102 protein-coding genes (1 of these 102 only partly in view) are annotated in these 108,685 nt (G+C 73.1%); 46 read left to right on the forward strand and 56 right to left on the reverse strand.

Translation table 11 applies throughout. The annotated features are described in order from the left end of the window. On the forward strand, positions 1–293 hold the 3' portion of the coding sequence (locus PV364_RS10610) for a tetratricopeptide repeat protein (protein ID WP_319659541.1). Its footprint begins 40 nt before the window's first position; only the last 293 of its 333 coding nucleotides appear in the window; the start codon falls outside the window, past its left edge; its stop codon occupies positions 291–293. Positions 294–335: 42 nt separating this feature from the next. On the opposite strand, the gene PV364_RS10615 is transcribed toward PV364_RS10610, so the two are convergent. Both PV364_RS10615 and PV364_RS10620 read right to left on the reverse strand, forming a co-directional pair. Then, on the reverse strand, positions 336–551 hold the full coding sequence (locus PV364_RS10615) for a hypothetical protein (protein WP_319659542.1): 216 nt from the start codon (positions 549–551) through the stop codon (positions 336–338). Positions 552–704: 153 nt separating this feature from the next. After that, complete coding sequence (locus PV364_RS10620) at positions 705–1,772, reverse strand: protein kinase family protein (protein ID WP_319659667.1); 1,068 nt, start codon at positions 1,770–1,772, stop codon at positions 705–707. Between the two features lie 218 nt (positions 1,773–1,990). Here PV364_RS10620 and PV364_RS10625 point away from each other — a divergent pair, with 218 nt between their 5' ends. Continuing rightward, entirely contained in the window at positions 1,991–2,638 is a 648-nt protein-coding gene (locus PV364_RS10625; protein ID WP_319659668.1) for a LysE family translocator, read from the forward strand. 60 nt (positions 2,639–2,698) lie between these two features. Further along, on the forward strand, positions 2,699–3,073 hold the full coding sequence (locus PV364_RS10630) for a VOC family protein (protein ID WP_319659543.1): 375 nt from the start codon (positions 2,699–2,701) through the stop codon (positions 3,071–3,073). Positions 3,074–3,092: 19 nt separating this feature from the next. Here PV364_RS10630 and PV364_RS10635 read toward each other — a convergent pair whose 3' ends face one another. Beyond that, positions 3,093–4,181 (reverse strand): aldo/keto reductase, encoded by a 1,089-nt coding sequence (locus PV364_RS10635; protein WP_319659544.1) that lies wholly within the window; start codon positions 4,179–4,181, stop codon positions 3,093–3,095. A 407-nt stretch (positions 4,182–4,588) separates the two neighbouring features. Here PV364_RS10635 and PV364_RS10640 point away from each other — a divergent pair, with 407 nt between their 5' ends. Then, positions 4,589–5,086, forward strand: a complete 498-nt coding sequence (locus tag PV364_RS10640) for a DUF2975 domain-containing protein (RefSeq protein WP_319659545.1) — start codon at positions 4,589–4,591, stop codon at positions 5,084–5,086. A 98-nt stretch (positions 5,087–5,184) separates the two neighbouring features. On the opposite strand, the gene PV364_RS10645 is transcribed toward PV364_RS10640, so the two are convergent. Together PV364_RS10645 and PV364_RS10650 are read right to left on the reverse strand one after the other, a co-directional pair. Next, a complete protein-coding gene (locus PV364_RS10645) occupies positions 5,185–6,096 on the reverse strand; it encodes an aminoglycoside phosphotransferase family protein (protein ID WP_319659546.1) in 912 nt (303 codons plus the stop codon). A gap of 114 nt (positions 6,097–6,210) precedes the next feature. Continuing rightward, positions 6,211–8,487 carry a M4 family metallopeptidase gene (locus tag PV364_RS10650; protein WP_319659547.1) on the reverse strand — a complete coding sequence of 759 codons (2,277 nt, stop codon included), beginning with the start codon at positions 8,485–8,487 and terminating at the stop codon, positions 6,211–6,213. 281 nt (positions 8,488–8,768) lie between these two features. Here PV364_RS10650 and PV364_RS10655 point away from each other — a divergent pair, with 281 nt between their 5' ends. Next, a complete protein-coding gene (locus PV364_RS10655; RefSeq protein ID WP_319659548.1) occupies positions 8,769–9,740 on the forward strand; it encodes a GNAT family N-acetyltransferase in 972 nt (323 codons plus the stop codon). A gap of 18 nt (positions 9,741–9,758) precedes the next feature. Here the strand turns inward: PV364_RS10655 and PV364_RS10660 are convergent, their stop codons facing one another. After that, entirely contained in the window at positions 9,759–11,576 is a 1,818-nt protein-coding gene (locus PV364_RS10660) for an FAD-binding dehydrogenase (protein WP_319659549.1), read from the reverse strand. Positions 11,577–11,764: 188 nt separating this feature from the next. On the opposite strand from PV364_RS10660, the gene PV364_RS10665 reads away from it, so the two are divergent. Next, positions 11,765–12,949, forward strand: a complete 1,185-nt coding sequence (locus tag PV364_RS10665; RefSeq protein WP_319659550.1) for a helix-turn-helix domain-containing protein — start codon at positions 11,765–11,767, stop codon at positions 12,947–12,949. Here the strand turns inward: PV364_RS10665 and PV364_RS10670 are convergent. The 3 genes from PV364_RS10670 to PV364_RS10680 all read right to left on the reverse strand — a co-directional run bounded on the left by PV364_RS10670 (position 12,933) and on the right by PV364_RS10680 (position 13,997). Then, positions 12,933–13,136, reverse strand: a complete 204-nt coding sequence (locus PV364_RS10670; protein ID WP_319659551.1) for a DUF1427 family protein — start codon at positions 13,134–13,136, stop codon at positions 12,933–12,935. The genes PV364_RS10665 and PV364_RS10670 overlap by 17 nt on opposite strands. Then, positions 13,133–13,282, reverse strand: coding sequence for a DUF1427 family protein (locus tag PV364_RS10675; RefSeq protein WP_319659552.1), 150 nt, complete (start codon positions 13,280–13,282; stop codon positions 13,133–13,135). The genes PV364_RS10670 and PV364_RS10675 overlap by 4 nt, the downstream gene beginning before the upstream one ends. Before the next feature lie 157 nt (positions 13,283–13,439). After that, positions 13,440–13,997: an NAD(P)H-dependent oxidoreductase gene (locus tag PV364_RS10680; protein ID WP_319659553.1), complete on the reverse strand. Its 558-nt coding sequence runs from the start codon at positions 13,995–13,997 to the stop codon at positions 13,440–13,442. A 108-nt stretch (positions 13,998–14,105) separates the two neighbouring features. Here PV364_RS10680 and PV364_RS10685 point away from each other — a divergent pair, with 108 nt between their 5' ends. From PV364_RS10685 to PV364_RS10695, 3 genes are all read left to right on the forward strand, one after another. After that, positions 14,106–14,747, forward strand: coding sequence for a TetR/AcrR family transcriptional regulator (locus tag PV364_RS10685; protein ID WP_319659554.1), 642 nt, complete (start codon positions 14,106–14,108; stop codon positions 14,745–14,747). 121 nt (positions 14,748–14,868) lie between these two features. After that, a complete protein-coding gene (locus tag PV364_RS10690; protein ID WP_319659555.1) occupies positions 14,869–15,198 on the forward strand; it encodes a hypothetical protein in 330 nt (109 codons plus the stop codon). A 119-nt stretch (positions 15,199–15,317) separates the two neighbouring features. Next, complete coding sequence (locus tag PV364_RS10695) at positions 15,318–19,157, forward strand: S8 family serine peptidase (protein ID WP_319659556.1); 3,840 nt, start codon at positions 15,318–15,320, stop codon at positions 19,155–19,157. Between the two features lie 81 nt (positions 19,158–19,238). On the opposite strand, the gene PV364_RS10700 is transcribed toward PV364_RS10695, so the two are convergent. Then, complete coding sequence (locus PV364_RS10700; RefSeq protein WP_319659557.1) at positions 19,239–19,646, reverse strand: hypothetical protein; 408 nt, start codon at positions 19,644–19,646, stop codon at positions 19,239–19,241. A gap of 94 nt (positions 19,647–19,740) precedes the next feature. On the opposite strand from PV364_RS10700, the gene PV364_RS10705 reads away from it, so the two are divergent. Further along, positions 19,741–20,373 (forward strand): DUF6518 family protein, encoded by a 633-nt coding sequence (locus PV364_RS10705; protein ID WP_319659558.1) that lies wholly within the window; start codon positions 19,741–19,743, stop codon positions 20,371–20,373. A gap of 170 nt (positions 20,374–20,543) precedes the next feature. On the opposite strand, the gene PV364_RS10710 is transcribed toward PV364_RS10705, so the two are convergent. The 9 genes from PV364_RS10710 to PV364_RS10750 form a co-directional block, all read right to left on the reverse strand. Then, positions 20,544–22,214, reverse strand: coding sequence for an ABC-F family ATP-binding cassette domain-containing protein (locus PV364_RS10710; protein WP_319659559.1), 1,671 nt, complete (start codon positions 22,212–22,214; stop codon positions 20,544–20,546). Positions 22,215–22,581: 367 nt separating this feature from the next. Continuing rightward, the gene (locus PV364_RS10715) at positions 22,582–23,082 is read right to left on the reverse strand and encodes an N-acetyltransferase (protein WP_319659560.1); all 501 of its coding nucleotides are present in this window, start codon (positions 23,080–23,082) and stop codon (positions 22,582–22,584) included. A 170-nt stretch (positions 23,083–23,252) separates the two neighbouring features. Further along, positions 23,253–23,573 (reverse strand): WhiB family transcriptional regulator, encoded by a 321-nt coding sequence (locus tag PV364_RS10720; protein ID WP_319659561.1) that lies wholly within the window; start codon positions 23,571–23,573, stop codon positions 23,253–23,255. 219 nt (positions 23,574–23,792) lie between these two features. After that, on the reverse strand, positions 23,793–24,635 hold the full coding sequence (locus PV364_RS10725) for an oxidoreductase (protein ID WP_319659562.1): 843 nt from the start codon (positions 24,633–24,635) through the stop codon (positions 23,793–23,795). 163 nt (positions 24,636–24,798) lie between these two features. Then, positions 24,799–25,674 carry a helix-turn-helix transcriptional regulator gene (locus PV364_RS10730; RefSeq protein WP_319659563.1) on the reverse strand — a complete coding sequence of 292 codons (876 nt, stop codon included), beginning with the start codon at positions 25,672–25,674 and terminating at the stop codon, positions 24,799–24,801. After that, a complete protein-coding gene (locus tag PV364_RS10735; RefSeq protein ID WP_319659564.1) occupies positions 25,671–25,943 on the reverse strand; it encodes a hypothetical protein in 273 nt (90 codons plus the stop codon). The genes PV364_RS10730 and PV364_RS10735 overlap by 4 nt, the downstream gene beginning before the upstream one ends. Before the next feature lie 28 nt (positions 25,944–25,971). Next, on the reverse strand, positions 25,972–26,211 hold the full coding sequence (locus PV364_RS10740; RefSeq protein ID WP_319659565.1) for a hypothetical protein: 240 nt from the start codon (positions 26,209–26,211) through the stop codon (positions 25,972–25,974). A gap of 173 nt (positions 26,212–26,384) precedes the next feature. After that, positions 26,385–26,879 (reverse strand): cupin domain-containing protein, encoded by a 495-nt coding sequence (locus tag PV364_RS10745; RefSeq protein ID WP_319659566.1) that lies wholly within the window; start codon positions 26,877–26,879, stop codon positions 26,385–26,387. A 35-nt stretch (positions 26,880–26,914) separates the two neighbouring features. Continuing rightward, on the reverse strand, positions 26,915–27,286 hold the full coding sequence (locus PV364_RS10750) for a DUF4267 domain-containing protein (protein ID WP_319659567.1): 372 nt from the start codon (positions 27,284–27,286) through the stop codon (positions 26,915–26,917). An 87-nt stretch (positions 27,287–27,373) separates the two neighbouring features. On the opposite strand from PV364_RS10750, the gene PV364_RS10755 reads away from it, so the two are divergent. Both PV364_RS10755 and PV364_RS10760 read left to right on the forward strand, forming a co-directional pair. Next, positions 27,374–27,946, forward strand: coding sequence for a TetR/AcrR family transcriptional regulator (locus tag PV364_RS10755; protein WP_319659568.1), 573 nt, complete (start codon positions 27,374–27,376; stop codon positions 27,944–27,946). A gap of 70 nt (positions 27,947–28,016) precedes the next feature. Further along, positions 28,017–28,745, forward strand: a complete 729-nt coding sequence (locus PV364_RS10760; RefSeq protein ID WP_319659569.1) for a hypothetical protein — start codon at positions 28,017–28,019, stop codon at positions 28,743–28,745. 19 nt (positions 28,746–28,764) lie between these two features. Here PV364_RS10760 and PV364_RS10765 read toward each other — a convergent pair whose 3' ends face one another. From PV364_RS10765 to PV364_RS10785, 5 genes are read right to left on the reverse strand one after another with little or no spacing between them, the layout of a single operon-like run. Continuing rightward, positions 28,765–29,661 carry a Gfo/Idh/MocA family oxidoreductase gene (locus PV364_RS10765; protein WP_319659570.1) on the reverse strand — a complete coding sequence of 299 codons (897 nt, stop codon included), beginning with the start codon at positions 29,659–29,661 and terminating at the stop codon, positions 28,765–28,767. Next, positions 29,658–30,875 (reverse strand): ROK family transcriptional regulator, encoded by a 1,218-nt coding sequence (locus tag PV364_RS10770; protein ID WP_319659571.1) that lies wholly within the window; start codon positions 30,873–30,875, stop codon positions 29,658–29,660. The genes PV364_RS10765 and PV364_RS10770 overlap by 4 nt, the downstream gene beginning before the upstream one ends. 35 nt (positions 30,876–30,910) lie before the next feature. Next, positions 30,911–31,780, reverse strand: a complete 870-nt coding sequence (locus PV364_RS10775) for a carbohydrate ABC transporter permease (RefSeq protein ID WP_319659572.1) — start codon at positions 31,778–31,780, stop codon at positions 30,911–30,913. After that, positions 31,780–32,790: a sugar ABC transporter permease gene (locus PV364_RS10780; RefSeq protein ID WP_319659573.1), complete on the reverse strand. Its 1,011-nt coding sequence runs from the start codon at positions 32,788–32,790 to the stop codon at positions 31,780–31,782. The genes PV364_RS10775 and PV364_RS10780 overlap by 1 nt, the downstream gene beginning before the upstream one ends. Before the next feature lie 34 nt (positions 32,791–32,824). Beyond that, positions 32,825–34,225, reverse strand: coding sequence for an ABC transporter substrate-binding protein (locus tag PV364_RS10785; protein ID WP_319659574.1), 1,401 nt, complete (start codon positions 34,223–34,225; stop codon positions 32,825–32,827). Between the two features lie 151 nt (positions 34,226–34,376). Between PV364_RS10785 and PV364_RS10790 the strand changes: the two genes are divergently transcribed. The 5 genes from PV364_RS10790 to PV364_RS10810 all read left to right on the forward strand — a co-directional run bounded on the left by PV364_RS10790 (position 34,377) and on the right by PV364_RS10810 (position 40,883). Continuing rightward, entirely contained in the window at positions 34,377–35,423 is a 1,047-nt protein-coding gene (locus tag PV364_RS10790) for a zinc-binding alcohol dehydrogenase (RefSeq protein WP_319659575.1), read from the forward strand. A gap of 14 nt (positions 35,424–35,437) precedes the next feature. Then, positions 35,438–36,238, forward strand: a complete 801-nt coding sequence (locus PV364_RS10795) for a sugar phosphate isomerase/epimerase family protein (protein WP_319659576.1) — start codon at positions 35,438–35,440, stop codon at positions 36,236–36,238. Then, complete coding sequence (locus PV364_RS10800; RefSeq protein WP_319659577.1) at positions 36,235–37,629, forward strand: MGH1-like glycoside hydrolase domain-containing protein; 1,395 nt, start codon at positions 36,235–36,237, stop codon at positions 37,627–37,629. The genes PV364_RS10795 and PV364_RS10800 overlap by 4 nt, the downstream gene beginning before the upstream one ends. Next, the gene (locus PV364_RS10805; RefSeq protein WP_319659578.1) at positions 37,626–39,587 is read left to right on the forward strand and encodes a glycogen debranching N-terminal domain-containing protein; all 1,962 of its coding nucleotides are present in this window, start codon (positions 37,626–37,628) and stop codon (positions 39,585–39,587) included. Before PV364_RS10800 ends, PV364_RS10805 begins: the two co-directional genes overlap by 4 nt. Positions 39,588–40,376: 789 nt before the next feature. Next, a complete protein-coding gene (locus tag PV364_RS10810; RefSeq protein WP_319659580.1) occupies positions 40,377–40,883 on the forward strand; it encodes a DinB family protein in 507 nt (168 codons plus the stop codon). 37 nt (positions 40,884–40,920) lie between these two features. On the opposite strand, the gene PV364_RS10815 is transcribed toward PV364_RS10810, so the two are convergent. The 4 genes from PV364_RS10815 to PV364_RS10830 all read right to left on the reverse strand — a co-directional run bounded on the left by PV364_RS10815 (position 40,921) and on the right by PV364_RS10830 (position 44,183). Continuing rightward, on the reverse strand, positions 40,921–41,391 hold the full coding sequence (locus tag PV364_RS10815) for a hypothetical protein (RefSeq protein WP_319659581.1): 471 nt from the start codon (positions 41,389–41,391) through the stop codon (positions 40,921–40,923). 291 nt (positions 41,392–41,682) lie between these two features. Then, positions 41,683–42,420 (reverse strand): polysaccharide deacetylase family protein, encoded by a 738-nt coding sequence (locus PV364_RS10820; RefSeq protein WP_319659582.1) that lies wholly within the window; start codon positions 42,418–42,420, stop codon positions 41,683–41,685. Then, positions 42,413–43,363, reverse strand: coding sequence for a DMT family transporter (locus PV364_RS10825; RefSeq protein ID WP_319659583.1), 951 nt, complete (start codon positions 43,361–43,363; stop codon positions 42,413–42,415). Before PV364_RS10825 ends, PV364_RS10820 begins: the two co-directional genes overlap by 8 nt. A gap of 4 nt (positions 43,364–43,367) precedes the next feature. Beyond that, positions 43,368–44,183, reverse strand: coding sequence for an SDR family NAD(P)-dependent oxidoreductase (locus PV364_RS10830; RefSeq protein ID WP_319659584.1), 816 nt, complete (start codon positions 44,181–44,183; stop codon positions 43,368–43,370). Between the two features lie 200 nt (positions 44,184–44,383). Between PV364_RS10830 and PV364_RS10835 the strand changes: the two genes are divergently transcribed. Continuing rightward, entirely contained in the window at positions 44,384–45,538 is a 1,155-nt protein-coding gene (locus PV364_RS10835) for an MGDG synthase family glycosyltransferase (protein ID WP_415924539.1), read from the forward strand. A gap of 36 nt (positions 45,539–45,574) precedes the next feature. Beyond that, positions 45,575–46,297, forward strand: coding sequence for a class I SAM-dependent methyltransferase (locus PV364_RS10840; RefSeq protein WP_319659585.1), 723 nt, complete (start codon positions 45,575–45,577; stop codon positions 46,295–46,297). Between the two features lie 296 nt (positions 46,298–46,593). On the opposite strand, the gene PV364_RS10845 is transcribed toward PV364_RS10840, so the two are convergent. Then, positions 46,594–46,848 carry a hypothetical protein gene (locus PV364_RS10845; protein WP_319659586.1) on the reverse strand — a complete coding sequence of 85 codons (255 nt, stop codon included), beginning with the start codon at positions 46,846–46,848 and terminating at the stop codon, positions 46,594–46,596. Between the two features lie 155 nt (positions 46,849–47,003). On the opposite strand from PV364_RS10845, the gene PV364_RS10850 reads away from it, so the two are divergent. The 5 genes from PV364_RS10850 (at position 47,004) to PV364_RS10870 (ending at position 52,185) form a co-directional block, all read left to right on the forward strand. Further along, positions 47,004–47,756, forward strand: coding sequence for a 3-beta hydroxysteroid dehydrogenase (locus tag PV364_RS10850; RefSeq protein ID WP_319659587.1), 753 nt, complete (start codon positions 47,004–47,006; stop codon positions 47,754–47,756). A gap of 434 nt (positions 47,757–48,190) precedes the next feature. After that, a complete protein-coding gene (locus PV364_RS10855) occupies positions 48,191–49,255 on the forward strand; it encodes an iron-siderophore ABC transporter substrate-binding protein (RefSeq protein ID WP_319659588.1) in 1,065 nt (354 codons plus the stop codon). 31 nt (positions 49,256–49,286) lie between these two features. After that, positions 49,287–50,291, forward strand: a complete 1,005-nt coding sequence (locus tag PV364_RS10860) for an iron ABC transporter permease (protein WP_319659589.1) — start codon at positions 49,287–49,289, stop codon at positions 50,289–50,291. After that, positions 50,288–51,358: a FecCD family ABC transporter permease gene (locus tag PV364_RS10865; RefSeq protein ID WP_319659590.1), complete on the forward strand. Its 1,071-nt coding sequence runs from the start codon at positions 50,288–50,290 to the stop codon at positions 51,356–51,358. Before PV364_RS10860 ends, PV364_RS10865 begins: the two co-directional genes overlap by 4 nt. Beyond that, complete coding sequence (locus PV364_RS10870; RefSeq protein ID WP_319659591.1) at positions 51,355–52,185, forward strand: ABC transporter ATP-binding protein; 831 nt, start codon at positions 51,355–51,357, stop codon at positions 52,183–52,185. The genes PV364_RS10865 and PV364_RS10870 overlap by 4 nt, the downstream gene beginning before the upstream one ends. Positions 52,186–52,220: 35 nt before the next feature. Here PV364_RS10870 and PV364_RS10875 read toward each other — a convergent pair whose 3' ends face one another. The 8 genes from PV364_RS10875 to PV364_RS10910 all read right to left on the reverse strand — a co-directional run bounded on the left by PV364_RS10875 (position 52,221) and on the right by PV364_RS10910 (position 64,121). Continuing rightward, the gene (locus PV364_RS10875) at positions 52,221–52,838 is read right to left on the reverse strand and encodes a TetR/AcrR family transcriptional regulator (protein ID WP_319659592.1); all 618 of its coding nucleotides are present in this window, start codon (positions 52,836–52,838) and stop codon (positions 52,221–52,223) included. Positions 52,839–52,932: 94 nt separating this feature from the next. Beyond that, positions 52,933–53,223, reverse strand: a complete 291-nt coding sequence (locus PV364_RS10880) for a hypothetical protein (RefSeq protein ID WP_319659593.1) — start codon at positions 53,221–53,223, stop codon at positions 52,933–52,935. Positions 53,224–53,402: 179 nt separating this feature from the next. Then, positions 53,403–57,476, reverse strand: a complete 4,074-nt coding sequence (locus PV364_RS10885) for a discoidin domain-containing protein (protein WP_319659594.1) — start codon at positions 57,474–57,476, stop codon at positions 53,403–53,405. A 616-nt stretch (positions 57,477–58,092) separates the two neighbouring features. Beyond that, the gene (locus tag PV364_RS10890) at positions 58,093–59,172 is read right to left on the reverse strand and encodes a MerR family transcriptional regulator (RefSeq protein ID WP_319659595.1); all 1,080 of its coding nucleotides are present in this window, start codon (positions 59,170–59,172) and stop codon (positions 58,093–58,095) included. Between the two features lie 413 nt (positions 59,173–59,585). Then, complete coding sequence (locus tag PV364_RS10895) at positions 59,586–60,836, reverse strand: cation:proton antiporter (protein WP_319659597.1); 1,251 nt, start codon at positions 60,834–60,836, stop codon at positions 59,586–59,588. A gap of 2 nt (positions 60,837–60,838) precedes the next feature. After that, entirely contained in the window at positions 60,839–61,309 is a 471-nt protein-coding gene (locus PV364_RS10900; protein ID WP_319659598.1) for a cation:proton antiporter regulatory subunit, read from the reverse strand. A gap of 217 nt (positions 61,310–61,526) precedes the next feature. Continuing rightward, positions 61,527–62,582 carry an aldo/keto reductase gene (locus tag PV364_RS10905; RefSeq protein WP_319659599.1) on the reverse strand — a complete coding sequence of 352 codons (1,056 nt, stop codon included), beginning with the start codon at positions 62,580–62,582 and terminating at the stop codon, positions 61,527–61,529. 60 nt (positions 62,583–62,642) lie between these two features. Next, positions 62,643–64,121, reverse strand: coding sequence for an MFS transporter (locus tag PV364_RS10910; protein ID WP_319659600.1), 1,479 nt, complete (start codon positions 64,119–64,121; stop codon positions 62,643–62,645). A 144-nt stretch (positions 64,122–64,265) separates the two neighbouring features. Here PV364_RS10910 and PV364_RS10915 point away from each other — a divergent pair, with 144 nt between their 5' ends. Then, on the forward strand, positions 64,266–64,880 hold the full coding sequence (locus tag PV364_RS10915; protein WP_319659601.1) for a TetR/AcrR family transcriptional regulator: 615 nt from the start codon (positions 64,266–64,268) through the stop codon (positions 64,878–64,880). A 4-nt stretch (positions 64,881–64,884) separates the two neighbouring features. Here the strand turns inward: PV364_RS10915 and PV364_RS10920 are convergent, their stop codons facing one another. The 7 genes from PV364_RS10920 to PV364_RS10950 form a co-directional block, all read right to left on the reverse strand. Next, entirely contained in the window at positions 64,885–66,141 is a 1,257-nt protein-coding gene (locus PV364_RS10920) for an NAD(P)/FAD-dependent oxidoreductase (protein ID WP_319659602.1), read from the reverse strand. Between the two features lie 109 nt (positions 66,142–66,250). Beyond that, complete coding sequence (locus tag PV364_RS10925) at positions 66,251–67,513, reverse strand: PP2C family protein-serine/threonine phosphatase (protein ID WP_319659603.1); 1,263 nt, start codon at positions 67,511–67,513, stop codon at positions 66,251–66,253. A gap of 126 nt (positions 67,514–67,639) precedes the next feature. Further along, positions 67,640–69,472, reverse strand: coding sequence for an alpha-galactosidase D (locus PV364_RS10930; protein WP_319659604.1), 1,833 nt, complete (start codon positions 69,470–69,472; stop codon positions 67,640–67,642). 51 nt (positions 69,473–69,523) lie between these two features. Beyond that, positions 69,524–70,450: a carbohydrate ABC transporter permease gene (locus PV364_RS10935; RefSeq protein ID WP_401975386.1), complete on the reverse strand. Its 927-nt coding sequence runs from the start codon at positions 70,448–70,450 to the stop codon at positions 69,524–69,526. Then, positions 70,447–71,403, reverse strand: coding sequence for a sugar ABC transporter permease (locus tag PV364_RS10940; protein WP_319659605.1), 957 nt, complete (start codon positions 71,401–71,403; stop codon positions 70,447–70,449). Before PV364_RS10940 ends, PV364_RS10935 begins: the two co-directional genes overlap by 4 nt. Before the next feature lie 21 nt (positions 71,404–71,424). Beyond that, complete coding sequence (locus PV364_RS10945; RefSeq protein ID WP_319659606.1) at positions 71,425–72,741, reverse strand: ABC transporter substrate-binding protein; 1,317 nt, start codon at positions 72,739–72,741, stop codon at positions 71,425–71,427. 2 nt (positions 72,742–72,743) lie between these two features. Continuing rightward, positions 72,744–73,925, reverse strand: a complete 1,182-nt coding sequence (locus tag PV364_RS10950; protein WP_319659607.1) for an ROK family transcriptional regulator — start codon at positions 73,923–73,925, stop codon at positions 72,744–72,746. Positions 73,926–74,107: 182 nt separating this feature from the next. Between PV364_RS10950 and PV364_RS10955 the strand changes: the two genes are divergently transcribed. After that, entirely contained in the window at positions 74,108–76,252 is a 2,145-nt protein-coding gene (locus tag PV364_RS10955) for an alpha-galactosidase (protein WP_319659608.1), read from the forward strand. Between the two features lie 107 nt (positions 76,253–76,359). Next, entirely contained in the window at positions 76,360–76,695 is a 336-nt protein-coding gene (locus tag PV364_RS10960; RefSeq protein WP_319659609.1) for a DsrE family protein, read from the forward strand. A 69-nt stretch (positions 76,696–76,764) separates the two neighbouring features. Here the strand turns inward: PV364_RS10960 and PV364_RS10965 are convergent, their stop codons facing one another. The 3 genes from PV364_RS10965 to PV364_RS10975 are packed head-to-tail and all read right to left on the reverse strand — an operon-like array spanning position 76,765 to position 79,525. Then, the gene (locus PV364_RS10965; protein WP_319659610.1) at positions 76,765–77,325 is read right to left on the reverse strand and encodes an isochorismatase family cysteine hydrolase; all 561 of its coding nucleotides are present in this window, start codon (positions 77,323–77,325) and stop codon (positions 76,765–76,767) included. Next, positions 77,301–79,070: an MFS transporter gene (locus tag PV364_RS10970; protein ID WP_319659671.1), complete on the reverse strand. Its 1,770-nt coding sequence runs from the start codon at positions 79,068–79,070 to the stop codon at positions 77,301–77,303. The genes PV364_RS10965 and PV364_RS10970 overlap by 25 nt, the downstream gene beginning before the upstream one ends. Positions 79,071–79,075: 5 nt before the next feature. Continuing rightward, the gene (locus PV364_RS10975) at positions 79,076–79,525 is read right to left on the reverse strand and encodes a MarR family winged helix-turn-helix transcriptional regulator (RefSeq protein ID WP_319659611.1); all 450 of its coding nucleotides are present in this window, start codon (positions 79,523–79,525) and stop codon (positions 79,076–79,078) included. A gap of 159 nt (positions 79,526–79,684) precedes the next feature. Between PV364_RS10975 and PV364_RS10980 the strand changes: the two genes are divergently transcribed. Beyond that, on the forward strand, positions 79,685–80,092 hold the full coding sequence (locus tag PV364_RS10980; RefSeq protein ID WP_319659612.1) for an SgcJ/EcaC family oxidoreductase: 408 nt from the start codon (positions 79,685–79,687) through the stop codon (positions 80,090–80,092). Positions 80,093–80,272: 180 nt separating this feature from the next. After that, positions 80,273–80,992: an SDR family oxidoreductase gene (locus tag PV364_RS10985; RefSeq protein WP_319659613.1), complete on the forward strand. Its 720-nt coding sequence runs from the start codon at positions 80,273–80,275 to the stop codon at positions 80,990–80,992. Between the two features lie 48 nt (positions 80,993–81,040). Here PV364_RS10985 and PV364_RS10990 read toward each other — a convergent pair whose 3' ends face one another. Continuing rightward, positions 81,041–81,802, reverse strand: coding sequence for an SDR family oxidoreductase (locus PV364_RS10990; protein WP_319659614.1), 762 nt, complete (start codon positions 81,800–81,802; stop codon positions 81,041–81,043). A 297-nt stretch (positions 81,803–82,099) separates the two neighbouring features. Here PV364_RS10990 and PV364_RS10995 point away from each other — a divergent pair, with 297 nt between their 5' ends. After that, the gene (locus tag PV364_RS10995; protein WP_319659615.1) at positions 82,100–82,327 is read left to right on the forward strand and encodes a hypothetical protein; all 228 of its coding nucleotides are present in this window, start codon (positions 82,100–82,102) and stop codon (positions 82,325–82,327) included. Between the two features lie 74 nt (positions 82,328–82,401). On the opposite strand, the gene PV364_RS11000 is transcribed toward PV364_RS10995, so the two are convergent. Next, the gene (locus tag PV364_RS11000) at positions 82,402–83,253 is read right to left on the reverse strand and encodes a glycoside hydrolase family 19 protein (protein WP_415924541.1); all 852 of its coding nucleotides are present in this window, start codon (positions 83,251–83,253) and stop codon (positions 82,402–82,404) included. Between the two features lie 241 nt (positions 83,254–83,494). On the opposite strand from PV364_RS11000, the gene PV364_RS11005 reads away from it, so the two are divergent. After that, positions 83,495–84,883, forward strand: a complete 1,389-nt coding sequence (locus PV364_RS11005; protein ID WP_319659617.1) for an FAD-binding oxidoreductase — start codon at positions 83,495–83,497, stop codon at positions 84,881–84,883. Positions 84,884–85,061: 178 nt separating this feature from the next. On the opposite strand, the gene PV364_RS11010 is transcribed toward PV364_RS11005, so the two are convergent. After that, positions 85,062–86,210 carry a TDT family transporter gene (locus PV364_RS11010; protein WP_319659618.1) on the reverse strand — a complete coding sequence of 383 codons (1,149 nt, stop codon included), beginning with the start codon at positions 86,208–86,210 and terminating at the stop codon, positions 85,062–85,064. A 70-nt stretch (positions 86,211–86,280) separates the two neighbouring features. Here PV364_RS11010 and PV364_RS11015 point away from each other — a divergent pair, with 70 nt between their 5' ends. From PV364_RS11015 to PV364_RS11025, 3 genes are all read left to right on the forward strand, one after another. Beyond that, positions 86,281–87,207 (forward strand): LysR family transcriptional regulator, encoded by a 927-nt coding sequence (locus PV364_RS11015; RefSeq protein WP_319659619.1) that lies wholly within the window; start codon positions 86,281–86,283, stop codon positions 87,205–87,207. Between the two features lie 80 nt (positions 87,208–87,287). Beyond that, entirely contained in the window at positions 87,288–87,767 is a 480-nt protein-coding gene (locus PV364_RS11020; RefSeq protein WP_319659620.1) for a MarR family winged helix-turn-helix transcriptional regulator, read from the forward strand. A 544-nt stretch (positions 87,768–88,311) separates the two neighbouring features. Beyond that, positions 88,312–89,019: a hypothetical protein gene (locus PV364_RS11025; RefSeq protein WP_319659621.1), complete on the forward strand. Its 708-nt coding sequence runs from the start codon at positions 88,312–88,314 to the stop codon at positions 89,017–89,019. A gap of 15 nt (positions 89,020–89,034) precedes the next feature. Here PV364_RS11025 and pip read toward each other — a convergent pair whose 3' ends face one another. Next, entirely contained in the window at positions 89,035–90,000 is a 966-nt protein-coding gene (pip, locus tag PV364_RS11030) for a prolyl aminopeptidase (RefSeq protein WP_319659622.1), read from the reverse strand. Positions 90,001–90,180: 180 nt separating this feature from the next. Here pip and PV364_RS11035 point away from each other — a divergent pair, with 180 nt between their 5' ends. The 3 genes from PV364_RS11035 (at position 90,181) to PV364_RS11045 (ending at position 97,074) form a co-directional block, all read left to right on the forward strand. After that, entirely contained in the window at positions 90,181–90,873 is a 693-nt protein-coding gene (locus PV364_RS11035) for a hypothetical protein (RefSeq protein ID WP_319659623.1), read from the forward strand. 203 nt (positions 90,874–91,076) lie between these two features. Next, entirely contained in the window at positions 91,077–92,240 is a 1,164-nt protein-coding gene (locus PV364_RS11040) for an AI-2E family transporter (protein WP_319659624.1), read from the forward strand. A 535-nt stretch (positions 92,241–92,775) separates the two neighbouring features. Next, on the forward strand, positions 92,776–97,074 hold the full coding sequence (locus tag PV364_RS11045) for a discoidin domain-containing protein (RefSeq protein WP_319659625.1): 4,299 nt from the start codon (positions 92,776–92,778) through the stop codon (positions 97,072–97,074). Positions 97,075–97,189: 115 nt separating this feature from the next. On the opposite strand, the gene PV364_RS11050 is transcribed toward PV364_RS11045, so the two are convergent. Further along, entirely contained in the window at positions 97,190–97,675 is a 486-nt protein-coding gene (locus tag PV364_RS11050) for a lamin tail domain-containing protein (RefSeq protein ID WP_319659626.1), read from the reverse strand. Positions 97,676–98,015: 340 nt separating this feature from the next. Between PV364_RS11050 and PV364_RS11055 the strand changes: the two genes are divergently transcribed. Continuing rightward, positions 98,016–98,855, forward strand: coding sequence for a methyltransferase domain-containing protein (locus PV364_RS11055; protein ID WP_319659627.1), 840 nt, complete (start codon positions 98,016–98,018; stop codon positions 98,853–98,855). Here PV364_RS11055 and PV364_RS11060 read toward each other — a convergent pair. Then, entirely contained in the window at positions 98,818–99,435 is a 618-nt protein-coding gene (locus PV364_RS11060) for a TIGR03086 family metal-binding protein (RefSeq protein WP_319659628.1), read from the reverse strand. The genes PV364_RS11055 and PV364_RS11060 overlap by 38 nt on opposite strands. 183 nt (positions 99,436–99,618) lie before the next feature. On the opposite strand from PV364_RS11060, the gene PV364_RS11065 reads away from it, so the two are divergent. The 3 genes from PV364_RS11065 to PV364_RS11075 all read left to right on the forward strand — a co-directional run bounded on the left by PV364_RS11065 (position 99,619) and on the right by PV364_RS11075 (position 103,377). Beyond that, a complete protein-coding gene (locus PV364_RS11065) occupies positions 99,619–102,144 on the forward strand; it encodes a SpoIIE family protein phosphatase (protein WP_319659629.1) in 2,526 nt (841 codons plus the stop codon). A 217-nt stretch (positions 102,145–102,361) separates the two neighbouring features. Then, positions 102,362–103,099, forward strand: a complete 738-nt coding sequence (locus PV364_RS11070) for a dienelactone hydrolase family protein (RefSeq protein ID WP_319659630.1) — start codon at positions 102,362–102,364, stop codon at positions 103,097–103,099. Continuing rightward, positions 103,099–103,377 (forward strand): DUF6295 family protein, encoded by a 279-nt coding sequence (locus tag PV364_RS11075; RefSeq protein ID WP_319659631.1) that lies wholly within the window; start codon positions 103,099–103,101, stop codon positions 103,375–103,377. The genes PV364_RS11070 and PV364_RS11075 overlap by 1 nt, the downstream gene beginning before the upstream one ends. A 31-nt stretch (positions 103,378–103,408) precedes the next feature. On the opposite strand, the gene PV364_RS11080 is transcribed toward PV364_RS11075, so the two are convergent. After that, positions 103,409–104,602: a damage-control phosphatase ARMT1 family protein gene (locus tag PV364_RS11080; RefSeq protein ID WP_319659632.1), complete on the reverse strand. Its 1,194-nt coding sequence runs from the start codon at positions 104,600–104,602 to the stop codon at positions 103,409–103,411. A gap of 102 nt (positions 104,603–104,704) precedes the next feature. Here PV364_RS11080 and PV364_RS11085 point away from each other — a divergent pair, with 102 nt between their 5' ends. Then, positions 104,705–105,301, forward strand: coding sequence for an HD domain-containing protein (locus PV364_RS11085; protein WP_319659633.1), 597 nt, complete (start codon positions 104,705–104,707; stop codon positions 105,299–105,301). Between the two features lie 60 nt (positions 105,302–105,361). Continuing rightward, positions 105,362–105,928 (forward strand): histidine phosphatase family protein, encoded by a 567-nt coding sequence (locus PV364_RS11090; protein WP_319659635.1) that lies wholly within the window; start codon positions 105,362–105,364, stop codon positions 105,926–105,928. A gap of 144 nt (positions 105,929–106,072) precedes the next feature. On the opposite strand, the gene PV364_RS11095 is transcribed toward PV364_RS11090, so the two are convergent. Beyond that, on the reverse strand, positions 106,073–106,792 hold the full coding sequence (locus PV364_RS11095) for a VOC family protein (RefSeq protein ID WP_319659636.1): 720 nt from the start codon (positions 106,790–106,792) through the stop codon (positions 106,073–106,075). A 236-nt stretch (positions 106,793–107,028) separates the two neighbouring features. Between PV364_RS11095 and PV364_RS11100 the strand changes: the two genes are divergently transcribed. Next, complete coding sequence (locus tag PV364_RS11100) at positions 107,029–107,325, forward strand: WhiB family transcriptional regulator (protein ID WP_319659638.1); 297 nt, start codon at positions 107,029–107,031, stop codon at positions 107,323–107,325. Between the two features lie 32 nt (positions 107,326–107,357). On the opposite strand, the gene PV364_RS11105 is transcribed toward PV364_RS11100, so the two are convergent. After that, positions 107,358–107,699, reverse strand: coding sequence for a hypothetical protein (locus PV364_RS11105; RefSeq protein ID WP_319659639.1), 342 nt, complete (start codon positions 107,697–107,699; stop codon positions 107,358–107,360). A 142-nt stretch (positions 107,700–107,841) separates the two neighbouring features. Between PV364_RS11105 and PV364_RS11110 the strand changes: the two genes are divergently transcribed. Together PV364_RS11110 and PV364_RS11115 are read left to right on the forward strand one after the other, a co-directional pair. After that, on the forward strand, positions 107,842–108,060 hold the full coding sequence (locus PV364_RS11110) for a DUF5133 domain-containing protein (protein WP_319659640.1): 219 nt from the start codon (positions 107,842–107,844) through the stop codon (positions 108,058–108,060). 141 nt (positions 108,061–108,201) lie between these two features. Further along, entirely contained in the window at positions 108,202–108,561 is a 360-nt protein-coding gene (locus tag PV364_RS11115; protein WP_319659641.1) for an STAS domain-containing protein, read from the forward strand. Positions 108,562–108,685: the final 124 nt, after the last annotated feature.

Consider the following 108,685-nt stretch of genomic DNA (forward strand, 5'->3'; position numbering starts at 1 on the left):
TCTACTTCAACGGCCAGCACTACAGGGCGGCCGCGAGGACACTGAGCGGCATCGTCGACGTGGCGCCCCGCAACCTGGCGGTTCGCATGCTCCTGGCGCGCTCCTACTACTACTCCGCCCAGTTCACCAAGGCGGAGAAGGAACTCCGGCACATTCTGCGCACCGAGCCGAACGACCCGCACGCGCACCTGCTGCTGGGCCGCTCCCTGGAGCGCCTGGGGCGCACGGCGGAAGCGGGGCCCCACCTGCGGCTGGCGGACGCGATGACGGCCTGGGACCTCATCGTCGTCTGAGCCCGACGGGCCGGCGGCCGGCCGGGCGGCGGGATCGACCGGTCACGCGCAGTAGCGGATGAGCCAGTCCGTGTCCGGGTTCCGGCCGAAACCGGGATCGTGCGGGGCCGCGGCGGGACGGCTCTCGACGGTCTTCTCCAACGGGACACGCTCGGGCAGCCTGCCGAAACGGGCCACGCGCAGCGCGGCGTCCACGGCGGCCTCGGCGTCGTCGTCACGCGAAGGCCGCGGGACCTGGGAGTGGGCTTCGGCGCTCATCGTTCCCTCCCTGATCACGAAGTCCGGAGCCTGACGCCCCGGGCCCCCAGAGTACTGCGGCGCCCACGGCACCGGGCAAGCACGGTCGCAGGTGCGCCGGCGGCAGTCGGAAGCGATCGACCGGTCGCAGTGCTTCATGACGGTGCGCCGCTCCTACGCGATGCCGCCGATCCGGCGGATTTCCTCCAGCGGGTACGGGGTCTGTGCGCGCCCGCGCAGGAGGCTGCTCTGGAACTCCGACATCACCGCGGCGATCGGCGCGTACCGGGTGAGGATCGCCGCGGCCTCGTCCGGGACTCCTGCGGGGCGCTCGCCGTCCGCGTAGGCACGCACCTGGGCGAGGCGGCCCTCCCGGTCCTCCCTCCGATACCCGCACAGGGCGGTGACCAGCCAGTTCACCAGGTACATGGCGGAGTAACAGCGGTCGTAGTCCTGATGGCGGTCGAAGAACTCGCCCTCGTCGCGCGACAGCTCGAACGCGGAGGACATGGCGAGGCCGTAGTCGGCGTAGTAGAGGCGTTGTCCGTCGGTCAGGATGTTCTCGAAGTGCGCGTCGAAGTGCAGGAGTCCGCGGCTGTTCATGAACGCGGTGCCGGCCGCCAGTTCCCTCACCACCATGGCGCAGGCCCTGTTGGCGATGTCGTCCCCTCCTTCGACCTGGGTGCCCAACCACTGGTGCAGGTTCTGCGGGATGTACTCCAGGAACAGCACGACGCTCGCCGAGGACCGCTGAAGAGCCCGGATCCGGTCGCGTACTTGCGGTGCACCGCCCCAGAAGGCAACAGCCCGTTCGACATCGGCCAGTTCATCGGGCAGGGGCTGCGAGTCGGGCAGCACCCGCCAGTGGTGCATCAGGGGAAAGCCCTCGTGGTCCCCCGCGAGCACCCAGTGCGTCGTCATGGCTTGCACGGCGAGTTCTCTCCACGCCCCGAAGCCCGGACCGCCGATGCCGTGCCGGCCGATGCCGTACTGACAGAAGACGGGCACCTCGAACAGGTTCGCCGTGGACCGGAGATGCTCGGGTTGCCTCTCCAGGTCGGTGAGGGGCACCCGCTTCACGAAGACCGGGGTCCCCTCGACCTCCAGCAGGGCCGACGTCCCTCCGATACCGGAGCCGACCGGCACGGCCGAGTCCACGAGCCCGCGCAGGACGCGATCGTCGCACCCGGCCAGGGACGCGGAGACAGCGCTGTGGGCGGCGAGACGCGCACCGCGCGACATGTCAGGAACGTTCACTCTTGCCTCCATCTGGGCGCCGACCGCCGACCGCCGACCGCAAGAGCATCGCAGGGAAGCGCTGTTCTCGGGGGCTCCCCTGCCCGCGACGGACTCCGCCGACGCCGCTCAACCGGTCCCGCACGGGGTGGCGCAGGTGCGGTACGACCGCTGACCTCGCGGGTCCCGATGCTGCTTCAATGGCCCGCGCGGAGGTGAGGGAATTGGTGTCCACCGACCGGCTGCTCGCGTTCGCGGCCATGTCCCTGATCGTCATCGTGATCCCGGGACCCAGCGTGCTCTTCGTCATCGGCAGGGCGCTCGCGCACGGCCGCCGCACCGCGATGGCCTCGGTCCTGGGGAACTTCCTGGGGTCCTACCTGCTCGTGGTGGCCGTCGCGCTGGGCCTCGGCTCGCTGTTCGAGCGGTCCCTGCCGCTCTTCCTGGCGGTCAAACTGGCGGGCGCCGCCTACCTGGTGCACCTCGGGGTGCGCGCCTTCCGGCACCGCGGGGAGATGGCGGTCGGCAGGGCGGACACCGCGGCCGATGCCCCGGCGCGCGGGGACCTGCGAACGGTGGCCGACGGCTTCACCGTCGGCGTCACCAACCCCAAGGGCATCGTCTTCTTCGCCGCCGTCCTCCCCCAGTTCGTCGACCCCGCGGCCGGCCACCTGCCCGGCCAGATGCTGCTGCTCGGTCTGGTCCCCATCGGCATCGGCCTGGTCACCGACACCTGCTGGGGCCTCACCGCCTCCGCCGCCCGCGCCTGGCTCGGGCGGTCCGAGCGCCGCCTGTCCGTGCTCGGCGGCGCGGGCGGCCTCGCGATGATCGGTCTCGGCGTCACCGTCGCGGCCACGGGCCGGGCGGACTGACGCGGGCGCCCGGGGCCGCCCCGGTTGCGGTCGCCGGGCGTGATCGACAAGACTCGCCGTATGACCTCCGCGATACGCCACGTGACGATCGACTGCGCCGACGCCCACCGGCTGGCGACCTTCTGGTCCCTGGTCCTGGACCGTCCGCTGCACGAGGAGGACGAGCCCGGGGATCCGATGGCGCTGGTGCAGACCGAGGGGCCCGGGCTGCTCTTCATCACCGTGCCGGAGCCGAAGACCGTCAAGAACCGGGTGCACCTGGACGTGCAGCCGCAGGACCGCACCCGGGACGAGGAGGTCGAGCGGCTGCTCGCCCTCGGCGCCGCGCTGGTCGACGACCGCAGGAACCCGGACGGCACGGGCTGGGTGGTCCTCGCCGACCCGGAGGGCAACGAGTTCTGCGTCGAGCGCAGCGCGTCGGAGCGCGAGGACTGACGAAGCGTCAGCGACGGCCTCAGTAGCGGACGTCGCTCTGCAGCAGCGGCGGGTACACCGCGGACGTCTCGCCGTCCACGGTGGTGCCGCCGAACTGCAGCATCGCCCGCAGCGCGCCGTGCAGCGGCGCCGGGTAGTCCAGGACCGGGGCCGACACCTCGTCCAGCCGCCGCAGGTGCCCGGGGGTGAGGTCGACCTCCAGACCCGCGAGGTTGCCTTCCAGGTGCTCCAGGCGACGGGCGCCGACGATGGGAACCACGGTGCCCTCGCGGGCGCGCAGCCAGGCGAGCGAGACGGCCGCGGCGGTGGTCCCGAGCTCGTCCGCGATCTCGGTGACCGCGTCGATGACCACGAAGTCCTCGTCGGTCGGCTCGCCGACAAAAGACGTGCGGGCCGAGTCGGCGGTGCGCGTGCCGCGCCGGTACTTGCCGGACAGGAAGCCGTTCCTCAGCGGGCTCCAGGGCACCAGCGCCATGCCCTGGTCGAGCGCGAGCGGTGCGATCTCGCCCTCGACGGTGCGGGCCAGCAGCGAGTACTCGACCTGCAGCGCGATCAGCGGGGTCCATCCCTTGAACAGCGCGGCCGTCTGCGCCTGGGCGGTGACCCAGGCGGGCGTGTTGGAGAATCCGATGTAGCGGATCTTGCCGGCCCGGACCAGGTCGTCGAGCGTGCGCATCGTCTCCTCGATCGGCGTGTTCCGGTCCCAGTTGTGCAGCCAGTACAGGTCGATCCGGTCGGTCCGCAGCCGGCGCAGGGTCTCGTCGAGCTGGGCGATCACCGACCTGCGGCCGGCGCCACCGCCGTTGGGGTCCCCAGGGTGCAGGTTGGTGAAGAACTTGGACGCCAGCACCACGTGTTCGCGCCGCCCGGGGCGCGCGGCGAAGAAGTCGCCGAGGATGCTCTCGGAATGGCCGTTGGTGTAGAAGTTGGCGGTGTCGATGAAGTTCCCGCCCAGGTCGAGGTAGGTCGCGAGGATCTTCTCGGACTCCTCGACGCTGCACCCCGCGCCGCCGGGATCCTCCCCGAAGGTCATCGCGCCGAGGGCGAACGGGCTGACCCGCAGCCCAGAGCGGCCGAGGGTGACGTAGTGGTCGAGCGGCATGGACATGCTCCCGTGGGTGTCGAGAAGGCCGGTGGATCGGTCCTGACCATCGAAGCGCGGCCCGGGTCCCGGCCGGTAGGCCGATAGAGGCGGGCTCTTGCCCGATCCTGCCGACCTCGCGGGGATCGGGCAGTACGGCCGGCGGTGGTTCCCTGAGGAGGTGCCGTGGGACTGCCGCACCCGACCCGATGGCCGACGCCCAAGACGTCGCCGGAACGGGCGGCCCGAAGGGTCCGGGCCCCGGTTCGGCCGCGGGTACCGCCGCCCGTCCGGTTCCCCGCCCGGGCAGGACGCGGCTCGGCTGCGCACGGCCGCCGCACCATGCGGTGCCCGGCAGCGGCCGTGACCGCCCACCTTGCCAGACCTATCGTATCTCGATAGCTTTCCATCGTTGCTCGATGGATGGAGGGGTGATGGGAAAGCTGACAGTGATCACGTTGCGCGCCCTGCTCGCGGCGCTGCTCGCCGGCTCGGTGCTCGTGCAGGCCGTGATGGTGCCGCTGCTGGCGATCGACATGAGGGGGCTCGACGCGGACCTCGTGTACCTGCGCGTCCCGTTCCTCACGATCGTGGTTCTGGGCTTCGTGGCGGTCCAGGTGGTCCTGGTCTGCGTGTGGCGCCTGGTGACGATGGTGCGGCGCGGGACCGTGTTCTCCCCCGCCGCGTTCCGGTACGTGCACGTCGTGTTCGGCGCCGTCGTGGCGGCCGCCCTGCTGGTCTTCGCGCTCGCGGTCCTGCTGGCGCCGGGCGAAGCGGTCCCCCCGGGCATGGTCCTGCTGCTGTGCGGGGCCGCCCTCGCGGTCATGGGCGTCGCGCACGTCGTGCTCGTCCTGCGCACGCTGCTCGCCCAGGCTGTCGAGCGCGACGCTGAGGCGGAGTGGCTGCGGGGCGAGCTGGCGGGAGTGATCTGACACCGGTGGTTGCCGCGTCGGCGTGATGCGGACGTGCCGCTTGGCACGTCCGGACGACCGCGCCGCGGACCAACGCCTCCCGGGGAGACACGCCCCGGCTAGGCGTGGCGGTCGTGGTCGTCCAGGACGTCCTGGATCACGCGCTGTTGGACGCCGGCCCGCGCCGGGTCGTCGTCGATGACACCGGTGAGGACCAGCAGCGCCTTCCACAGCGCCCAGCCGCGGGCCCGGGCCCAGGTGGCGTCGTCCAGGGCGACGGCGCGGCGGAACGCCTCGCGGCCGGCGCCGGAGAAGAAGGTCCAGGTGATGACCAGGTCGCAGGCCGGGTCCCCGACGCCGCAGGTGCCGAAGTCGATGACGGCCGCGAGGTCGCCGTCGGCCACGAGGAGGTTCCCGGAGGCGATGTCCCCGTGGAACCAGACGGGTTCGCCCTCCCACCGCGCGGCGAGGGCGGCGTCCCAGACGGCGGTGGCGCGGGCGGTGTCCACGCGGCCGCCGAGGACGGCGAGGCAGCGGCGGGTCTCGTCGTCGTAGTGGGCGGGCGACGCGCCCCGGTACCAGCTGTGCTCGCCGGCGAGGGGTCCACCGGACGCGTCGCAGCGCCGCAGGGCGTGGAGGAACCCGGCCACGGAGACGGCGAATCGGGGCAGGTCGTCGAGGTGCCCGCGGTCGGCGGTCTGTCCTGGCAGCCAGCCGCGCACGGACCACGGGTAGGGGTATCCCTCGCCCGGGACGCCCATCGCCAGCACCGGCGGGACCGGGACGGGCAGGCGGGGCGCGAGCCGGGGCAGCCACGTGTGTTCCTTGGCGACGGCGGGGACGTAGCCGGCGCCGGTCGGCAGCCGGACCGTCATGGCGTCGCCGAGGCGGTAGGTGCGGTTGTCCCAGCCGTCCTTCTCGACGGGGGTCACGGGCAGGTCCCGCCACCGCGGGAACTGGGCGCTCACCAGCCGCCGCACCAGCGGGGCGTCGATCCCGGCGCGGCCGTCAGGTGGGGATGTCGTCGGCACCTGGGGATGGTGTCCTTGGGCGGGGGCCTCCCGCAACAGGATTTCGGCGGGGAGGCGGACCGTCCGGCGGGCCGGGGCAGGTGTGCCCGGCCCGCCGGCGGTCGCAGGGGGCGGCTACGGCGTGAGGGTCCACTTCTCGATGTAGCCGGTGTCGAGCGACGCCAGGTCGCGCACCCGCAACTTCCAGGTGCCGTCGACCGGCTCGGCGGAGGCGTCCACCGTGAAGGTCTGGTCGACGTTGTCGGCGGAGCCGCCACTGCGGTTGAGCAGCGAGTGGACGGTGCCGCCGGGGCCGACCAGGTCGACGGTGAGGTCACCGCGCCAGGTGTGAACGATCTTCACGTACACCTGGGTGACGGCGGAGGCGTTGCCGCCGCGTCCGCTGACCGTGATCGGGGACTCGACGGCGGGGCCCACGTCGGGGATGTCGACGCGGGTGCTGTTCCCGTAGACGTACGCGACGGTCCAGGTGAAGCCGGTGGAGGCCGTCTCGCCCGTGCTGTCGGACACGGTGACGGTGACGCCGGCGGTCCCGGTGGTCGTCGGGGTGCCGGTGATCAGCCCGGTGGCGGGGTCGAGGCTCAGCCCGTCGGGCAGGCCGGTGGCGGTGTACTCCAGCGTGGCGCCGGCGTTGCTGGTCGTCGCCTCGATCTGCAGGGAGACCGCCTGCCCGACACCGCTGATCTGGTCGCCCGGCGGGATGAGGTCGATGCCGTCGACGATGCGCCGCCCGACGTTGATGGCGGCCCAGGTGTTCGCGACGGTGACGTACGTCGGACTGTAGGCGCCGAACAGGTCGGCGGCGGCCTGCAGGGTGGCGGTACGGGCACCGGCGTAGTCGGTCGTGGAGGTCATGTACGTGGTCAGCGCGCGGTACCAGATCGCGGCGGCGCCGGACGCGCCGATGCCGGGCACGGGCACGCCGTCGTAGGTCGGGCTGTCGTAGGCCACGCCGTTGATCGTCTTGGCACCGCTGCCCTCGGCGAGCAGGTAGAAGAAGTGGTTGGCCGGACCGGAGGAGTAGTGGACGTCCAGGCCGCCCAGCGAGGAGGACCAGTAGTCGGCGGAGTCGCCGTCCCTGGAGGGCTTGTCCATGTAGCGCAGCGGGGTGCCGTCGCCGTTGATGTCGATCTCTTCGCCGATGAGGTAGTCGGGGGTGTCGGCGGCGAGGTTCGCGTGGAACTCCACCATCGAACCGAAGATGTCGGAGGTGGCCTCGTTCAGGCCCCCGGACTCACCGCTGTAGTCGAGGCCGGCGGTGGCGCTGGTCACGCCGTGGCTCATCTCGTGACCGGCCACGTCGATCGCCGTGAGCGGGTGGGTGTTGCCCGAGCCGTCGCCGTAGGTCATGCAGCGGCAGCTGTCGCTCCAGTAGGCGTTGACGTAGTTGCTGCCGTAGTGGGTGCGGCTGTAGCGGCCGTCGCCGTCGTCGTAGATGCCGTTCCGGCCGAAGGTGTCCTTGTAGTAGTCCCAGGTGGCGGCGGCCCCGAAGTGCGCGTCCACGCCCGCGGACTGGCGGTTGGCCACGGTGCCGTCGCCCCACACGTCGTCGGCGTCGGTGAAGAGCGTTCCGGTGCCGGAGGACGTCCCGTTGTTGAGGTCGGTGGTGTAGTGGCCGCCGCGCGTGCCGTCCTTGAGCTGATAGGTGCTGCCGGACGGTGTGGTGCCCAGGGGGACGGTGCCGACGAACGCCCCGGTGCCGGTACCGGTCTTGACGCCCTCCTGGCGGGACAGCTCCTTGCCGGTGCGGGCGTCGGTGACGACGTGCAGTTCGCTGGGCGTGCCGTCGGCCTGGACGGCGTCGACCACGGTCTCCCACGCCAGCGCGGGCTTCCCGGTGGCCGCCCAGACCACGAGCCGCGGGGTGCCGGCGGCCCGGGCCTTCCCGGCGCGGGACGGCGTGGCGGCGACGGCCTTCTTCGCGGCCGCGGCGGCGGTGGACGCCGGCCGGGTGTCCGGCAGCGACACGGCGGCACGGGTGGCGCGGGACTGCGTGAGGCGGGCGCCGTCGCGGTGGACGACGAGGTCTCCGCCGAGCACGGGCAGGCCCGCGTAGGTGCGCTCGTAGCGGGTGTGCAGGGTGCCGTCGGCGTCCTTGACGACGTCCTTGACGACCAGGCGCTCCTGCGGACCGAGTCCTAGCGCCTTCGCGGTGGCACCGGTGCCGGCGGTCGCGGTGCGGATCAGGGACGCGCGGGCGGACGGGGTGAGGTGCGCCGGGGCCGCGCCGGGGCGGGGCGCGGCGGCGGTCCTCGTGTCCTGTCGTCCGTGGCCGGCGGCGAGCGCCGCGCCGGAGGGAACGGCGGTGGCGAGCAGCGCGGCGGCTGCCGTCAGGGCGAGTGCCGCGGTCTTCCCGGGGCGGGGGCGGGAGTTGGGGCGTAAGAGGGACAAGGGGATTCTCCTCCTGCGATGGGCGGCTGGCGGTGGCCGTGCGGTCCCGCCGGCCGGGTGGGCCGGTGCGGGACGGGTTCGCAGATCGGGGACGACGCTGTCCGTGTGTGGGGGGACGGGGCCCGGACGGGTGGACACGGGCGTTCGGGGGTGGGGGGAGGACACGACGCTGTGCGCGACGGGCACAGCGTGGCATCGGGCGGTGGACTTTGTCATGGCTGCGACAAGTCTTTGTCCGAAATTGATCAGCACACGGGTTGCGTGGCGCGTAGGGTCCCGCCATGACCACCCCGTCGCTCAGAGCCTTCTCCCCTGTCGACGTCGACCCAGCGGCCGGACTCCTCGCGGCCCGGTACCGCCGCGACCTGGCGGCCGAACCCGCCCTCGACGGCCGCCTCGGCGACCCCGCGCACTGCGCCGGACTGCTGCGCGGCGCCTGGGAACGGGGAGCGCGCGGCGCGGTGGCCGAGGAGGACGGCGAGCTCACGGGATATCTGCTGGCGATCCCCGGGGACGACGCGCGCGGCCGGCATGTGTGGAGCGGTCCGGAGCACTGCGCGGGACGGGACGACCGCACGCTGCGGCGCCTCTACACCGAACTGGCCGGACCGTGGCTCGCCGAGGGCCGGCTGCACCACTACGCCGTGTCCACCGGTGCCGACCTGCCGCTGTGGCTGTCGCTCTGCTTCGGCTACGAGCAGGTGCACGCCCTGGCCGGCCTGCCGGCCGCCGGGGCGCTCCGGCAGGACGACGTACGGGCCGCGGGCCCGGCCGACGTCGACGCACTGGAGCCGCTGTTCCGCCTCGTCGCCGACGCGCACACCGGGCCGCCGGTCTTCGCGTTCGTCGACGCGGCCTTCTACGAGGACCTGCGCCCCGGCCACCTGGAACTGCTGGAGGACCCCGACGTCGCGTACTGGCTGTCCGAAGGGCCCGACGGGGTACGGGGCTTCTGCGTGATGCGGCCGGTCCCCGAGGAGGAGGCCTCGCCGCTCAAGCCCCGCGGCAGCGTCGAACTCCTCCTCGCGGCGACCGCGCCGCAGGCCCGCGGCCGCGGGGTCGGGCGCCGGCTCACCGAGCACGCCCTCGCCGAGGCCGCCGACCGCGGATTCCGGGTATGCGTCACCGACTGGCGGGCCGCGAATCCGGACTCCTCCGTCTTCTGGCCGGCCCGCGGCTTCCGCCCGGTCGCCCACCGGCTGCACCGCGTCCTGGACCCCCGGCTGCTCCCGCGCCCCGACGTGTCCCGCTGACCGGAGGAACGGCGCCGCTCAGGTCGCCGTCGCGGCCGCCGCGGCACGGCCCGCCTGACGGCCGGAGAAGAGGCAGCCGCCGAGGAACGTGCCCTCCAGGGAGCGGTAGCCGTGGACTCCCCCGCCGCCGAAACCGGAGACCTCGCCCGCCGCGTAGAGGCCGGGCACGGGAGTGCCCCCGGCGTCCAGGACCCGGCCGGACAGATCGGTCTGCAGGCCGCCGAGGGTCTTGCGGGTCAGGATGTTGAGGCGCACGGCGATCAGCGGGCCCGCGCCCGGGTCGAGGATCCGGTGGATCTGGGCGGTGCGGCTGAGGAAGTCACCCGTGTAGGACAGGGCGTTGCGGATGCCCATGACCTGGACGTCCTTGCTGTAGGGATGGTCGATCTCCCGGTCCCGGGCCTCGATCTGCCGCTTGAGGTCGGCGAGGTCGATCAGGCCCTCCCCGGTCAGCCGGTTCATGCCCGCCACGAGGTCGGCCAGATTGGACGCGACGACGAAATCGGCACCGTTCTTCTTGAACCGTTCGATCGGCTCCGGGGTCTGCCAGAGCCGGGAGAGGGTGAGCGGGATGTCCTTGTTGGTGAGGTCCGGGTTCTGCTCGGAGCCGGAGAGCGCGAACTCCTTGGCGAGGATCTTCTGCGTCGTCACGAACCACGAGTAGTCGTGGCCGCCGCCGGTGATCGCCGCGAGGGTGCTCAGGGTGTCGTAGCCCGGCAGGTCAGGGGCGGAGAAACGCTTGCCGGTGGCGTCGAACCACAGGGACGAGGGGCCGGGCAGGATGCGGATGCCGTGCTTGGCCCAGATCGGGGCGTAGTTCCGCAGCCCTTCGGTGTAGTGCCACATGCGGTCGGGATTGACGATGCGTCCGCCCGCCGCCTCGGTGATGGCGAGCATGCGCCCGTCGACGTGCTCGGGGACCCCGGAGATCATGTTCCTGGGCGGGGCGCCGAGGCGCGCCGGCCAGTTCTGCCGGACGAGGTCGTGGTTGGCGCCGATGCCGCCGGAGGTGACGACGACCACCGGCGCGCGGAACTCGAAATCGCCGACGACCGTGCGTGAACTGCGCGTCCCGCGGGGCGCGTCGCTCGGTTCCAGCACCGCGCCGCGCACCCCGGTGACGACCCCGCCGGTCCGCACGACCTCGTCCACGCGGTGGCGGAACCGGAACGCGACCTTGCCGCGGGCCACGGCGGCGCGGACCTTCTTCTCGAAGGGCTCGACAACGGCCGGGCCGGTCCCCCACGTGACGTGGAAGCGCGGCACCGAGTTGCCGTGGCCGTCCGCGAGGCCGCCGCCGCGCTCGGCCCAGCCGACGACGGGGAACCACCGCACGCCCAGCCCGTAGAGCCAGGAGCGCTTCTCCCCGGCGGCGAAGTCCACGTACGCCTGGGCCCACTTGTAGGCCCAGTGGTCCTGGCCCGCGGGGTCGCCGACGCCGCGGTCGAAACCGGCCGCGCCCTGCCAGTCCTGCCACGCCAGGTCGTGGGAGTCCCTGACGCCCATCAGGCGCTGCTCGGGGGAGTCGACGAGGAAGAGGCCGCCGAACGACCAGAAGGCCTGTCCGCCGAGGTTGGTCTCCGGCTCCTGGTCCAGGAGCAGCACCTTGCGCCCGGCGTCGGCGAGTTCGGCCGTCGCGACCAGTCCGGCCAGGCCGTGGCCGATGACGATCACGTCGGCGTCCTGCGCCGGTGAGGCGGCGAAGGCGGGCCCTGCCTGCGAGAAGGCGGCCGCGCCGGCGAGGACCGCGCCGGCCGCCGTCAGCAGGTGACGGCGGCTGGGCAGGGGGGACTGCGCCGATCGGTCCGTGCTGTCCGTGCTGTCCGTGCTGTCCATGGGGGGCCTTCCGGATGGCGGGGAGGGGCGGAACGCACGAAGGCTGTTGTCCCGGTGACCTTGCTGTTACCTTCGGTAGCTCACAGGTAACCAGGAGGTCGCGCCGGTGCGGTAGTCGCCCGGTGTCAACGCGTCCGCACCGGCGTTGTGTCCCGCGCACAGCGCTCGGACGAAGAGGGGCGAGGCTCTTGACCGTCACCGATCAGCGCGAGCCCGTCGCCGGGATCCTGCGCGCCATGGCCGCCGACGCGGACGTGCGCGGGGAACTCGTGCACGCCGCGCGGGCGCACTCCCCCGACGTGGCCCGGCTCGGCGAGCACGACACCCGCCGGCACGTCACCGCCATGGTCCGCGCCGCCGGAGGATGGCTCGGCACCCTCGACCGGGTGGACGAGCAGGACTTCGGCGCCGCGCTGGGGCTGGGCGCCGACCGGGCGGCCCAGGGCGTCCCCATGACCTCCGTGCTGCGCGGCGTGCAGGCGGGGCTGACCCGCGCGGTGGAGATCACCGTCGACCGCAGCCGCTCGGCCGGGGTGCCCGACCGGATGCTGCTGACGGCGGTCCTGCGGCTGAAGGAGTACGGCGACGCGGTCGAGCGCCACGTCATCAACGGCTACCGCGCGGCGGAGCGCGACGTGCCGGCGCCCGGCGGGGGCGCGGCCCGGGCCCGGTTGCTGCGGCAGGTGCTCGTGAACGGCGTGCTGCCCGCCCCGCGGGACCTGGCCGGGGCGGAACTACGGCCGGACGGCGCCTACCACTGCCTCGTCGCGGACACCCGTGACCCCGGAGCCCTGCGGCTGCCGGGGCGCGGGATCGCCGCGGTGGTGGAGGGGCGGCTCGTGGGTCTGCTGCCGTGCCGCCCGCAGGACGCGGTCGCGGGTACGGTCGCGGGCGGCGTGCCGCCGCTCGCCGTGGTCTCCCCCGCCGTTCCGCTGGCCGGGGCGGGTGCGGCCTACCACCTCTGCCTGCGGGCACTGCGCGTCGGCGCGCGCGGCGGGCGCCACGGCCTGCTCGATCTCACCGACCTCGCGGGCGAGACCGCCCTGGCGGAGCAGCCGGTGCTGGGCGCCTACCTGAGCGGCCGGCTGCTCGGGGCCCTCGACCCGGCGGACGACTTCCACCGGCAACTCGCCCTCACGGCGCTGGCGTTCCTCGACCACGGCCGACGGCTGGACCAGGCCGCGGCAGCCCTGTTCACCCACCCCAACACCGTCCGCTACCGGCTCGCGCGGCTGCGGCAGATCACGGGCGGCTCCCCGGCGGATCCCGCCTCCGCGGGCAGCCCCGGCCCGATGCCCGCGCTGCACTGGTGGTGGGCGCTGTCGACGTGGCTGCGGCCCGACGCGGAGCCGCCGTTCAGGCCGCCGTCGTAGGGGTGCCGCGGCGGCGGCGCCGGTCGAGCAGCGTCCGGACGGCGTACTCGCCGACGAGGATGCCCAGCAGGCCGACGAGGGAGATCCACGGCGGGGCCGGCGAGTGGACGCCCATCAGCCAGTAGAGGACACCCGCGAGGAATCCCACCGCGAAGGACACGGCGCCGCTCCTGGCCAGGGCCCTCATGCGAAGGAGTCCAGCAGCCCGTAGCCGATCAGCATCCCGGCCAGGCCGACCAGGCAGACCAGCGGCGGTGCGGGCGTCCTGACACGCAGGAGCCCGTACATGACACCCACGGCCAGACCCGCGCCGAGGGAGACGGCGTACTCCACGCAGGACCTCGTTCCCGTGCGTACGACATGGGCGTTTCATCCCTTTGTAGCAGCACGTGCGGCGGCTTCCGCGTCCCGACTCGGAAGACCGGCGACAGCACGGCGGCGGCGCGAGGACATCCCTCGCGCCGCCGCCGGACGCTGCCGGGGCCCGGCGTCAGGCCGCGGCGGCGGCCGTGGAGCTGAGGCGCTCGATGACCTCGGTCAGGCCGGCGACCACCTCGGCGTCGTCGATGGGGTGGGTGTCCGCGAAGCGGACGACCGAGCCGGGAATGGAGAGCTTGACGTCCTCCAGCACCGCGGCGCCGGCGATGCGGGCCGCCTTGCGGGCCTCGTCCTGAGCCCACACGCCGCCGTACTGGCCGTAGGAGGTGCCCACGACCGCGACCGCCTTGCCGGTCAGCGCGCCCTGGCCGTACGGACGGGACAGCCAGTCGATCGCGTTCTTCAGCACCGCCGGGATGGTGCCGTTGTACTCGGGCGAGAAGAGCAGGAGGGCGTCGACCTCGGCGGCGGCGGCGCGCAGACGGGCCGCCGCCTCCGGCAGCGTCCCCTCGACGTCGATGTCCTCGTTGTAGAACGGGATCTCGGCCAGGCCCTCGTAGAGCTCGATCTCGACACCGGCCGGGGCGTGCTTGACGGCGACCTCGGCGAGCTGACGGTTGTGGGAGCCGGCGCGGAGGCTGCCGACGAGCGCGAGGATGCGGACGGACATGTGGGGTACTCCCGGGTAGCAGTGGGGTAAGCGGACCGTGGTCCGTTTCTCCTTTCTAGCATCTAAGCGGACCGCGGTCCACTTCCATTCCCCCGCTACGCTATGGCCATGACCGAGCCGCCCCCGGCCGCCCGCACCGCATTCCTCGCCGCCGCGGACATCGCGCTGACCGCGGCGGGCGATCAGCCCCCGCTGCGGGCCGACGCCGCGCGCAACCGGCAGCGCCTGCTCGACGTGGCCGCCGAGCTCTCCGCCGAGCACGGAACCGCCAACGTGACGATGGAGGCGGTCGCCGCCGCGGCGGGGGTCGGCAAGGGGACGGTCTTCCGGCGGTTCGGCGACCGCGCGGGGCTGATGGTGGCGCTCCTGGACCACCACGAGCAGCAGATCCAGGCGGCCTTCCTCATGGGCCCCCCGCCGCTGGGACCGGACGCACCGCCCATGGACCGCCTGCGGGCGTTCGGGCCCGCGGTGATCCACCACGAGCACACGTTCCGCGACCTCTACACGGCGGTCGCGGCGCATCCGGGCCGCCGCTTCAACCCCTCGTACCACATCAAGCACACCCATATCAGCCTGTTGCTGCGGCAGTCGGGAGCGCCGGGCGATGTCGAACTCGTCGCGCACACGCTGCTCGGCTACCTCAACACCACGCTCGACGACTATCTGATCAGCAGGCGCGGGATGTCCCTGGAGCGCTTGAGCGCGGGCTGGCACGAGCTCGTCGCGCGCCTGAGCGGCGGCAAGTAGACCGATGGCGCGACGGACCGGGCGGGCCGGGGTGACGGAGCCACGGCCCGGGGCGGGGAAACCGGGGACGGGGAAACCCGGGGCGGGAAGGCCCCGCGCCGCCGCGCGGGCCGCGGCGCGGATGCTGGTCAATCTCGCCCTCGGGGTGCCGGCCGCTGTGCCGCTGTACTGCGCCTGGTGGCTGCTGACCGAGTACCTGCCGATGGACTGCCGCAGTATCTCCGACGCCACCGCGCCCGGCTTCTCGGGTACTTGCGACTACCACACGCTCGACCATGCCGGCCCCGTGATGTTCCTGCTCGTGCTCTCCGGACTCTTCGCCGCGGCCCTGGTCCTCCTGGTCGACGTGGTCCGCCCGCACTCCCGGGGCCGCCCGGCGCGCCCCTGGGTCGCCGCGGGGCTTCTGGTACCGGTCCCGTTCCTCGCGCTCCTGCTGGCCGCCCACAGGTGACGTGATCCCGACAGCCGTCGCAAAGACGCCGCTGGTCAACCCGTCGTTCCCGCTTCGTTGAAACGTTCAAGTCGCTAGCATGCGGCGGACATCGGACGGATCTAGCGTGAAGGACCCATGTGAGACCGCTCTTTCGGGGCCGTTCGGGCCTGCAGATGATCGCGGGCGCCGCGGGCGTCGCGGCCGTGCTGGCGGCGATCCCGCCGGCATCGGCCAGTGACCACGCCACCGCTTCCACCCCCACCCCCACGCACCGGATCGCGACCGCGACCGCGATCGTCAAGGAAGACTCCGGCGGCTCCCCTTCACGGACCGTCACCCTCCTCACCGGCGACCGGGTCACCCTCACCCCCGGCGGCTCCGGCCCGGCCGCCCTCACCGTGGAGGGCCCGGACGGCGGTCGCGCCGACGCCCGCATCACCACGCGGGGCGGCGACACCTACGTCTACCCCGCCGCGGCCGAGCGCTACGTGGCCGCCGGGCTCCTCGACACGGACCTGTTCAACGTCACCCGGCTGATAGCCGACGGCTACGACGACGCCCGCTCGCAGGGGCTGCCCGTCATCCTCACCTACGCTTCCGACGCCCGTCGCAGGCTCGCGGTCCCCTCGCTCCCCGAGGGCGCCACCGGCGCGCGGGCGCTGACCAGCATCGGCGGCACGGCCGTCACCGAGAGGCACGACCGCGCCGCGGACTTCTGGGCCGACCTCACACGGCAGGCGCCGGCGCGGTCGGCCGCCAGGACGGCCACGACCGGCGGGACCGCCCGGGCCGCGGCGGCCGGCACGGCGCTGACCGGCGACGTCCGCAAGGTCTGGCTGGACGGCAAGGTCGAGGCCGACCTCGCGGACAGCGTCGCGCAGATCGGCGCCCCCGAGGTGTGGGCGGACGGCGACACCGGGCAGGGCGTGGACGTGGCCGTCCTCGACACCGGTTACGACACCGGCCACCCCGACCTCGACGGCGTGGTCACCTCGTCCCGCAGCTTCGTCCCCGGCGAGGACGTCACCGACCACCACGGCCACGGCACCCACGTGGCCTCGACCATCGCCGGCAACGGCGCGGCCTCCGGGGGCAAGGAGAAGGGCGTCGCCCCCGGCGTGCGGCTGCACGTGGGCAAGGTCCTCAACAACGCGGGCAGCGGAACCGACTCCTGGATCATCAGCGGCATGGAGTGGGCCGCCCGCGACGCCAAGGCGCGCGTGGTCAGCCTGAGCCTCGGCAGCGACCGGCCGTCCGACGGCACCGACCCCATGAGTCAGGCCGTGAACGAACTCAGCGCCGAGACAGGGGCGTTGTTCACCATCGCGGCGGGCAACGCCGGACCCGGCGAGGCCACCGTCGCCGCTCCCGGCGCGGCGGACGCGGCCCTGACGGTCGGCGCCGTGGACTCCGCCGACACCGTCGCCGACTTCTCCAGTCGCGGTCCCCGCTTCCGGGACGACGCGCTCAAGCCCGAGGTCACCGCCCCCGGTGTGGACATCCTGGCCGCCCGCTCGCAGTACGCGACCTTCGGATCCGGCCCGTACGCCACGCTGAGCGGCACCTCCATGGCCACCCCGCACGTGGCGGGCGTCGCCGCCCTCGTCGCCGCGCGGCACCCGGACTGGTCCGGCGCCACGATCAAGAACGCCCTGGTCAGCACCGCCGAACCGACGCCCGCCACCCCCGCGGACGCGGGCGGCAACGGCCGGGTCGACGCGGTCGCGGCCACCGGGAGCGCCCTGGTGGCCACCGGAGTCGCCGACGCGGGCATCCACTCCCTCGGCGGGGCGCCCGGCGAGACCGCGACCCGCACGGTCGAGTGGACCAACCCCGGCGACTCGCCGGTCACCCTCACGGCACGCGTCGACGCGCCGGACGCCCCGGAGGGCCTGTTCGTTCTGACGGATCGCCGACTCACGGTGCCCGCGCACGGAACGGCCTCCACCACCGTGACCACCGTGCTGGACCGCGCCCCGGCTGGCGGCCGGTGGACCGGCCATGTCGAGGCGACCGTGGACGGCGAGGTCGTCACGCGCACCCTGCTCGCCGTCAGCACCCGCGAGGAGATGCACCACCTGCGGGTCCACGTCACCGACCGCGCCGGCGACCCCGTCTCGGACCTCGTGATGTACCAGCGCAAGGGCGACGAGTACGCCCAGGCCGCCTACAGCGACCTCGACGGCACGCTCGACGCGGTCGTGCCGTCCGGCACGTACACGGTGTGGACCTGGATCGCCGTCCGCGGAACGCACGGCGAGTCGTCGTTCGGCCGCGCCCTGATGGCCAGGACCGGCGTCGAGATGCGCGGCGCCGACACCGATGCGGCGCTCGACGGCACGAAGCTGCGCAGGACCGAGGTCGTCACCCCGCGGACCTCCACCGACAGCGACATCCGGATGGACTTCAGCCAGTCCTTCAAGGACGGCACCCCCGCCGTCACCGACACGGTGACCGTCGGCGACGGCTTCGACAGCGTGTGGGCGCTGCCCGTCGCCAAGCCGGCCGGCGGCGACCTGGCGTACACCGTCCGCTGGCGGATGCAGCAGCCGCTGCTGGCCCTCACCTCCGGTTCGCAGGAGTTCGACGACCTGTGGCTGCAGCCCGGCTCCGGCCGGCCCGCGGAGGGCACCCGCACCCTGCCGGCCGTGTTCGCGGGCGACGGCACGGCCGCGGAGTACGCGGCCGCCGGCGCCAAGGGCAAGGTCGCCGTGGTCCGGTACGCGCAACCGGCGGACGATGACGACGATGACGAGCGCTCCGCGACGACCGACGCGACCGACGACCAGTACACCGCCGCGCAGAAGGCGGGCGTCGCCCTGCTGGTGGTGGTGAACGACCTGGGCGGCCGGCTGCGCGAGCCGGTGCGCCGCACCGACCTCGTCATCGCCGGCATCTCGCACACCGAGGGCGAGACCCTGATCGGCCGCATCCAGGACAGCCGTTCGGGCTCCGTGCCGATGCGGGTCGCCGGGCACGCCGAGACGGACTACCTGTACGACCTGGTGCACACCTGGCACGGCGGCATCCCGGCGACCCAGCGCTACGCGCCCGCCGAGCACCGCCTCGCCCGGGTCGACGTCGGCTTCCGGGCCGAACCCGGCACCGAGGTCGACGAGTTCCGCTACGACATCCAGCCGTACCTGGGGATGAAGGTGGGCGGTCAGCGGCTGTCGACCGCCGGGGCGGAGCGCACGGACTGGGTCACCCCGGCCGGCGAGGCCACCTGGATGGAGGAGGCCTCCAACGGCATCCGGTCCATCCAGTTCTCCGGGCAGGTCGGCTACCCGGCCGGCCGCACCACGGACGTCCAGTGGTTCGGTCCCGTCGAGCACCCGCGGATCAACGAGAGCCAGCAGCTGCCGCAGCGCAGCGGCGACTGGCTGGAGGTGACCGTGCCGGGCTGGGGCGACGGCGGCCCCGGCCACGTGGGCGTGGTGGGCCCGGGCACCACGTCCGAGGTCAACGCGCTGTACCGGGACGGCACCCTGGTCACCCGCACGGACGGCCCCTGGCTGGGCACCGACGTACCGGGCGGCTCGGCCCGCTACCGCCTGGTGACCTCCACCGAACGGACGGAGGGCTACCCGTACTCGACGGCCACCCGCACCGAGTGGGCCTTCTCCTCGGCCACCCCGCACGGGGACGCCGCGCAGACGCTCCCGCTGCTGCAGCTCGACTACGGGATCGCGACGCGGGCGGACGGCACGGCGCGCCGTGACGCCGAACTCGTCGTCACGCCGTCGCAGTTGCCGGGTGTGTCCCGCGCGCCGCTGCGCACGGACTCCGTCGAGGTCTCCTACGACGACGGACGCACCTGGCGGCGGACCGCGCAGCGGGCCGCCGGATCCGGTGCCGCCCGTGTCCGGCTCGACGGCCCGCGCGGCGCCGCGTTCCTGTCCCTGCGGGTCAGGGCCTCGGACACGCGAGGGAACACCGTGACGCAGACGGTCGTCCGGGCCACCGGGCTCGGCTGACCACCTGCCGTTCGCCAGGAGGTGCCGGTCCCCGCCGCGGGGGCCGGCACCTCCGGCGTCGCGGGCGCGTCCGGCCGCGCGTCAGGTGCCGAGCACCCGATCGCCGAGCACGGGGAGCAGTTGCAGCTTCTCGTAGCTCTCCGCCCCGGGCGTCGCGGTGCAGACCAGGAGCGACTGGGCCTGGTCGGCGTCGTACAGCACCTGGCACTGCAGTTCCAGCAGCCCCAGTTCCGGGTGGACGATGCGTTCGACCTCGCCGCAGCGCACACCGATCTCGTGTGCCTGCCACAGCCCGTGGAACTCCGGGCTCTTCGCGATCAGCGCCTCGACGACGGCGCCGGCCTGCGAGTCCGTGCCGTGCCGGGAGCAGACCGCGCGCTGGTCCGCGACGAAGCGGCGGCTCAGCCCGGAGCGGTCGTCCTCGTGGTAGGACGGCCTGCCGGCGGGGTCGGTGAACCAGCGGTAGCCGAAGCTGCGCCGATGAAGCATCACGGCTCCAGGGAGCGCCGCCCCTCCCCTGTCTCCCCGCCGCACGCCCGCCCGGTATACACCACACGTATAACCGGCATGTATAGTCGCCGCCGTGACCGCGCTCACCGCCCTTCGTTCCCGTCCCGCCCTCGCCGCCCCGCCGATGTGCGCCCTCTTCGGACTGGCGCTCGGTGCCGCGACGTACCTGCTCCACGGGGTGTCGCCGGTGTTCGAGCGGGCGACGAACTCCTCGTCGTCCTGGATCGTGTGGACGGCCCTGGCCGGCGCGCTCATCGGGCGGGTGCGGACGGCGGCCGCGTGCGGGGCGCTGATGATGATCACGACGTGCGTGGGGTACTACGTGACGTCGTCCCTGAGCGGGACGTTCGGGACCGGGGGCATTCCCACGGCGCTGGTATGGGCGGCGGCGGGGGTCGCCGGAGGGCCTCTGGTCGGTGCGGCGGGGTGGGCCGTACGGCGGGAGAAGGGCATGCGGCGGCACCTGGGGGTCGCGCTGATCGGCGCGGTGGTGGCGGGCGAAGGGCTCTATCTGGGTCTGGAGTTGCGTTATTGGGGCGAGGCGGCCGCGTTCCTCGGGCTCGGGACCGTCCTGACGGCGGCACTCACCCGCTACCGGGCCCGGGAGACCGGGCCGCGCCCGTGGCTGCCGCTGATGCTGATGCCGGTGGCCGCGGCGGCGTACTTCGGCCTGGAGGCCGGCGTCCTCAACGCGCTGCTGGGCTGAGCACCGCCGCGTCCGTGCGAGGGCGGGCACGTTCCGCGCGGGCCGTCGCGGGTCGGCACGCGTGTCGCGCGCCGCGCTCCGACCGACGGCTGCCACCGCTGCGCACGGCGGCGCGTCCGCGGGACGCGGCCCTCATCGGGGCCGCGCCGGCGGGCGCGGCAGCCCCACGCTCAGCCGGCGGTTGAGGCCTCCAGCAGCGCGCGCACCTCCTCCGCGCCGGTCTCCCGCAGGTCCTCCCCGACGAGCACCCACCGGGTGGTGCCGATGGCCTCCAGGAACGGCAGATCGTGGCCGGCGACCACCAGCGCGCCTTCGAAGCCGGCCAGCGCGCTGGTCAGCTGCCGCACACTGGCCGCGTCCAGATTGTTGGTGGGCTCGTCCAGCATGAGCAACTGCGGGGCGGGCGCCGCGAGCATCGCCGCGGCCAGCGCGGCACGGAAGCGCTCGCCCCCGGAGAGCGTGCCCGCGGGCCGGTCGGCGCGGGCGCCCCGGAACAGGAAGTGCGCGAGCCGGGCCCGGATCTCGTTCTCCCCGGCGCCGGGAGCGGCGCGGGCCACGTTCGCCGCCACGCCGAGCCCGTCGTCCAGCACGTCCAGTCGCTGCGGCAGGAAGCGCGCGGGGACGAAGGTCCTGGCCTCGCCGGACAGCGGCGCCAGTTCCCCCGCGAGGGTGCGCAGCAGCGTCGTCTTGCCTGCGCCGTTGCGGCCGACGAGTGCGACGCGTTCGGGGCCGTGCACATGGAGGTCGGCCGCGCGCAGCCTGCCGTGGGCGGGGCGCAGCCCGCGCAGCTCCAGGACGGTACGGCCCGCGGGCACGGCGGTGCCCGGCAGGCTCACGCGGATCTCCGCGTCGTCCCGCACGGCCTCCGCCGCCTCCTCGCGGCGGTCGCGCGCCTCGCGCAGCCGTTCCTCGTGCAGGCCGCGCAGGGCGGCGCCGGACTCCTGGGCGGACCGCTTGCGTTCGCCGGCGACGATGCGCGGGGCCCGTCGCTGCGCGTCCATCTTCCTGGTGTGCCGCTGCCGGCGGGCGACCTTGATCTGTGTCTCCTCCAGCTCGCGCTTCTGGCGCCTGACGTCGGCCTCCGCGACGCGCAGCATCCGCCCGGCGGCTTCCTGCTGTCCGGCCACGGCCTCCGCGTACGCGGACCAGCCGCCGCCGTACCAGGCCACCGAGCCGGAGCGCAGTTCGGCGACGCGGTCGACGTGTTCGAGGAGTTCGCGGTCGTGGCTGACGACGACCAGCACGCCCGAGCGCCACGAGCCCACGGCCTCCTGGAGCCGGCGGCGGGCGAACAGGTCGAGGTTGTTCGTCGGTTCGTCGAGAAGCAGGACGTCGGGACGGTCCAGCAGCAGCGCGGCCAGCCGCAGCATGACCGTCTCACCGCCGGACAACTCGCCCACGGTGCGGTCGAGTTCCACGTCGCCCAGGCCGAGCGAGCCGAGGGTGGCCATGGCGCGCTCCTCGACGTCCCAGTCGTCGCCGATCGTCTCGAAGTGGTGCTCGGCGACGTCGCCGGACTCGATCGCGCGCAGCGCGGCCCGCCGTCCGTCGATGCCGAGCGCCTGGTCGACCCGCAGGGTCGTCTCCAGGGTGAGGTTCTGCGGCAGGTATCCGACGCGGCCGCCGGCCGTCACCGATCCCCCGGTGGGGCGCAGTCGGCCGGCGAGCAGGCGCAGCAGGGTGGACTTGCCCGTGCCGTTGGCGCCGACCAGGCCCGTCCTGCCGGGGCCCGCGGTCAGGGAGATGCCGTCGAGGACGGGGGTGCCGTCCGGCCAATGGAAGGACAGCGCGGAACAGGTCAGCGAAGGGCCGGGGGTGCCGGGGAGTCCGGAACGTGACATGGGGTTCTCGCAGTCGCGGTCGCGGTGGGTGAGGGGCTTGGTGTGCGAGCACCGCGCGGCCGTGGGGCGAGAAGGAGGAGCCGTGTCCCCGGAGAGTGAGGGACGGCTCTGGCGCCGAGGTCGCTGAGGGGCGCGGGTCACGGGCGGCGGGAACGCCGGCGGGGTGACGGATGTACGGCCGGGGGCCGTACCGCGCGATGATCGCGGACCTCAGACGAGCAACGTCCACCTCTATCGGAGACGACAGGACCTGTGCACTGTACCTCAGGTGCCCGCGCGGTGGCCCCGGCCGCCGTCGGGGCCACCGCCCCCGCACGGGCGGGCGGGGGTCCGGGCCGGCCGGGCAGCGCGGCCGGGGTCTGTCCGGTCAGAGCCCACGGGCCCGGAGGTCCAGGACCATCGTGTCCGAGCCTCCGTTGCGCCCGACCCGGGTGAAGCCGAGGGAGGTGTAGAGGAGTACGGCCGGGTTGCCGTCCTCGACGCTCAGGCTGAGCCGGGCGACCGGAGCCGGCCGCTCGGCAGCTGCCCGGACCAGCGCCTCCATGAGCGCCCTGCCGTGCCCGCGGCCACGGTGTCCGGGCAGCACGCCGAGGGTCAGCTCGGGGACGTCCGGGGCGACGAAGCCGTACCCGGGCTCGTCCTCGGGCAGGCATCGCGCCCAGGCCGCGCCGACCGGTTCCCCGCTGCCGGTCTCCGCGACGACCCCGAAGTCGCTCCCGCGGGGCCACCCCGCGAGGTAGCGCGCGGCGTGCGGGTGGGCGACGAGCTGCTCAGCCGTGAACCGGTGATCACCGTTCCAGTTGTACGCCTCCAGCAGTACGCGCCGGAGCAGGTCGGTGTCGCGAGCGATGGCCGTACGGACAGGCATTCGGCGGCCTTCGGGTCGGGAGGGATGCGGCGCCGGGGCGACCGGCCGGACGGGACCTGCGCCCCGTCCCGCATCGCTCCCCCGGTCCGCCACGGGCGGAGAGCGATGCGGGGTGGGGCTCTTCCCGGCGGAGCTGAGGGGGGAGGGGGCGACGGCAGGGCCTCCCGGGCCTAGCCCACGGCCTCGACGGGGGCGCCCTCGTAGGCGGAGCGGGCCGTGCTCAGCAGGGCGCGCCAGGAGGTGACGGTGGGTCGGCGGCGCAGGAGGGCGCGGCGCTCGCGTTCGGTCATGCCGCCCCAGATGCCGAATTCGATGCGGTTGTCCAGTGCGTCGGCGAGGCATTCGGTACGGACCGGGCAGCCGGCGCACAGGGCCTTGACCCTGTTCTGCGCGGAACCCTGTACGAACAGCTCGTCCGGGTCGGACACGCGGCACACGGCCTGGGCGCCCCAGTTCTCCACCCACGCCTGCCCTGCCACACCACGCTTCATCCGTGCCTCTCTTCCGCTCAATCCCCGCGGTTGACGTCGCTCTCTGATACGGGTTCCCTCGCGGAAGCGTTCAACTCCGGTCATGCATCGCCAATAGATTTCATCAATTGTCGCGGCCACGGCATGACATGAGGGCACATCACGCCCCTGAACACGCGGGCGGACGCGCGCGGGTCCCGGCCGCCAGGGCGGCCGGGACCCGGGGACGAGCGGTGCAGGTCAGGAGGCGGAGGGGGCGAAGTCCGTGGACAGGGCCACCTCGCGCCAGGCGTCGATGTCCCGCGCCACCTCGGCGAGTTTGTTCTCGACGTCGCTGACGCTGGCCTTGCCCAGCGGCACGCGGGCCGGCATCCGCTCCGCCGCGACGACGGTGATGATGGCCGCGGCCGCCTTCACCGGGTCGCCGTCCTGGGCGTGGTTGCTGTCGTCGGCCCAGGCGCGCATGCCGCCCGAGCTCGCCTCGTAGTCGTCGATGACCCGCTCGGTGCGGTGCAGCGAGGAGGAGTCGAGGAAGTCGGTGCGGAACGGGCCCGGTTCGATGGAGGTCGCCTGGATGCCGAGCGGAGCGAGCTCCAGCCGCAGCGCCTCGGTGACCGCCTCGACGGAGAACTTGGTCGCGCAGTACAAGCCCCAGCCCGCCCAGCCCACGAATCCGCCGACCGAGCTCAGGTTGACGATGCGCCCGGAACGCTGCGCCCGCATGACCGGCAGCACGGCCCGGGTCACCGTCAGCAGGCCGAAGACATTGGTGTCGAAGACCGCCCGCGCCTCGGCGTCGCTGGTCTCCTCCACGGCGCCCAGCAGGCCCCGGCCCGCGTTGTTGACCAGGACGTCGATGGCCCCGAACCGCTCGACGGCCGCGTCGACGGCTGCCTTCGCCTGCCGCTCGTCGTCGACGTCCAGCGGGACGGCCAGGACACGGTCGCCGTGCCCGGCCAGGGTGCCGCGCAGCGGGCGCGGGTCCCGGGCCGTGGCCACGACGTTGTGACCCTGCTCCAGGGCCTGTCGTGCGATCTCCAGACCGAAACCGCGGGACGCGCCGGTGATGAACCACGTGGTCATGGTGGTGTGCTCCTCATGGACAGGGATCGGCTGGTGCGTCGATCGATGTCCAGCGTGCTGCCGCCGCGAGGAGCGGACCAGAGAAGCCTCGACCGTAGGAGACGCCTGCCTGGGACCGGCGGTACCAGGCAGGAGTGCTCCGTCCGGCCGCCGGCCGCCGGCGTCACCGCCGCGCGGCCTCCGGGGCCGAGGAGGACCACGTGGCCAGGAAGCGCAGCGCCTCGTAGGACGGCGTGTCCGGCTGCGCCGAGTAGACGAAGACCGTCCGGTCGGGCTCGTCCCCCAGCACCAGGCTCTGGAAGTCCAGCGTCATGGCACCCGCGACCGGGTGCCGGAAGCTCTTGGTGCCGACCGCCCGCGTCCGCACCCGGTGGTCCGACCACCAGCGGCGGAAGTCGGCATCGGCGGTGGACAACTCCTCCACGAGTGCGAGCAGTCGCGGGTCCCCGGGGTCGTGCGCCATGCCCATGCGCAGATACCCCACGCACTCGCGCGCCACGTGCCGCCAGTCCGTGTAGAGCTGCCGGAAGTGCGGGTCCAGGAACGCCAGCCGTACGAGATTGCGCTCCTCCTCCGGGAGGGCGCCGAAATCGGTCCCCAGCAGGGCCGCGCCGAGCGCGTTCCACGCCAGTACGTCCAGCCGGGGCCCCAGCAGCATCGCGGGGAAGGCCCAGCCGTCGAGCAGGGTCCGGGTCTGCGGCCGGACGGCGGACGTCGCGGGATGCGGCGCCGGCGCGTGCGACGCCGCACCCGCCTCGGCGATCCGCAGCAGGTAGTCCCGCTCGTCGGGCCGCAGTCGCAGGGCCCGGGCCAGCGACTCCAGCACCGCCGTCGACACGTTCGCCGTACGGCCCTGCTCCAGACGCACCACGTAGTCGACGCTGACGTTCGCCAATTGCGCCAGTTCCTCGCGCCGCAGCCCCGGCACCCTGCGGTGGCGCCCGTCGTCGGGCAGACCCGCCTCGACGGGATGCACCCGCGCACGGCAGGCCCGCAGGAAGTCGCCCAGTGTCGGGTTCGAGGCATTGCGCTGGCTCATACCTCGATTATCGACGCTCGCCCGCGCTGCGGAGGGGGCGCGGCCTGGTCCGGATCGGGCGACCAGCAGTGGAGCAGCGCCTCGTCGGCGCCGAGGGCGGCGAACGCGGCGGCGTGGCCGGTGAACGCACAGGAGGCGCCGATACCCGCCCGCCCGGGCGTGGGCGGTCCAGGCACGCTCGACGGCCCCGGAAGGGCCGGCCCATCGACCGCGGGGGCGGTGGCCGCGCCGATGAAGCCGCCACCCCGGCGGGCGACGCGTTCGGTCACGGCCGGGGCGAAGCCGCCGAAGAGCACATCAGGACCGCCGGGTGCGGCCGGTGCGGGTCGCCCGCCCGGGTGCGGCGCGGCGGCGCCTCCCGCGGGTCGTCACCGACGGCGAGGCGGTCGTCCCGGCGACCGCCGGCCCCGGTGTCCGCTTGGCGAGGAGCGCGGTGGCGTGCGGCGGCACGATCGGCCCTTCGGCCCGGAGCCGGGTCCGGACCGTCACACCGGTCGGCGCGGCGAGGGCGGCCAGCGGTTCGGGATTGCCGTGCACCGGGCGGTCCAGCAGACCCGGGGTGCGGGGCAGGGAACCCGCACCCGTGGTGCGTTCGTACTCCCGCTCCGCGGCGTCGTTCCGGCGGGCACGTGCTCGACGTGGCCCGACCGCATCCCGGCGGGCCCGGGCCGGCCGACGGGATGTCCCCCTGGCCGGCCGGCGTGGCACCGTCAGGAACGGGCCTCCTTCCACGGTGCGCTGTTCTCGAAGTACGTGTCGTAGAGCTCCTGGACGTCCAGCAGGGACTCCGGCGGCTGCTTGCCGTAGGCGATGCGCTCCAAGTGGCGGAAGTACTCGAAGCGTTCGACGCCCGGGGTGATGACGATGAGGATGTCGGCGCTGTGGCCGGGGGCGGCGGCGAAGGCGTGGGCGAGACCGGGCGGGACGATGACGAGGTCACCGCGCTCGGCGGTCACGACCTGCTCGCCGGACAGCAGTTGGGCGGTGCCGTCGAGCAGGTAGAACAGCTCGGCGGAGTTGGCGTGGTGGTGCGGCTTGGCCCCGTCGGCGCCGTCGGTGAGCGTGACGCGCTGGGTGGACAGCGCGCCGCCGGTGGCGCTGCTGTCGGCCAGCAGCCGGATGGTCGTGGGGGCGCGGCCGACGACCTCGGCATCGGCGGTACGGACGACCACGGACTCGGTGAAACCGGGAACGATCAGGGACACGGCCGGATCCTTTCGGCTGGGGTGAGCGACGGTGGTCAGACGGCGAAGAGCAGGGCGGCGCTGATCAGTACGACCACGGCGGTCGCGAAGTGGATCCCGAACGCCACGGCCTTGGTGCCGCCGTTGCGGAGGACTATCAGGGTGTCGCCGAGCGGCAGCAGAGCGACGACCAGCATGTACCAGGCCTCCGCCTCCGCGCCCACGAAGGCCAGAAGTGCCAGGCCGAGCAGGCCGTACGCGCCGTCGCGCAGGCCCTTGACCGTCAGGTAGGCGGCGTCGCCGTCCTCCTTGGCCGGGACGCCGTAGCCGGCGGCCGCCGCGCGGGGCGCGAAGAGGAAGCGGGCCCCGATGAAGAGCACGAAGAGGTTGAGCACGACGGCGAGCGAGTAAGCGATGGTGCTGAGCATGCCATCCCCCAGTGGCTAGCAACGCTAGGAACAAGAATGACGCTAGCAGAGCATCGATCTGAATTCTAGCGCTGCTAGAATTCAGCTATGACGATCCGGACGCGCCGCGAGCGCGAACGTGCCGAGCGGGAGGCGCTGATCATCACAGCCGCCCGCGAACTCGCCGAGGCGGAGGGCTGGGACGCGGTGACGACCCGGCGGCTCGCCGAGCGCGTCGAGTACAGCCAGCCGGTCCTGTACAGCCACTTCAAGGGCAAGGACGCCATCATGGCGGCCGTGGCGGTGGAGGGATTCGCCGATCTGGCCGAGGAGTTGCGGGCGGCCCGGGCGGCGGCGCCGGATGCCCGCGGCGCGCTCGCCGGCGTGAGCGCCGCCTACACCGGCTTCGCCGAGCGGCGCCCGGCGCTGTACGACGCGATGTTCGGCCAGAGCGTGGACCTGCCGTTCGCCACGCCGCAGGCTCCGGCCGCCCTGCACGCCTCCTTCGGCGAACTCGCCGAGGCCGTCCGTCCGCACGCCGGGGACGACGACCTCGGCCTGCTGACGGAGACGTTCTGGGCCGCGCTGCACGGCCTGGTGACCCTCACCCGGGGCGGCCGCCTGCCCCCGGGGCGCCACGCCGAACGCCTCGCGTTCCTCCTGGCCCGGTTCACGAACTGACCGCTCGCGCCCGCAACTGACCGCTCCCCGGAGGACGTCCTGTCCGATGAGGAGTCGTGTGGGGGGCCGCATGCAGTTCATCGAGGTGACCGAGCTGGCGGGGGTGCGCTCGGCGGTCGTCCGCTTCCGCAGGCGCGGCAGTGGGCTGTCCTTCGTGACCTTCCCCATGGTGCACCTGGGGGAACGGTCCTTCTACGACCAGGTCACCGCCCGTCTGCGCACCCTGTGCGACCTGGTGATCGCCGAGGGGATCAAGGGCCGGTCGCCGACCACCGAGGCGCTCACGCAGTCCTATCGCCGGCTGGACGGCAGCGAGCGGCTCGGTCTGGTCGTGCAGGACATCGACTACCGCGCGCTGGGTGTGCCGGTGGTGTGCCCGGACATGACCGGCGAGGAGCTGGAGAGCAGATGGCGGCAGGTCCCGCTCAGGGAACGGGCTGCACTGGCCGCCCTCGTGCCGGCCTACGCGACCGGGATGCGCCTGCTCGGCACACGGCGTTTCCTCGCCCGGCACCTGCGGACGGAGGACCTGCTCACCGACGCGGAGGAGGCCGCCGCCGACGTGATGACCGGCATGGAGGACGTGATCCTGCACCGGCGGGACCGCCTCCTGCTGGACGCGGTGCGGGAGTTCCACCGCGCCCGCGGCGACCGCAAGGAGCCGTTCACGATCGGCATCGTCTACGGCGCCGAGCACATGCGCGCCGTGGCCCCGGCACTGGCCGACCTCGGCTACCGCACGGCCGAATCCGAATGGCTGACGGTGTTCGCGCTCGATCCCCCGTACGCCGGTCCCTGACCGCGCGGGCCGCCCCGCGTCAGCGGACGGCGGCCGCGATGAGCTCCTGCAGACGCAGCCCGCGCGCGGCGTCCAGTTCCCCGGGGCGGCCGGTGCGGACGGCCTCGGCGAACTCGGCGCGCAGGACCGGCCAGCACTCCTCGTGGTCGATGCCGGCGGTGTCGTAGGTCAGCTCCCCGCCGGGGCCGAGGAGTTCGACCCGGGTACGGGCCTTGGGCAGGTTCACGCTCCCGGACAGCGAGGCCTGGCTGACGGCGCCGTTCTCGTGCTCACAGGTCAGCTCGACCCACCGGCGGGGATCGCCGGTGGCGCGGATCGCGGTGATCGGGCCGATCGCGGCGTCGAGCAGGTCGATCAGGTGCGGGCCGAGGTCGAGCAGGGCACCCTGCTCCAGCCGCCAGCCGGTGGCGAACTCGCCGCCGAGGAAGGCCCCGTGCAGATAGCAGGACCGCGCGCCGACGACCCGGGTGTCGCGGGCCCGGCGCAGGAAGTCCCGGGTCACGGGGTGGTAGCGCTTGGTCAGCACCATCTGCGAGACGACACCGGCCTCGGCGACGGCGTCCGCGACCGCCCGTGCCGCGGCCAGGTCGGGCCCGAGCGGCTTCTCCAGGAGGACCGCCTTGCCCGCCTTGGCGGCGCGCACGGCGAGTTCGGCCTGCACGGCCGGGGGCACGGCGAAGGCGACGGCCTCGCACCGGTCGAAGAGCTCTTCCGGGCTGCCGGCGGCCACCGTGCCGTAGGCGTCGGCGATCTCCTGAGCCGCCTCCGGCCGGCGGGCCCACACCGCGGTGAGCCGAGTCTCGGGACCGGCGGCGAGCATCCGGGCGTGCATGGTGCGGGCCCACGGCCCGGCGCCGATGAGGCCGACCCGCACGGGGGCCGGGCCGGAAGCGGGAAGGGGGGCGGGGCTGTTCACTGCGCTTGCTCCAAGAGACGGTTCGGGTCCTCGGCCGCCAGGCGGGCGTTGGCCTGGTCCGGGGCGTACAGGTGCTCCACGACCATGGCGGTGGCACCGGCGAGCGCGGAGCGGTCGCCGAGGCGCGAGGTGACGACCTGCAGATGGCGCGTGGCGCGGGGAAGGGCGCGCTGGTAGAGCAGTTCGCGGACGCCCGTGACGAAGTGGGTCTCGGCGAGGTCTCCGGCGATCATCAGGACGCCGGGGTTGAGCAGGGTGACGACGGTGACCAGGACCTCGCCGCAGCGCCGGCCGGCCTCGCGGGCCAGTCGCACCGCGTCGGGATGGCCCGCGTCCAGGTGGGCGCGGACGTCCGCGGCGGAGGCGGCGGCGACGCCGAGCGCGCCCAGCTGCCCGGCCAGCGCCCGGCCGCTGGCGACGGCGGCCAGGCAGCCGTAGGAGCCGCACATGCAGCGGGCGTCCGGCGCGTCGTGCAGGCGGATGTGGCCGAGGTCGCCCGCCCCGCCGTCGATGCCGCGGAAGGGCCGGCCGTCGATGACGACGCCCGCGCCGATGCCGGTCGACACCTTCACCAGGACGAAGGCCGAGCAGTCGCGGCACGAGTCGCGCTGCTCGCCCAGGGCCATGAGGTTGGCGTCGTTGTCGACGAGCACCGGCACTCCGGCCGGGAGGCCGGAGTACCGGACGAGCGCCTCCTGCATGCGGCCGGGGACCGGATAGCCGTCCCAGCCGGGCATGATCGGCGGACGGACGACCACCCCCGTCGACTGGTCGACGGGGCCGGGCACCGACAGGCCGACACCGCACACCGCGGCCGGGGCGATCCCGGCCGCGGCGAGCAGCCCCGCGAACCGGCGGGCGAGTTCGTCCAGGACCTGCTCGGGCCCCTCGTCGAGGAGGAGTTCGCCGGTGTGCTCGGCGAGCACCCGGCCGGACAGGTCCAGGACGGCGGTGTGGGCGTGGGCGGTGTCCAGGTCCGCGGCGAGCACGGCGGCGTGCGCCGGGTCGAACCGCAGGTGGAGGGAGGGCCGGCCGCCGGTGGACTGCCCGCCCGGCACCGCCTCCACCCAGCCCGCGGCGAACAGCTGGTCCAGGCGCTGCCCGACGGTCGAGCGGGACAGACCGGTGACACGCTGGAGTTCGCCGCGGGTGGAGGCCTGCCCGGTGCGGATCAGTTCCAGCAGATGTCCTGCCGTGCTCCAGGGCGTTGCCATGCGTGCTCGTTCCCCCTCGTGTCGGGCCACTGCGCTCAGCTCTTGTCCGCGCCGCTGGTCAGGCCCTCGGTGAGGAGCCGTTCGGCCGCGTAGAAAAGGAGTACCACGGGAATCGTGAGCACCACCGAGCCGGCCATGAGGACGGTCTTGGGGACCTCGATGCCGTTGGCCAGTTGCTGCAGGCCGAGCGAGACCGTCCACTTGTCGGGCTTGGCCGCGAGGAAGAGCAGGGCGAACAGGAACTCGTTCCAGGCGATCATGAAAACGTACAGGCCGGTGGCCATCAACGACGGCGCGGCCAGCGGGAGGACGACCCGCCGCACGGTCTGCAGCCGCGAGCAGCCGTCGAGCGCCGCGGCCTCCTCGATGCTCTCGGGGATGGTGATGAAGTAGTTCTTCAGCATGTAGATCGAGACCGGGACGGTCTGCGCGATGTAGACGATCGCGAGGCCGAACAGGCTGCCCTGGAGGCCGATCCGGGCGAAGACCACGAACAGCGGCACGGCCAGCAGCGTGGCCGGGAAGAGGTACACGGCCAGGAAGACCGCGCTGACCTGGCGGCCGCCGAAGAACTTCAGCCGGCTCACCGCGTAGGCGCCGGGGACGGACACCAGCAGGGTCAGGACCACCGTGCCGAGTGCCACCAGGGCCGAGTTGCCGAGCATCCGCAGGAAGCCCTGGCCCCCGTCGTCGACGGACTGCAGAACGGTCCGGTAGGTGTCGAAGGTGATCTCGGAGGTGCTGACCCAGAGCTTGCCGGGGTCGAGCAGCAGCTCGTCGATCGGCTTCAGCGACAGCAGCACCATGTAGTAGAAGGGGAAGATCGTGGCGACGGCGAGGCCGGCGATCACCACCCAGCGCAGGACCGCGAAGGTCCGGTCCTCGATCTGTGCGCGACTGGCCATCACGCCTCCTCCTGAACCTTCTTGGCGAAGAACTTGAAGTAGATGCCGAGCAGCACGGCGAGGATCGCCGCGAGGACCAGGGCCTGCGCGGCGGCGGCGCCCACGTCGTAGCGGGCGGTGAGGAAGTCGTAGACGCGCACGGCCACCACGTCGGTGCCGGAACCCCCGCCGGTCAGCAGGTAGACGTCGTCGAACTTGTTGAACGTCATGATGAAGCGGAGCACCGACAGCAGGGCGATGACCGGCATCAGCTGCGGCAGCAGGATGTGCCGGAAGCGCTGCGTGATGGTGGCGCCGTCCACGACGGCGGCCTCCTCCAGCCCGTCCGGTACCGCCTGGAGGCGGGCGAGGAGGAAGAGGAAGGCGAAGGGGAAGTAGCGCCAGATCTCGAAGGCGATCACGGTGAGCAACGCCAGCGGCACGTGGACGTGCCAGCCGAGCAGGGAGATCTCCTGCGACCTGGTCGACAGGAAGGCGATGGGCTTGTCCCAGCCCAGCAGGTTGGTGCCGACCTCGTTGACGATGCCGAACTGCGGGCTGAGGGCGATCTCCCAGACGAAGGTCACGGCCACCACGGGCGCCACGTAGGGCAGCAGCATGGTGCCGCGCAGCAGCGCGCGCCCCCGGAAGGGGCGGCGCAGCGCGAGGGCCGCGACGAGTCCGAGGAGGATGGAACCGACGGTGGCGCCGACCGTGTAGGCGAGCGTGGTCCACAGCGAGGTCCAGAAGCCCGGAGAGGTGAAGACCTCGGTGAAGTTCTCCCAGGTCCAGTTGGACAGGAAGTCCATGCTCTGGATGTCGACCAGCCGGGCGTGCTGGAAGGCCAGCAGCACGGTCCAGGCGATCGGGAGGATCACGACGACCAGGACGACGAGCAGGGTGGGCGACACGAAGGCCAGGCCCGTCCGGTTCTCGCGCTGGCTCAGGGTCAGGGGCCGGCGTCCGCGGGGGTCCTGCGGGGTGCCCGTGGCCGGGGTTCTGCGCTGCTGGGTGGTCTGTGCGGTGCTCATCACTGCTTCCTTGAAGGACGAGGCCGGTGGCGGGTCACTGGAGGGACTTCTGCAGTGCCGCGACTTCCTCGTCGGCCTGCCTCATGGCCTCGCGCGGAGGCGTCTGGCCGGTGGTCATCTCCCCGACGGCCTTGGGGATGGGCAGCTCACCGATGGTGGCGCCCACCAGTGCGCCCTGACCCTGGGTGATGCCCCAGCGCTTCATGTTGCTGACGCCGGCGCTGAGCTCGTCCAGCAGCTGCGGTGAGAAGACCGACTGCAGGGGCTTCTTGGTGTCCACGCCGATGTCGCTGGCGCGCCAGGCCTTGAGGTACTTGCCGGGTTCCGCCGCGGTGCCGTCGCGGACCGGGATCTTGCCCTCGGGGGCCATGCCGAACCAGCCGGGGTAGCCGTCGCTCATCATGTAGCGGATGAACTTCTCCGAGGCCGCGGTCTCGGCGGTCCTGGTGACCACCCACGAGGAGATCTCGCCGAACTGGGCGGGCGCCGAGGCGTCGGGGCCGCGCAGCGCCGTGACGATCCCGCTGTTGTCGGAGAGGTACTGGTGGTCCTTCTTGCACTGGGGGCAGCTGGGCAGGGCGTCGTTGCGCAGGCCCGCCAGCTCGTCCAGGAGGAAGGTGGACCAGACGATCATCGAGGACTGCCCGGCGAAGTAGGTCGCCCGGGTGGTGTCGACGGTCTGGGTGCCGGGGGCGCCGAGGTCGCCGCCGAGGCGGTCGTACAGGGAGAAGGCGCGTTCGCACTGCGGGCTGCCGAGGGTGACCTTGCCGTCGCTGCCGGCGAGTTCGCAGCCGTTGGCGAGGGCGATGTCCTCGAAGCTCTGCTGGGTGAAGACGTCCCCGGGGTCGGTGGACAGCGACATCCCGTCGACGCCGCCGGTGTTGAGCTTCTGCGCCGCCTTGAGCATGGCGTCGTAGGTGTCGGGGGCGGCCAGGCCGGCCTTGGCGAAGAGGTCCTTGCGGTAGACGAGGATCTGCATCCAGGCGTCGCTGGGGACGCCGAGCCGGGTGGCGCCGTCCGCGGTGAGCTTGAGGGCGTTGGCGTTGAAGGTGCCGGCGCCGAGGTCGTCGACGACCTTCGCGGTGGCGTCGGTGTTGAGCAGGCCGTTGGTGTACATCTGCCAGACCGGGGCGAGGGGTATGCCGCCGATGACGTCGGGCAGGGTGCCTGCGGCGGCGGCCGACATGATCAGCTGCGGGAGCTGGCCCTCGTCGACGCCGACCAGGTCCACCTTGACCCCGGACTGCTTCTCGAAGGCCGCGACGTTCTTCTTCGTCGCCGCCATCCGGTCGCTGAGGTTCTCCAGACTCCAGACGGTGATCTTGCCGTCGGGTTTACCGGTGTCCTGGGCGGCGCACCCGGCCATCACCCCGATCCCCAGTGCGGCGGCCAAGCCGCTCGCCAGCGCTCTCGACCGTCGGGACCACATCCCCATCAACCGTCCTCACGTCAGCCCTGCGTTACGTATGTGTTGCATCAGAACACCACTTTTGCTTGTTGACAAGACTTAAGTCTCGGATATCTTCGACGTAAGTCAGCTCGTGAGGGCTGAACGGTCTGCATAACCGAACTCTCCGGAGCCTCTTGTGGAACGCGTCGTCCAGTTCACCGGCCCCCGTCAGGTGGAGGTCGCCCCCAGCGAGTCAGCCGCCCTGCCCCCCGGCCACCTGCGCGTGCGCACCCGCTACTCCGGCATCTCCGCGGGCACCGAGCTCACCGCCTACCGCGGCACCAACCCGTACCTGACCCGCACCTGGGACGCCGAGGCCCGGCTGTTCAGGGACGGCGCGGCCGGCATCGAGTACCCCGTCGCGGGCTGGGGCTACTCCGAGGTCGGCGAGGTGACCGAGGTCTCACCCGAACTCGTCGACGTACCGGGCATGCCCGCCGCCGGCGACCTGGTCTGGGGCATCTGGGGTCACCGCAGCGAGGGCATCGTCCCCGCCGAGCGCATGGTCGGGCACCGGCTCCCGGCCGGCCTGGAGCCGCTGGCGGGCGCCTTTGCCCGGGTCGGCGCGATCGCATACAACGCCGTCCTCGGCAGTGACCTGCACGTCGGTGAGGACGTCGCCGTCTTCGGCCAGGGCGTCATCGGACTGCTCACCACCCGGCTCGCCCAGCTCAGCGGCGCCCGCGTGACCGCCGTCGACGCCCTGGACGGCCGGCTGGCCAAGGCCGCGGAGTACGGCGCGAGCACCACCCTCAACGCCCGCACCGACGCCGTCGCCGAGCGGATCCGCGCCGCCACCGACGGCCGCGGCGCCGATGTCGCCATCGAGATCAGCGGCGCCTACCCCGCGCTGCACGAGGCCCTGCGCTCCGTCGTCGTGGGCGGGCGGGTCGTCGCCTCCGGCTTCTACCAGGGCGACGGCGTGGGCCTGCGGCTCGGTGACGAGTTCCACCACAACCGCGTGCAGCTCATCTGCTCGCAGATCGGCGGCGTGCCCCCGCAGCTCGCCGGCCGCTGGACCGTGGAACGCCTCCAGCAGACCTTCCTGCGGCTCGTCGCCGAAGGCCAGGTCGACGTCAAGTCCCTGGTCAGTCATGTCGTCCCGGTCGCCGACGCGGCCGATGCCTATGTCCTGCTGGATGAGCGTCCCGCCGACGCGCTCCAGGTCGTCCTGGAGTTCTGAGAGGCCCTTCGATCATGTTCAAGACCGCTTGCCAGGAACAGCTGCTGCCCGGCGACACCCTCCAGCAGAAATGGGAGTTCGCGCAGAGCGCGGGCTACGACGCCATCGAACTGCGCGCGAAGGGCGACTTCCACTTCCGCGACCGACTGCCCGAGCTCCGCAAGGCCCTGGCCGACGGCGTCGTCATGCCCACCGTCTGCGTCGACATGCTGCACTTCTTCGGCGCCTTCGACGCCGAGCTGCGCCGTGACGCCCTGGAGCAGATGAAGTCGCAGCTGACCGTCATCGGCGAACTCGGCGGCCTGGGCGCCCAGACCCCCGCCTCGTACGGCATGTTCTCCCGCCGGCTGCCGCCCTTCGAGCCGCCGCGCAGCGAGGAGGAGGACCGCGAGGTCCTGCTGGAGGGCCTGACCGAACTCGGGGAGCACGCCCGCGCCGAGGGCGTCACGCTCTTCCTCGAGCCCCTCAACCGCTACGAGGACCACATGGTCAACCGGCTGGAGCAGGCCGCGGACCTGATCCGCGCCGTGGGCCTGGACTCGGTGCGCATCGGCATCGACAGCTACCACATGAACATCGAGGAGGCCGATCCCGCCGCCGCGATCCTCGCCGTCGCCCCGCTGATCGGCCACGCCCAGGTCAGCGACTCCAACCGCTTCCAGGCCGGCGCGGGCCACCTGGACTGGCCGGCCTGGCTCGGAGCGCTGGACGCCGCCGGGTACGACGGCTACCTGGCCGCCGAGTGCCGGCTGACCGGGGACCCGGTCGAGGCCGTGCGCTCGGTCCCCGCCTTCCTGCACCGGGCAGCGGGATGACCTCCCTCCTCGAACCGGCCCTGCGCTCCCCCGCCGCCGACCCGGACGCCGCGCTGCGCCGGGACGCCGCGCGCGTCCTGTTCTCGAACTGGACCGGCGCGGCCACGGTGCCCTCGCGCACGCTGTACCCGCACCAGTGGAGCTGGGACTCGGCGTTCATCGCCATCGGGCTGCGGCACCTGTCGCCGCGCCGCGCCCAGCGAGAGCTGGAGACGCTGCTCGGCGCGCAGTGGGGCGACGGCCGGGTCCCGCACATCGTGTTCAACCGCTCGGTGCCGCTGGACGCGTACTTCCCCAGCCCCGACTTCTGGCGCTCCTCGTCCGCGGGCGCCGCCTGCGGTGCCCCGGCGGACATCGAGACGTCCGGCATCGTGCAGCCCCCCGTGCACGCGCTGGCCGCCTGGCAGGTCCACCGCGCCGATCCCGCCGAGTCCCGCCGTCGCGGCTTCCTGCGCCGGATGTACCCGCGGCTCGCCGCGTGGCACCGCTGGCTCGCCGCCTCCCGTGACCTCGGGGGCGGCGGCCTGGCCGCGATCGTGCACCCCTGGGAGCCGGGGCTGGACAACAGCCCCGTGTGGGACGCGGCGCTGGCCCGCATCGAGCCGGCGCCGCCCGAGTCCTTCCGGCGCGCCGACCTCGACCACAGCGCGGCAGCCGACCGCCCGACCGATCTGGACTACGGACGCTACGTCCGGCTGGCCGCCACCTACCGGGACCACGGGTACGACGACGCGGTCACGCCGCACGCCTTCGCGTTGGAGGACCCCGGGTTCAACGCCCTGCTCATCGCCTCCGAGCACGCCCTGGCCGACATCGCGGAGGAGGCAGGGGCCGACCCGGCACCGCACCGCGAACGGGCCGCGGCTGCCACCGCCGCGCTGGTCGCGCGGCTGTGGAGCCCCGAGGCCGGTGCCTTCCTCGCCCGCGACCTCGTCACGGGCGAGGCCGTCCGCGCGTACAGCGTCTCCGGGCTCGTCCCGCTGATCGTGCCGGGCCTGCCAGAGGACGTCGTGCGGGCGCTGGTCGGCACCGCGCACGGCGAGCACTTCGGCCTCGGCCGGGCGCACCTGGTGCCCAGCTACGACCTGACCGGACCCGTCTTCGACGCCAACCGGTACTGGCGCGGGCCCAGTTGGTTCAACACCGCGTGGCTGGTGCACCGCGGCCTGGCACTGCACGGGCACGCCGGGGCCGCGGCCCGGCTGCGCGCCCAGATCCTCGCCGACGCCCGCGCCACCGGCTTCGCCGAGTACGTCGAGCCCTGGAGCGGCCAGGGCCGCGGCATCCGCCGCTTCAGCTGGACGGCGGCCCTCGCCCTGGACCTGCTGCGGCAGCCCGGCGATCCGGGTCGTGCGGCACGTCGCAACGGACAAGGAGAGCCCCGCCGATGACCGTCGATCGTCTGCTGGTCCACCGCGGCACCTTCGCCGCCACCAGCCCGTCCGGTGACATCACCGGGCGCCGCGGCGACAGCCCGGACGGCCTGTTCCTGCGCGACGCCCGGCACCTCAGCCGCTGGCGGCTCACCGCCAACGGCGCCGAGCCCACGCTGCTGACCTCGTCCGACGAGGGCTTCGTGCTCACCCCCGCGGGTGGCCGCGACGAACCGCCCGCGTACTCCCTGTTCCGCCTCCAGGCGGTCGTGGCGGGCGCGCTCACCGAGCGCATCCGGGTGGTCAGCAACCGGGCCGAACCCACCGTCGTGGACATCGCGTTGGAGGCGGACGCCGACTTCGCCGACCTGTTCGAGCTGCGCGCCGACCATCGCCGGTACGACAAGTCCGGCGGCGTCAGGACCGTGGAGGAGGAGCCGGCCGGTGTCGTCTTCCGCTACCGGCGCGGCGACGACTGGGCCTCGCGCACCACGGTGACCGCCTCCCCCGCGCCGGTGGACGCGACTCCCCTGGACGCGCCCGACGGCGGCACGGCACGCCGGCTCACCTGGCGGTTCGAACTGCCCGGCCACGGAACGGCCGAGCTGGCCCTCACCGTGACCGCGGTGCCCCAGGGCGCCGAGGAGGCGAGCGCTCCCCCCTCCCCCGCCGCGGTGCGCAACCAGCACGCCGCCGAGGTGGACGCCTTCGTCCAGGCACGGCCCCGTCCGCGGACGCTGACCTCGTGGGACGAGCTCGCGCGCGCCTGCGCCGCGGGGCTGGCCGACCTGGCCCGGCTGCGCGTGCCGGCCACCGGGCCGTCCGGCGAGGCGCTGCTGGTGCCCGCCGCCGGCATTCCCTGGTTCCTGACGCTCTTCGGCCGTGACTCGCTGCTCACCTCCCTGTTCGCGCTGCCGTACCGGCCCGAACTCGCCGCCGGCACCCTCCTCGCGCTGGCCGCGACCCAGGGCACGCGCGACGACGACAGCCGGCTCGAACAGCCGGGCAGGATCGTGCACGAGGTCCGCCACGGCGAACTCGCGCACTTCCGGCAGGTGCCCTACGGCCGCTACTACGGCAGCGTCGACGCCACCCCGCTCTTCCTCGTCCTCCTGCACGCGTACACCGCGGCCACCGGCGACCACACGCTCGCCCAGCGGCTGCGTCCCCAGGCCCGCGCCGCCGTGGACTGGATGTTCGGCCCCGGCGGCCTGGGCGCGGGCGACTACCTGCGCTACACCTCCGACGCCGGGCGCGGCGGGCTCGCCCACCAGAACTGGAAGGACTCCGAGGGCGCGATCTGCTACGCCGACGGCCGCCGCCCCGAGGGCGCCCTCGCCGTCTCGGAGGTCCAGGGGTACGCCTACGACGCGCTGGTCCGCACGGCCCGGCTCGCCCGCACCGTGTGGGACGACGCCGAGGAGGCCGGCCGGCTGGAGAAGGCCGCGGCCGATCTGCGGGACCGCTTCCGCCAGGACTTCTGGATGGCGGACGCAGGCTTCCCCGCGCTCGCGCTGGACGGCGAGGGCCGTCAGGTCGACGCCCTGGCCTCCGACGCGGGGCACCTGCTGTGGTCCGGCATCCTCGATCCGCAGGACGCCCGCACCGTCGGCCGCCGCCTGCTGCAGCCGGACTTCTTCTCCGGCTGGGGCATCCGGACGCTCGCCGCGGGCCAGGCGCCGTACCACCCCCTGTCGTACCACCGCGGGAGCATCTGGCCGCACGACAACGCGGTCATCGTGCTCGGCCTCGCGCTCAGCGGCCTCCCCGAGGAGGCCTCCCGGGTCGCCCACGGTCTGGTCCGCGCGGCCGCCCTGCACGACTGGCGGCTGCCGGAGGTCATGGCCGGCTACGGCAGCGCCGATCACCCGGTCCCCGTCCCCTACCCCCACTCCTGCTCCCCCCAGGCATGGGCGGCGGCCACCCCGCTGGCGCTGCTCACAGCTCTCAACAGCGCACCTGACCTGCGCGGTTGAGACCCGGGCCCGGTGGGCGGACGAACGCGGACCGTCCCCCACCGGGGCCCGTTCCCCTGGGCGCCGCCTAGACCGGCTCGGGCGCGCCCTGCTTCTCGTCGAACGTCGTCTCCGGCGGCGGGGTGCGGAAACCGCGCGTCAGCCAGGCCAGGTGGACCACGCCGAGGGCCAGCCAGACCAGGCCGAGGGTCAGTGCCTTGCCGTCCAGGTGGAGCAGCAGCCACAGGTCGATCAGCGCGCCCGCGGGCCGGGACGACGGCCCACGCGAACGAGTTGGGGGCCTGCCCCGCGCGGCGCTTGCGCAGATACGTCGCGATCACGCTCAGGCTGACGAAGGTGAAGGCCGTGAACGCACCGAAGTTGATGAAGGACGTGGAGGTGGCCACGTCCAGGCGGAGCCCGACAAGGCCGACGGCGCCCGTGAGCAGGATGTTGAACGCGGGCGTCAGGTACCGGGGGTGGACGTAGCCGAAGAGCTTGCGCGGCAGGACGTCGTCGCGGCCCATGGCGAACAGCAGGCGCTCGGCCGCCTCGTCGCCGTGGTGGGGTCGACCGCGGCGGCCAGGACCGGCCGGCGGCCGTGGCCGTCCCGGTGGCGGACCTGCCGCCGACGCGGGTCGTGCTCGGCCGGCCCGAGCACGTCTCCCGCCCCGGCGTCGCCGACTTCGTCCGCGCCGCGCGGGCCCTCGTCGCGGATCAGGACGTGATGTGCCCGAGTACCCGGCGTCCAACGCCGGTTCCCCGGTGCCCCGTCGACCCCGGCCGCGCGCCGCGTGGCATGATGCCGCGATGGATGCTCAGCCGCGGACCGCGCCCTCGACCACGGCCGGCGACCGTGCCTCCCTGGTCGCCTTCCTCGACCACCAGCGCGGGACGCTCGCCATGAAGTGCGCCGGGCTGACCGGCGACCAGCTCCGCCGGAAGGCCGTCCCGCCCTCGGGGCTCTCCCTCCTCGGGCTGGTGCGGCACGCCGTCGAGGTGGAACGGATCTGGTTCCGGCTCGTGTGGGGCGGCGCGGACATCGCACCGTACTGGGGACCGAAGAGGGACGGCGCGTACGCCGAGTTCGACGTCCAATCCGCCGACCCCGACGAGGCGTTGACGGCGTGGCAGCAGGAGTGCGCCCACTCCCGCGCCGTCGTGGAGGACGCCACGTCGCTGGACGCCACGGTGCGATGGCGCGACGAAACGTACAGCCTGCGCTACATCGTCACGCACATGATCGAGGAGTACGCACGCCACAACGGCCACGCGGACCTGCTGCGGGAGCGGCTCGACGGCAGCACGGGCGAGTGAGTCCCGGCGCCCGCGGTCCGGTTGAGGGCCCACCGGGTCAGCCGGTGAGAGGTCCGTCCCACAGCTGGTAGGTCGAGGAGTGCGGCCACCACGGCTTCCGGTTGAGGTAGCTGATCGTCAGCGTCGTGTAGCGCCGCAGATGCGGATCGCCGGGCCAGGCCACGTTGCCGGACAGCCGCACCGTGACCGCGAAGGTGTGGAAGGTGCCGGCCGCGCAGTACGGATCGCAGTCGTTGACCTCCTCGTACCCCGAACCGACGGCCGAGTCGCGGTCCCAGCTCGTCCAGTAGAGGCCTCCGAGGCGGTCGTTGCCGTCGCCGCAGGCGAGGAGGACGTCGCCCGGGATCACGCGCGGCTGCCCGAAACAGTTGACGAGGACGGTGGCGTACGTCGCGGCGCCCGGGCTGTTCCGCGGGGTGGTGGCGGAGGCCTGCGTGGGCGCGAGTGCCATGGCGGCGGTGAGGCCGGTGGCGGTGGCGGTGAACGCGAGGGTGCGGAGGAGTGGCATGGCGGTCTGCCTTCCTGGCCGCTGCCTGGTGCGGTAGCAGTCGGGTGCGAAGGTCGGCGGCGGGTCCCGCCGCCGGTGGTGCGTTCGCGAGGGGGCGTGACGGGTGTGACGGCCTCCTCGGGCGGCAGTCGTACCACTGCGAACTCACGGTCCTACAGGGGGCAGCGGCTCGCAACCCGGCCCCTTCGCAACCCCGCCGGGACCCCGATGACCTGCCGTTTCACCGGCGTTGGCCCGCGCTCGGATCCCGTCACGGTCCGCCACCGAACCGACGGATCCGGTCACTCGGCGTCACCGGTGCCCCGCGCCGCGCACCGCGTGGCCGGTGAGCGGACCCACCGTCAGCCCGGCGGCACGGCACTCCGCGACGAGGCCCGGCAGGGCGGCGAGGGTGGCGCGCCAGCTGCCGGGGGCGGAGGCGCGGTCGGAGTCGTGGAGGAGCACGGTGCCTCCGGGACCGAGGTCGCCGCGCAGCGTCCGCAGGACGGTGTCGGCGGTGGCCCCGGCCGTCCAGTCACGGCCCCACGCCGTCCACAGCACCGGGGTGAGGCCGGCCCGCGCTGCGGCGGCCAGCCGGCCCCCGGTGAGGATGCCGTAGGGGGGCCGGTACCAGCGCGGCACGCTGCCGGTCGTGTCGCGGACCGCCGCCGCGGACCGCAGCAGCGCGGCACGGTCCCGTCCCGGGGCGGGCAGCCAGGGGCGGGTGTGCGTCCAGCCGTGCACGGCGAGTTCATGGCCGCGGCGCACGGTCTCGCGGGCGACGGCGGGATGCCGCAGCACGCTCGCGCCGAGCACGAAGAAGGTGGCGCGGACCGACAGTTCGTCGAGCGCGTCGAGGAAGTACGGCGTGGAGCGCGGGTCGGGCCCGTCGTCGAACGTGAGGGCCACGTGGTCGGCGCGGCCGAGGCCGGCCAGGCCGGGGAAGGCCCGGCGGCGCAGCCCGGGCAGCCAGGTGGCGGCCGGGACGATGTGCGTGGCCGTGAGCAGCAGGGCGGCCGCGCCGGCCCGCCCGGCCGCGCTGCTAGTCATGGCGCGCCGTCCGTGCCGGGGCCGGCGTCCGCCCGCGCTCGGGCGTGTCCCAGCCCCCGCTCAGCGCGGGCGAGCGGGAGAGGCCGACGACCCCGGCGGCCATGAGGGCCAGGCCCGCGAGTTCCGGGCCGAGGTGGGTGCCGAGCGCGATGCGCTCGCCGAAGAGCACCCACCCCAGGGCGACGCTCAGCAGGGCGTCCCCGAGGGTGAGGGCGGGCTGCGAGGCGGCGAGGGTGCCCGCCCGCAGGGTGGCCTGCAGCATGACCAGGCTGAGCAGGCCGACCGCGGCAGCGGCGTACAGCTGCCAGGCCGTGACGAGCGCGCCCGGGCCCTCGGGAATGCGTCCGGTGACGTCCTTGATCAGAGCGGCGGTGCAGGCGAAACCGGTGGCAGTGGCGCAGCCGAGCACACCGGCCCGGGCCGCCGCCCCGCGCAGCGCGCGCCCGGCGAGCCACAGGACGGCCATCAGCGCGGCGAGCGGCGGTCCGGCGCGCAGCCAGCCGTCCGCGACGGCGGTGGGCTGCCCCTCGGAGGGCGCCGCGACGGCCAGGAACACCGCGAGTCCGGCGGCCAGCGAAAGGAACCACAGCCACGTACGGCCTTCCGGGCGACGGGAGAAGACGATGCTGCCCGCCATCAGGGTGAACAGCAGCTCGGTCGCCATCAGCGGCTGGACGACGGACAGCCGGCCCACCGCGAGCGCGGTCGCCTGCAGCGCGCCGGAGAGCGCGAGAGCGGCCATCCCGGCCGCCCACAGCGGACGTCCGACCAGGCGCAGCGCGGGCCGTACGCATCCGGGCACCCCCCGGCGGCCGGAACCGCGCCGCTCGTCCCGCCGCTGCGCGTCCTGCTGCAGGTTGGCCTTGCGCTGGAGCACCGAGGCCGCGCCGTTCGCGCAGGCCGCCAGCAGGGCCAGCACGATCGTCAGGACGTGCGCGTCCACCGTCTCATCCGTACTTGCCGGCCATCCGGCGGTAGACCCCGGGCAGCAGGCCGCGCACCATCACCGGCACGCGCAGCCAGCCCGGTACGTAGACCTCGGCGCGGCCCCGCCGCACCGCGTCGCTGACCGCGGCCGCGACGCGTTCGGCGGGCACGGGCCGCGGCCGGGACCGCTTGTAGGCCACGCCCCGGTGGGCGAAGAAGGGCGTGTCCACCACACCCGGGATGACGTGGGTGATCCGCACGCCGGTGCCCGCCAGTTCGTACCGCAGGGACTCGGCGAAGGTGCCGAGGGCCGACTTGGCCGCCGAGTAGACCGCCTCCTCGCGCACGCCTACGGTGCCGGCGAAGGAGCCGATGATCACGATGTGCCCACGGCGCCTGGCCAGCATCCCGGGCAGCGCGCGCCGTACCAGCTCCATGGCCGCCAGCACGTCCACGTGGAAGACCCGCTGGACCGCCGCCGGCGGCATCGACACGAACGGGCCGGCCCAGCCGATGCCGGCACCGACCACCAGGAGGTCGACGTGGCCGGTGGTGAGCAGGGCGTCGTGCACCAGGCGCCCGGGGCTCCCGGGATCCTCCAGGTCGGCCCGCAGGGGGGTGGCCGCGGTGCGTTCCGCGACGGCAGCGAGCCGCTCCCGGTCGCGGCCGCTGACCAGCAGGCGCCATCCGTCGGCCGCGAGGCGGTCGGCGACGGCGGCACCGATGCCCGACGACGCCCCGGTCACCAGCGCGACGGGGGCCGGCGCGCCGGGCGGAACCGGCCTGCCGGACAGAGCGCGGTCAGCGCTGATCGCTTTGGACGGGTGAGTTGTCATGGGCGTCGCTTTCTGTCGCTGCCACCACGTCGGGGCAGGCGTCGCTTCGCTTCCGGGAAACGTTTCCCTCCGTTTTCAGTAAAGCGCCCGAACGCGTCCCCGGCTCAGCGACGGTTCGCGCCCGGCGCGGTGTTTGCCGCGGCGGCACATCGGATACTCCGATACATCGAAGAGATCCGCAGGCCCGCGGAGGTGATCCGGTGACCGATGCCGACGTGACGCACCGAGCCCACGAGGACCCGGCGCGCCCTCGGATCCTCGTCATCAGCGCGTCCATGGGCGCCGGCCACGACGCCGTCGCCCGCGAACTCGGCGCACGCCTCGCGAACCGCGGCGCGTACACCGCCCGGACCGACGTCCTCGACCTGCTGCCCGCGCACGCGGGCGCGGCACTGCGCTCCTTCTACCGGGCCTCGATCCTGCATCTGCCGCTGCTCTACGCGGGGATCTACACCGCGTTCCTGCGCTCCGGCGCGGGGCGGTTGCCGGGCCCGGGAGGGCTCGCGGCGCTCGCCGAGGGGCGCCTGTCCGAGGTGGTCGAGCGCGAGCGGCCCGATCTCGTCGTCCCCGTCTTCCACCTCGCGGCGCAACTCACCGGGGCGATGCGGGACAAAGGCGTGCTGCGCGTACCCAGTGCGGTGGTCGTCACCGACTTCGACGTCCACCGGCAGTGGCTGCACCCCGGCAACGACCTCTACTGCTGCCTGACGGAGGACGCCGCACGCCGGGCCCGGCAGGCCACCGGACGGCCCGCCGCCACGACCGGCCCGCTGGTGGCGTCCCGTTTCCTCGCGCCCGCGCCCGGGGCGGAGCGGTGGCGTCGCTCCTTCGCGGCCCGCGCGCCCGGCCGGCCGGTCGTCCTGCTGTCGGCGGGCGCCTGGGGCGCGGGCACGCATCTGGCCGGCACCGCGCGGCTGCTGGCCGGGGCCGGGTACCTGCCGGTGGCCATGTGCGGGGGCAACCCGCGGCTGCGGGCACACCTGGCACGGATCCCGGGCACCGTCGCCCTCGGCTGGGAGGACGACGTCCCCGGCCTGATGGCCGCGGCGGACGCGCTCGTGGACAACGCGGCCGGGCAGACGGCCCTGGAGGCCCTGGCGACGGGGCTGCCGGTGATCGGCCACCGGCCCATCCCCGGCCACGGCAAGGCGGGGGTGCGGCGGATGGCCGCGCTGGGGCTGACCCAGTGGGCCCCCGACCCCTGGTCCCTCGTCGACTCCCTGGACCGGGTCACCGATCCGGGCCGTCCCCGTGGCCGCACACCCGAGGCGGCCGAACTGTTCGCCCACGACACCACCGATCGGCTGCTGGCGGCCTGCTCGCGGGTTCCCGCGACACTCGGTGGCTCCGAGTAGCTGCGCCTGAGCCCGCGTCATCCGTAGCATCGAGCCATGGCCACCCTCTGGGAGCTCATGAGCGACTGCATCCCCGACGACCACGCGCGGCAGGTCACCTCGCGCTACTACCTCGACGAGGCCATGAAGGCGAAGGGCGCGCCGGACCGGGTGGTGGACCTCGGCTGCGGGCGGGGCACCTCGGCCGGCCTGTTCCGGCGGCACGCCCCGAAGGTGCGGTGGGTGGGTGTCGACATCCGCGACTCCCCCGAGGCGCAGCAGCGCGCCGCGGGACGGGACCCGATCGTCTACTACGACGGTGTACGGCTCCCGTTCCGTTCGGGCACGATCCCGCTGGTCTACTCGCACCAGGTCTTCGAGCACGTCTCGCACCCCCGGGAACTGCTCGCGGAGATCAGCCGGGTGCTGCGGCCCGGGGCGGTCTTCATCGGCAGCACCTCGCAGTTCGAGCCGTACCACTCCTTCAGCCTGTGGAACTACACGCCGTACGGCTTCCGCGTGCTGGTCGAGGAGGCCGGGCTCGCCCTCGAGGAGATCCGGCCGTCGCTGGACGGGGTCGCGCTGATCATGCGGACGTACCACGGCCGGCCGCCGGAGTACGCGCGCTACTGGGACGAGTCGTCGCCGCTGAACACGGAGATCGACAGCTGGGCGAAGAAGACGAAGCGCCGCACGGCCCTGGTGAACCTGCGCAAGCTCACATTCTGCGGGCAGTTCGCCTTCCGGGTGCGGAAGCCGGCGGTCACCGCCGGCGGATGATCCGGCCCGGGCCCGACCCCCGCCGAGGGCGGTGCTCCCCCGCCGTACGTGGAGCCCCTGCCGGGCCGCGTTCGCGAAGAGCCGCACGACACGCTGGACCGGCCGCACCACCGTGCCGTCCGGCAGCCACAGCCGCAGCCTCAGCCCGACGTTCAACTCGCCCTCGGGATCATGGTCGTCGGCCGCCCATGCGCCCCCGAGGGTGCGGTGCGGCGGACGGTCTCGCCGACGCAGGCACCCGGGCCGAAGAGGACCTGCCCGGGGGCCGGCCCTTCCGGACAGCACATTTCGGTGCCTCAAGCACCGGGCCGGTCCACGAGGCGGCCGCCCGCGACAGCGGTGCCGTGGTCGCCGTGCGCGGCCATGAACCGCTCGACGTCGGCCAGGCTCGCGCCCGTGAAGTCCGCCCGGTAGCCGCTGCCGCGCGGGGACAGGGCCTCCCACGTCGCGAACGCCGGCAGGTCGTCCAGGAGCGAGGTCCTGGGCCTGGCACCCCGTCCGGCCGGAAGTCGACGGCGCCTGCGCTGTCCATGGGACCCCCCTGTCCGCACCGCGTGGCGACCGGACACTGTCCGCGGCCGCTGACAGCGCGGCCGCCCACCCCGGATGTCACACTCCGGCACGGCTGTCCCGTCCCACCGGTGTGACAACTTCCGCGGCCGGATGCCGCGGACCCCCTGAGGGGAAGCACGGGAAGGGCGAGGACATGCGCATCGCGGTGGCAGGCGGGACCGGCTGGGTCGGCCGGATGGTCGTGGAGTCCGTACGGGCGGCGGGGAACGTGCCCGTGGTGCTGGCGCGTTCGGCGGGCGTCGACCTCACCACGGGGGCGGGACTGGACGCGGCGCTGCAGGGCTGCGCGGCGGTGATCGACGTCAGCAACGTGACGACGACCGGCGCACGGAAGTCGGTGGCCTTCTTCGAGGCCGCCACGACCCGTCTGCTGACCGCCGGCACCCGCGCCGGCGTCGGCCACCACGTCGCGCTGTCGATCGTCGGCTGCGACCGGGTGGACTTCGGCTACTACATGGGCAAGCGGCGCCAGGAGGAACTGGTCCTGTCCGGCCCCGTGCCGAACACCGTGCTGCGGGCCACGCAGTTCCACGAGTTCGCGGCGCAGATGCTGGCGCGCCGGGGCCCGGTGATGGCGCCGCGGATGCGCTCTCAGCCGATCGCCGCGCGGGAGGTCGCCGAGGCGCTCGTACGGCTGGTCGGCGCGGCCCCCGCGGGCCTGGTCCCCGACCTGGCGGGGCCGGAGGTGCTGGAGATGGACGACATGGTGCGCCGGCTGGCCAGGGCCCGCGGTGAGCGCCGGTTCATCGTCCCGGTCCGGCTGCCGGGAGCCACGGGCAGGGCGCTCGCGGGAGGGGCGTTGCTGCCCGCGGTGGGTGGTTCCCGGGGGCGGTTGAGGTTCGCGGAGTGGGTGATGACGGGGGATGCGGGAGTGCGGGGGCATTGAACGGGGGTTTTCCCTGCCCGCCCTCCCTCCCCCAGCCTTCGGCCGGGGGTGCCCCCACCACCCCCGCCCCTCCGTCTCGTCATGCGCCTGATCCCTGGTGGGTGGTGATGGCGGCACCGTGCTCGGGCCACCGTCGGCGCAGCGCAGACCAGGTGCCCAGCCGTCACCGGCAACAGCACCCCCACCGGCCGGCAGTCGCCCGACTGGCCCGGGAGGGGGTGGGGCGGGGTGCCCCCGCTGGGGGACCTCCCAGCGGTAGCCGGGGAGGACCCCGGCGCGCCACCGACCCGCACGAGAGCGGACGGGGAAACGCCTGCCCGGACGGGCAGTGTCGCGGCCGCCGGGGGGGCGGGTTGACCTGGGCACACTCGCACCACGTAAGGTAAGGCTCGCCTAATGACGCACAGGCGAACCACAGCTACAGGAGCTACCCCATGTCTCTTCGGCACCGCGGCACCGCCGCCGTCGGCCTGGCCGTCGCCGCCGCACTGTCCCTCGCGGCGTGCGGCAGCGACTCCTCCGCGAACGGGAAGGAGGGCAGCGCCGCCGCCTCCGCGACGGCCGGTTCGGGGTTGAAGGACTCGAAGTCGGTCGCGCAGGGCGGTCAGGACTTCGCGGACGCCGCGGAGAAGACCGCCGCGCTCGGCACCGACGCCAAGCCCGGCCAGTGGCCGCGCACGATCAAGCACGCGATGGGCAGCACCGAGCTTCCCGCGCAGCCCAAGCGGGTGGTCGTGCTCGACGTGGGTGAGCTCGACAACGTTGTCTCCCTGGGGGTCAAGCCGGTCGGCCTCGCTCCCACCGAGGGGTCGCCGGACCTGCCGTCGTACCTGAAGAAGGACGCGGGCACACCGAAGAACATCGGCACGATCAACAGCCTCAACCTGGAGGCGATCGCCGCGCTGAAGCCGGACCTGATCCTGGGCAGCCAACTGCGCGCCGCCGCCTCCTACGACGAGCTGTCGAAGATCGCGCCGACGGTCTTCTCGATCCGTCCCGGCTTCACCTGGAAGCAGAACTACCTGCTCAACGCGGCGGCGTTGGACAAGACCGCGCAGGCGCAGGCGAACCTCGCCGCGTACGAGAAGCGCGCCAAGGAGCTGGGCGACAGGCTCGGCGCGAACAAGCCGACCGTCTCGATGGTCCGTTACATGCCCGAGGGCACGATCCGGCTGTACGCGAACGACTCCTTCATCGGCACGATCCTCAAGGACGTCGGCATCCCGCGCCCGAAGAACCAGGACATCGAGGACCTGGCGGCCGAGATCAGCGCCGAGAACATCGACCAGGCGGACGCCGACTGGATCTTCAGCGGTGTCTACGGCGACCCGAAGGCCACGGACAGGACCAAGGCCCAGGGCAACCCGCTGTGGAAGAACCTCAGGGCGGTCAAGGACGGCCACGCCTTCGACGTGCCGGACGAGACCTGGTACCTGGGGCTCGGCGTCACGGCCGCCGACGCGGTGCTGGACGACCTCCAGAAGTACCTGACGGCCTGACGGTCCGACGAGAAGGAAGTGAGCGCGGCGCATGTCGCCACCCACCCGCCGCCGTGTCGCCTGGCTGCTGGCCGGCACACTGATGCTGCTGGCCGCCATCCTGCTGAGCCTCGCCGTGGGCAGCCGCCAGATCGCCCCGGGCGAGGTGATCCGGGCCCTGGTGCACGGCGGCACGAGCAGTGACGCCCAGGTGGTGAGGTCGCTGCGGGTGCCCCGCACGGTCGTGGGCGTCCTCGCGGGCGCCGCGCTCGCACTCGCCGGGACGGTGATGCAGGGCATCACCCGCAACCCGATCGCGGAGCCGGGCATCCTGGGCGTCAGCCAGGGCGCGTCGGTGGGTGTGGTGTGCGCGATCGCGTTCTGCGGCGTGCACACGCTGGGCGGCTACGTGTGGTTCGCGTTCACGGGCGCGGCGCTGGCGGCGGTGGGCGTGTACGCCGTCGCCAGCGGAGGCCGCGGCGGAGCCTCGCCGGTCAAGCTCGCGCTCGCCGGCGCGGCGATGAACGCCTTCCTCGCCTCGCTGGTCTCCGGGATCGCCACGACCAACGCCCGTGCGCTGGACGAGTTCCGCTTCTGGCAGGTCGGTTCCCTCAGCGGGCGCGGCAGCGAGATCATCGGCCAGATCTGGCCCTTCCTGCTGGCCGGTCTGGTGCTCGTGCTCGCCATGGCCCGCGGCCTGGACGCGCTCGCTCTCGGCGACGACGCGGCCAAGGGGCTGGGCCACAACGTCGCCCTGCTGCGCGTGCTCGGCGCACTGGGGGCGACGGTGCTGACCGGAGCGGCGGTGGCCGCGGTCGGCCCGATCGCCTTCACGGGCCTCGCCGTTCCGCACATCGCCCGCGCCCTGGTGGGCACCGGGCACCGCTGGGTGCTGCCGCTGGCCGCGCTGCTCGGGCCGGTGATGATCCTCGGCTCCGACGTGATCGGCCGCATCGTCTTCCCGCCCTCGGAGGTGCCGGTGGCCGTCATGACCGCCCTGATCGGCGTGCCGTTCCTGATCGCGCTGGTGCGCCGCCGTGCGGTGGTGGCCGCGTGAGCCGCACGACCCCCGCACGGACCCGCCCGGCCGGGCACGCCGTCGTCCGCGGCGGACGTGCCAGCTTCCTCGTGCACCGCCGGTCGGTCGCCGTCTCCCTCGTGCTCGCGGTGCTGCTGGCGTGCGCGGTGGTGGCGTACCTGTGCGTGGGCGAGGCGTTCGTCTCCCCCACGCAGGTGGTCCGCGTCCTGCTCGGGCAGCCGAGCCCCGACGAGCTGGTGGTGGGCACGCTGCGCCTGCCGCGGCTGGTCGTCGGGCTGCTGGCCGGGGCCGCGTTCGGCGTGGCGGGCGCGCTGGTGCAGACCGTCGCGCGCAATCCACTGGCCAGCCCCGACGTCATCGGCGTCACGCACGGCGCGGGTGCGGCCACCGTCGCGGCGATGAGCTTCAACGCCGCCGCGTACAACGCGCTGCCGTACGTCTCCGTCGCCGGCGGCCTCGCGGCAGCGCTGATCGTCTACGTCTTCGCCTGGCGGCGCGGTCTGCACTCCTCGCGCTTCGTGCTGGTGGGCATCGGGGTGTCGGTCGCGCTCGGCTCGCTGACGCAACTGTTCCTCACCAAGGGCGACTACCTGGTGGCCCAGCAGGCCAAGGTCTGGCTGACCGGCTCCCTCAACGGCCGCGGCTACGAGGAGGCCGGGCCGCTCGGGCTCGTCCTGCTGATCGGTGTCCCGGCGGCGCTGTGGGCGGCACGCGCCCAGCGCGGCGCGTCCTTCGACGACGACACCGCGACCGCGCTCGGGGTGCGCCTGGACCGGGTCCGCCTCGGCCTGACCGCGCTCGGCGTCGTCCTGGCGTCGGTGGCGACCGGTGCGGCGGGACCGGTCGACTTCGTCGCGCTGCTCGCCCCGCAGATCGCCCGCCGGCTCACCCGCACGGCCCAGATCCCGCTGCTGTCCTCGGCGTTGACCGGCGCCCTGGTCGTCGTGGTCGCGGACCTGCTGGCCCGTCGCCTGTTCTCCCCGATCGAGCTGCCGGTCGGCGTGCTCACCGCCGCGGTGGGCGCCCCGTACCTGATGTGGCTCATCGTCCGCACCCGCAGCCGTACCGGAGGCACCTCCTCATGACCCGTACGCCCACCAGCCGCCTCTCGGCGCAGGACCTCACTCTGGCGTACGAGGACCGCACCGTCGTCGAGGGCCTGGACCTGGAGATCCCGGACGGCCGGGTCACGGTCGTCGTCGGGCCCAACGCCTGCGGGAAGTCCACCCTGTTGCGGGCCCTGGGCCGGCTCCTCAAGCCGCGCCGGGGTGTGGTGCTGCTGGACGGCACCGAACTCGCCCGTGTCCCGGGCCGGCAGATCGCCCGGACCATCGGCGTGCTGCCGCAGTCCCCCACCCCACCGGACGGCATCACGGTCGCCGACCTGGTCGCCCGCGGCCGCCAGCCGCACCAGAGGTGGTGGCAGCAGTGGTCGGAGGCCGACGAACAGGCCGTCGCCGACGCCCTGGAGCGCACCGACACCGCCGACCTCGCCGACCGCCCGGTGGACGAGCTCTCCGGCGGCCAGCGGCAGCGGGTGTGGATCGCCATGGCCCTGGCCCAGGACACCGACCTGCTGCTCCTCGACGAGCCCACGACCTACCTGGACATCGCCCACCAGGTCGAGGTGCTCGACCTGGTCCGCCGGCTCAACCACGAACGCGGCCGGACCGTCGTCGCCGTGCTCCACGACCTCAACCAGGCCGCCCGCTACGCCGACCACCTGGTCGCCATGAAGGCGGGCCGCGTCGTCGCCCAGGGCCCGCCGGAGGACGTCGTCACCGCCGAACTGGTCCAGGACGTCTTCGGCCTCGCCTCCGTGGTCGTGCCCGATCCCGTCACCGGCGGTCCACTGGTCGTCCCGTCGCGTACCTGGCAGCCGGCGCCCGTGCGGGAGGCGCGGACCGGCTGATCCCGCCGGACGTCCCATGACGCGCCGCACCTGCCTCAAGGACGCCCGGGACCGCCGTCGAACGCGGCCACGGCTTCGAAGAGGTGGAGTCCCTGCTCCACCGCGTCCTCGCGGGACAGCGGAAGGGTGCCGTCGGCCCAGTTCAGGAGGATCTGGTGGACGCCGCCCACGATCGCCAGGGCCATGACCGTGGTGTGCGTTCCCGGGCCCGGCCGGTCCTCCAGCAGCAGCGACTCCACCAGGCGGGCCAGGTTCCGCATGCCGCGTCGCCGCTCCTTCGCGGCCAGCGGACCGGCCGCGAGGGATTCGACCAGCTTGACGTGCCCCTTGCGGGGGTCGTCGGCCACGCCCGCGGCCAGCACCCGCAGCATGCCGCGGGCGCGCTCCCGGCGCGCTCCGGGGCCGGTGACGGCGGCGCGGCAGCGCGCGGCCTCCTCGTCGTGGATCTCCCGCAGGACGTCGGCCATCAGGGCGTCGAGGGAGGGGAAGCTCTCCGTGAAGTAGCGGTCCTGCAGTCCGGCCCGGCGCAGTACGGAACGGATGGAGGTGCCGGAGTACCCCTGCGTGTGGAACAGGTCGAGCCCGGCGTCCATGAGGCGCCGGCGCCTCGCCGACATGCGTTCCTCGGCGGTCATTCCGTCATACGTTCGCATACCACCAGATCCCTCGGGCCCATCCTATGCGGGCCGCCCGCGGGTCGCCCCGGCCGAAGCGGCAGGGGCCGGGGCCATCCGGCGGCACGTGCCCTCAGACGCGGGAGGCGGGGCTGTCGAGGTACGCCCACCCCAGCGGGTTCCAGCGCAGCCGGTGCACCTCGACCCCGTCGATCGCGGCGTTCGCGCGCGCCGCGCACTCGTACGCCCCGGTGGCCCGGGTCGCCGCGATGTCCACCGCGTCCCGGGCGTCGGCCGCCTCGCCGACGACGTAGTAGTGGCAGCCCTCGGCGCCCTGCGGCGTGCTGAAACGGAAGCCCACGAGCCATCGGTCTCCGTACACGGCCGACCTCGGCCGGTCCTTCGATGCGACGGTGGCAAGCATCGGCACTGCGCTCCTCGGTCATGTGGTCACGGGGGCGGCTCCGGGCCGCTCGATGTCCAGTTCACCACCTGGAGGGCCCCGAGCATCGCCTTCTTTCTGGCCTCGCTCTACCTGGGAACGGCAGTACCACCCTCCGGGGGCCGGGCCGGAGCCCCGCCCCCGGAGGGTGGCCGGGCGCCTCAGGCGGCCCGAACCGTCGTCCGCGGGACGTTGTAGCCGTCCACCCGCAGGGCCGGGCGGCCCGAGGGCAGGGCGTGCCCGGGCCACGACAGGGTGAGGGTGCGCGACTCACCGGGCAGCAGCCACAGGTAGTTGTCGCCGTACAGGGTCGGCAGCACCCGCTCGCCGCTCCCGGAGTCCACGAGCGACAGCCGCACCATGGCCGCCACCGACGAACCGCGGTTGGTGACCGTGGCGGTCAGCTCACGGCGCTCGCCGGAGCGGGTGACCTTGCCGGCCGTGGCGGTGACCCTGGTGCTGTGCGCCGAGTTGAGCGCCCGCATGGCGGACGGCTCGCGGTAGCGCCAATAGGTGTTCTCCGACAGCACGGTGCCCCCGCGCTCCATCCGCAGCCGGAGCAGGTGGAAGTCCGGCAGACCGTCCTCCCACCCGGCCGTGAACGCCTCGGTGGTGCCGGAGGAGGCCACGTCGAGCGTCGTGCGCACGGTCTTCCCGAGCTGGCGGCCGTCGAGGTCGAGCAGTCGCGCCGTGACCGTGACGCCCTTCAGCACACGGGCCGTGTGGTTGACCGCGAGGACCTGCCAGGAGCCCGGCACGGCCTGTACGTGGACCGCCTCACAGGCGGAACGGGCGCCGTAGTAGGTGCCGTTGACGTCGAAGTCGTAGTCGTACGTCTGCCACACGGTGCTGTGCCACGCCGGGTGCGACATCCACAGCAGCAGGCCGGTGGCGTCGTCCCAGAGATTGGCGTTCCACGCCTCGAACATCGCGCGGGTGTTCTCGTAGTTGACGAACTGCGCCTTGCGCGTGAAGTCCTCGAGGTCGCGGGCGGTGTCGAGGCGGGCCTCGATCGCGGCCTGGTAGTTCTGCGGTGCCTGGTTCCCCCGCGTGCTCCAGTCGTGGTAGAACCACGCGCGGCCGACGGGCCACTCCGGCTCGGAGCCGACCAGGTTGCGCATGCTCTCGGCGGTGGACACCACGGGCATGCCGATCTCGGTGTGGAAGCCGAAGTTGCCGCTGCCGTACGTGGACGCGGAGAAGTAGCGGTCCGGGTCGACCCAGCCGTAGGGGCCGCCACCGGTGACGATGCCGCCCGCGGAGTTGTTCTGGTAGAGGATGCCGGGCGCCTCGTCGTGGACGGCGTCGCGCATGCCGTCGTCGATCGCCCCGGGCGGGTTGCCCTCGTTGGCGCCGCACCAGACGACGACACTGGGGTGGATGCGGTAGCGCAGCACCGTGTCACGGGCCAGGGAGTTGAACGCGTCGTGGTTGGGCGGGTCCATCGCCCAGGCGTTGGGGAAGTCGTTCCAGACCAGCAGGCCGAACTCGTCGCAACCGGCGTAGAACTCCTCGCGGTTGCTGCTGGCGACCCAGTTGCGGATCATGGTGAAGTTCATGTCGCGGTGCATGCGCAGCGCCGCGTCCATGCGCTCCTCCGGCATACGGCGCAGCAGTTCGTCCCAGCCCCAGTTGCCGCCGCGGCAGAAGACGCGCACGCCGTTCACGCTGATCTTCAGCGGGTCCGGGGTGTTGTCGACGGACGTCACGTCGGTCCAGCTGTCGCCGTCGTCGGAGACCTGGACGGTGAACGTCTTCGGGTAGGCCTGCTCCCAGACGACGGCGACCCGGTCGAAGGAGACCGAGGAACCCAAGTCCACCTGGATCCACTGGTTGTCCGCGTACTCCGAGGACCAGCGGGTGCCGGGGTCGCCGTCGGTGGCGTTGGAGGCGGGGTTCGAGGAGTCCTCGGTGGACGCGGTGGCCTTCTTGCGGAAGGCCAGGTCGGTGCCGGGCACCGAGCTGTCGACCACGGACAGCGTCCACAGCGAGTTGCCCCAGCTGGTGGCCCGCGCACCGCACTGGAGGCGGACGTAGCGCGCGGTCAGGGCGGCGAAGTCGACGTTCTGCAGACTGGCGGCGCCGCTCTGGAAGGGAAGCGGGACCGCGCCGTTGTCGATCGACTTCGCGTCGGTCCACGCGTCGCCGTCGTCGGAGAGCTGGACCACGAAGGTCTTGGCGTAGGCACGCTCCCAGGTCAGGTCGACACGGTCGAAGGAGACCGACGCGCCCAGGTCCACCTGGATCCACTGGTCGTCCTCGAACGACGAGGACCACCGGGTGCCGGCGTCGCCGTCGGTGACGTTCGTGGGCGCGTTGGCCGCGTCGTCCACGGAGGAGGCCGAGGCGTCCTTGTGCAGCGCGAGGTCCACGTCGGGGACGGAACTGTCGACCACCGCCAGGCCCCACAGCGACGAACCCCAGCCGGTTGCCCGGGTGAGGCAGCGGACCCGCACGTGGCGGGCCTTGCGGCGGCCGAGGTCGACGGACTGCGTGTAGGAGTCGCTGCCGGAGGTGAAGCGCAGCGGGATGTCGTAGTCGTAGCCGAACTGGCGTATGCCGAAACGGGTGGTGCGGCGGTCGCTCTCCGCGCCGCCGACCGTGGCCACGAGGGTCAGGTCGTGCAACGTGGGGCTGCCGTAGCCGTTGGGCCACCACAGCTCCGGGTCGCGCAGGCGCAGCCGCGCGTCGGTGGCGGGGCTGAAGACGACGTCGGTGCTCTTGCCCGCGGGGACCGTGACGGTCCGGGACACCCGTACGCCGCAGAGCGAGGCGCTGACGGTGACGCTCCGGTCGGCGGTGTCGGCGTTGCGCACCGGGACGGTGATCGTCAGTTCGGCCGTGCCGGTGTCGGGCAGGTCGGGGAGGACGGTGTCGACCCGGGGGTCGCCGATGACGGCGTGGCCGGTCGAGCGCAGGCGTACGTGGTTCCAGATGCCGGCGGCCCGGTCGCGCACGGCCGGCATCCAGTCCCAGCCGGAGGAGGCGAGGTAGGTCGGCGAGTTGCGGTTCATCATGGTCGCGCCGGCGTCCACGAAGGCCAGGCCGGCCTGGCCCTTGTCGCCGGGGCTGCCGGGGAAGGGCATCGGCGTGATGCGCACGGCGAGCGCCTGCTCGCCGTCGGCGGCCAGGTGCGCGGTGATGTCGGTGGCGGACCGGGCGAAGGGGAACTCCATGGCGGCCACGGACGCGCCGTTGAGCCAGATGTCCGCCTTGTGGTTGATGCCGTCGAACTCCAGCCAGATGTGGCGGCCAGCGCCCGTGCGCAGCGAGCGCGGCAGGCGGAACTCGCGCCGGTACCACCAGGCGTGGCGGGACAGCGCCTCGGGGACGTGCAGGTTGTTGAACCCGGCGACCGGGTCCGGCAGTTTGCCCTGCTCGACCAGTGAGCCCAGGACCGTGCCGGGCACGGTGGCGGGCAGCCAGCGGCTGGTGTCGACGTCGGCGCGGGACAGGTCCGCGCCCTCGGCGCCGGCCCAGTCGTCCATGGTCAGGGTCCAGCCGGACTCCAGCGGCACGGTCCCGTCGGCGGCGGCCTCCAACGCCGGCGCCTTGTGGTCGTGGACACCCCAGTCGGTCCAGCCGGTGGCCTCCGGGCGGTGGCCGGGCGCCCGGCCGTGCACCTCGAAGCCGTTGAGGCCGAGGGGGTTGGCGTTGGAGCGCTTGTGCACGGTCAGCCGGACCCAGCGGGCCGTGACCGGCCGGGCGAGCGTGATGTCGACGACGCCGCCGGTGCCGGAGTCGGTTCGGTGGACGGCCGTCCACGTGCGGTGGTCGCGGGAGGTCTCGACGACGAAGTCCACGGCACAACTGGACAGGATCTCCTGGCCGGTGGTGCTGTCGCGCGGGTTGCCGCTGGTCGACGGGACGAACGGCGGGTCGTCGATCGTGGCCTCGAAGGTCAGGCGGACGGCGGTGACCTCGCAGTCGGCCTCCAGGTCGACCGAGATCCACTGGGGGTCGCCGTCCGCCGCGCGCCATCCGGTGCCGCGCACGCCGACCGCGTTCAGCCGGTCCACCGCGAACTCGCCCGGCGTCGGGGCGTAGTCGGTGGACGACACCGCGACCGGGCGGTGGGCCGCCAGGTCGCCGGCGGCGGTGGGGCCGCCCGTCCGGGTCTGCTCGGCGGCACGGGCGGTGCCGGGGAGCGCGACGCCGATACCCAGGCTCGCGAGGAGTGTGGTGCCGGTGGTGACGACCGACCGGCGGGAGGGGTGGGACGACTGAGTCGACATACGCAATTGGTCCAATCCGGGCACCCGGTGACGGGTAGGTAGACGGCCCGGTCCGCTCGGGCCGCCTGACAACGTTGCCATCTGACAACGTTGCCATAGGCTGTAATCCCCCGGAGCCGCTGTCAAGGGGTACGGCAAAAACCGGACGTACCGGCGGCCCGGCGAGAGCGTCCGGCCCGGCGGGTGGCGAGCCGTTGACCCGCGTCGCGAGGTGGCCGAAAGACCGCGCATGGCCGGAAGGGGACAACCGGCGCCCGGGGCGCCGTCGTCCACCGTTCCGCCCACCACCCCGCCGGCATCGGCCGGCGGGCGCCACCCGTGACACATCTCCCCCTCTCACCTGGGCCTTTACGGCGGCGGTCCGCCGCGGGCCGGCCCTCCCCCGCCCCGCCCCCGGCTGTCCCGCCACGGCCGCCCGTATGCCGTGCGACCCGCTCGCGAACCGGCGGTTTTCAGCCACACACGCCGGTGTCCGGGCACGGCACCCGGGGCGCCGGAGGGACGGCCCCGCCACGGCGCGCCGCGCGCGTTCCGGCGTTCGGGGAAGCACCTCGGCACCGGACACGGGGCGGAGCGGGGCGGGTCCGATGCGCCGCGAGGCCCGTGCCGCTCGCTCCTACGGCGCGAGCTCCACGACGTCCGCGACCACGCAGCTGATGTTGTCGGGCCCGCCGAGGCCGTTCGCGACGGCGACGAGTTCACGGGTGGCCTGCTCGGGGTCGCTGGTACCGCAGAGCACCTGCCGGATCTGGTCGACGGGCACGACAGCCGACAGACCGTCGGAGCAGAGCAGGTAGCGGTCGCCCCGCCGGGCGACGTGCAGACGCATGTCGGCGGTTCCGTCGACTCCCCGGCCCAGGGCTCGCAGCAACAGCGACCGCTGGGGATGGGAGGCGGCTTCCTCCGGGGTGAGGCGTCCTTCGTCGACCATCGACTGCACCATGGTGTGGTCGTGTGTGACGTGGAACAGCTCGCCGTCACGCAGGAGACAGACGCGGGAGTCGCCGATGTGGACGAGGGCCAGCTGCGATCCGGTCCACAGCATCGCGGTGAGTGTCGTGCCGGCTTCTTCGGGTGAGGAACCGGTCCCGACGGCGCCCTCCACGGCCAGCTTGGCCTGTTCGACGGCCTCTTCGAGGACGTTCAGGAGGTTGCCCGCCGGGACGCTGTCCGTTTCGAGGTACTTGAGCGCTTCGACGGCGGCCGCGCTGGCGGGGGCTCCCGCACGTCCGTAGCCGTCGGCGACGGCGAGCAGACGGGACCCGGCGTAGGCGGTGTCCTGGTTGCTCTCGCGGACCAGGCCCGGGTCGGACAGGGCGGCGTAACGGATGCCGAGGGGCTTGCTGTTCGGGGACAAGGCGGGGTCCTTCCGCGACAGATGGTCGACGAGGAAGGACGCGAGATCGCGCCGCGCGGCGGTGTCGGCCTCGACCTGGGCCCAGAACGCGCGGATCTCCTGCGCTGCCGCGGCCGGCTCCAGCGTGGTGACGTGCCGGATGCGGGCCAGGGGCATTCCCAGGCGCCGGAGCCAGGCGACCAGCCGGGCCTGGTCCAGTTGTTCCGGCGCGTAGAGGCGGTAGCCGGTCGCCGGGTCGACGCGAGCGGGGGTCAGCAGGCCGAGATCGTCGTAAAGGCGCAGTGCCTTGGGCGACAGGCGGGACGCCTTCGCGAACGTCCCGATGGTCACAAACCCCATGCTCGCTCCTCCTCGTACCGAGCACATTGCCCGGTCCGACCGATGGTGCGGCCTCCCCCGAGGTGAAGGTCAACCATCGGGGCACCGACCGCTCCTCCGCGGGGCGGTCGGGCCGGCGCGTGACCGTGGCGCGCTCCTGGCCGCTCCGGCCTGGGCGGGACCGGCCGGAGGAAGGGGCCGGCGGTCGGCCGGCGTGGAACTCAGGTCTCGGCCGATGCCGTCCGGGCCGCCGCCCGCCGGCGGCCTGTCCGCGGTCGCCGCGAAGGGGATCGCCACCCGCCACGGGCGGGCGGAGCGCGCGGAGGCCCACGGGAGCGCGCGGTGCACGCTGGCGGGACACCCTGCCGCGCACCGCGCGCACCCGTAGGCCGGACCCGGTCACCGCCGAGGCGGCGCCACCGCGTCCGGAACCGTCAGCCCGACGAGCGCGACGCTCCCGCGGAGGTCGTGTCCGGCAGGTCCTCGACCGCCATCGAACGGTCGCCCTCGAGCGCGGCGGACGGGACGCGGCGGAACACGGCCCGCAGCGCGGTGACGGCGGGCTCGGTCCAGCGGGCGGCCAGGGGGCCGGCGATGACCAGGATCAGGACGTAGGCGGTGGCCAGCGGGCCGATCCGGGGCTGACTGGCGACGGCGAGGCCCGCGATGACGATCGAGAACTCGCCGCGGGCCACGAGCGTCCCGCCGGCCCGCAGGCGGCCGCGGGTGTGGATGCCGGCGCGCCGTGCCGCGTACCAGCCCGTCATGATCTTCGTGACGGTGGTGACCGCGGCCAGCGCGAGCGCCGGCAGCAGGACCGGCGGGATGGCGGCCGGGTCGGTGGACAGGCCGAAGAACACGAAGAAGACGGCGGCGAACAGGTCCCGCAGCGGCATGAGCAGCCGGCTCGCGCCCTCGGCGGCCTCGCCCGACAGGGCGATGCCCACCAGGAACGCGCCGACGGCCGCGGACACCTGGAGTTTCTGTGCGAACCCCGCGACGACCAGGGCCAGGCCGAAGACGACGAGCAGCAGCATCTCCGGGTTCTGCGAGGAGACCGCCTTGCTCAGCAGGCGCCCGTGGCGCAGTGCCAGGAAGAGCACGGCGCCCACGGTGCCCATCGCGATGGCGAGGGCCAGGCCGCCGGCCGCCAGGCCGATGCCCGCGAGGAGGGTGGTCAGCAGCGGGAGGTAGATCGCCATCGCCAGGTCCTCGATGACCAGGACGCCGAGGACCACCGGGGTCTCGCGGTTGCCGAGCCGGCCCAGGTCGGTCAGTACCTTGGCGATGACGCCCGAGGAGGAGATCCAGGTGACCCCGGCGAGTGCGACGGCGGCCACCGGCCCCCATCCCAGCAGCAGCGCCGCGGCGGCCCCCGGCACCGCGTTGAGCGCGAAGTCGACCAGGCCGGAGGGGTACTGCGTGCGCAGGCTGGTGACCAGTTCCGAGGCGCTGTACTCCAGGCCGAGCAGCAGCAGGAGCAGGATCACCCCGATCTCCGCGCCCACGGCGGTGAAGTCCTCACTGGCGTCCAGGGGCAGCAGGCCGCCGTGCCCGAACGCGAGCCCCGCCAGCAGGTAGAGGGGTATGGGCGACAGTCCGAAGCGGCCGGCGAAGCGCCCGATCAGCCCCAGTCCGAGGATGACGGCGCCGAGTTCGATGAGGAGTTCGGTCGTGTCGTGCATCCTCACTCCCCCGCCACGATCGCGGCGAGCGCGTCCACGCCCTCCCGGGTGCCGACCACGACCAGCGTGTCGCCGATCGCCAGCCGGAAGTCCGGCCCCGGGGAGGGGTGCGCGCTCGTCCTGCGCATGACGGCGACGATGGAGGCGCCGGTGCGGGTCCGCGCGCGGGTGTCGCCGAGCAGCCGCCCGGCGTACGGGGAGCGGGAGTTGACCGGGATCTGCTCCGTGACGAGGCCGATCCCCTCGGTGTGCACGGCCTCGAGCGGGGTGGGGTCCAGGAGACGGGCCAGCACGGCGGCCTCGTCGCCCTCCAGCGGTATCGACAACTGGCACGAGTCGGGGTCCTCGGCGCCGTAGAAGCCCAGGAAGCGCCGGCCGTCCTGGTGCACCACCACCGAGAGGTGCCGGCCCGCGCGGGTGGTGACGTCGTACTGCGTTCCGACACCGGGAAGGGTCGTCCGCCGAGTTCCCACTCTTGCCTCCCAGAGGTGGTTCCACGTCATGGATGCGTGGATTCGCGGTAGGGCGGTGGCACAGCCGTCGACCGTCCGGGCCCCACGGCACGGGTCCCCCGCGGCAGGCCTGGCCACCAGCGCGTTTTACCCTATCATTACGTTTCTGGGGGGCGGATTCATTCCCGCGGATGCCCCACGCCACAGTGTGACGCGGGGCACCCGAGCGTCGCGCGGGTCAGGCCACCGGCCGCAGCGGGGCGTCGACGCGGGAGGCGTCGCCGCCGCGCACGTCGTCGCGGACGCCGAGGATCGCCTCGTGCGGCACCCCGAGCGGGACGGCGCTGACCTCGGTCAGGCGGGTGTACTGCTCCGGGCCGAGCCGGACTTCCAGCGCCCCGAGGTAGTCCTCCAGCTGCGCGGCGTTGCGCGGCCCGATGATCGGGAGGAACGAGGTCGCCGCCCGCGCGGCGCGCTCGCGGAGCCAGGCCACGGACACCTGCGCGGGCGTCGCACCGGTCTCCCGCGCGATGTCCAGCACCGTGTCGACGACGGCGGTCTTCTGGTCGGAACTCTCGGTGTGCACCAGGGTCTTGAGATCGCTCAGCCGGCCCTGCGTGCCACCGCGGTACTTGCCCGTCAGCAGGCCGCCGCCGAGCGGCGACCACAGCGCGGCGGCCAGGCCCAGGCTCTCGGCCATCGGCAGCAGCTCGCGGTCGGGGCTGCGCTCCACGAGGCTGTACTCGACCTGGACGCCGGCGACCGGGGCCCAGTTGTTCACGTCGGCGAGCGTCGCGGCACGGGCCACCCGCCACGCGGGGAAGTTGGAGAGCCCCGCGTGCAGGATCTTGCCCGACCGCACCAGGTCGTCGATGCCGCGCAGGATCTCCTCGATCGGCGTCAGGCCGTCCGGGAAGTGGACCCAGTACAGGTCGATGTAGTCGGTGCCGAGGCGCCTCAGGCTGGCCTCGACCGAATGGATCATGTTCTTGCGGCTGTTGCCGGTCTTGGAGATGTCCTTCCGGGCCGCGTAGCCGTTGCTGAACTTGCTGGCCAGGACGAAGTGGTCGCGGTCCGCGGCGATGAAGCGGCCCAGCAGTTCCTCGGACTCGCCGAACTGATAGTTGTCGGCGGTGTCGACGAAGGTGCCGCCTGCCTCGGCGAACCGGTCGAACATGCGGCGGGACTCCTCGAGGTCGGCTCCGGCGCCCCAGCCGGTGCCGAAGTTGCCGGTGCCGAGGGCGTACTCGGAGACGCGCAGTCCGGTGCGGTGTCCGAAGGTCGTGTAACGCATGGGGAGACTCCTGAGGTGCGGGAAGAAGAAAGAGCGGGGTTTCGGGAGGGTGTACGGCGCTCAGCCGGCCACGTTTCCGGGGTCCGGGACGGCTGCCTTGCGCCGCGGCGTCACGCCGAGCGCGGCCAGCGCGCTGAGGGCGACGATCCCGACCGATGTCCACCAGGCGTGCGAGAAGGTGTGCGCGGCCCGGCCGGGGGCTCCCGCCGCGAGCAGGACGACGAGGACGCTGACGCCGATGACGTTGCCGACCTGGCCCGCCATGGTGACGACGGCGCTGCCGGTGGAGGCCTTGTCCTTGGGGAGGTCGGCGGTGGCCGAGGAGATCAGGGTCGGCAGGGCCAGGCCGACTCCGACACCGGCGACGAGCCAGCCGGGCAGGATGTCGGTGGCGTAGTCGAGGTGCCCGTCCGCGGCGAGGGCGAGCCAGGCGGTACCGGCGGCCACGAGTGCCGCGCCCAGTGCCGCCACCACACCGACCGGCAGGCGCCGGGCGAGGCGCCGTCCGGCGGCGGAGGCGACGAACACCATGGCGGGGCCGGGGGCGACGCCAAGGCCCGTCCCGATGGCCGACCAGTGCCATTCCTGCTGCAACCACAAGGTGAGGCCGAGCAGTTGGACGGCGAAGGCGGCGTAGAATAGCAGCGTCGCGACACCGGCCCAGGCGAACACCGGGTTGCGCAGCAGCCGCAGGTCGACGACGGGGACGGCGTGCCGCGCGGAGCGCAGCAGGCACAGGACCAGTGCCACGGCGGTCAGCGCGAAGCTGCCGAGTGTCGGCGCCGCGCCCCAGCCCCACGCCGGTGCCTGGACCAGCCCGAGGGCCAGTGAGCCGATCGCGACGGCCAGCAGGGCACCGCCCAGCAGGTCGGGCATCCGGGCGTCGCCGGAGGGTCGTCCGTGGGGCAGCAGGCGGGCGGCGAGGACCAGCGCGGCCACGCCGATCGGGAGGTTGAGCAGGAAGATCCACTGCCAGGCGACCTGCACGAGCAGTCCGCCCACCACCGGGCCGGCCGCGGCGGCGAGCGAGCCGCTGGCCGCCCAGATCTGGATGTACCGGGTGAGCCTGGCGGGCGGGGCCGTGGTCAGGACGAGGCCCAGGCTGGCCGGGGTGAGCACGGCGGCACCGGCCGCCTGGAGGAAGCGGAGGGCCACCAGGACCCACAGGTCGCCACTGGCCGCGACGCCGACGCTGGCCGCGGTGAACACGGCCAGGCCGAGCAGGAATCCGGTCCTGCCGCCGAAGCGGTCCGTCAGCCGGCCCGCGGGGACCAGGAGGGCGGCGTACACGATCGCGTAGCCGTTGAGGATCCAGCTCAGCTTCGACAGCGAGGTCTCTCCGACGCCCTGCCCGATGGGCGCGAGCGCCACATTGACGATGAAGACGTCCAGCGCGGAGAGGAACACCGAGGTGGCCAGGACGGCGAGGACCAGGCCCGGGTGCACCGGGCGGCGTGAGACGGGGCGAGCGGCGGGGTGGGGCGCCCGTGCCGGTTCGGCGTGGCCGGCGGGCGTCGTGTTCTGGGGTGGGGAGGTCATCGACCAGGTCTCCAACGGAGTGCGGGGGCCGTGTCGATCGGGCGCGGCGAGGGGTCGGCGACCCACTTAAGCAAACCGATCGGTGTACTTAAGCGACCGTAACAGGGGTTTCCGGTTAAGTACAACGATCGGTACCCTGGAGGCATGAGCACGACCGGAGCATCGCCCGTACGCCGGCGCCGCGGCCGCGGCGCCCGTGAGCGGATCCTCAAGGCGGCGACCGAGCTGTTCACCGCCCAGGGCATCAACGCGACGGGGATGGAACAGCTCACCGCGGCCGCCGAGGTGTCCAAGCGCACGCTGTACCAGCACTTCAGCGGCAAGGACGAGCTCGTGCACGCCTTTCTGCGGGAGATGGAGGACGCGCTGCTGCCCCCGCGGGTCCCGCCGGAGATGACCGCTCAGGACGCCAGGGCGCAGCTGCTCGCCGTCTTCTCCTGGCCGCCTCCGGACCCCTCGGCGCCGCTGCGCGGCTGCCCGTTCCTCAATGCCGCGGTCGAGGTCCCCGACCCCGACCACCCTGTCCACCGGCTGGCCGCGACCTACAAGACCGAGTTCGCCCGCCGCCTGGCCGGCCTCGCGGGGCGCGCCGGCGCCCGTGATCCGGAGACGCTCGGCGAGCAGCTGGCTCTGCTGTACGACGGCGCCGTGGCCCGCGGTACAGCGCTCAACACCGTCGGCAGTGGCGCCGTCGCCCGCTCGATCGCCGCCTCCCTGCTCGACGCCGCGCTCACGCCGGAGAAGCAGTCGGCCCGCTGACCGGCTAGGCCCGGGCCGTGCGGCGGTGGTCCGCCAGCAGTTCGCGCGCGGCGCGGGCGCCCGAGGCCAGCGCGCCCTGGAGGGAGCCGGTGGCGCGGTGGTCGCCGCACACATAGCGCCCCGGGGTGACCCGGCTGGTACGGCTCAGCGGGTGCGGCGGCGGCATCGCCGGGAGGGCGCCGGGGACGGTGCAGGTGCGCAGGGGCTCCCAGGCGCCCGTGTCGGTGCCGTACACCTCGGCCAGCGCCTCGCGCACCGCCGTCTCCTCCTCCGGTCCGGGGACGCCGAGGACGGAGGTCGACACCAGTGCGCGGCCGTCCGTGGACAGCCCGGGGTGGACCTCGGTGAGCACCACGGTGTTGAGGAACCGCCGCCGCGCGTCGACCAGGAGCGTGGGCTCCGCCAGCGGCGAGCGCTCGGCCGCGTGGTACAGCGTCGTCACCGTACGGGTCTCCGGCACGGTGAGCCCCGGAAGCAGTCGCGCGGCGGCCTCCGGGCCGGTGGCCACGACCACCGACGGCGCCGCCGTCTCCGTGCCGTCGTCCAGCAGGACGCCGTACGCGGTCAGTTCGCGCACCGGCGCGTCCGTGCGGACCACGCCCTCGGGCAGCAGCCGGGCGAGCTGGGCGGGCACCGCGCCGATGCCCTCGGCCGGAAGGCACAGGGTGCCGCGCAGCATGCTGCGCCACACCAGGTGGAAGAAGCGGCTGGAGGTCTCCAGTTCGTCCTCCAGGAAGACGCCCGACAGGAACGGCCGGAAGAAGCCCTCGACGATGTCCCCGGAGAGCCCGGCCGCCGCGAGGGCCGTGAGCGTCGTCGTGTCCTGGCCGCGGCGCAGCACGCGGGCGGGCAGCAGCATGTCGCGGGCGCTCAGAACGCCGAGCGCGGCCAGGTCGCGTGCCGAGGCCAGCCGGCCCGGCAGCAGATCGGCGGCCTCCCGCGGGCGGCGGCTCGGATCGGTGAACAGCAGCCGCCCCCGGTCGGTGTGCACGGCCACGCCGGGCGTGAACGCCCGCAGCCGCAGGTCGCGCAGCCGCAGCCGGCGCCGCACCTGCGGGTAGGAGGTGTTGAAGACCTGGAAGCCGCGGTCCAGCAGGAAGCCGAGGTGGCGGTCGGTGCGCATCCGGCCGCCGACGCGGTCGGAGCCCTCCAGGACGCGCACCGCGAGGCCCGCCGCGCTCAGGTCGGCCGCGCAGGCCAGTCCGGCGGCCCCCGCTCCGACCACGATCACGTCACACCGGCCGCCGTGCTCGCGAGCCATCGATCGCCGCCCTCTCCACGACCGCCGTCGCAGGACGGGCCCCGCGTCGCACGGTGCCGATCACCCTACGTGTGCCCCCGGTGGTGTCCGGGCGCGGCGCGCCGCGCCGCTACAGCCGCAGCGTGACCAGCGCGACGTCGTCGTCGGTGTCGCTGCCGTCCGCGGCACGCAGGTCGCGCAGCAGGGCGTCGGCGAGGTCCTCCGGGTCGAGCCTGCGGTGCCGGACGATGCTCTCGGCGAGCCGCCGCAGCCCGACGTCGATGTCCTCGCCGCGGCGTTCGATCAGGCCGTCGGTGTACAGGACGAGAATCGCCCCGGGCGAGTAGCCCACGGTCGCCTGCGACCGGTTCGCCTCGTACGTCCAGGCGCCGAGCGGGGGGTCGGCGATCGCGTCGAGGAAGACCGTGCTCTCGCCGCCGGCGTCGAGCAGCGCGGGCGGCGGATGACCGGCCCTGCTGTACGTGATGGTGCCCCGGGCGCGGTCGATGACCATCTGGACGGCGGTGGTGGCCAGCGCGCCGTCGACGGTGATGGCGTACCGGGCCAGGGTCTTCAGGGCGGGACCCGGCTGGCCGAAGGCACGGACGGCGGCGCTCAGCGCGCTGCGCAGCTGCCCCATGACGCCCGCGGCCTCCAGGCCGTGCCCGACGACGTCGCCGACGGCGACCGCGAGCCGGTTGCGTTCCAGCCCGGTCAGGTCGTACCAGTCGCCGCACACGTTCAGGGAGCCGGTGGCCGGGCGGTAGCGGACGGCCGCGAAGTCGTACTGGTCGTGGACGACGGTGGGCAGCATCGCGCGTTGCAGCGTGACCGCGATGGCGCGCTCGCGGGCGTGCGCCTCGCGCAGCCGCTCGTTGAGTGCCTCCAGTTCCTGCGCCCGCACCAGCAGACCGGCGGTCGCCAGCACGTCGCTGCTCAGCCCGCCGTCCGCGGCGTCCCGGCCGCCGCCGGCGCGGACCAGGGCGGTGACGTCGTCCAGGCGCGCGATGACCATGCTGACCTCGCCGTCGGGCCCGACGACCGGGATGTGGACGGGGCTCCAGTAGCGGACCCCGTCGTCGCCGGGGTCGCGCCGCACGGCGTCGTAGCGGACCGGGCCGATCACGTCCTGCTCGCCGGTGGCCACGGCGCGCTGCGCCGAGGCGCTCATGCGGGTCACCCCGTTCTCCGGTTCGGCGGGGAACGCCTCGACCGCCGGCATGCCGCGCAGGCGTTCCCGGTCGAGGCCGAAGACCCGCAGGAACGCCTCGTTGGCGTCGGCGACGACGAGGTCCGGGGTGAGCAGCAGCACGGGAACGGGGAAGGCCAGGAACACCGACTCGTAGTCGATCTTCCCGCCCGGCCCCCCGTCGGATCCGGATCGGCGGCTCACCCTTTGATGTCTACCGCGCCCGGACGGCTCCCGCCCGTCGGCGGGGTCCCGACCCCGCCGCGCCGGTCGGCCGGGGGACGGCCGCCGCGGGGTGCGGGGCCCGGCGCGCGCCGGGCCCCGCGGCGGTCACGCGCGCTTCGGGACGTCGATCCGGTCGATGTCGGGGGCGTAGCCGGAGCCGCTGTCGAAGGTGATGGTGTTGGCGCCGGCCTTGAGGCTGAGCGGGATGCCCACGGTCTCGGCCGTCCCCCAGTCGCCGGTGGACGGGAACGCGTACGTGGTGGCGGCGGCGCCGTTGACGGAGACCTCGGCCTGGCGGGGGTCGCCGCTGACGTAGCCGACCTTCACCGTGTACCTGCCGGCCTTGGGGACCACCACGTCGTTGAAGCGCAGCGAGCCGCCGAGGTAGAGGTTGCCGACCTTGTGGGAGCCGGAGCACACACCGCAGTCGGCGACCGAGGCGCCGCCGCCCAGGGTGTTGCCGGCGGCCTCGGCCTCGTAGCCGGTCGTCGCCTGCGCGGGGCCGTGCGGAGTGACGGTGAACAGGCGCGAGCCATGGGCGGGCAGGGTATCGGTGATCTTGTCCTTGAGGCTGCCGAGGTCCTTGTGGCTCCACAGGTCACGGACGGAGCCGCGGCCGGAGAAGCCGAGGGAGGCCCAGTCGGCGGTGACGGCGGCGGGCGCGGTGCCGAGGTTGAACAGAGCGACGGTCCAGCTGCCGTCGGCGTTCCTGGCGGCCCACACCTGCCGGTCGCCGGTCGCGGTGACCGGGCGCGCCGCCGGGGTGCTCGACTGGTTGAGCGCGATGACCTCGCGGTTGGTCAGCAGCGACGTGCCGTAGGCGTCGAGGCGGGTGAGGTCGTCGCCGGTGAACAGCGGGGACTTGGCGATGGCCCACAGCGTCATGTAGGTCTGCCGCTCGGCCTCGGTGAGACCGTCCATCGCGCCGTTGCCGACGTCGAGGGAGTCCAGGTCGTTCCAGCCGCCGGGACCGCCGTGGCGGCTCCATGCCGCGGCGTCGGCGAAGCGGTCGTCGACGGAGTTCTCCCAGCTGACCAGGGTGTCGCAGTAGCACTCGACGTCGGTGTCGATCCGCCAGCCGTTGGAGTACTTCTTCCAGTCGGCGATGTGGCCGATGTCGAGCGACCAGGACAGTTCCAGGTGGATGGGGTGGCCGGTGGCGGCGATGGCCTTCTGCCAGGCGGCGATGTCGGCGACGTTGTCGTAGTTGTCGCCGCTCTTGAAGGAGCCGGGGCCGACGCCGTCGATCTTGAGAAAGTCGTAGCCCCAGTCGGCGATCAGGCGTGCCTGCGAGTCGATGTACTTCTGCGCGCAGGGGCGGGAGAAGTCGATCTTGTACGAGCTGTCCCAGCCGTTGGTGGTGCGCAGGTCGCCGTAGACGATGTCGGCGGTGGTGCAGCCGGGGGCGTTCCAGATCGGGACCGTGCCGCCGCCGTACCCCTCCTTCTCCAGGCCGACGGGCAGGTAGATGCCGGCCTTCAGGCCCTTGGCGTGGATGTGGTCGGCGACCGGCTTCATGCCGCGGGGGAAGCGCACCGGGTCCGCGGTCTGCCGGCCGTTGGCGTCGAACTCGGGCTTCCAGTCGTTGTCCCGCCACCAGCCGGCGTCGATGTTGACGTAGCTGTAGCCGTACTTCTTGAGCTTGGCGGCCATGGCGTCGGTCTGCTGGAGCACCTTCCGCTCGGTGAGCCAGCTGTAGTCGCCGTCCGGGTTGAGCCCGGGGTACTTGGAGGACTGCATGCTCCAGCTCGACCAGCCCATGTACGGCGTGGCGGCGACCGGCGCCGCCGCGGCGGCCGGCGCTTCGGGTACGGCCGGCGCGTCCGGTGCGGTCGCCCGCGCCGCGGGAACGGCGGCGGACAGGCCGGCGGTGAGGGCCAGGACGAGCAGCGTCCGGGCGGTGCCCGAGGGCAGGACGGAGTACGAGGGTGACCGCATGGGTCGGCCTCCTGGGGTTGGGGGGACGGCGGGGCGGGTGCTGTGGGGGCGTCAGCCCTTGCCGGAACCGATGGTCAGGCCGCTGATGAACTGGCGCTGGAGCGCGAAGTACACCAGCAGCGTGGGGATCGCCGTCATCAGGGCGCCGGCGGCGATGAGGTTGGGGTTGGTGAAGTACTGGCCCTGCAGATTGGCCAGGGCCGAGGTGATGGGGCGCTTGTCCCCGGTCTCGATGAGGGCGAGCGGCCAGAAGAAGTCGTTGTAGATCCAGATCGCCTCCAGCGTGGCAAGCGCGGCGAAGGCCGGCCGGCACAGCGGCAGGATGATCTGGAAGAACTGGCGCCACACCTGGGCGCCGTCGACGAGCGCCGCCTCGGAGATCTCCCGTGGGATCGTCTTCATGTAGTTGCTGAGCACGAAGGTGCAGAACCCGCACTGGTACGCGATGTGGATGGCGATGATGCCCCACACGGAGTTGTAGAGCAGCAGCGAGTCGCTCATCCACGCCGGCAGCGGGATCAGCAGGTAGACCCGGTACAGCGGGGTGATGAGCACCTGGGCGGGGAGCAGGTTGCCCGCGGTGAAGAGCATCAGCAGGACGATGTTCCACCGGAAGTCGAAGCGCGAGACGAAGAACGCGACCGCCGCGGAGAACAGCAGGGTCCCCAGCACCGAGGGCACGGTGATGAGCACCGAGTTCCAGAAGAAGTGCGGCATGCCCGACTGGGTCCAGGCGTCGGTGTAGTTGCTCAGGCTGATCCCGTGCGGCCAGGACAGGTAGCCGTGCTCGGCCGTGTCCTTGTACGGGCGCAGCGAGGTGTACATCGCCCAGAGCAGCGGCAGCAGCCACAGCAGGGCGATGCCGCCGAGCATCAGGTGACGGCCCGTCTGGCGGGGCGGGCGGGAGACGGCGCGCGGCCCCGGTCCCCGCTCGACACGGGCCCGGGAGGGGGCCGGCTCGGTGGCGGTGGTGGTCACTGGGCCTCCTTGCGGAAGTTCTGTACGAGGAAGGTCCCGATGGCGGCCAGGGAGACGACGAGCAGCACGACGGCCAGCGCGGAGCCGTAACCGATGTGGCTGGACTCGCCGATGATGTTGTCGGTGATCAGCAGGGACAGCAGCTCCATGCCGGGCTTGCTGCCGACCCCGCCGCCGAGCACGTACACCACGTCGAAGGCGCGCAGCGACTCCATGACGGTGACGACCAGGATGACGACGTTGACCGGCCGCAGTGCGGGGAAGACCACCTTGAGGAACGTCTGCCGGCCGTTGGCGCCGTCGAGGGCCGCGGCCTCCTTCAGGGCCGGGTCGAAGCCCTTCAGGCCGGCCAGGTAGAGGATCATGATGTAGCCGGTGTGCCGCCAGGCCGAGGCGACCAGCACGGACCAGAGGTTGAGGTCCGGGTCGCCCAGCCAGTCGATGTGGTGGCCGGGGGCGACGGCGTTCACGATCCCGTCCAGCAGCCCGCTGTCGGGGTTGTAGATGATCTCCCAGATCAGGCCGACCACGGCCAGGGAGAGCACCATCGGCAGGAAGATCGCCGTCTGGTAGACCCGGGTGAAGCGCAGCTTCCGGTCCAGCTGGTAGGCGAGGAAGATCCCGAACGGGGTCGGCAGCAGCGCCGTGAACAGCAGCCAGATGACGTTGTGCCGCACCGCGGGCCAGAACGGCGGGTAGTTGGTGAAGATCTGCCGGTAGTTCTCCAGCCCGGTCCAGTGGATGTCGGACAGCGCGATGCCGTCCCAACTGGTGAACGACAGGCCCATGGAGGCCAGCGCGGGCAGCCAGACGAAGAACAGCAGCGCGAGCAGGGGGACGCCCACGACGACGGCCAGGAAGAGGCGGTCGCCCGGCCCGAGCCGGCGCGGACGGGACCTGGGGCGGGACCGGGGACGCGGGCGGGGCGGCGCGGAGGGGGGAGCGGACGGCACGGTGTTCCTTCCCGGTCCGGGTCAGGCGGTGAAGAAGCGGGACCGCTGCGACTCGATCTGCTTCAGCAGGGACGACGCGTCGTCGGGGTGACCCAGCCACTGGGTGAGCCCGGGCAGCACGACCGTGGAGATGAAGCCGGGGTCGCTGTCGCGGTCCGCGAACTGCGTGATGTGCTTTGCGGAGCCGATCAGTTCGGCGGACTTCTTCTGCAGGGGGTTGTAGGAGCTGGTGTCCGCCTTCGCGTGGACGGCCACGTTGCTCGGGTCGACGCCCATGTAGAGGTTCTCCGCGGCGGCGCTGCCGAGGAACTCCAGCAGCTTCTTGGCACCGGCCTCGTTCTTGGGCCGGCGGCTGAGCATGAAGCCGTCGGTGGGCGCCTCGACGGCGTCCTGGCCCTGCGCCGGGTCGATCTCGGGGAACGGGAAGAAGTCGATGTCGTCGCGGAGCTTCTCGTCGGTGATCTGCTGCCCGACGAAGAGCCCGATGATCGCCATGCCGGACTTCTTGTCCAGCAGCGACTGCGCGGCGTCCTGCCAGGAGCGGCCCGCCGCGCCCTGCTGGTAGTACGGGGCGATCTCACGCCACAGGTCGAAGACGGCGACGGCACGGCGGTCGGTCCACGCCACCTCGCCGCGCATCAGCTGCATGTGGAAGTCGTAGCCGTTGGCGCGCAGGTCGAGGTAGTCGAAGGCACCCAGGATGCTCCAGGCGTCGCCGCCGCCGTAGCCGGAGGCGATGGGCGACAGTCCGTCCTTCTTCATGCGCTTGGCCAGCGCGGTGAACTCCGACCAGGTGCGGGGGGCGGTGTAACCGCGCTCCTGGAACAGGCTCTTGCGGTAGAAGACGGCCCACGGGTAGTTGTACAGCGGCACGAAGTAGTACTTGCCGTCCTCGCCGCGCGACAGCTGCTTGGTCGCGTCGCTGAAGCCGGCGCCTATCGTGTCCCACACGTCGTCCAGCGGCGTGGCCAGGCCCTTCTTGGCGAAGTACTGCATGCGGTAGCCGGCGAACCAGGTGAAGACGTCGTCCGGGGTGCCCTGCAGGTAGGTGGAGATGCTCTTCTGGAAGCTGTCGTGGTCCACGGTGTTCGTCTTCACCGTCAGACCGCTGTCCTTGGTGAAGGCCTTGGTGACCGCCGCGTAGGCGGACTTGGGCGTGGCGTCGGCGCCGTTGGACCCGAAGGTCACCGTCTTGGGGTCGGCACCCGCTCCCCCGCCGCAGGCGGTGAGCAGCGGCGCGGCCAGGGCGGCGGCACCGAGGCCGAGCATGCTGCCGACCACGCGGCGGCGGCCGGGCCGGGCGGCGGCGAACGGGGAAGTGCGGCTCTGCAGCGTCATCGCTACTCCTTTGACGTGTCTGATGTGATGAAGGACTGGATCGCGGTGGCCGCGGCCCCGCGCGCCCACTCGTCGAAGGGCAGCGGTCGGGTCTGCAGATCGCACTGCGCGGCCGTGCCGAAGGCGGATGCGGTGAAGGCGTCGCGGATCTGGTCGGCGAACAGGTCGTAGGCCGCCAGCCCCTCGCCGGAGATGATCACGCGTTCCGGGCCCAGCAGGTTGGCCACGGCGCCGATGGCCCGGCCGATCGCCTCGCCGGCCCGCGCGTACACCGCGCGAGCCCCCGGGTCGCCCCGGTGGGCGAGTTCCAGGGCCTCCGCGGCGTCGGCCACCGCGACGCCGGTCGCCGCCCGGACGTCCCGGACGATGGCGGGGTCGGCGGCGATGGCCTCCACGCAGCCGCGGTTGCCGCAGTGGCAGACCGGGCCCGCGGGGTCGATGGGCAGGTGGCCGATCTCGCCGGCCACACCGTAGGCCCCGGAGACCACGTTGCCGTGGACGACCAGGCCGCAACCGATGCCCGCGCCCACCGTGATGACGGCGAAGCCGCCCAGCCCGACGCCGGCCCCGAACCACTGCTCGGCGACGGTGAGGGCCCGTACGTCGTTCTCGACGGTGACCGGCAGACCGGTCGTCATCGCCACGATCTCGGCGAGGGCGACGTCGCGCCACTCCAGGAACGGCGACCAGCGCACGACCCCCGCGGCCCGGTCCACGTCGCCCGAGACGGCCAGGCCCAGTCCGCGGACCTGGACGCCGAAGCCGTCCGCCTCGGTGCGCAGTTCCTGCACCAGGTCGCCGATGACGGCCAGCACCGGACCCGGCTCACGGCTCGTCAGCGGCACGTGCCGGGCGACCCTGATCCGGCAGCACAGGTCGGTGAGGACGCCGATGACCTCGTCCCCGGTCACCTTGAGGCCGATGAACAACGCGCGGCCGGCGTCCACGCGGACATGGTTGGCGGGCCGCCCGAGGGCGGGGCGGGCCGCCCCGTCCGCCTCGTCCACCAGGTAGCCGGCCTCGATGAGGGGCCGGACCGCCTTGGTGACCGCGGCGGCGGACAGCCCGGCGCGCCGGGCGATGTCGGCCCGGGTGAGCGGGCCGTGGGAGAGCACGATGGTGAAGATCTGCGAGGCGGCCGGCGTGTGGGCCGGTATCGCCTCGCCGGGTGGGGTCGAGCGCATGGCCGGGAACCTAGGTCTATTCTTTTCTGCTGTCAATGAAAGAAACAAGGATGGTCGGAAGTTGCGGTTTTGGGCTGACCGGGGCTTGTAAAGGGTTGTGCAGGGCCGGTGTTGACATTTGATCAAAGGTCACGGTTGGCTTTCGCCATCTGCCTCGTGGCGTCGACCGATCGTGAGGACCCATGGCCCTGATCTCCTTCGCCCCGCACACCGGGGTCTGGCTGCTCTCCACCGCGCGCACGTCGTACGCGCTGCGGACCGACGAGACCGGGGCCCCCTGTCACGTCGCCTGGGGGCCGCGGCTGACTCTCGCGGAGGCGGCGGAGCTGGCCGTTCCCCTCGCTCCGCCGGCGAGCAGCTTCGAGGGGCGGCCGGCGGTGGGCGAGGAACTGCCCGTCGACGGCGGCGCCCGCTACGGGGTGCCGTCCCTCCAGGTCCGCTTCGCGGACGGCTCGCGCGCCTTCGAGTGGCAGCCGGCCGGCCACCGGCTGGACGAATCCACCCCGGGCACCGCCGAGTTGGCGCTCGACTACCGCGACCGCGGCTACCCGCTGGACGTGACACTGCACTACCGGGTCCACGAGGACAGCGACGTCGTCGAGCGCTGGACCGTGCTGCGCAACGCCGGGGACCAGGAGCTCACCCTGCCGCGTGCCGACTCCGCCGCCTGGACCCTGCCCGCGCTGCCCGGCTACCGGCTCAGCCACGTCACCGGGCAGTGGTCCGCGGAAAACACACTGCACCGGGAGCCGCTCCCGGCCGGGGAGACCGTCCTCGGCAGCCGCCGCGGCGTCACCAGCCACCATGCGAACCCGTGGGTGATGCTCGACGCGGGCGACGCCACGGAGGAGCAGGGCCGGGTGTGGAGCGCCGCCCTCGCGTGGAGCGGCAGTTGGCGCATCACCGCGCAGCGCACCCCCGACGGCCGGGCGGGCTTCACCGGCGGCGCGGGCCACGACGGCGCGAGCCTGCCGCTCGCCCCCGGCGAGGAGTTCACCACGCCCGTGATGGCCGGGCTGTTCAGCGACGGCGGATTCGGCGCGGCCGGCCGCGCCTGGCACGCGTACACCCTGGCGCACGTCCTGCCCCGGCCGCGCGAGACGGCCCCCGTGCTCTACAACTCCTGGGAGGCGACCGGCTTCGACGTCGAACCGGCCGCGCAGGCGGCGCTCGCCGCGCGCGCCGCGGCGCTGGGCGTCGAGCTCTACGTGGTCGACGACGGCTGGTTCGGCGGCCGCCGCCACGACCGCGCGGGCCTCGGTGACTGGACGCCCTCACCGGACCGCTTCCCGGACGGGCTCGGCCCGCTGGTCCGCGAAGTGCACCGGCTCGGCATGAAGTTCGGCCTCTGGGTGGAACCCGAGATGGTCAACGCCGACAGCGACCTGTACCGCGAGCACCCCGACTGGGTGCTGCACGTCCCCGGCCGCACCCGCACCGAGCTGCGCAATCAGCTCGTGCTGAACTTCGCCCGCCGTGACGTCGCCGACTGGGCGTACGGCTGGCTGACCCGCCTGGTCGCCGACCACGGCATCGACTTCCTCAAGTGGGACATGAACCGCGCCTTCAGCGAGGCGGGATGGCCCGAGCGCACCGGAGGCGCCGACCGCGTGGCGACCGGGTACGTGCACCACCTCTACGGCGTCCTCGACCGGCTCCGCGCCGACCACCCGGACCTGCGGATCGAGGCGTGCAGCGGCGGCGGCGGCCGTGTCGACCTCGGCATCCTCGCCCGCACCGACCAGGCGTGGACCTCCGACAACACCGACGCCGCCGACCGCACCCGCATCCAGCACGGCCACACCCAGATCTACCCCGCCCGCACCATGGCCGCCTGGGTCACCGACGTCCCGAACCAGCTCACCGGCCGCACGGTGCCCCTGCGCTTCCGCTTCCACGTGGCGATGGCGGGCCTGCTCGGCATCGGCGGCGACCTGAGCCGCTGGCCGGAGGAGGAACTGGCCGAGGCCGCGGAGCTGGTGGCGGAGTACAAGACGGTCCGCCACCTCGTCCAGCACGGCGTTCTGCACCGCCCGGCCGGTCCGGGCGACGACGGTCCCACCGTCGTCCAGTACGTCTCCCCGGACGCCGAGGAGACCCTGCTGCTGGCCTGGCGCCCGCCCCTCCCCCACGGCGCCCCGCGGCGCCCCGTCCGCCTCGCCGGTCTCACCCCCGGCGCCCGCTACCGCGACGCCCGTACCGGCGCCGTCCACCACACCACGGTCCTCACGGGCTACGGGCTCACCCTCGACCTTCCCCCGGCCGACTGGGCGAGCACCGCCGTCCACCTGGTACGGGTACCGGACGGCGAGGTCCCCGCATCCTGAATGACGAGACGATGAGTCTCACTTGCTGAGAAGCCTGCTACCGTCCGGGCCGCGGGGACAGCATGGGGAGAACGGGAGAGCACGCGATGCCCAGGACGGTCGTTCATGTGTTTCACGACGATGACGACTCGCTCGCGACCGGGACGCGGATGGCACAGCGCATCCAGGAGATCGCCCCCGACCACGGGACCACCGTCGAGGTGTTCTGCTTCGGGCCGGCCCAGCGCCGGCTCAGCGGCCGGGGCGGCCCGGAGTCCGTCGCGGCCTTCAACCGGCGGATCGACGAGCTGATCGCGGACGGTGTCGTCGTCGGAGCCTGCGTCAACTCCGCCCGTGCCGAAGGAGCCGAGGACGAACTCACCGCGCGCGGGCTCCGCCTTCGGGTCGCCCGGGACGAGTTCGTGCGCTTCACCCTCGAAGGCGCGACGGTCATCACGTTCTGACCCGGGCCGGTACCGCCGTGCCGCTGCTCCGCGCCCGTCACGGTCGGGGGGCAGCGGGCGGGAGGGCGGTCAGTTCTTGACGGCCAGCACCCATTCGTCGACGGAGACGACGGCCGCCTGGCGGGGGAAGACCTTCTCCGTGAGTACGCGGTGCACCTCCGGGTCGGCGTCGAGGCAGGCGTCGGCCAGGACCGTGAGCCCGAAGTCCAGGTCGGCGGCCTGGCGGAGGGTGGACAGGACGACACCGCTGGTGGCGATGCCGGCCAGCACGAGGCTGTCGATGCCGCGGGCGCGCAGGACCATCTCGAGGTCGCTGCCGGCGAAGGCGCTGACGCGCTTCTTGGTGACGACCAGGTCGCCGGGTTCGGGGGCGACGCCGGGGTGGACGCGCGCGCCGGGGTCGCTCTCGGCGAAGGCGCCGGTGCCTGCGAGGGCGCTGAAGGTCTTGTTGCGGGGGCTGACCTCGGGGTGTCCGTCACGGAAGCCGATGACGACGTAGAGCACCGGGATGCCGGAGGCGTGAGCCGCGTCGATGGCCCCGCGCAGGCGCGGCAGGTAGTCCGCGTCGGGGGCGAAGCGGTCGAGGATGCCCTGCTGGACGTCCATCACGAGGAGTGCGCTGTGCGCCATTCTTCTGTTTCCTGTCCTTCGTTCACGCCGGCCGGTGTGCCCGGTCCGCTCTTGTGGTGCCGGCCGCGGAGCACCGAGGCGACCGCGGCGATCAGGGACATGGCCGTGGCGGCGGTGAAGACCGTGACGAGTCCGTGGTGGAAGGGCCCGGAGACCAGTGCGGGGAAGAAGCCCGTTCCGGTCAGGACGTCGACGTTGTGCCCGGGGAGGGAGTGCAGGACGCCGCTGGGCCCGAGCAGGTGGCTGATGGGGTTGTTGCCGAGGAAGGTCGCGAACAGCGTGCTGACCGGAGGCAGCCCGGCCACCTGGCTCGCGATGTCCGCGGGCACGCCCTGGCCGCGCAGACCGCTCTCCAGCGCACCGGGCAGCGAGCCGGCCAGGCCGGAGATCATCAGCGAGAAGGACAGCCCGATGGACAGGGCCGTGCCCGAGTTCTGGAACGTCGACCGCATGCCGGAGGCCACACCGCGCTGGTCCGGTGCGACGCTGCCCATGATCGCCGAGGTGTTGGGCGCCGAGAACATGCCCTGCCCGATGCCGCTGAGCAGCAGCAGGCCCGCGAAGGCGGGATAGGGGAAGTTCACCGGCAGCATGAGCAGTCCGACGAAGCCGGCGGCCACCAGCATCAGTCCGGTCGTGGAGAACAGCCGCGCGCCGAAGCGGTCGGACAGGTAGCCGGAGGCGGGGCCCGCCAGGAGGAACCCGACGGTGAGCGGCAGCATGAAGATGCCCGCCCACAGCGGGGTGTCCTCGAAGGCGTAGCCGTGCAGCGGCAGCCAGATGCCCTGCAGCCAGATGATCAGCATGAACTGCAGGCCTCCGCGGGCGATGGAGATCAGCAGCGCGGCCAGGTTGCCGGCGGCGAAGGCGCGGATGCGGAACAGGCCGAGGCGGAACATCGGCTCGGCGATCCGGGTCTCGGCGACGCAGAACACCACCAGCAGCGCGACACCGGTGGCCAGTCCGCCGAGCACCCACGGGTTGGTCCAGCCGGTGGGGTGGCCGCCGTAGGGCTGGATGCCGTACGTGATCGCGGCGAGCAGTCCGCCGGCCCCGGCGGTGAAGGTGACGTTGCCGATCCAGTCGATCCGGCCCGGTTTTCGGACGCCGGTCTCCCGGAGGCTGCGGTACGACCAGATGGTGCCCACGATGCCGATCGGGACGCTGATCCAGAACACCGCGCGCCAGTGGATCGTGGCCAGCAGCCCGCCCGCGAGCAGCCCGAGGAACTGACCCGCCAGGGCCGTGATCTGGTTGATGCCGAGCGCCATGCCGCGTTGTCCGGAGGGGAACGCGTCGGTGAGGATGGCCGCGGAGTTGGCCGTGAGCATCGAGCCGCCGACAGCCTGCACGACACGGAAGCCGATCAGCCAGAGCGCGCCCGAGCCGCCCTTGAACGGGTCGAGGGACAGCGCGAGCGAGGCGCAGGCGAAGATCGCGAAGCCCATGTTGTACATGCGGACGCGGCCGAACATGTCGCCGAGCCGGCCGAGCGCGACCACCAGGACCGCGGAGACCAGCAGGTAGCCCAGGATCATCCAGAGCAGGTAGCCGATGTTGCCGGGCGCCAGGGGGTCGAGGCCGATCCCGCGGAAGATCGCCGGCAGCGAGATGATCACGATCGAGCCGTCGATGGTCGCGATCAGGACGCCCAGCGTGGTGTTGGAGAGCGCGACCCACTTGTAGCGGCCGTTGCCGTCCGGCCCGCCGGTGCCTTCGGGGCGGGCCGCCGTGCCCGCCGGTATGCCGCTCACAGCCGCTCCGCGAGCCGGTCCAGCAGCGGCAGCACCGCGAGCAGCTGCCGCCGTTCGTCGGCGGTGAACTCCCCCTCGATGACCGCGCCCAGTCGCTGCACGGACTCCGAACGGCGGTCGGCGAGCACCTTGCGGCCCGCCTCCGTCACCGTCACCACCGCGCGGCGGCCGTCGGCGGCGTCGGGGCGGCGGCTGACCAAACCCCGTTCCTCCAGCCCCGCCAGGGTCGTCGCCATGGCCTGCGGGCGCACCCGCTCCAGTTCGGCGAGCGACCCGGGGGAATCCGGCCCCTCGCGGTCCAGCCGGGCCAGCACGGACACCTCGGAGAGCGTCACGTCCCCCACGGCGTGTGCCTGCCGCAATCGGCGCGCGATCCGGCCCACGGCCAGCCGGAGTGCCGCTCCGACCTCGGTGGGATCGTCCGCCGCCGGCGTTGTCTCGTCCATGAATACTTACAATAGCTTAATCAATCGTCCGTAACTACTGGTGCCGCACGCCGTCGACCACCTTGCGCCGTGGCGATGAGTCCGCGCCCCGGGCCCGGTCATGAACGGGTGATCGCGGCCAGGCGGCCCGCGGGACCGGTGCGACGAGAGGAGCGGCCCGTGACCGGGGACGAGCAGCGGATCCGGGAACTGATCGAACGATGGGCCGCCGCGGTCCACGAGGGCGACCTCGGCACCGTGACGGCCGACCACGCCGACGACGTCGTGATGTTCGACGTGCCCCCGCCCGAGGACGGCGTCCGCGGCATCGGCGCCTACCGCCGCGTATGGCCCCCGTTCTTCGCCTGGCAGGCCGGTGGGGCCCGGTTCGACCTGGTCTCCCTCGACGTCACCAGCGGCGGGGACGTGGCCTTCGCGCACGCCCTGCTGCGCTGCGGCACCCCGGAGGACCTCGCAGAAAACCCGGCGCGACGCCTGCGGATCACGTTCGGCCTGCGCAAGGAGGCGGGCCGGTGGGTCGTCGCGCACGAGCACCATTCGTTCCCTTACGAGGGCCCGGGTACGTGAACGCGGGCGTCCGCCCCGCCGGTTGGCACGGCCGGGCGCGGCCGTCGCCGAGGGCGTCCGGTCCGAGTGGTGGCGGTGACCCGTGCGGCATACGTTTGACGTGGGAGCGGCGCCGCACGCTCGTGTGTCATCGTGACGCCGGCCCACGGCCCTGCAGTCCATCGTCGGTGAGGTACCCCCATGAAGATCCAAGGGTCTGTCGCTCTGGTCACCGGAGCCAATCGCGGGCTCGGCGAACAGTTCGTGCGGGCGCTCCTCGACGCCGGAGCGGCCAAGGTCTACGCGGGGGCGCGCGATCCCGGGAAGGTCACCGTGCCCGGGACGACCCCGGTCGCCGTGGACATCACCGACCAGGAATCCGTGCGCACGGTGGCCGAACTCGCCCAGGACGTGACGCTCCTGGTCAACAACGCGGGTTCGACGACCCGGGCCCATGTGCTCGATTCGGACCTGGACTTCTTCCGCAAGGAGTTCGAGACGCACGTCCTCGGCACCCTCGCCATGAGCCGGGCCTTCGCACCGGTGCTCGGGCGCAACGGCGGCGGCGCGATCGTCAACGTCCTGTCCGTGCTGTCCTGGGTCTCTATCCCGGTCAGCGCCGGATACGCGGCGGCCAAGTCCGCCGAGTGGTCCGTGACCAACGCCCTGCGGGTGGCGCTGGCCGAACAGGGCACACAGGTGACCGCCGTGCATGTCAGTTACCTGGCGACGGAGATGGCCGCGCAGGTGTCCGGCCCGAAGGCCGATCCCGCCGCGGTGGCCCGTGCGGCCGTCGACGGCGTCGACGCCGGACTGGACGAGGTGCTCGCCGACGACGTCAGCCGGCAGGTCGAGGCGGCGCTGGCCGCGGGACCCGAGGCCCTGTACCCGCAGTTGTCCGGCCGCCCGCCACTGGTCTGACCCGCTGGTCTGACCCGCCACCGCGACGACCACGGAGACGGCCACGGATCAGTGCGGAAGAAGCTGCTGGCCGCCGTCGACGTCGTAGGTCGCGCCCGTCAGCGCGTCGTTGGCCATGATGTGCAGCGCCAAGGAGGCGATGTCGCCGGGGCCGACGACCCTGCGGATGGGCAGCGTGGCGCGCAACTCCTCGCGCCGGGCTTCCAGTTGATCGCCGAGCAATGAGGCGGACAGAGGTGTGTCGACGAATCCCGCCGCGATGAGGTTCACCCGGACCGGCGCGATTTCCAGCGCGAGGTTGGCGACCAGGGCGGGCAGCGCCGCCGTCATGGCGCCCACGACGGACATGCCGACGCCCGGGCGCCGGGCGCCGGTACCACCGACGAACAGCAGCGTTCCTCCGGCCCTGACCTTCGCACGGCCGTGGAGGGCGACCGCGAGCGTCGTCGTCAGGCGGTCGCCGAACTGACTGCGGGCGGCGGCGAGATCCATGTCCTCCAGGGGCATGTAGGCCGGGCTGCCCGCGGTGACCATCACGTGGTCGACCGGACCGCGCAGTTCCTCGAAGAACTGCCGGAGGCGGTCGGTGTCGGTGGCGTCGAACGCCGCCGTGCCGAGCGGCCGGAGTTCGAGCGCGGCCCGCTCCAGCCGTTCCGGGTTGCGGGCCACGAGAATCAGCCGGCCGCCCCTCGCGCGTACCTGGCGGGCGGTTTCCAGCCCGATGCCCGCACTGGCGCCGATCACCACGACGGTCCGGTCGGCGAAGTCGGACGGGCCGTGCGCGGCGGGAGCGCCGGGCGCCGCGCTCACGGCGCGTCCTCGCGGGCGCGGCCGCGCCCGCCGTCGCCGATGTGGTTCGGTTCGCCGCTCATCCGTGCCTCCCGGGGTGGGCCTCCGGTCCCATCGTCGCGCTTCGCCCCGCCGGTCGCCCGTCGGCGGGCCACGCGCCGGGCCCGTTCCGGAACGTGCCCCTCCAGGCCGTGCGGGGCGCGGTGGCCGCCTTCCGAGGGTCCCGCCTCCGAGGTTCCCGCGGCGTCCGGGTTGCGGGCGGTGCGGGCACGCGGGGAGGCTGGCAGGGGGACGGTGCCACGAAGGCGGTGGTGGGACGTGGAGCGCCAGGTGTCGGTGGAGATGACCGGTGAGGGCTATCGCGTCACGTGCCGGGACACCGGCGTGGTCGGACACGGCATGACCGAGTCGGAGGCGTGGACGGACTTCTGGGAGGCCCTGCACGCGGATTGGAAGTCGCCGGAGGACGCGCGGGCCGCCGCCGAACGGCGGGAGGCGGACCGTGCGCGGCCCCGGATGGACCGGGTCCGCGGCCTGCTGAGCTGATCACCTCGGGCCGGGGCCCGGAGGCCCGGGGTGGGCGCAGGGACCGCCGCCCGCGCGCCCCCGTGCGGTGGCGGTCAGCAGTAGAGGTTGCCGCCGGCCGCGACCCCGAGGATCTGGGTGAAGCGCTGGTAGTTGGTCACCCGGCTCTGGACCTGCGCGGGGTTGCGGCCGTCGCACTCCAGGGAGCCGTTGATGGAGCGGATCGTCTGGCCGAAGCCGGCCTGGTTGACCATCGCGTTGTGCCCGGTCATGGTGCCGGGGCCGCTCTGGGTGTTCCAGTACCACAGGCCGGTCTTCCAGGCGACGGCCGCGTCCTGCTCGACCAGCCACGGGTTGTGCAGCAGGTCGATGCCGAGGGCGTCGCCCGCGGCCTTGTAGTTGAAGTTCCAGCTGAGCTGGATGGGCCCGCGGCCGTAGTACGCGGACTGGCCGGCGGGGCAGCCGTAGGGCTGGCCGCTGTCGCAGTAGTGCGGGTAGTTGGCGGTGTTCTGCTCGACGATGTAGACGAGGCCACCGGTCTCGTGGGCGATGTTGGCGAGGAACGCGGCGGCCTCCTGCTTCTTCACCGTGTCACTGCCGGTGTTCGCGAAGCCGGGGTACGCCGACAGGGCCGCGACCAGGCCGCTGTAGGTGTAGAACGAGTTCCGGCCCGGGAACATCTGGTTGAACTGGGCCTCGCCGACCACGAATCCCGACGGGTTGCCCGGGTTGCCGGGGTCGGTGCCCCCGCCGCCGCAGGTGCCCTGGTCGGCCCACACGCCCCATTCGCCGGTGGTGCCGGGCGTCTCGCCCTGGGTCCACCACTTGGCCTGCCAGTTGTGGCCGCCGAGGGACGCCGTCATCCCGTTCGTGTAGACCGCTGACGCGCTCCACGGGGCCGCGCAGGTGGCGGCCGAGGCGGAGCCAGAGGGGATGGCCACCGCCATGCCGGCGGCGGCCGCGATGGTTGTGAGGAGTGCCAGAGTGCGTCGCATGACCGTAACTGCTCCTTGTGTGGGGGGAGTTGCGTTTCGCACTGAGCAATGAACCGGATTGACCTATACCTGTCAAGGTCTAGACCAACGCCCGTTCCGCTTGAGGCGGTGGCCTGACGGCGTAGCGTGGGAGGAGCGGAGGCGGGGGGCCGTGCGAGCCGGGGGGGCCTCAGCGCTACGAGGAGCGTGGGCGATGGGCAACCCCTCGATCGACCGGCTGCGCGAGCGCGTCCGCGGCCCGGTGGTCACCCCCGGCAGCGACGCCTACGACCGGGCGCGCACCGTCCGCAACGCCATGATCGACAAGCGTCCGGCGGCCGTGGTGCACTGCGCCGACACGGGCGACGTCAGGGCCGTCGTGGACTTCGCCCGGGACACCGGCGTCGATCTGGCCGTACGCGGCGGCGGGCACAGCGTACCCGGCTTCGGCACCTGCGACGGCGGTGTCGTCGCCGACCTGTCGGCGATGCGCACGGTGCGGGTGGACCCCGCGGCCCGGACCGCCCTCGCCGAGGGCGGCGCCACCTGGGGGGACTTCGACGCGGCGACCCACGCCTTCGGGCTGGCCACGACCGGCGGCATCATCTCCACCACCGGGGTCGGCGGTCTGACCCTCGGCGGGGGCATCGGGTACCTGAGCCGCGGGCTCGGGCTGAGCTGCGACAACCTCGTCTCCGCGGACGTCGTGACCGCCGACGGCGACCTGGTCGTCGCGAGCGGCAAGGAGCACGACGACCTGTTCTGGGCCCTCCGCGGCGGAGGCGGCAACTTCGGCGTGGTGACCTCGTTCCGGTTCCGGCTGGCACCGCTGACGGACGTCTACGGAGGGCTGATGCTCTACGAGCCGGACGACGCGGTCACCGTGCTGCGCGCCTACCGAGAGGCCATCTCCGCCGCCCCCGACCGGCTCGGCGCCTTCCCCGCCTTCCAGATCGCCCCGCCGCTGCCGTTCATCCCCGAGGACCGGCACGGGGACCTGTTCATCGCCGTCGTGGCGTGCTGGGCGGGACCGCCCGGGGAGGGCGAACGCGCCCTCAGGCCGTTCCGCGACGCGGCACCGGTGGTCGCCGAGCACGTCGGGCCGATGCCCTATCCGGCGATGAACAGCCTCTTCGACGCGCTCACTCCGCCCGGCCTCCAGCACTACTGGAAGGCCGCGTTCGCCACCGAGCTGACCGACGAGGCCATCGCGGCCCACGTCGCCCACGCGCCGGGGCTGCCCGCGGTCAACTCGACCGTCCACATCTACCCGATCGACGGCGCCTGCCACCGGGTGGCCCCGGACGCCACCGCCTTCGCCTACCGCGACGCGTCCTTCGCCGCGGTCATCGCCGGGATGTGGCCCGACGCCACGGCCAACGAAGCCAACGTCGCCTGGGTGCGGGACTACTTCGACGCGATCGCGCCGCACTCACAGGAGGGCGGGTACGTCAACTTCATGGCCGGCGACGACCAGAGCCGCATCCGGGCCAACTACCGCGGCAACTACGACCGCCTGGTGGAGGTGAAGAGGGCCTACGACCCCGGCAACCTCTTCCACCTCAACCAGAACATCAGGCCCGAGGGCGTGTCCCACCCGTAGCTCCCCGGCTACCGCGGGAAGGTGCCCCCTGTGTGCGGTGCACGGGCCCCGTCGACGACTCCCCCGGAACTCCCCCGGAACTCCCCCAGGCCGAAGGCCGGGGAAGTGCCGTGCCGGGGACACCTCCCGGCGGAGCCGGTGGAGCGTCGCGGGACAGCCGGGCCCTGTGCGACACGCCCTACCGCGCGGGCGCCGGGAGGAAGATGCTCCCGCTCGCCGCCGCCCGCGCCGTGCGCGCCGCGACCGTGACCCACGCGACGAGCAGCAGCGCGCCCAGCACGACCGCCGCGCCCTGGAAGGCCGTCGCGTGCGTGCGCAGCGCCAGCGCGCTGGTGCCGGTGACGCAGGTGCCGACGGGAAAGGTGAAGCTCCACCAGGTCAGGGAGAAGGGCAGGCCGCGTCGGGCGGTGCGCACTGTGAGCGCCGCCGCCAGGAAGAGCCACATCATCGCGAAGCCCCAGACGGGCACGCCGTACAGGAGGCCGAACACCTCGGCACCGCTGGCATAGGGGCGCGGCAGCACCCGGGGCGCCACCCCGCCGAGCAGGTTGGCGGCGGTCACCGACTGGCCCAGCGGTCCCAGCACGATCCACAGTGTCGGCACCATCGCGGCGGGGCCCGTCTTGTGGTGCACCAGGCGGCTCCACAGCAGGGTGATGATGATCAGGCTCGCGATCAGGCTCATGCCGAACATCGCGTAGCAGGCCAGCAGCAGGGTGAGCCGTCCCTGCCCGGGCGCGAGGTGCGGGATCAGGGCGGCACCGGTGGCGGCCGACACCATCGGGGGCACCACGGGCATCAGCCAGCCGCCGAAAGCGGCGTCCTCGGTGACGCGGTGGTCGGTCATCGCGCGGTACGGGATCCACACCCAGGTCACCAGCCCGAGCAGGGTGCCCGCCGACCAGAGCACCACGTCCACGACGAGCGCCGGACGCTGGCCGATCCACGCGGAGCCCAGCGTCAGGGTGCCGACGCCGACCGTCATCAGCGCCATCGCGGGGGCGCCCCAGAAGTGCGCCATGACCGGGTTGCCGGCGTGCGCCCGGCCCCGTTCGGGGTGGCGCGTCCAGTGCACGGACCAGGCGGCGGTGAGCACGACGAGCCAGGCGGCGGCCAGGGCCCAGACGGCGGTGGCGAAAATGCGCAGTCCCGGCACGTGCACCGGGAGGCCGGCCGCCGCGACGGCGACGATGCCGGTGCCCATGACGGAGGCGTACCAGTTGGGACCGAGGTCGCGGAAGAGCTGGGAGGGGTGGTCCAGCTCCCGCAGCAGGCCGGTGCGCGGGTGGGCGCCGGTTCTGGGCGGGGCGGTGAGCGAGCTGTGCATGGCCTCAGCCTCCCGCCGCCGGAAGGGCCGCGGTAGGGATCATTCCGCGATGGGGCCATAGACTCGACCTATGCCCCTGCCCGAGCGTGTGAGCGACCTGGCGGCGTACGACCTGCTGCTCTCCGTCTCCCGCCTGGGCAGTGTGGGCGCGGCCGCCCGCGCGCACGGCATCAGCCAGCCCTCCGCCAGCTCCCGGCTGCGTCATCTGGAACGCCGGCTCGGACTCCAGCTGCTGGAGCGCTCCCCGCGTGGCTCGCGGCTCACCGAGCAGGGCGCGCTGGTCGCCGGCTGGGCGCGGACCGCGGTGGACGCGGCGGCCTTCCTGGACGCGGGCGTGACCTCGCTGCTGGGCACCACGGAGAGCCGGCTGCAGGTCGCGGCCAGCATGACGGTGGCCGAGTACCTGCTGCCCCAGTGGCTCGCGGCCCTGCGGGCCCGCGCGCCGCACACCTCGGTCGCCCTGACCGCGGGCAACTCCGACGAGGTCGCCGCCGCCGTACGGGAGGGCCGGGCCCACCTCGGCTTCGTGGAGGCCCCCGACGTCCCACGCGGACTGACCGCCCGCACCGTGGGACGCGACGAGCTCACGGTGATCGTGGCCCCGGCGCATCCCTGGGCCGGGCGCCGCTCCGGGATCACCGCCGACGAGCTGTCCGCCACGCCGCTGGTCAGCCGTGAACGCGGCTCCGGCACCCGGCGCTACCTGGAACGGGCCCTCGACGGGGTGGGCGCCGTCCCCCTCGCCGCTCCCCTGCTCGAACTCCCCTCGACGACCGCCATCAAGACCGCCGTGGCCGACGGCGTCGCCCCCGCGGTCCTCAGCTCGCTCGCGCTGACCGCCGAACTGGCCAACGGCACCGTGGTCGCCGTCCCCGTGCGTGACCTCGATCTCACCCGCGCCCTGCGGCTGGTCCACCCCCGGACCAGCCCGCCGACCGGAGCGGCGGGCGAACTGGCGGCGATCGCCCGGCACGACGGCCCGCCGACAGCCGCCTGAGCCCCTCACCACGGCCTATCATTGAAGGGCGGCAACGATCCACCCAGACGGATGGTTTCCCGCTTGATACGGTGACCGACGTGACAGGACACGAGAACGCGACCCGGGACTTCGCACCCGATCCCCTGGACCGGCTCGGCTTCCTGTTGGTCCGTCACGGAGCCGTCGCCAGGAGCCGGGTTCACCACGCCTTCGCCGTCTGCGGACTGGCACCCCGTCAGGGCTCCACACTGATGCTGCTCGGCAGGTCGGGCGACATGAGCCAGCAGGCGCTCGCCGGTGAACTGGGCGTGGACCCCAGCATCATGGTCGGCATCCTCAACGACCTGGAGTCCTGCCACCTCGTGGAGCGGCGGCGCGACCCCGCCGACCGCCGGCGGCACATCGTCGCCATCACCGAGGCGGGCGGCGACACGCTGACCCGGGTCGAGAAGGCCCTCCACGAGGTGGAGAGCGAACTCTTCGCCGATCTCGCCCCCGAGGAGATCAGCACACTGCGCGGACTGCTCGCCCGGGTCAGGACCAGTTCCCCGGTCGACTCCCCGTGCGACGAGGACTGAGACCACCGGCCACGGGCGGAACGCGAAGGGCGGGCGGCCGTCACGTCCGAGCGTCCCCACGCGCGATGACGGGCCACCCGCCCTGGCGGACAGGGCGACAGCCGTGTCCTGTCAGCCGCACGTACCGTCCCCACGGGCGCGGCCTCCTGCGCCTCCCTCACAGAGCGCAGGGTCTTCACCCCGTCCTCACACGTCCGGGGCGACATTGAACGTACACGACGGTTGATCGATCTCAATGATTACGACCGTGTGACCATGACCTCAGCACGACGTTTCCCGACGGCGGAATAAACGGCTCCGGATGACCGAACGCCCGCGCCTGGTGGCGTGGGGCACCTCACACCGCCTCGCAGGGCAGGGAAATCACCGCCCTGACCTGCACTTTCAAGGAATCGCTCCTGGTGGGACCGTCCTGCGCCGACCTCAAGGCCTTGCGCTGTCCGCGCCCGCTGTCGCAGAGTCCAGGACATATCCGGCCTCGTTCGCCCATACCGCGACGGGGCAACCGGGCGGGGGGCACGTTCGAAAGGGTCCTCGTCCAGCCATGGCTTCCCCACGCAGCAACCAGGCAAAGCACCGCCGCGGTCGGTCCCTGCGGTGGAAGGTGACGACGGCGGGCGTCGCAGCGGCGGCCGCGCTCGGCGGTACCGCCTGGGCGCTGCAGCAGTCCTTCCAGGAACCCGCGGAGGCCGCGGGCAAGCCCCGGCCGGCCGCCGTCTCACCGGCGCCGGCCTCCCACACCACGGCCGCCAGGCCCGACGCCGTGCCCGGCAAGGGCCTCGGCTCGGCGGACCACGGCAAGAGGACGCCGTCCGGGAAGAAGGACGACGACGGCACGAGCGGCAGGCCCGCCCACGGGTCGCCGTCCCCGAAGGCATCCGCGTCCGCCCCCGCGAAGGCCGCGCACAAGCCCGCCGAACCCACCGAGTCCGCCGCACCTTCGCACCACCCGGCCCCGAGCGCGTCGCACACGACCCACCCGTCGCACCCCGCGGGCACCCCGACACCGGTGGTCACCCACCCGTCGCACACTCCCCCGGCCACCCCGCCCACGCCCAGCGAGCCGGCGCCCAGCACCCCGCCGGCGAGCCCGGATCCCACGGACACACCGACGCCGACACCGACACCGACGGCCACCGTCCCGGACACGGTGACGGACTCGCCGGCCGAGGACACGGCACCCTCCGCCGCGCCGGAGCACCGGGGCCCGTCGGAGCACGGCACGTGGTGGCGGCACCGCACGCCGCGGTGACACCGCGGGCGCGGGTCAGTTCCCGCGCCCCGAGAAGCGCTCGATGGCACCCAGTACGGCCTGGCTCATCGCCGGGCTGCCGGTGTGCCCGGAGTCCTCGATGACCTGCAGCTCCGCGTCCGGCCACACCTTGGCCAGCTCCCACGCGGTCGTCAACGGGCTGCCGAGGTCCAGCCGCCCGTGAATCAGCACCCCGGGGATGCCCGCCAGCCGGTGGGCGTCGCGCAGCAGTTGCCCGTCCTCCAGCCAGGCGTCGTGCGAGAAGTAGTGCGCGCAGATCCGCGCGAAGGCGATCAGCGCGTCGTCCGCCCGGTCGCTGTACGCACCGGGCCTGCCGAGGCTCTCGTGGGCGATGACCGCGTCCTCCCATGTGCACCAGTCGCGTGCCGCCTTGGCGCGTACGGCCTCGTCCGTGCTGTTCAGCAGCCGGCTGTAGGCGGCGAGCAGGTCGCCGTCGCGGTCCTCGGGCGGGAGCGCGTCACGGAAGGCCTCCCAGGGGCCGGGCAGCAGCCGGCCGACGCCGCGGTAGAGCCAGTCGGTCTCCTCGGGCCGGGTGGTCGTGACCCCGACGATGATGATCTCGGTGACCCGCTCGGGGTGGCGCTCGGCGTACGCGAGCATGAGGGTCGACCCCCAGGAGCCGCCGTAGAGCAGCCAGCGCTCGATGCCCAGGTGCTCGCGCAGCCGCTCCATGTCCGCGATCAGGTGTTCGGTGGTGTTCTCCGCGAGGCTCACCCGCGGGTCGGAGGCGTGCGGCAGGCTCTCCCCGCTGCCGCGCTGGTCGAACATGACGACCCGGTAGAGCTCGGGGTCGAAGCCGTTGCGGGCACCCCGCTTGCCGCCGGCGCCCGGCCCGCCGTGCACGCACACCGCGGGCTTGCCCTCCGGATTGCCGCTGACCTCCCAGTGGATCAGCTGACCGTCGCCGACGTCGAGCAGACCCTGTGCGTACGGTTCGGAATGCCTGAACGGCGATGCCACGGCGGACTCTCCCTGCGAGGTACGGAACGGGTGCGGAACGTCCGTGAGGCTACTGGGCGCGCCCCGGGAGACGCCACGCACTTCCGCACGCCCTCCGCGGCACCGGTCAAGCCGCACCGAACCACCGCTATGAGCTGAAAACATCACCAAAGGTGTCAGCTCACGTCCTGGGGGAACGGCATGATCGAGGACGCGCGGGGCTTCGCGCCCGCGGACCGGCGGCCGGAGCGGCAGCGCTCCACCCGCACCCGTTTCGAGCACGCCCAGGGGTGGGTCACCGCCCTGGCGGGCATCCTCGCGCTCGCGCTCTCGGTGTCCAACTTCGTGGAGCTGCGGCGGCAGCCGGACGTGGACGTCTCGCTCCCCCACCTGGTGCGCATCGCGCAGGGCAAGGAGGTGTGGCTCTACCTCCAGCCCACCGTCTCCAGCCGGGTGCGCGCCGGGCAGTCGGCAGTCATCACCGATGTGCACCTCGACGTACTGCCGCTGGGCCGCGGGCCAGGCGCGGCACGGCCCGACTTCTTCTGGGACGAGACCGGAACCCTGCGCTACGACCCCGAGACGCATGCGGCCGACTACGTCCGCACCGCCGACCCCGGCCCGCTGCTCGTCACCCAGGAGCGGCCGCAGCAGCCGCTGATGCTCTTCGACGCGATCGGCTGGAACTTCCACGAGGGCCGCTACCTGGGCCGCCTGACCCTGCACCGGGCCGGCGCGGAGAAGCCGATCACCGAGAGCTTCTGCCTGGTCGTCTCGAAGCGGGCCGCGACGACCCTCGAGGAAGCGGGCCAGTACACCTACCACGAGTTCCGCAACGACGTCCCCGGCGCGGGCACCGACCGGAACGGCTGCTACGTCCTGCCCGCCGGTTGACCCGCGGCGAGCAACGCGCCGGCGCCCCGGCTCCGCGGTCCCGACGACCCCGACGGCCCGGGACGACGCGGCGGCCGCCGGGCGGCACGGCACCGCGCGGCGATCCCGCGGTGGGTGCCTTCGGGCGAAAGACGCCCGCGGCACGTTGCCCGGGACCGGAGCGGTGGTACGAGCCCAGGCGTACGGGAGGTGGTGGCGGGCCCATGCCCAGGCGAGCGCACACGCAGGGCGGCCCGGACCCGGGCATGCCGCCGGGAGGACGCCGGGACCGCATCCGCGCGGGCCGCCGCGCGGCAGCCGGACGGACTCCGGACAGGACCGGGCCGCGCGTGCTCCCGGCGCTCAACACGGCGGCCGCGTACAGCTGGCGGCTCATCGTCGTCGGCGTGGTCGTCTGGGGGATCTTCTCCGTCCTGGGACGCTTCCACGAGATCGCGGTCGCGGTCTTCCTGGGGCTCGTCGGCACGGCGATGCTCCGGCCGGCGGCGGACCTGCTGGCGCGGTGGATGCCGCGGCCGCTCGCCGTCGCGGCGTCGCTGCTCGGCAGCATCGTCCTCGTGCTGGGCGTGCTGGCGCTGGTCGGCGAGGCGGTCGCCCAGGAACAGGAGGGACTGCAGAAGGAGTTCGGGGCCGGGCTGTCCAGAATCGAGCGCTGGCTGGAGTCACCGCCGTTCCGCCTGGACCCGAAGGCGCTGACGGACCTCCAGTCGAAGATCGGCGACTGGCTGTCCAGCCACCGCTCGACGCTCATCAGCACCGCGCTGAGCGGCGCCGGACGCCTCATCGAGGTCCTCACGGTCTTCGCGCTCGCCCTGTTCTGCTCGGTGTTCTTCCTGCACTCGGGCGACCGTCAGTGGGCGTGGTTCTGCCGGCAGCTGCCGCTGTCGGTGCGGGACCGGGTGGCGGTCGGGGGCACGGCGGCGTGGCACACCTTCACCGGGTACACGCACGGCATCGTGCTCGTGGCCGGCACCAACGCCGTCCTCGTCGGACTCGCCCTCTACGCGCTCGGCGTGCCGCTCGCGCTCCCCCTGGCGCTGCTGGAGTTCTTCGCCGCCTTCGTGCCGCTGATCGGCTCCCCCATCGCGCTCGCGGTGGCCGCGGTCGTCGCGCTGGCCTCCCAGGGGCCGCTGATCGCGCTCGTCGTGGTGGCCCTCATCGTCGTCATCGGCCAGATCGAGGGCCATGTCCTGCACCCCCTCGTGATGAGCTGGGCCGTCCGCCTCCACCCCGTCGTCGTCGCGCTCAGCGTGATCGGCGGTGCCATCGCCGCGGGCGTCATCGGCGCGGTCGTCGCCGTCCCGCTCGTCTCCGTGCTCTGGTCCGTCCGCCAGGCGCTGCGCGCCGCGGGGGCGCAGCGGGCGTAGACGTCCGGCCCTCGCACCGGCTCCCCCGGCAGCCGCGGGCGGAGAACCGTTCCCGCCGCCCGCACGGCCGTGCCCCCCGGACGATCGGCGACTCCCCGGAGCCGAGGACTCCGGCAGGCGGGCATGCGCCGGCGGCGCCCGGCACCGGCACGCCGGGCCCGCCCGCAGGCCCTTCCCCGGGGGCCCGGAACCCGCGCGTCCGGCAGCGGCCCCCTCCCCCTCGGCGGCGCCGGCATACGGAACGAGGGCGTCCGAACATGTGGACGAGGCCGCGCCGGAGCGGCGAGGGAGCGTAGTAAAGGCGACCCACAGAGGCAAGAGCAATTGCGAATTGCGCAAAATCTTGCATGCAGGCGCAAGTACGTGCCGTGCGCACGACGCAGCAGTGCAAGCCTGTCGCGTGCATATCAAAAGGCCCGGTCGTAGGCATGGACGACCGCAATTGACTCTGCAACTATCGCCACGGTTAACGCAATTTCATGAGCGATCAACGCAACTTCTCGTTCACTCGACACACGAGAGGCATAGGGACGACATGCGTAGGAAGCACATGGTCCAGCGGCTGGTGGCGGGGGTGATCGCGGCGGGCATGGTCGTCCTCGGCCTGTCGGCGCCGCCCGCCTCGGCCGCCGGGGGGCCGAACCTCGCCGCCGGCAGAACGGCCACCGCGAGCAGTTCGCACGCCGAGTACGGGGTCGCGAACATCACCGACGGCAGCCAGGACACGTACTGGCAGAGCGCGGGCAGCACCTTGCCGCAGTGGGTCCAGGTCGACCTGGGCAGCGGGACGAACGTGGACGAGGTGGTCGTGAAGCTGCCCGCCGCGTGGGGCGCGCGCGACGAGACCTTCGCGGTGCAGGGCAGCACGGACGGCAACACCTTCTCCACCCTCTCCGGCTCCGCGGCGCACACCTTCGCGCCCGGCGCGGGCAATACCGTCACGATCGGCTTCTCGGCCGTCACGACCCGGTACGTGCGGCTGAACGTCACCGCCAACACCGGCTGGTCCGCCGCCCAGGTCTCCGAGCTCGAGGTGCACGGTGCCGCCTCCTCGACGGACAACCTGGCCCAGGGCCGGACGCTGACCGCGAGCGGCAGCAACGCCCCCTACACCCCGGCCAACGCCAACGACGGCAACCAGTCCTCGTACTGGGAGAGTGCCAACAACGCCTTCCCACAGTGGCTCCAGGCCGACCTCGGCTCCTCCGTGGGCGTCAGCAAGGTCGTGCTGAAGCTGCCGCCGGCCTGGGAGGCGCGGACGCAGACGCTGTCGCTGCGCGGCAGCACGGACGGGTCGAACTTCAGCGACCTGGTGGCCTCCCACGACTACGCGTTCACCCCCGGGAGCAACAACACCGTCACCATCAACCTGACCTCGGCGACGGTGCGCTACGTGCGGGTCAACGTCACGGCCAACACCGGCTGGGCCGCGGCCCAGTTGTCGGAGCTGGAGATCTACGGCCCGGCCACCGGTGACACCGTCGCGCCGTCCGCGCCCACCGGTCTGGCCTACACGCAGCCCGCGTCCGGCCAGATCCGGCTGACCTGGAACGCGTCCACGGACAACGTCGGGGTGACCGGCTACGACGTGTACGCCAACGGCATGCTGCGCACGAGCGTCGCCGGCAACGTGACGACCTTCACCGACAGCCAGCCCGACACCGCCACGGTCACGTACTCCGTGCGGGCCAAGGACGCCGCGGGCAACCAGTCGGGCAACAGCAACACCGTCACCCGCACCGGCGACACCGGCGGCGACACGCAGGCGCCGTCGCAGCCCGGCAACCTCGCCTACACCCAGCCCGCGTCCGGCCAGATCAAGCTGACCTGGACCGCCTCGTCGGACAACGTCGGCGTCACCGGCTACGAGGTCTACGCCAACGACCAGCTGCGCACCACGGTCTCCGGCAGCACGCTGACGTACACCGACACCCAGTCGGACTCGGCGACCGTCGCGTACTACATCAAGGCCAAGGACGCCGCGGGCAACCGCAGCGTCGCGAGCGCCACCGTCATCCGCAACGGCTCCACCAGCGGCCCCGGTTCGAACATGGCCGTCGGCAAGCCGATCACGGCCTCCTCCACCACCCAGAACTTCGTCGCGGCCAACGCGAACGACAACAGCGTCACCACGTACTGGGAGGGCGCCGGCGGCAGTTACCCCAACACGCTGACCGTCTCCCTCGGCGCCAACGCCGACGTGAGCTCGCTGGTCCTCAAGCTCAACCCCGACGGCGCCTGGGGCACCCGCACCCAGACCATCCAGGTGCTCGGCCGGGAGCAGAGCGCGAGCGGCTTCACCAGCCTCAAGGCCGCGGCGGACTACACGTTCAACCCGGCCTCCGGCAACACCGTGACGATCCCGGTCAGCGCGCGCGTCGCCGACGTGCGGCTGACGTTCACCGCCAACAGCGGCGCGGGCGGCGGTCAGGTCGCCGAGTTCCAGGTGATCGGCACCCCGGCACCGAACCCGGACCTGACGGTCTCCGCCATGTCCGTGTCCCCGAGCGCGCCGGTCGAGACCGACGCGGTCACGCTCTCCGCCACCGTCCGCAACATCGGCGACCTGGCCTCGGGCGCCACGAACGTCACCTTCTACCTGGGCACCACCAAGGTCGGCACCGCCGCGGTCGGCGCGCTGGCCGCCGGTGGCTCGGCCACGGTGACGGCGAACATCGGCACCCGTGACGCGGGCAGCTACCCGCTCGGCGCGGCGGTCGACGAGTCGAACACCGTCATCGAGCAGAACGACACCAACAACGCCTACACCAGTTCGAGTCCGCTGGTCATCAAGCCGGTCGACAGCTCCGACCTGGTCGCCGCGCCGTCCAGCTGGACGCCGGGCAACCCGGGCAAGGGCAACACCGTGACCTTCTCGGTCGCGATCAAGAACCAGGGCACCGTGGCCTCCGCGGGCGGCGCCCACGGCATCACGGTGACGGTCACCGACACCGCCTCCGGCAGCGTCGTGAAGACGCTCACCGGCTCCTACAGCGGTGCCATCGCGGCGGGCAGCACCAGCAGCCCGGTCAACCTGGGCACCTGGACGGCGGTGAACGGCAAGTACTCCGTCAAGACGGTGATCGCCGCGGACGCCAACGAGCTGGCCGTCAAGCAGCAGAACAACACCAGCACCCAGTCCCTGTTCGTCGGGCGCGGCGCCAACATGCCGTACGACATGTACGAGGCCGAGGACGGCGTCCTGGGCGGCGGCGCGCAGGTCGTCGGCCCGAACCGCACCGTCGGCGACCTCGCGGGCGAGGCGTCCGGCCGCAAGGCCGTCACGCTGAACAGCACGGGCAGCTCGGTGGAGTTCACCACCAAGGCCAGCACCAACACCCTGGTCGTGCGCTACTCCATCCCGGACGCGTCGGGCGGCGGGGGCACGAACTCCACACTCGACGTCTACGTCAACGGCACCTTCCTCAAGGCCATCGACCTGACCTCGAAGTACGCGTGGCTCTACGGCAACGAGACCGCCCCGGGCAACAGCCCCGGCGACGGCAGCCCGCGGCACATCTACGACGAGGCCAACATGCTGCTCGGCACCACCGTGCCGGCCGGCGCCAAGATCAAGCTCCAGAAGGACACCGCCAACACCACCAACTACGCGATCGACTTCATCAACACCGAGCAGGCCACGCCGATCGCCAACCCGGACCCCGCGGCGTACACCGCGCCGACCGGCTTCAGCCAGCAGGACGTGCAGAACGCCCTGGACAAGGCGCGGATGGACACCACCGGCACGATCAAGGGTGTCTACCTCCCGGCCGGCGACTACGACACCTCCAGCAAGTTCCAGGTCTACGGCAAGGCCGTCAAGATCATCGGCGCGGGCCCCTGGTACACCCGTTTCCACACCCCGTCGAGCCAGTCCAACACCGACGCGGGCTTCCGCGCCGACTCCACGGCCAACGGCTCGTCCTTCTCGGGCTTCGCGTTCTTCGGGAACTACACCTCCCGCATCGACGGCCCCGGCAAGGTCTTCGACTTCGCGAACGTCGCCAACATCACCATCGACAACGTCTGGAACGAGCACACCGTCTGCCTCTACTGGGGCGCCAACACCGACAACGTCACCATCACCAACTCGCGCATCCGCGACACCTTCGCCGACGGCATCAACATGACCAACGGCAGCACGGACAACCACCTCGACAACATCGAGGCCCGTGCCACGGGTGACGACAGCTTCGCGCTCTTCTCCGCGATCGACGCGGGCGGCGCGGACGAGAAGAACAACCTGTACGAGAACCTGACGTCCCTGCTGACCTGGCGCGCCGCGGGCATCGCGGTCTACGGCGGCTACGCCAACACGTTCCGCAACATCCTCATCGCGGACACGCTGGTGTACTCCGGTGTCACGATCAGCTCCCTGGACTTCGGCTACCCGATGAACGGCTTCGGGACCGACCCGACCAACATCCAGAACGTCTCCATCGTCCGCGCCGGCGGACACTTCTGGGGTGGTCAGACCTTCCCGGGCATCTGGCTCTTCTCGGCCTCGAAGGTCTTCCAGGGCATCCGCGTCAGCGACGTGGACATCGTGGACCCGACCTACAGCGGGATCATGTTCCAGACCAACTACGTCGGCGGGCAGCCGCAGAACCCGATCAAGGACACGATCCTCACCAACGTGACCATCACCGGTGCCCACCGCAGCGGTGACGCCTTCGACGCCAAGTCCGGCTTCGGACTGTGGGCCAACGAGATGCCGGAGTCCGGCCAGGGCCCGGCGGTCGGCTCGGTCACCTTCAACAACCTGCAGTTCAACGACAACTACCAGGACATCAAGAACACCACGTCCACCTTCACCATCACGCGCAACCCGTAGCCGGTACGCCCCGGCCGGTGGTCCCGGCCGGGGCGCACGGCGCACACGAAGGCGGCGTGCCGCGACTGGATGTCGCGGCACGCCGCTGGTTCATCGGGCCCCGCCGGGCAGGGGATCAACGGTAGTGACGGCCGCCCCACGACTCGGTGTCCACGACGCGGCCGTGGTCGTTGCGCAGGGTGGCGCTGTCACGCTTGTCCCAGACGCCCTTGCGGCGGTCCTGGAAGACGTCGAACCGGCTGTCGCGGCCCTGGCCGGTGTGCACGCGGACCTTGGAGTGGCCGGGGAGGCGCAGGAAGGTGAAGCGGTAGCGGTTGCCGTCACTGTCGGACAGCGTCCAGCCGCGCAGGTTCACGGCGTCGCGGCCCCTGTTGACCACCTCGACCCACTCGGTGTTGAGCGCGCGGTTCGAGCGGACGCCGCGGCCGCCCTCGTCGTGCCGGACGTCGCCGATCGACACCGCGGAGCGGGGGGCCGGGCCGTGCCCGTGGCCGCGGCCGTGGCCGTTGTCCGCGGAGGCCGGCATGGCGGCGGCCGCCACGACGGCGCCGGAGGCGAGGACGGTGGCGATGACGCGACGGGCGTTGAACGAAGCAGACATGATGCCCCCTCATCAGGGTGCGTCCCGGAACTCCCGTGTTCCGGTGACGCGGTGCGGTTACCTCGGCGGTTGGCCGATGACCCAACTCTGACCTGCCCCGACGGCGAAATCCGGAAGATCCGCTTCACGTTACGGAATGCGGACATATCCGTAACCCTCGTCTGTAGGCGACATCTGTCAATGTCATAGGACACGCCATGCCATTGCCGGATACATCGACCCCCTCCGCAGACGTCATCCGCGCGGCGGCATGTCACCCACAGGGGTAACAGCCCCGTGCGGGGCGTTGACGTCCGGGTCCGAGGGCCTTTGTAACGGCCCCATCTGCGAACATCGCGTCATGGCGACACACGAGCCCGGCAGCGGCTACCTGCTCGACAACCGGCAGTCCGAGGCCGGCGTCCGCTTGGGCGCCCTCGCGGAGCTCTTCGACCCCGTGACCTTCCGCCATGTCGACGCCCTGGGGATCGGCCCGGGCATGCGCTGCTGGGAGGTGGGCGCGGGCGGCCCGTCCGTGCCGCTCGGGCTGGCCCGGCGGGTCGGGCCCGGCGGGACGGTGGTCGCCACCGACATCGACGTGTCGTGGGCCCGGGAGGCGGCCGGCGGCGTGATCGACGTGCGGCGCCATGACGTCGCCGCCGACCCGCCGCCGGACGGCGGCTTCGACCTGGTCCACGCCCGGCTCGTCCTGGTGCACGTCACCGACCGTGCCGAGGCCCTGCGGCGAATGGCCGGCGCGCTGCGGCCGGGTGGAGTGCTGCTGCTGGAGGACGCCGACCCCGGACTGCAGCCGCTGCTGTGCCCGGACGAGTCGGGGCCCGCGCAGCGACTCGCCAACCGCCTCCGGTCCGGATTCCGGACGCTGATGGCGGAGCGCGGCGCCGATCTCGCGTACGGCAGGACGCTGCCCAGGCTGCTGCGCGAGGCAGGCCTCGAGGACGTGCGCGCCGACGCGTACTTCCCGATCACCTCACCCGCCTGCACGGTGCTGGAGGCGGCCACGGTGCGGCAGATCCGCGGCCGGCTGGTGGCGGCGGGCCTGGCGACGGACGAGGAGGTCGACCGTCATCTGGCCGACGTCGCCACCGGCACCCTCGATCTCGCCACCTCCCCGATGATCTCGGCGTGGGGGCGCCGGCCGCTCAGTGCGAGGGACGCCACCCCGGATCCCGGCCGGTGAGGGCGACCACCCGGTCCAGCAGCGGCGCCGTCGGCGGCACGGGGACCGGGCGCCCGAAGGGCCCGGAGCCGTCCGACCGGGCGGTGAACGGGGTGAGCAGGGCGAGCACCGCCTCCAGGCCCGCCGGGTCCGGCCGGTAGTCCTGGCCGGTGGCGCGGGCCAGGTCCCAGCCGTGCACGAGGAGCTCGTTGAGGGCGAAGCGCCCGGCGGCCTCGCCCGGCAGGTCCACCCCTCCGGCGCGGGTGCGGCCCTGCCACGCGAGAGGACTGCGCCAGGCCTCCGCCATGTCGGCCAGCAGCTCCGGCAGCCTGTCGCGCCACTGGTCCGGCGGCTCCGGCGGGAGCGCGCTGCCGGGATCACCGTCAGTGGTGGGCCCGAGGTCCTTGCGTGCCGCGTCACGGAAGGCCGCGCACAGCCCCGCGACATGGCCGATCAGATGGCCCACGGTGTAGTCGGGGCACGGGGTGGGGGCGCCGAGCCGGTCGTCGCCGATCCGCTCCAGCACCGCGGTGACGCCGAGCGCGGCGGGACGGAGATCGGGCTGCCCGGCGGTGCCGGGGCCGTGGAGCTGCTGGGTCATGGAAGGTCCCCTGGATGTCGGTGTTCTCGCCTGTTCCTGCTTTGGCCGCCTGTGCCGTCTGTTCGACCGTGGCGGAGCGCGGAACTCATCGGTGCGGGGACCGTGGCGGGCCGTGGCCGCGGCAGGGCCCGCCACCGGGTGCTGCAGATCTTGCCTGAAGGCAGTATTGACCTGTGGAGGTCCTTGGTACGAGGCACCGCCGCCCGGGTCGGCTGCGCGCAGGGCGGCACGGTGCTCCCTGACACTCCGGGCGACTCGCCCGTGAGGGGTGACGCGCACGCCGTGCTCGACGGCGGCGGCACCGTCGTGAGCTGGAGTCCCGGCGCGCAACGGATGCTGGGGCGCACGGCGGCGGAGGTGGTCGGGACGCCCGGCGCCGGACTGCTGCACAGCGGCGCCGACGGCGCGCGGATCCTGGAGCGGCGCACCGCGGACCGGTCGGTCGCCCTCGGGGTGACCGGTCTGCGCCACCTCGACGGCCGCCGGGTCGACGTCGTGCTGTGGGCGCATCCGCTGGTCCTGGCGGGACGGCGGTACTGGCTGCTGCAGGCCGAGGACGCCGAGGCGGTGCGGCGGAGCGAATTGCGTCACGCTCTGCTGCAGGGCGTGTTCACGGAGTCGCCGTTCATCATCGACGTCTTCGACCGGGACCTGCGCTTCTTGGCGCAGAACGACTCGCAGAGCCGTGCGCCGGGTTTCACGGACGTCGTCGGGCGGACGATGCGGGAGGCCGCGCCGCCGGGTCTGCTCGACGTGGACGCCCTGGAGCACCGGCAGCGGCAGGTGCTCGCCACGGGGAAGGCGCTGATCGGCACCGAGGTGCGCGGCCGCGATCCGCGCGACCCGGACCGCGACACCGTCTGGGAGGAGACCATCCTGCCGCTGCGCGGCGCCGCGGGTGACGTGGTGGCGCTCGCGCACATGGTGACCGACACCACCGAGGAGTCCCGCGCCCGCGAGCGGCTCGACCTCGTCAACGAGGCGAGTGCCCGCATCGGCAGCCGGCTGGAGGTCCTGACCACGGCGCAGGAGCTCACCGACGTGGCCGTGCCGCGGTTCGCCGACCTCGCCTACGTCAATCTGCTCGACCCGGTCATCGGCGGGGCGGAACCGGTGACCGGGCCGCTGCGCGAGGCGGTCGTGCTGCGGCGGGCGGCGAGCACCATGGACGTCGCCGACCTGAGGAAGTCCATCGTCGCCACCGGTGACGTGGACGTACTCGCCTCGGCGCCCGACTCGTACACCCGGCGCGCCCTCGCCGACGGGGAGCCGGTGAGGCTGACCGGCGACCAGGTCAGGGCGGCGCTGGCGGCGTCCGATCCGGCACGCGGGGCGCTGGCCGCCCGGTACGGCATCCATTCCTGGCTGCTGGTCCCGATGTTCGCCCGCGGGGCGCCGCTCGGCTCCGCGGTCTTCGTCCGCATCACGCGTGCGCACCCCTTCGAGGACGACGACGTGCCGCTGGCCAGGGAGATGGTGACCCGCGCGGCCGTGTGCATCGACAACGCCAGCCGCTACACGCGGGAGCGGACCACCGCCCTGACGCTGCAGCGGAACCTGCTGCCGCGGAGCCTGCCCGAACTGCGGGGGGTGGAGAGCGTGTCGCGCTGTCTGCCGTCCGGCGACCGGGCGGTGCTCGGCGGTGGCTGGTTCGACGTGATCCCGCTCTCCGGCGCCCGGGTCGCGATGGTGATCGGCGACGCGGGCGATGACGGCCTCTACGCGGCGGTGTCGATGGGGCGGCTGCGGACGGCGGTGCGCACCCTGGCGGATCTGGACCTGTCGCCCGACGAACTGCTCACCCATCTCGACGACCAGGTCAAGCGCACTCTCAACGACCGGCCCGCCCCTCCGGAACACCCCGAGTCGGTGGCCCGCTCCTGCCTGTTCGCGGTCTTCGACCCGATCTCGCGCAAGTGCCGCTTCGCCAGCGCGGGCCACCCGCCGCCGGTGCGCGTGGGCGCGACCGGGCAGCCGTCGTTCGTGGACGTCCCCGTCGGGGCACCGCTGGGGATCGGAGCGGTCCCGTACGAGTCGGGCGAGGTGACCCTCGCCGACGGCGACGTGCTGGTCCTCTCCACCGGCAGCCTGCTCGGCGTGCCGGGCGCCAGGGACCGCGACGCGGGTCCGGCCCGGCTGCGCGAGGCCCTGTCCGACCCCGGCATCGTGGCGGCCCTGCGGTCCGGCGGGCACGACGCGCTCGGCGACGCGGGCGACGCCGTCCTGCGCCGCCTCCACCCCGGCATCCCCGGCTCTCCCGGTTCCCCCGAGCCCAACGACGTGCTGCTGCTCGCGCGCGTGCACGGTCTGGCGCCCGACCGGCACGTCACCTGGGACCTGCCGGCCGAGCCGGAGGCCGTCGGGCGGGCACGGGCGCTGACCGTGGGCACGTTGGCCGAATGGGGCCTGGAAGAGCTGGAGTTCACGACCGAGCTGCTGGTCAGCGAACTGGTCACCAACGCGATCCGCTACGGCCGGCCGCCGCTGCGCCTGCGGCTCATCCACGAGCGCACCCTGATCCTCGAGGTCTCCGACGGCAGCAACACCTCGCCCCACGCCCGCCGTGCCCTGGAGACCGACGAGGGCGGGCGCGGCCTGTTCCTGGTCGCCCAGGTCGCGAAGCTGTGGGGCACCCGCTACGAAGAGCGGGGAAAGACCATCTGGGCCGAACAGCCGCTCACGGACGGGACGGACGACACCGCCTTGTGACGCGCGGGGTGAGCGCCGTGAGCCTCATGAGCGTGCCCAGGGGGCCTCGTCACAGGCCGGAGGTCCACCCGCTCCTTGCCGCTATCCACGGACGGCTCACGGGGGCCCTCGCAGCGCCCGCCTGAGAACACGGGGAACACGGCGACCTGGGAGGGAGCGTTCCGGAACGGCGGACTATCGTGTCGATCATCCGTCACCTCGGAAGGAAACCCCTTTCATGTACGACGCAATCCTGGCCGAGACGATCACCGTCACCGGTCACGGCGACGACCCGATCGAGGCCTACGCGGCGCGCCCGATGACCGCCGGTCCGCTGGGCGGCGTTGTGGTGATCCACCACATGCCGGGCTATGACGCCCCGTCGAAGGAGATCACCCGCCGCTTCGCCGCGGAGGGCTACGCGGCCGTCTGCCCGAACCTCTACAGCCGTGAGGCCCCCGGTGCCTCCCCCGACGACGCCGCCGCGACGGCGCGGGCCCGGGGCGGTGTGCCCGACGAGCGGCTGCTGGGGGACGTGGCGGGTGCCGCCGCGTACCTGCGCGGGCTGCCGTCGTCCAACGGGCGGGTGGGCGTCATCGGTTACTGCTCCGGCGGGCGGCAGGCGTTCCTGGTGGACGCCTCGCTCGACGTGCAGGCGGCCGTCGACTGCTACGGCGCCTTCGTCGCGGGCCGGCCGCCGGAGGGCTTCCCCCTCCAGGTCGAGCCGCTCCTGCACCTGACGAAGGAGCTGCGCGCGCCGCTGCTCGGCCTGTTCGGCGCGGAGGACAGCTACCCCTCGCCCGAGCACGTCGCCGAGCTGGAGGCCGAGCTCAAGGCGCACGGCAAGCCGTACGAGTTCCACACCTACGAGAACGCGGGCCACGCCTTCTTCGCCGTGGACCGGCCGAGCTACCGGCCGCAGGCGGCCGTCGACGGCTGGTCCCGGATCCTCACGTTCTTCGGGGAGCACCTCTGATGTGCACGTACCTCACGGAGAAGGTCCGCATCGAGGGCAGCGGCAAGGGCGCGCAGGGCTACTTCCCGCTGACCGACGCGATGGTCTACGTCGACCATCCGCAGCACGCGCCCTTCGAGCACACCGTCAACATCGACTTCATGAACCCGGAGCTGGGCCCGTCCGCGCGGGTCGCCGTGGAGCTGACCGAGGAGGCCGCGCTCGCGCTCGTCGAGGCGATCCGCTCGGCCCTGGCGTCGGCGCCGCCCGGGCTCGCCTCGGCGTCCGCGGGACGCTGACGGACGTTCCGGGCCCCGGGTCACCTCTGGGTCACCCCTGGCCGGGGGTCCCGACCTGGATCAGCGCATGGGTGCCGGTGGTGCGCCAGGGCGTGCCGGTGGCGTCGAGACGGGCGACGGTCCGCGCGTCGGCGCCGGTGAGGGTGTCCGACTTGAGGGTGCGCAGGGCCGCGACCGGGCCGGGGAAGTACGCGGTGACGTCCGCGAACGGCACGGTGGCGGCCCAGTGCCGGTCACCGACCAGGCGGCGGTAGTTGAGGTCGCCCTTCATGACGGTGACGGCCGCGGCCGCGAAGCGTTCGCGAAGATCGCCGGGCAGGGCGTCGTAGGGCAGCGGCGCGCAGGCGAACGGGTGCGTGGACAGCGTCAGTCGGTCCGCGCGCAGGGCGTCGGCGAGCCGGTGCCCGATCGATCCCGCGGCGCCGGGTGCGTGCGTCATGCGGCGCAGGCACATCAGCACGTCGCGGGGCGTGGCGTCGGAGACGAAGTACGGGCGGGGCTTGAGCATGAGCTCGACCCGCCCGGCGCGTCCCGTGGCCAGCAGGTGGTCGATGAACACCAGGTCGGCCAGGATCTCGCGGGCGCTGTTGTCGGCGACCACGACGACCTGCCCGCCGTCGAGCAGCGGCCACAGCCGTCCGGACTCGTCCGCCACGTAGGTCCCGGACGGCTCGGGGGCGGCGCCCGGCTCGCCCGCGATGGTGAAGCCCAGGTCGGCCTGGTTCCCCCAGACAGCCGCCGTCAGCAGCCGCTGCTCGCGCTCCTCCTGGGTGAGTACGGCCAGGTCGTCCAGGGCCGCGAGGTCGCCGGCGAAGCCGTGGCCCTCCAGTTCGGCGTCCTTGAACGGCGCGAAGAAGTCGAGACCGTGCCAGGGCCCGTCGGCGAGGTACCCGGTGGCCTCGAGCAGCCTGCGGTAGAAGAACGACTCCGCCCACAGGAAGGGCAGTTCGGGCCACGGGCCGCCGTACCGCCCCTGTCCCCACACCTCCCACGCGGCCGCGTCCGCGGCGTCCGCCGGCAGCGGGGCGACGGTGCCGTGGCGCGACTCCTCCAGGAGCGCGGCGCACGCCTGCCGCTGCGCGGTGCCGTAGGGGACGGACTCCAGGATCCGTCCGATCAGCACCGGGTGGCGGACCTGGAAGACGTTCCAGGCGAAGGAGCCCGGTTCGTCGCAGGTGATCGGCGGAGCGTCCGGGGTCGTCGCGCCGTGCGCTGGGTGGGACATGCGTGGGCCTCCAACGGTGGGAACGCAATTCTCACAGGAAGCGGCGTGAAATCAGGGAGCGCACGCCCGTCCGGGAGGACGTCCCCTACGCTGCTGACCGCGATGACGCCACCGAAACCGCTGGACCGTGCCCTCACCGACCCCGGCGACCCTCCGATGCGCCCGCTGCCGCCCGCGGTCACCTCCCTGCTGCTGGCTCTGCAGGCACCGCCCCGCCTGGCGGCGCATCTGCGGGCCGTTCACGACGTCGCCCACGAACTGGCCGACTGGACGCGGGCGCGCTGCCCCGGGCTCCCGCTGGACCGCGAGGCGGTGTTCTTCGGCGCGGCGACGCACGACATCGGCAAGACGGTTCACGAAGCAGAGTTGTCCGGCCCGGGGTCGGCGCACGAGGAGGCGGGCCGGGCGCTGCTGCTGGCGCACGGTTTCCCGCCGGCGCTCGCCCGCTTCGCCGGCACCCACGCGTCCTGGGCGCGTGCGGCGGTGACGGTCGAGGAGCTGCTGGTCAGCGTGGCCGACAAGGTGTGGAAGAACCAGCGGGTGCCGGATCTGGAGGACCGCCTCGTGGCGCGGCTGGCCGAGGCGAACGGCACTCAGCCGTGGGAGGAGTTCCTCGCGCTCGACGACGTCCTGTCCCGGATCGGCGAGCAGGCGGCACGCCGTCTCGCCTTCCAGGCGTCCTTCCCGGTGCGGGGCTGACGCGGCGACAATGCCCCTGTCCGATGCGGCATGACCTGCCGAGACCGTCCGGAGGCCCCGATGGCAGTGGAGATCGTCTACGAGACCCATTCCACGACCACCGACAACGAGGCGGGCATCGCCACCGGCCGGCTCCCGGGCGAGCTGTCGGAACTGGGCTGCCGCCAGGCCCGTGAACTGGGCGAGCGCCGGTCGGGCGGCGGATTCGCGGCCGTGTTCACCTCGGACCTGCACCGCGCCGTCCGGACGGCCCGGATCGCGTTCCCCGACGGCCGCCCGCCGATCCACCAGGACGTCCGGCTGCGTGAGTGCGACTACGGCGCCCTCAACGGAAGCCCGTACCCGCTCGTCGCCGCCCAGCGGACCCGGCGCTTGGACGAGCCCTTTCCCGGTGGCCAGAGCTACCGTCAGGTCACCGCGGCCACCAGCGCCTTCCTCCACGACCTGGCCACCGGATGGGACAACACCCGCATCCTGGTGATCGCCCACTCGGCCAACCGGTGGGCGCTGGACCACCTGCTCGCCGGCACCCCGCTGGAAGAACTCCTCCAAGCGCCCCCGGCGTGGCGCCCGGGCTGGTACTACACGCTGCCCTCCGACTGGCCGCCCCCTCCGGTGGACCTCTGAGGCCGGAGCGTCAACGGGCCGCCGGCGTATCGCTCCCCGAAGGCGCTCGCCCCGGAGAGCATCCCGTCCGCGACGACGGCGTTCGCGGGAGTCGCGCGGACCGCCACCCCTGGCGCGAGGGCGACGCCCGTCTGTGAAACCCGGTTACCGGGGGCTCCGCACGGCGAACTCGTTGCCGTCGGGGTCCAGGAACAGCGTCCGTCCGCCGCCGGCCCCGCCGGCGTCGGTGCGCGTCGCGCCGAGCGCGATCAGACGGTCGATCTCCGCCTCCCGGTCGGCGTGGGCGGGGATCGCCAGCTCCAGGTACAGCCTGTTCGTGCCCGTCTTGGGTGCCACCGGAGGACCACCCCATGTGATCTTCGTACCACCGTGGGGCGATTGGATCGCCGTCTCCTGGTCCTGGTCCCAGACGAGCGGCCACCGCAGCGCCTCGCTCCAGAAGTAGCCGACCGCCTGGGTGCCGTCGCAGGACAGCGCTCCGATGAAGCCGGTGTCGGCGAGGAACTTGTTGCCCGCCTCGATGACACAGAACTCGTTGCCGTCCGGATCGGCGAGCACCACATGGCCCTCTTCCGGGAGTTGACCGACGTCGATGTGCTGCCCGCCGAGTGACAGCGCCCTGTCCACCGTCCGCTGCTGATCCTCCGGGAGGGCGCTCGTCAGGTCGAAGTGCGCCCGGTTCCGGCCGAGCCTGGGCTCCTGGCCCGGCAGGAAACGGATGCGGAAGCCGCCGGGGTCAGGGGGCAGGATCGCGACGTCGTCCGGACCGTCGGCCAACTCCCAGCCCAGGACGCCGGACCAGAACCGCGCCAGGCCCGACGGCCGGGTCGCGTGGAAACAGATCGCGAACAGCTGACTGGTCATACCCCGCGCATCTCCGATCCGTCGGCGGACGACACGACGCTCGCCCTCCCCGCGACCGCAGCTTAGGGTCGCGGTGCGCCACCCGCATCCGGGTTTCCGTCGCCGGGCGCCCGTCATGTGCCGGACCCGCCAGGGCCGTTCGCCGGGCGGCCCGCATGGCTCCCCCGCGATCGGGTACGCGACGTCCCATGGTTACGTCCGCAGCATTCCGTACGCGTTCTCCGGAAGGAGTTGCCATGGGCTGGTGGCGAAACGCCGCTTGTTCCGACGAGGATCCCGACCTGTTCTTCCCGGTCAGTGCGTCAGGACCGGGGGCCGCTCAGGAGGAGCGGGCCAAGGCGGTCTGCGAGCGGTGCCCGGTGGAGGAGCAATGCCTGCAATGGGCCCTGGACAGCGGGCAGAACCCGGGGATCTGGGGCGGTACGACCGAGGACGACCGGCGCGCGATCAGGCGGCGCCGGTCGCGGAGCCGGTCGCACGCGCCCTCGTCATCGTCCTCGCCGCGCAGGGACCGCAGGCCGGCGGTGCGCTGAGCCCCGGGGCCGGCGGGCGGCCCCGGCGACGCTCACCCGGTGCGCGGCCCGAGGTTCCGGCGGCGGGCCGGCACCGGCCGCCGGAAGGCCACCGTGAGGGCGAGCAGCCAGCTCACCGAGAAGGCCGCCGCGACGCCCGGCTGCCACGTCACCACGGTCGCCACGAGCAGGGCGATCGTGGTGGCCACGAGCACCGCGGCGAACAGCACCCGGGGCCGCCAGGTCTCCCGGTCGCGCAGCGCGTCCAGGGCCCGGTCACGGGGCGTCAGGCGCATGGTGCGCAACTGTCGTTCGAGGACCGCGTCGGCGCTCAGCAGACGCTCCATCCCCGCCAGCGCGCGCCTCTCACGGTCGGACAGTTCCGAACTTTCCATCCCGGCACCTCCGCGGCTCGCCACCCATGCCTGCCATCTACCCCGAATGGGCGCGGGGATGACGGGTAGCCGAACCCGGGTGGCCCTCCCCCGGCCCCTCGCCGGCCCGCGGGCCCGGCAGGGCGACGGAAGGAGTCCGATCATGCTGGTGGCGCATCCCGTGGTTCTGTACATGCTGGTCGAGCGGTACGAGGCGTTGCGCGCCCGGCCCGCCGGGGAGAACGACGCCGAGGCCGGCCGGCACAGGGACGACCTCGCCGTCGCCCTGTGCGCGGCCACCGGGGCGCCGGACGTGGAGGCGGCGCTGCGCGCCGCACGCCGTCTGTTACCGGGGACGGGCAAGGAGGTCGGCGGGTCCTGAGCGCGGATCCTGAGCACGGCCGGTCGGCACGGTGTGGCGGTGTCGTGAAAGGGCCGGTCCGGGCCCTGTATCACTTGACGGGACCGGCGGGCGGGCCGACCCTGAAGAGGATCGGGCGTTCCACCCCACTGGGAGCTCCACGTGCCACCCCTCCCCCCACCCCGTCCCGCATGGGCCACCCACCGGCTCACGGTCCGCTTCGGCGGGGCCGGGGACCGGCCGCTGGCCATCGTCGCCGGTGAGATCGATCAGGACTGCGCCGAGGACCTGCGGCACGCCCTGGAGTCCGCGCTGGGCGACGGCCCGGACGGACCCGGCGGCATCGACGTCGATCTGCGCGACGTCTCCTTCTGCGACTGCGCCGGGCTCAACGCCCTCCTGCGGGTCCGCCTGCACGCCCTGGACAGCGGCCGCACGGTCCGGCTCCGCGCGGTCAGCGGCCAGGTGGGACGACTGCTGTCCCTCTCCGGCACGGAGTCCCTCTTCACCGCCGCGGCATGAGCGCCGCGGCGTGAGTGCCGCGGCGGCGCCGAGGACCTGCGGCACGCCCTGGAGTCCGCGCTGGGCGACGGCCCGGACGGACCCGGCGGCATCGACGTCGATCTGCGCGACGTCTCCTTCTGCG

Source organism: Streptomyces sp. MI02-7b (genome assembly GCF_033793585.1).
Taxonomy (GTDB): domain Bacteria; phylum Actinomycetota; class Actinomycetes; order Streptomycetales; family Streptomycetaceae; genus Actinacidiphila.

Bases quoted from the DNA above. Each gene is read 5' to 3' on its own strand.
- PV364_RS10615 (WP_319659542.1), bottom strand. From the start codon at position 551: ATGAGCGCCGAAGCCCACTCCCAGGTCCCGCGGCCTTCGCGTGACGAC.
- PV364_RS10620 (WP_319659667.1), bottom strand. From the start codon at position 1,772: ATGTCGCGCGGTGCGCGTCTCGCCGCCCACAGCGCTGTCTCCGCGTCC.
- PV364_RS10630 (WP_319659543.1), top strand. From the start codon at position 2,699: ATGACCTCCGCGATACGCCACGTGACGATCGACTGCGCCGACGCCCAC.
- PV364_RS10635 (WP_319659544.1), bottom strand. From the start codon at position 4,181: ATGTCCATGCCGCTCGACCACTACGTCACCCTCGGCCGCTCTGGGCTG.
- PV364_RS10640 (WP_319659545.1), top strand. From the start codon at position 4,589: ATGGGAAAGCTGACAGTGATCACGTTGCGCGCCCTGCTCGCGGCGCTG.
- PV364_RS10655 (WP_319659548.1), top strand. From the start codon at position 8,769: ATGACCACCCCGTCGCTCAGAGCCTTCTCCCCTGTCGACGTCGACCCA.
- PV364_RS10660 (WP_319659549.1), bottom strand. From the start codon at position 11,576: ATGGACAGCACGGACAGCACGGACAGCACGGACCGATCGGCGCAGTCC.
- PV364_RS10670 (WP_319659551.1), bottom strand. From the start codon at position 13,136: ATGAGGGCCCTGGCCAGGAGCGGCGCCGTGTCCTTCGCGGTGGGATTC.
- PV364_RS10680 (WP_319659553.1), bottom strand. From the start codon at position 13,997: ATGTCCGTCCGCATCCTCGCGCTCGTCGGCAGCCTCCGCGCCGGCTCC.
- PV364_RS10685 (WP_319659554.1), top strand. From the start codon at position 14,106: ATGACCGAGCCGCCCCCGGCCGCCCGCACCGCATTCCTCGCCGCCGCG.
- PV364_RS10690 (WP_319659555.1), top strand. From the start codon at position 14,869: ATGCTGGTCAATCTCGCCCTCGGGGTGCCGGCCGCTGTGCCGCTGTAC.
- PV364_RS10700 (WP_319659557.1), bottom strand. From the start codon at position 19,646: ATGCTTCATCGGCGCAGCTTCGGCTACCGCTGGTTCACCGACCCCGCC.
- PV364_RS10710 (WP_319659559.1), bottom strand. From the start codon at position 22,214: ATGTCACGTTCCGGACTCCCCGGCACCCCCGGCCCTTCGCTGACCTGT.
- PV364_RS10715 (WP_319659560.1), bottom strand. From the start codon at position 23,082: ATGCCTGTCCGTACGGCCATCGCTCGCGACACCGACCTGCTCCGGCGC.
- PV364_RS10720 (WP_319659561.1), bottom strand. From the start codon at position 23,573: ATGAAGCGTGGTGTGGCAGGGCAGGCGTGGGTGGAGAACTGGGGCGCC.
- PV364_RS10725 (WP_319659562.1), bottom strand. From the start codon at position 24,635: ATGACCACGTGGTTCATCACCGGCGCGTCCCGCGGTTTCGGTCTGGAG.
- PV364_RS10730 (WP_319659563.1), bottom strand. From the start codon at position 25,674: ATGAGCCAGCGCAATGCCTCGAACCCGACACTGGGCGACTTCCTGCGG.
- PV364_RS10750 (WP_319659567.1), bottom strand. From the start codon at position 27,286: ATGCTCAGCACCATCGCTTACTCGCTCGCCGTCGTGCTCAACCTCTTC.
- PV364_RS10755 (WP_319659568.1), top strand. From the start codon at position 27,374: ATGACGATCCGGACGCGCCGCGAGCGCGAACGTGCCGAGCGGGAGGCG.
- PV364_RS10760 (WP_319659569.1), top strand. From the start codon at position 28,017: ATGCAGTTCATCGAGGTGACCGAGCTGGCGGGGGTGCGCTCGGCGGTC.
- PV364_RS10770 (WP_319659571.1), bottom strand. From the start codon at position 30,875: ATGGCAACGCCCTGGAGCACGGCAGGACATCTGCTGGAACTGATCCGC.
- PV364_RS10775 (WP_319659572.1), bottom strand. From the start codon at position 31,780: ATGGCCAGTCGCGCACAGATCGAGGACCGGACCTTCGCGGTCCTGCGC.
- PV364_RS10780 (WP_319659573.1), bottom strand. From the start codon at position 32,790: ATGAGCACCGCACAGACCACCCAGCAGCGCAGAACCCCGGCCACGGGC.
- PV364_RS10785 (WP_319659574.1), bottom strand. From the start codon at position 34,225: ATGGGGATGTGGTCCCGACGGTCGAGAGCGCTGGCGAGCGGCTTGGCC.
- PV364_RS10795 (WP_319659576.1), top strand. From the start codon at position 35,438: ATGTTCAAGACCGCTTGCCAGGAACAGCTGCTGCCCGGCGACACCCTC.
- PV364_RS10800 (WP_319659577.1), top strand. From the start codon at position 36,235: ATGACCTCCCTCCTCGAACCGGCCCTGCGCTCCCCCGCCGCCGACCCG.
- PV364_RS10805 (WP_319659578.1), top strand. From the start codon at position 37,626: ATGACCGTCGATCGTCTGCTGGTCCACCGCGGCACCTTCGCCGCCACC.
- PV364_RS10810 (WP_319659580.1), top strand. From the start codon at position 40,377: ATGGATGCTCAGCCGCGGACCGCGCCCTCGACCACGGCCGGCGACCGT.
- PV364_RS10815 (WP_319659581.1), bottom strand. From the start codon at position 41,391: ATGCCACTCCTCCGCACCCTCGCGTTCACCGCCACCGCCACCGGCCTC.
- PV364_RS10820 (WP_319659582.1), bottom strand. From the start codon at position 42,420: ATGACTAGCAGCGCGGCCGGGCGGGCCGGCGCGGCCGCCCTGCTGCTC.
- PV364_RS10830 (WP_319659584.1), bottom strand. From the start codon at position 44,183: ATGACAACTCACCCGTCCAAAGCGATCAGCGCTGACCGCGCTCTGTCC.
- PV364_RS10840 (WP_319659585.1), top strand. From the start codon at position 45,575: ATGGCCACCCTCTGGGAGCTCATGAGCGACTGCATCCCCGACGACCAC.
- PV364_RS10850 (WP_319659587.1), top strand. From the start codon at position 47,004: ATGCGCATCGCGGTGGCAGGCGGGACCGGCTGGGTCGGCCGGATGGTC.
- PV364_RS10855 (WP_319659588.1), top strand. From the start codon at position 48,191: ATGTCTCTTCGGCACCGCGGCACCGCCGCCGTCGGCCTGGCCGTCGCC.
- PV364_RS10860 (WP_319659589.1), top strand. From the start codon at position 49,287: ATGTCGCCACCCACCCGCCGCCGTGTCGCCTGGCTGCTGGCCGGCACA.
- PV364_RS10870 (WP_319659591.1), top strand. From the start codon at position 51,355: ATGACCCGTACGCCCACCAGCCGCCTCTCGGCGCAGGACCTCACTCTG.
- PV364_RS10875 (WP_319659592.1), bottom strand. From the start codon at position 52,838: ATGCGAACGTATGACGGAATGACCGCCGAGGAACGCATGTCGGCGAGG.
- PV364_RS10880 (WP_319659593.1), bottom strand. From the start codon at position 53,223: ATGCTTGCCACCGTCGCATCGAAGGACCGGCCGAGGTCGGCCGTGTAC.
- PV364_RS10885 (WP_319659594.1), bottom strand. From the start codon at position 57,476: ATGTCGACTCAGTCGTCCCACCCCTCCCGCCGGTCGGTCGTCACCACC.
- PV364_RS10890 (WP_319659595.1), bottom strand. From the start codon at position 59,172: ATGGGGTTTGTGACCATCGGGACGTTCGCGAAGGCGTCCCGCCTGTCG.
- PV364_RS10895 (WP_319659597.1), bottom strand. From the start codon at position 60,836: ATGCACGACACGACCGAACTCCTCATCGAACTCGGCGCCGTCATCCTC.
- PV364_RS10905 (WP_319659599.1), bottom strand. From the start codon at position 62,582: ATGCGTTACACGACCTTCGGACACCGCACCGGACTGCGCGTCTCCGAG.
- PV364_RS10910 (WP_319659600.1), bottom strand. From the start codon at position 64,121: ATGACCTCCCCACCCCAGAACACGACGCCCGCCGGCCACGCCGAACCG.
- PV364_RS10915 (WP_319659601.1), top strand. From the start codon at position 64,266: ATGAGCACGACCGGAGCATCGCCCGTACGCCGGCGCCGCGGCCGCGGC.
- PV364_RS10920 (WP_319659602.1), bottom strand. From the start codon at position 66,141: ATGGCTCGCGAGCACGGCGGCCGGTGTGACGTGATCGTGGTCGGAGCG.
- PV364_RS10930 (WP_319659604.1), bottom strand. From the start codon at position 69,472: ATGCGGTCACCCTCGTACTCCGTCCTGCCCTCGGGCACCGCCCGGACG.
- PV364_RS10945 (WP_319659606.1), bottom strand. From the start codon at position 72,741: ATGACGCTGCAGAGCCGCACTTCCCCGTTCGCCGCCGCCCGGCCCGGC.
- PV364_RS10950 (WP_319659607.1), bottom strand. From the start codon at position 73,925: ATGCGCTCGACCCCACCCGGCGAGGCGATACCGGCCCACACGCCGGCC.
- PV364_RS10955 (WP_319659608.1), top strand. From the start codon at position 74,108: ATGGCCCTGATCTCCTTCGCCCCGCACACCGGGGTCTGGCTGCTCTCC.
- PV364_RS10965 (WP_319659610.1), bottom strand. From the start codon at position 77,325: ATGGCGCACAGCGCACTCCTCGTGATGGACGTCCAGCAGGGCATCCTC.
- PV364_RS10975 (WP_319659611.1), bottom strand. From the start codon at position 79,525: ATGGACGAGACAACGCCGGCGGCGGACGATCCCACCGAGGTCGGAGCG.
- PV364_RS10985 (WP_319659613.1), top strand. From the start codon at position 80,273: ATGAAGATCCAAGGGTCTGTCGCTCTGGTCACCGGAGCCAATCGCGGG.
- PV364_RS11000 (WP_415924541.1), bottom strand. From the start codon at position 83,253: ATGGCGGTGGCCATCCCCTCTGGCTCCGCCTCGGCCGCCACCTGCGCG.
- PV364_RS11005 (WP_319659617.1), top strand. From the start codon at position 83,495: ATGGGCAACCCCTCGATCGACCGGCTGCGCGAGCGCGTCCGCGGCCCG.
- PV364_RS11010 (WP_319659618.1), bottom strand. From the start codon at position 86,210: ATGCACAGCTCGCTCACCGCCCCGCCCAGAACCGGCGCCCACCCGCGC.
- PV364_RS11015 (WP_319659619.1), top strand. From the start codon at position 86,281: ATGCCCCTGCCCGAGCGTGTGAGCGACCTGGCGGCGTACGACCTGCTG.
- PV364_RS11025 (WP_319659621.1), top strand. From the start codon at position 88,312: ATGGCTTCCCCACGCAGCAACCAGGCAAAGCACCGCCGCGGTCGGTCC.
- PV364_RS11035 (WP_319659623.1), top strand. From the start codon at position 90,181: ATGATCGAGGACGCGCGGGGCTTCGCGCCCGCGGACCGGCGGCCGGAG.
- PV364_RS11040 (WP_319659624.1), top strand. From the start codon at position 91,077: ATGCCCAGGCGAGCGCACACGCAGGGCGGCCCGGACCCGGGCATGCCG.
- PV364_RS11045 (WP_319659625.1), top strand. From the start codon at position 92,776: ATGCGTAGGAAGCACATGGTCCAGCGGCTGGTGGCGGGGGTGATCGCG.
- PV364_RS11050 (WP_319659626.1), bottom strand. From the start codon at position 97,675: ATGTCTGCTTCGTTCAACGCCCGTCGCGTCATCGCCACCGTCCTCGCC.
- PV364_RS11055 (WP_319659627.1), top strand. From the start codon at position 98,016: ATGGCGACACACGAGCCCGGCAGCGGCTACCTGCTCGACAACCGGCAG.
- PV364_RS11060 (WP_319659628.1), bottom strand. From the start codon at position 99,435: ATGACCCAGCAGCTCCACGGCCCCGGCACCGCCGGGCAGCCCGATCTC.
- PV364_RS11070 (WP_319659630.1), top strand. From the start codon at position 102,362: ATGTACGACGCAATCCTGGCCGAGACGATCACCGTCACCGGTCACGGC.
- PV364_RS11075 (WP_319659631.1), top strand. From the start codon at position 103,099: ATGTGCACGTACCTCACGGAGAAGGTCCGCATCGAGGGCAGCGGCAAG.
- PV364_RS11080 (WP_319659632.1), bottom strand. From the start codon at position 104,602: ATGTCCCACCCAGCGCACGGCGCGACGACCCCGGACGCTCCGCCGATC.
- PV364_RS11085 (WP_319659633.1), top strand. From the start codon at position 104,705: ATGACGCCACCGAAACCGCTGGACCGTGCCCTCACCGACCCCGGCGAC.
- PV364_RS11090 (WP_319659635.1), top strand. From the start codon at position 105,362: ATGGCAGTGGAGATCGTCTACGAGACCCATTCCACGACCACCGACAAC.
- PV364_RS11095 (WP_319659636.1), bottom strand. From the start codon at position 106,792: ATGACCAGTCAGCTGTTCGCGATCTGTTTCCACGCGACCCGGCCGTCG.
- PV364_RS11100 (WP_319659638.1), top strand. From the start codon at position 107,029: ATGGGCTGGTGGCGAAACGCCGCTTGTTCCGACGAGGATCCCGACCTG.
- PV364_RS11105 (WP_319659639.1), bottom strand. From the start codon at position 107,699: ATGGAAAGTTCGGAACTGTCCGACCGTGAGAGGCGCGCGCTGGCGGGG.
- PV364_RS11110 (WP_319659640.1), top strand. From the start codon at position 107,842: ATGCTGGTGGCGCATCCCGTGGTTCTGTACATGCTGGTCGAGCGGTAC.